The 114,514-nt window shown below is 74.3% G+C and carries 96 protein-coding genes, 2 pseudogenes and 3 riboswitches (1 of these 101 cut by a window edge); of the genes and pseudogenes, 50 read left to right on the forward strand and 48 right to left on the reverse strand.

Annotated elements, in window-relative coordinates; all coding sequences use genetic code 11:
• Positions 1–493: 493 nt before the first annotated feature.
• From ACIRST_RS16800 to ACIRST_RS16815, 4 genes are all read left to right on the forward strand, one after another.
• Complete coding sequence (locus ACIRST_RS16800; protein ID WP_402802906.1) at positions 494–1,876, forward strand: hypothetical protein; 1,383 nt, start codon at positions 494–496, stop codon at positions 1,874–1,876.
• 69 nt (positions 1,877–1,945) lie between these two features.
• The gene (locus ACIRST_RS16805) at positions 1,946–3,241 is read left to right on the forward strand and encodes an AAA family ATPase (protein WP_402803015.1); all 1,296 of its coding nucleotides are present in this window, start codon (positions 1,946–1,948) and stop codon (positions 3,239–3,241) included.
• Positions 3,242–3,336: 95 nt separating this feature from the next.
• Positions 3,337–4,659 (forward strand): VWA-like domain-containing protein, encoded by a 1,323-nt coding sequence (locus ACIRST_RS16810; RefSeq protein WP_402803016.1) that lies wholly within the window; start codon positions 3,337–3,339, stop codon positions 4,657–4,659.
• A 26-nt stretch (positions 4,660–4,685) separates the two neighbouring features.
• Positions 4,686–5,162, forward strand: coding sequence for a hypothetical protein (locus ACIRST_RS16815; protein ID WP_402802907.1), 477 nt, complete (start codon positions 4,686–4,688; stop codon positions 5,160–5,162).
• Between the two features lie 124 nt (positions 5,163–5,286).
• Here the strand turns inward: ACIRST_RS16815 and ACIRST_RS16820 are convergent, their stop codons facing one another.
• The 8 genes from ACIRST_RS16820 to ACIRST_RS16855 form a co-directional block, all read right to left on the reverse strand.
• A complete protein-coding gene (locus ACIRST_RS16820) occupies positions 5,287–8,181 on the reverse strand; it encodes a condensation domain-containing protein (protein WP_402802908.1) in 2,895 nt (964 codons plus the stop codon).
• Complete coding sequence (locus ACIRST_RS16825) at positions 8,178–10,001, reverse strand: non-ribosomal peptide synthetase (RefSeq protein WP_402802909.1); 1,824 nt, start codon at positions 9,999–10,001, stop codon at positions 8,178–8,180. The genes ACIRST_RS16820 and ACIRST_RS16825 overlap by 4 nt, the downstream gene beginning before the upstream one ends.
• 77 nt (positions 10,002–10,078) lie before the next feature.
• Complete coding sequence (locus ACIRST_RS16830) at positions 10,079–11,875, reverse strand: amino acid adenylation domain-containing protein (protein ID WP_402802910.1); 1,797 nt, start codon at positions 11,873–11,875, stop codon at positions 10,079–10,081.
• A 27-nt stretch (positions 11,876–11,902) separates the two neighbouring features.
• The gene (locus tag ACIRST_RS16835) at positions 11,903–13,078 is read right to left on the reverse strand and encodes an acyl-CoA dehydrogenase family protein (RefSeq protein ID WP_396553695.1); all 1,176 of its coding nucleotides are present in this window, start codon (positions 13,076–13,078) and stop codon (positions 11,903–11,905) included.
• Positions 13,075–16,179: an amino acid adenylation domain-containing protein gene (locus ACIRST_RS16840; protein WP_402802911.1), complete on the reverse strand. Its 3,105-nt coding sequence runs from the start codon at positions 16,177–16,179 to the stop codon at positions 13,075–13,077. The genes ACIRST_RS16835 and ACIRST_RS16840 overlap by 4 nt, the downstream gene beginning before the upstream one ends.
• A 322-nt stretch (positions 16,180–16,501) precedes the next feature.
• Positions 16,502–17,806 (reverse strand): non-ribosomal peptide synthetase, encoded by a 1,305-nt coding sequence (locus ACIRST_RS16845; RefSeq protein WP_402802912.1) that lies wholly within the window; start codon positions 17,804–17,806, stop codon positions 16,502–16,504.
• 48 nt (positions 17,807–17,854) lie between these two features.
• Positions 17,855–19,288, reverse strand: coding sequence for an MFS transporter (locus ACIRST_RS16850; protein WP_402802913.1), 1,434 nt, complete (start codon positions 19,286–19,288; stop codon positions 17,855–17,857).
• Between the two features lie 376 nt (positions 19,289–19,664).
• On the reverse strand, positions 19,665–20,948 hold the full coding sequence (locus tag ACIRST_RS16855) for a PP2C family protein-serine/threonine phosphatase (protein WP_402802914.1): 1,284 nt from the start codon (positions 20,946–20,948) through the stop codon (positions 19,665–19,667).
• A gap of 141 nt (positions 20,949–21,089) precedes the next feature.
• Between ACIRST_RS16855 and ACIRST_RS16860 the strand changes: the two genes are divergently transcribed.
• Positions 21,090–21,515, forward strand: coding sequence for a hypothetical protein (locus ACIRST_RS16860; RefSeq protein ID WP_402802915.1), 426 nt, complete (start codon positions 21,090–21,092; stop codon positions 21,513–21,515).
• Positions 21,516–21,542: 27 nt separating this feature from the next.
• Here ACIRST_RS16860 and ACIRST_RS16865 read toward each other — a convergent pair whose 3' ends face one another.
• Complete coding sequence (locus ACIRST_RS16865; protein ID WP_350522622.1) at positions 21,543–22,295, reverse strand: maleylpyruvate isomerase family mycothiol-dependent enzyme; 753 nt, start codon at positions 22,293–22,295, stop codon at positions 21,543–21,545.
• Positions 22,296–22,366: 71 nt separating this feature from the next.
• Between ACIRST_RS16865 and ACIRST_RS16870 the strand changes: the two genes are divergently transcribed.
• Positions 22,367–23,455, forward strand: coding sequence for a LysR family transcriptional regulator (locus tag ACIRST_RS16870; RefSeq protein WP_402802916.1), 1,089 nt, complete (start codon positions 22,367–22,369; stop codon positions 23,453–23,455).
• Between the two features lie 2 nt (positions 23,456–23,457).
• Here the strand turns inward: ACIRST_RS16870 and ACIRST_RS16875 are convergent.
• Positions 23,458–24,744, reverse strand: a pseudogene (locus ACIRST_RS16875) (erythromycin esterase family protein); the annotation flags it as partial.
• Between ACIRST_RS16875 and ACIRST_RS16880 the strand changes: the two are divergent.
• Both ACIRST_RS16880 and ACIRST_RS16885 read left to right on the forward strand, forming a co-directional pair.
• Positions 24,710–25,456, forward strand: a complete 747-nt coding sequence (locus ACIRST_RS16880) for a TioE family transcriptional regulator (RefSeq protein WP_402802917.1) — start codon at positions 24,710–24,712, stop codon at positions 25,454–25,456. The pseudogene ACIRST_RS16875 and the gene ACIRST_RS16880 sit on opposite strands and share 35 nt — an antisense overlap.
• Positions 25,457–25,470: 14 nt before the next feature.
• Positions 25,471–25,902, forward strand: coding sequence for an SgcJ/EcaC family oxidoreductase (locus ACIRST_RS16885; RefSeq protein ID WP_402802918.1), 432 nt, complete (start codon positions 25,471–25,473; stop codon positions 25,900–25,902).
• Positions 25,903–25,987: 85 nt separating this feature from the next.
• Here the strand turns inward: ACIRST_RS16885 and ACIRST_RS16890 are convergent, their stop codons facing one another.
• Complete coding sequence (locus ACIRST_RS16890) at positions 25,988–26,842, reverse strand: AfsR/SARP family transcriptional regulator (RefSeq protein ID WP_350522738.1); 855 nt, start codon at positions 26,840–26,842, stop codon at positions 25,988–25,990.
• Positions 26,843–27,171: 329 nt separating this feature from the next.
• On the reverse strand, positions 27,172–27,897 hold the full coding sequence (locus ACIRST_RS16895; protein WP_350522626.1) for a ScbR family autoregulator-binding transcription factor: 726 nt from the start codon (positions 27,895–27,897) through the stop codon (positions 27,172–27,174).
• A 462-nt stretch (positions 27,898–28,359) separates the two neighbouring features.
• Between ACIRST_RS16895 and ACIRST_RS16900 the strand changes: the two genes are divergently transcribed.
• Together ACIRST_RS16900 and ACIRST_RS16905 are read left to right on the forward strand one after the other, a co-directional pair.
• On the forward strand, positions 28,360–29,358 hold the full coding sequence (locus tag ACIRST_RS16900; RefSeq protein WP_402802919.1) for a ScbA/BarX family gamma-butyrolactone biosynthesis protein: 999 nt from the start codon (positions 28,360–28,362) through the stop codon (positions 29,356–29,358).
• 385 nt (positions 29,359–29,743) lie between these two features.
• Complete coding sequence (locus tag ACIRST_RS16905) at positions 29,744–30,277, forward strand: DUF5959 family protein (RefSeq protein WP_402802920.1); 534 nt, start codon at positions 29,744–29,746, stop codon at positions 30,275–30,277.
• Between the two features lie 7 nt (positions 30,278–30,284).
• Here ACIRST_RS16905 and ACIRST_RS16910 read toward each other — a convergent pair whose 3' ends face one another.
• On the reverse strand, positions 30,285–31,706 hold the full coding sequence (locus tag ACIRST_RS16910) for an MFS transporter (RefSeq protein WP_402803017.1): 1,422 nt from the start codon (positions 31,704–31,706) through the stop codon (positions 30,285–30,287).
• Positions 31,707–31,879: 173 nt separating this feature from the next.
• Positions 31,880–32,419 carry a MarR family winged helix-turn-helix transcriptional regulator gene (locus tag ACIRST_RS16915; protein WP_402802921.1) on the reverse strand — a complete coding sequence of 180 codons (540 nt, stop codon included), beginning with the start codon at positions 32,417–32,419 and terminating at the stop codon, positions 31,880–31,882.
• A 107-nt stretch (positions 32,420–32,526) separates the two neighbouring features.
• Here ACIRST_RS16915 and ACIRST_RS16920 point away from each other — a divergent pair, with 107 nt between their 5' ends.
• On the forward strand, positions 32,527–33,195 hold the full coding sequence (locus tag ACIRST_RS16920; protein WP_350522631.1) for a response regulator transcription factor: 669 nt from the start codon (positions 32,527–32,529) through the stop codon (positions 33,193–33,195).
• A gap of 287 nt (positions 33,196–33,482) precedes the next feature.
• On the opposite strand, the gene ACIRST_RS16925 is transcribed toward ACIRST_RS16920, so the two are convergent.
• The 3 genes from ACIRST_RS16925 to ACIRST_RS16935 form a co-directional block, all read right to left on the reverse strand.
• On the reverse strand, positions 33,483–34,838 hold the full coding sequence (locus ACIRST_RS16925; protein ID WP_402802922.1) for a sensor histidine kinase: 1,356 nt from the start codon (positions 34,836–34,838) through the stop codon (positions 33,483–33,485).
• Between the two features lie 133 nt (positions 34,839–34,971).
• Complete coding sequence (locus tag ACIRST_RS16930; RefSeq protein ID WP_402802923.1) at positions 34,972–36,378, reverse strand: FtsX-like permease family protein; 1,407 nt, start codon at positions 36,376–36,378, stop codon at positions 34,972–34,974.
• Positions 36,379–36,401: 23 nt separating this feature from the next.
• The gene (locus tag ACIRST_RS16935; RefSeq protein WP_402803018.1) at positions 36,402–37,166 is read right to left on the reverse strand and encodes an ABC transporter ATP-binding protein; all 765 of its coding nucleotides are present in this window, start codon (positions 37,164–37,166) and stop codon (positions 36,402–36,404) included.
• A 296-nt stretch (positions 37,167–37,462) separates the two neighbouring features.
• Here ACIRST_RS16935 and ACIRST_RS16940 point away from each other — a divergent pair, with 296 nt between their 5' ends.
• The 6 genes from ACIRST_RS16940 (at position 37,463) to ACIRST_RS16965 (ending at position 41,895) form a co-directional block, all read left to right on the forward strand.
• On the forward strand, positions 37,463–38,029 hold the full coding sequence (locus tag ACIRST_RS16940) for a hypothetical protein (RefSeq protein ID WP_402802924.1): 567 nt from the start codon (positions 37,463–37,465) through the stop codon (positions 38,027–38,029).
• Positions 38,026–38,820, forward strand: coding sequence for a hypothetical protein (locus ACIRST_RS16945; RefSeq protein ID WP_402802925.1), 795 nt, complete (start codon positions 38,026–38,028; stop codon positions 38,818–38,820). Before ACIRST_RS16940 ends, ACIRST_RS16945 begins: the two co-directional genes overlap by 4 nt.
• A gap of 37 nt (positions 38,821–38,857) precedes the next feature.
• The gene (locus tag ACIRST_RS16950) at positions 38,858–39,826 is read left to right on the forward strand and encodes a ketopantoate reductase family protein (protein ID WP_402802926.1); all 969 of its coding nucleotides are present in this window, start codon (positions 38,858–38,860) and stop codon (positions 39,824–39,826) included.
• Between the two features lie 70 nt (positions 39,827–39,896).
• On the forward strand, positions 39,897–40,487 hold the full coding sequence (locus ACIRST_RS16955; RefSeq protein ID WP_402802927.1) for a DUF6817 domain-containing protein: 591 nt from the start codon (positions 39,897–39,899) through the stop codon (positions 40,485–40,487).
• A gap of 110 nt (positions 40,488–40,597) precedes the next feature.
• Complete coding sequence (locus ACIRST_RS16960) at positions 40,598–40,996, forward strand: hypothetical protein (protein WP_402802928.1); 399 nt, start codon at positions 40,598–40,600, stop codon at positions 40,994–40,996.
• Positions 40,997–41,235: 239 nt separating this feature from the next.
• On the forward strand, positions 41,236–41,895 hold the full coding sequence (locus ACIRST_RS16965; protein ID WP_402802929.1) for a transcriptional regulator: 660 nt from the start codon (positions 41,236–41,238) through the stop codon (positions 41,893–41,895).
• 127 nt (positions 41,896–42,022) lie between these two features.
• Here the strand turns inward: ACIRST_RS16965 and ACIRST_RS16970 are convergent, their stop codons facing one another.
• Together ACIRST_RS16970 and ACIRST_RS16975 are read right to left on the reverse strand one after the other, a co-directional pair.
• Entirely contained in the window at positions 42,023–42,544 is a 522-nt protein-coding gene (locus tag ACIRST_RS16970; RefSeq protein WP_402802930.1) for a hypothetical protein, read from the reverse strand.
• A 246-nt stretch (positions 42,545–42,790) separates the two neighbouring features.
• A complete protein-coding gene (locus ACIRST_RS16975) occupies positions 42,791–44,014 on the reverse strand; it encodes an ROK family protein (protein ID WP_402802931.1) in 1,224 nt (407 codons plus the stop codon).
• Positions 44,015–44,428: 414 nt separating this feature from the next.
• On the opposite strand from ACIRST_RS16975, the gene ACIRST_RS16980 reads away from it, so the two are divergent.
• Positions 44,429–46,174, forward strand: a complete 1,746-nt coding sequence (locus tag ACIRST_RS16980) for a SpoIIE family protein phosphatase (RefSeq protein ID WP_402802932.1) — start codon at positions 44,429–44,431, stop codon at positions 46,172–46,174.
• Between the two features lie 421 nt (positions 46,175–46,595).
• The gene (locus ACIRST_RS16985) at positions 46,596–47,516 is read left to right on the forward strand and encodes a hypothetical protein (RefSeq protein ID WP_402802933.1); all 921 of its coding nucleotides are present in this window, start codon (positions 46,596–46,598) and stop codon (positions 47,514–47,516) included.
• Between the two features lie 54 nt (positions 47,517–47,570).
• On the opposite strand, the gene ACIRST_RS16990 is transcribed toward ACIRST_RS16985, so the two are convergent.
• Together ACIRST_RS16990 and ACIRST_RS16995 are read right to left on the reverse strand one after the other, a co-directional pair.
• Complete coding sequence (locus tag ACIRST_RS16990) at positions 47,571–48,329, reverse strand: DUF1775 domain-containing protein (RefSeq protein ID WP_402802934.1); 759 nt, start codon at positions 48,327–48,329, stop codon at positions 47,571–47,573.
• 177 nt (positions 48,330–48,506) lie between these two features.
• Positions 48,507–48,893, reverse strand: coding sequence for a hypothetical protein (locus ACIRST_RS16995; protein ID WP_350522644.1), 387 nt, complete (start codon positions 48,891–48,893; stop codon positions 48,507–48,509).
• Positions 48,894–49,305: 412 nt separating this feature from the next.
• Here ACIRST_RS16995 and ACIRST_RS17000 point away from each other — a divergent pair, with 412 nt between their 5' ends.
• Entirely contained in the window at positions 49,306–50,784 is a 1,479-nt protein-coding gene (locus ACIRST_RS17000; RefSeq protein ID WP_402802935.1) for an LCP family protein, read from the forward strand.
• A gap of 151 nt (positions 50,785–50,935) precedes the next feature.
• On the opposite strand, the gene ACIRST_RS17005 is transcribed toward ACIRST_RS17000, so the two are convergent.
• The 6 genes from ACIRST_RS17005 to ACIRST_RS17030 all read right to left on the reverse strand — a co-directional run bounded on the left by ACIRST_RS17005 (position 50,936) and on the right by ACIRST_RS17030 (position 55,785).
• Entirely contained in the window at positions 50,936–51,595 is a 660-nt protein-coding gene (locus ACIRST_RS17005; RefSeq protein ID WP_350522645.1) for a double zinc ribbon domain-containing protein, read from the reverse strand.
• Positions 51,596–51,686: 91 nt separating this feature from the next.
• Positions 51,687–52,022, reverse strand: a complete 336-nt coding sequence (locus ACIRST_RS17010; RefSeq protein WP_402802936.1) for a hypothetical protein — start codon at positions 52,020–52,022, stop codon at positions 51,687–51,689.
• Between the two features lie 144 nt (positions 52,023–52,166).
• A complete protein-coding gene (lepB, locus tag ACIRST_RS17015) occupies positions 52,167–53,168 on the reverse strand; it encodes a signal peptidase I (protein WP_402803019.1) in 1,002 nt (333 codons plus the stop codon).
• A 69-nt stretch (positions 53,169–53,237) separates the two neighbouring features.
• Positions 53,238–53,834 (reverse strand): XRE family transcriptional regulator, encoded by a 597-nt coding sequence (locus ACIRST_RS17020; protein WP_350522648.1) that lies wholly within the window; start codon positions 53,832–53,834, stop codon positions 53,238–53,240.
• 105 nt (positions 53,835–53,939) lie between these two features.
• Positions 53,940–54,101 carry a hypothetical protein gene (locus tag ACIRST_RS17025; RefSeq protein WP_350522649.1) on the reverse strand — a complete coding sequence of 54 codons (162 nt, stop codon included), beginning with the start codon at positions 54,099–54,101 and terminating at the stop codon, positions 53,940–53,942.
• Between the two features lie 166 nt (positions 54,102–54,267).
• Positions 54,268–55,785 carry a hypothetical protein gene (locus ACIRST_RS17030; RefSeq protein ID WP_402802937.1) on the reverse strand — a complete coding sequence of 506 codons (1,518 nt, stop codon included), beginning with the start codon at positions 55,783–55,785 and terminating at the stop codon, positions 54,268–54,270.
• 410 nt (positions 55,786–56,195) lie between these two features.
• On the opposite strand from ACIRST_RS17030, the gene ACIRST_RS17035 reads away from it, so the two are divergent.
• Positions 56,196–57,530, forward strand: coding sequence for an NAD(P)/FAD-dependent oxidoreductase (locus ACIRST_RS17035; protein WP_402802938.1), 1,335 nt, complete (start codon positions 56,196–56,198; stop codon positions 57,528–57,530).
• 226 nt (positions 57,531–57,756) lie between these two features.
• Here ACIRST_RS17035 and ACIRST_RS17040 read toward each other — a convergent pair whose 3' ends face one another.
• Complete coding sequence (locus ACIRST_RS17040; RefSeq protein ID WP_350522652.1) at positions 57,757–59,301, reverse strand: FMN-binding glutamate synthase family protein; 1,545 nt, start codon at positions 59,299–59,301, stop codon at positions 57,757–57,759.
• Positions 59,302–59,704: 403 nt separating this feature from the next.
• Here ACIRST_RS17040 and ACIRST_RS17045 point away from each other — a divergent pair, with 403 nt between their 5' ends.
• Together ACIRST_RS17045 and ACIRST_RS17050 are read left to right on the forward strand one after the other, a co-directional pair.
• Positions 59,705–61,615 (forward strand): lamin tail domain-containing protein, encoded by a 1,911-nt coding sequence (locus ACIRST_RS17045; RefSeq protein ID WP_402802939.1) that lies wholly within the window; start codon positions 59,705–59,707, stop codon positions 61,613–61,615.
• Positions 61,616–61,765: 150 nt separating this feature from the next.
• The gene (locus ACIRST_RS17050; RefSeq protein WP_402802940.1) at positions 61,766–62,713 is read left to right on the forward strand and encodes an endonuclease/exonuclease/phosphatase family protein; all 948 of its coding nucleotides are present in this window, start codon (positions 61,766–61,768) and stop codon (positions 62,711–62,713) included.
• Between the two features lie 55 nt (positions 62,714–62,768).
• Here ACIRST_RS17050 and ACIRST_RS17055 read toward each other — a convergent pair whose 3' ends face one another.
• Positions 62,769–63,341 carry a histidine phosphatase family protein gene (locus ACIRST_RS17055; protein ID WP_402802941.1) on the reverse strand — a complete coding sequence of 191 codons (573 nt, stop codon included), beginning with the start codon at positions 63,339–63,341 and terminating at the stop codon, positions 62,769–62,771.
• Between the two features lie 162 nt (positions 63,342–63,503).
• A riboswitch (cobalamin riboswitch) is annotated at positions 63,504–63,583 on the forward strand.
• A 59-nt stretch (positions 63,584–63,642) separates the two neighbouring features.
• On the opposite strand from ACIRST_RS17055, the gene ACIRST_RS17060 reads away from it, so the two are divergent.
• Both ACIRST_RS17060 and ACIRST_RS17065 read left to right on the forward strand, forming a co-directional pair.
• Complete coding sequence (locus ACIRST_RS17060; RefSeq protein WP_402802942.1) at positions 63,643–63,858, forward strand: CbtB domain-containing protein; 216 nt, start codon at positions 63,643–63,645, stop codon at positions 63,856–63,858.
• Positions 63,859–63,883: 25 nt separating this feature from the next.
• Positions 63,884–64,675 (forward strand): CbtA family protein, encoded by a 792-nt coding sequence (locus ACIRST_RS17065; RefSeq protein WP_402802943.1) that lies wholly within the window; start codon positions 63,884–63,886, stop codon positions 64,673–64,675.
• A gap of 105 nt (positions 64,676–64,780) precedes the next feature.
• Here ACIRST_RS17065 and ACIRST_RS17070 read toward each other — a convergent pair whose 3' ends face one another.
• Positions 64,781–66,184 (reverse strand): short-chain fatty acyl-CoA regulator family protein, encoded by a 1,404-nt coding sequence (locus tag ACIRST_RS17070; protein WP_402802944.1) that lies wholly within the window; start codon positions 66,182–66,184, stop codon positions 64,781–64,783.
• 350 nt (positions 66,185–66,534) lie between these two features.
• Here ACIRST_RS17070 and aceA point away from each other — a divergent pair, with 350 nt between their 5' ends.
• The 3 genes from aceA to ACIRST_RS17085 all read left to right on the forward strand — a co-directional run bounded on the left by aceA (position 66,535) and on the right by ACIRST_RS17085 (position 70,513).
• The gene (gene aceA, locus ACIRST_RS17075) at positions 66,535–67,827 is read left to right on the forward strand and encodes an isocitrate lyase (RefSeq protein WP_402802945.1); all 1,293 of its coding nucleotides are present in this window, start codon (positions 66,535–66,537) and stop codon (positions 67,825–67,827) included.
• 167 nt (positions 67,828–67,994) lie between these two features.
• Entirely contained in the window at positions 67,995–69,608 is a 1,614-nt protein-coding gene (aceB, locus tag ACIRST_RS17080) for a malate synthase A (RefSeq protein ID WP_402802946.1), read from the forward strand.
• Between the two features lie 38 nt (positions 69,609–69,646).
• Positions 69,647–70,513 (forward strand): 3-hydroxybutyryl-CoA dehydrogenase, encoded by an 867-nt coding sequence (locus ACIRST_RS17085; protein WP_402802947.1) that lies wholly within the window; start codon positions 69,647–69,649, stop codon positions 70,511–70,513.
• 199 nt (positions 70,514–70,712) lie between these two features.
• On the opposite strand, the gene ACIRST_RS17090 is transcribed toward ACIRST_RS17085, so the two are convergent.
• Positions 70,713–71,504, reverse strand: coding sequence for an AraC family transcriptional regulator (locus ACIRST_RS17090; RefSeq protein WP_396546475.1), 792 nt, complete (start codon positions 71,502–71,504; stop codon positions 70,713–70,715).
• 55 nt (positions 71,505–71,559) lie between these two features.
• On the opposite strand from ACIRST_RS17090, the gene ACIRST_RS17095 reads away from it, so the two are divergent.
• Complete coding sequence (locus ACIRST_RS17095) at positions 71,560–72,159, forward strand: class I SAM-dependent methyltransferase (protein WP_350522663.1); 600 nt, start codon at positions 71,560–71,562, stop codon at positions 72,157–72,159.
• Between the two features lie 104 nt (positions 72,160–72,263).
• Here the strand turns inward: ACIRST_RS17095 and metE are convergent, their stop codons facing one another.
• Positions 72,264–74,579 carry a 5-methyltetrahydropteroyltriglutamate--homocysteine S-methyltransferase gene (gene metE, locus ACIRST_RS17100; protein ID WP_402802948.1) on the reverse strand — a complete coding sequence of 772 codons (2,316 nt, stop codon included), beginning with the start codon at positions 74,577–74,579 and terminating at the stop codon, positions 72,264–72,266.
• A gap of 175 nt (positions 74,580–74,754) precedes the next feature.
• A riboswitch (cobalamin riboswitch) is annotated at positions 74,755–74,958 on the reverse strand.
• Between the two features lie 133 nt (positions 74,959–75,091).
• Here metE and cobF point away from each other — a divergent pair.
• Entirely contained in the window at positions 75,092–75,850 is a 759-nt protein-coding gene (gene cobF, locus ACIRST_RS17105; protein ID WP_402802949.1) for a precorrin-6A synthase (deacetylating), read from the forward strand.
• A 98-nt stretch (positions 75,851–75,948) separates the two neighbouring features.
• Here cobF and ACIRST_RS17110 read toward each other — a convergent pair whose 3' ends face one another.
• The 5 genes from ACIRST_RS17110 to ACIRST_RS17130 are packed head-to-tail and all read right to left on the reverse strand — an operon-like array spanning position 75,949 to position 81,320.
• On the reverse strand, positions 75,949–76,722 hold the full coding sequence (locus ACIRST_RS17110) for an enoyl-CoA hydratase (RefSeq protein ID WP_402802950.1): 774 nt from the start codon (positions 76,720–76,722) through the stop codon (positions 75,949–75,951).
• Positions 76,719–77,603 carry a 3-hydroxyisobutyrate dehydrogenase gene (gene mmsB, locus ACIRST_RS17115; RefSeq protein ID WP_402802951.1) on the reverse strand — a complete coding sequence of 295 codons (885 nt, stop codon included), beginning with the start codon at positions 77,601–77,603 and terminating at the stop codon, positions 76,719–76,721. Before mmsB (ACIRST_RS17115) ends, ACIRST_RS17110 begins: the two co-directional genes overlap by 4 nt.
• A complete protein-coding gene (locus ACIRST_RS17120; RefSeq protein WP_402802952.1) occupies positions 77,600–78,676 on the reverse strand; it encodes an enoyl-CoA hydratase/isomerase family protein in 1,077 nt (358 codons plus the stop codon). The genes mmsB (ACIRST_RS17115) and ACIRST_RS17120 overlap by 4 nt, the downstream gene beginning before the upstream one ends.
• Positions 78,676–79,824 (reverse strand): acyl-CoA dehydrogenase family protein, encoded by a 1,149-nt coding sequence (locus ACIRST_RS17125; RefSeq protein WP_402802953.1) that lies wholly within the window; start codon positions 79,822–79,824, stop codon positions 78,676–78,678. Before ACIRST_RS17125 ends, ACIRST_RS17120 begins: the two co-directional genes overlap by 1 nt.
• Positions 79,821–81,320, reverse strand: coding sequence for a CoA-acylating methylmalonate-semialdehyde dehydrogenase (locus ACIRST_RS17130; protein ID WP_402802954.1), 1,500 nt, complete (start codon positions 81,318–81,320; stop codon positions 79,821–79,823). Before ACIRST_RS17130 ends, ACIRST_RS17125 begins: the two co-directional genes overlap by 4 nt.
• A 202-nt stretch (positions 81,321–81,522) precedes the next feature.
• Positions 81,523–81,714, reverse strand: a riboswitch (cobalamin riboswitch).
• Positions 81,715–81,931: 217 nt separating this feature from the next.
• Between ACIRST_RS17130 and ACIRST_RS17135 the strand changes: the two genes are divergently transcribed.
• From ACIRST_RS17135 to ACIRST_RS17185, 11 genes and pseudogenes are all read left to right on the forward strand, one after another.
• On the forward strand, positions 81,932–83,188 hold the full coding sequence (locus ACIRST_RS17135) for an SLC13 family permease (protein WP_402803020.1): 1,257 nt from the start codon (positions 81,932–81,934) through the stop codon (positions 83,186–83,188).
• Between the two features lie 4 nt (positions 83,189–83,192).
• Positions 83,193–83,681, forward strand: coding sequence for a universal stress protein (locus tag ACIRST_RS17140; protein WP_402802955.1), 489 nt, complete (start codon positions 83,193–83,195; stop codon positions 83,679–83,681).
• Between the two features lie 10 nt (positions 83,682–83,691).
• A pseudogene (locus tag ACIRST_RS17145) lies at positions 83,692–84,159 on the forward strand (fumarylacetoacetate hydrolase family protein); the annotation flags it as partial.
• 11 nt (positions 84,160–84,170) lie between these two features.
• Positions 84,171–85,283, forward strand: a complete 1,113-nt coding sequence (locus tag ACIRST_RS17150; RefSeq protein ID WP_402802956.1) for an enolase C-terminal domain-like protein — start codon at positions 84,171–84,173, stop codon at positions 85,281–85,283.
• Positions 85,280–86,044 carry an SDR family NAD(P)-dependent oxidoreductase gene (locus ACIRST_RS17155; RefSeq protein WP_402802957.1) on the forward strand — a complete coding sequence of 255 codons (765 nt, stop codon included), beginning with the start codon at positions 85,280–85,282 and terminating at the stop codon, positions 86,042–86,044. Before ACIRST_RS17150 ends, ACIRST_RS17155 begins: the two co-directional genes overlap by 4 nt.
• Positions 86,041–87,039: an aldo/keto reductase gene (locus tag ACIRST_RS17160; protein WP_402802958.1), complete on the forward strand. Its 999-nt coding sequence runs from the start codon at positions 86,041–86,043 to the stop codon at positions 87,037–87,039. The genes ACIRST_RS17155 and ACIRST_RS17160 overlap by 4 nt, the downstream gene beginning before the upstream one ends.
• Positions 87,039–87,779 (forward strand): (Fe-S)-binding protein, encoded by a 741-nt coding sequence (locus tag ACIRST_RS17165; protein ID WP_402802959.1) that lies wholly within the window; start codon positions 87,039–87,041, stop codon positions 87,777–87,779. The genes ACIRST_RS17160 and ACIRST_RS17165 overlap by 1 nt, the downstream gene beginning before the upstream one ends.
• Positions 87,776–89,260 (forward strand): LutB/LldF family L-lactate oxidation iron-sulfur protein, encoded by a 1,485-nt coding sequence (locus ACIRST_RS17170; RefSeq protein WP_402802960.1) that lies wholly within the window; start codon positions 87,776–87,778, stop codon positions 89,258–89,260. The genes ACIRST_RS17165 and ACIRST_RS17170 overlap by 4 nt, the downstream gene beginning before the upstream one ends.
• Positions 89,257–89,997: a lactate utilization protein C gene (locus tag ACIRST_RS17175; RefSeq protein WP_402802961.1), complete on the forward strand. Its 741-nt coding sequence runs from the start codon at positions 89,257–89,259 to the stop codon at positions 89,995–89,997. The genes ACIRST_RS17170 and ACIRST_RS17175 overlap by 4 nt, the downstream gene beginning before the upstream one ends.
• On the forward strand, positions 89,994–90,305 hold the full coding sequence (locus ACIRST_RS17180) for an L-rhamnose mutarotase (protein WP_402802962.1): 312 nt from the start codon (positions 89,994–89,996) through the stop codon (positions 90,303–90,305). Before ACIRST_RS17175 ends, ACIRST_RS17180 begins: the two co-directional genes overlap by 4 nt.
• Positions 90,306–90,405: 100 nt before the next feature.
• Positions 90,406–91,122: a FadR/GntR family transcriptional regulator gene (locus tag ACIRST_RS17185; protein ID WP_402802963.1), complete on the forward strand. Its 717-nt coding sequence runs from the start codon at positions 90,406–90,408 to the stop codon at positions 91,120–91,122.
• A gap of 61 nt (positions 91,123–91,183) precedes the next feature.
• Here the strand turns inward: ACIRST_RS17185 and ACIRST_RS17190 are convergent, their stop codons facing one another.
• The 6 genes from ACIRST_RS17190 to ACIRST_RS17215 form a co-directional block, all read right to left on the reverse strand.
• Positions 91,184–92,380 carry an ROK family protein gene (locus tag ACIRST_RS17190; RefSeq protein WP_402802964.1) on the reverse strand — a complete coding sequence of 399 codons (1,197 nt, stop codon included), beginning with the start codon at positions 92,378–92,380 and terminating at the stop codon, positions 91,184–91,186.
• Between the two features lie 229 nt (positions 92,381–92,609).
• Positions 92,610–93,698, reverse strand: a complete 1,089-nt coding sequence (locus ACIRST_RS17195; protein WP_402802965.1) for an aldose epimerase family protein — start codon at positions 93,696–93,698, stop codon at positions 92,610–92,612.
• A 120-nt stretch (positions 93,699–93,818) separates the two neighbouring features.
• Positions 93,819–95,327 (reverse strand): L-arabinose isomerase, encoded by a 1,509-nt coding sequence (gene araA / locus ACIRST_RS17200; RefSeq protein WP_402802966.1) that lies wholly within the window; start codon positions 95,325–95,327, stop codon positions 93,819–93,821.
• 11 nt (positions 95,328–95,338) lie between these two features.
• On the reverse strand, positions 95,339–96,007 hold the full coding sequence (locus tag ACIRST_RS17205) for an L-ribulose-5-phosphate 4-epimerase (RefSeq protein ID WP_402802967.1): 669 nt from the start codon (positions 96,005–96,007) through the stop codon (positions 95,339–95,341).
• A complete protein-coding gene (locus ACIRST_RS17210) occupies positions 96,004–97,701 on the reverse strand; it encodes a ribulokinase (protein WP_402802968.1) in 1,698 nt (565 codons plus the stop codon). The genes ACIRST_RS17205 and ACIRST_RS17210 overlap by 4 nt, the downstream gene beginning before the upstream one ends.
• 339 nt (positions 97,702–98,040) lie before the next feature.
• Positions 98,041–99,030: a LacI family DNA-binding transcriptional regulator gene (locus ACIRST_RS17215; protein WP_402803021.1), complete on the reverse strand. Its 990-nt coding sequence runs from the start codon at positions 99,028–99,030 to the stop codon at positions 98,041–98,043.
• 738 nt (positions 99,031–99,768) lie between these two features.
• Here ACIRST_RS17215 and chvE point away from each other — a divergent pair.
• The 3 genes from chvE (at position 99,769) to mmsB (ACIRST_RS17230) (ending at position 103,765) form a co-directional block, all read left to right on the forward strand.
• Entirely contained in the window at positions 99,769–100,863 is a 1,095-nt protein-coding gene (gene chvE / locus ACIRST_RS17220) for a multiple monosaccharide ABC transporter substrate-binding protein (protein ID WP_402802969.1), read from the forward strand.
• Positions 100,864–100,978: 115 nt separating this feature from the next.
• Positions 100,979–102,526, forward strand: a complete 1,548-nt coding sequence (gene mmsA, locus ACIRST_RS17225; protein WP_402802970.1) for a multiple monosaccharide ABC transporter ATP-binding protein — start codon at positions 100,979–100,981, stop codon at positions 102,524–102,526.
• A 3-nt stretch (positions 102,527–102,529) separates the two neighbouring features.
• On the forward strand, positions 102,530–103,765 hold the full coding sequence (gene mmsB, locus ACIRST_RS17230) for a multiple monosaccharide ABC transporter permease (protein WP_402802971.1): 1,236 nt from the start codon (positions 102,530–102,532) through the stop codon (positions 103,763–103,765).
• 251 nt (positions 103,766–104,016) lie between these two features.
• On the opposite strand, the gene ACIRST_RS17235 is transcribed toward mmsB (ACIRST_RS17230), so the two are convergent.
• Together ACIRST_RS17235 and ACIRST_RS17240 are read right to left on the reverse strand one after the other, a co-directional pair.
• Complete coding sequence (locus tag ACIRST_RS17235; protein ID WP_402802972.1) at positions 104,017–105,504, reverse strand: SulP family inorganic anion transporter; 1,488 nt, start codon at positions 105,502–105,504, stop codon at positions 104,017–104,019.
• 174 nt (positions 105,505–105,678) lie between these two features.
• Positions 105,679–106,281, reverse strand: coding sequence for a carbonic anhydrase (locus ACIRST_RS17240; RefSeq protein ID WP_402802973.1), 603 nt, complete (start codon positions 106,279–106,281; stop codon positions 105,679–105,681).
• Positions 106,282–106,739: 458 nt separating this feature from the next.
• On the opposite strand from ACIRST_RS17240, the gene ACIRST_RS17245 reads away from it, so the two are divergent.
• The 4 genes from ACIRST_RS17245 to ACIRST_RS17260 all read left to right on the forward strand — a co-directional run bounded on the left by ACIRST_RS17245 (position 106,740) and on the right by ACIRST_RS17260 (position 110,537).
• Positions 106,740–107,768 carry an expansin EXLX1 family cellulose-binding protein gene (locus tag ACIRST_RS17245; protein ID WP_402802974.1) on the forward strand — a complete coding sequence of 343 codons (1,029 nt, stop codon included), beginning with the start codon at positions 106,740–106,742 and terminating at the stop codon, positions 107,766–107,768.
• A gap of 131 nt (positions 107,769–107,899) precedes the next feature.
• Positions 107,900–108,430, forward strand: a complete 531-nt coding sequence (locus ACIRST_RS17250; protein ID WP_396546435.1) for a SigE family RNA polymerase sigma factor — start codon at positions 107,900–107,902, stop codon at positions 108,428–108,430.
• Entirely contained in the window at positions 108,427–109,227 is an 801-nt protein-coding gene (locus ACIRST_RS17255; RefSeq protein WP_402802975.1) for a hypothetical protein, read from the forward strand. Before ACIRST_RS17250 ends, ACIRST_RS17255 begins: the two co-directional genes overlap by 4 nt.
• 434 nt (positions 109,228–109,661) lie before the next feature.
• Positions 109,662–110,537: a PP2C family protein-serine/threonine phosphatase gene (locus tag ACIRST_RS17260; protein WP_402802976.1), complete on the forward strand. Its 876-nt coding sequence runs from the start codon at positions 109,662–109,664 to the stop codon at positions 110,535–110,537.
• A gap of 158 nt (positions 110,538–110,695) precedes the next feature.
• Here the strand turns inward: ACIRST_RS17260 and ACIRST_RS17265 are convergent, their stop codons facing one another.
• On the reverse strand, positions 110,696–111,424 hold the full coding sequence (locus ACIRST_RS17265) for a YcnI family protein (protein WP_350522688.1): 729 nt from the start codon (positions 111,422–111,424) through the stop codon (positions 110,696–110,698).
• Between the two features lie 153 nt (positions 111,425–111,577).
• Positions 111,578–112,285: a hypothetical protein gene (locus ACIRST_RS17270; RefSeq protein WP_402802977.1), complete on the reverse strand. Its 708-nt coding sequence runs from the start codon at positions 112,283–112,285 to the stop codon at positions 111,578–111,580.
• A gap of 292 nt (positions 112,286–112,577) precedes the next feature.
• On the opposite strand from ACIRST_RS17270, the gene ACIRST_RS17275 reads away from it, so the two are divergent.
• Entirely contained in the window at positions 112,578–112,802 is a 225-nt protein-coding gene (locus ACIRST_RS17275; protein WP_402802978.1) for a hypothetical protein, read from the forward strand.
• A gap of 236 nt (positions 112,803–113,038) precedes the next feature.
• Entirely contained in the window at positions 113,039–114,103 is a 1,065-nt protein-coding gene (gene tsaD / locus ACIRST_RS17280) for a tRNA (adenosine(37)-N6)-threonylcarbamoyltransferase complex transferase subunit TsaD (protein ID WP_402803022.1), read from the forward strand.
• A gap of 82 nt (positions 114,104–114,185) precedes the next feature.
• On the opposite strand, the gene ACIRST_RS17285 is transcribed toward tsaD, so the two are convergent.
• On the reverse strand, positions 114,186–114,514 hold the 3' portion of the coding sequence (locus tag ACIRST_RS17285; RefSeq protein ID WP_402802979.1) for a response regulator. 358 nt of this gene lie beyond the right edge of the window; 329 of the gene's 687 nt are visible here — the last part of the coding sequence; its start codon lies beyond the right edge, outside the window; its stop codon occupies positions 114,186–114,188.

The raw sequence follows: 114,514 nt of genomic DNA on the forward strand, positions 1-114,514 counted from the left end.
CCACCCGCCGACCCGTCTTCCCGGTACCACCGACCACCAGCACGACACCGGCATCCGTCGAAAGATCCACCACACCAGCCATCACGATCACCCTCGCTCGGAGTAGAAACCAGTCGGATCGGTCGGACGGGCCCCGGATCCCGCGGCCCTTCGCGTCCGTCCTTGTGTCCACCAGTCAATGCCACTCCGGGCCGGCGAACCATAGCCTCCGCACTCAGCTCCATGCGCGAGCGTCTACGCGCCCGACACGCCCTCGCGCTGCCCCGCCCGGCCCCGTCCGTCCGGGGCCGCGCCTTCTCCGTCCACCACCAGAACACACCCAAGCCGTCACGAACCACCCGTCTCGACCGGCCTTCCACCGGCCCTTGAGCCGTCCGGCGGCGGCACGTCGAAATGCTGTGGCGGGCGGGCCGCCGGGGGCGCTATGCTCCCCGGCGATGACCACTCACGCTGATCACAGAATGGGGGTCCCGTCCGCGAAGAGTGAGTGCTGATGCTCACTTCCACCGCGAACGGGAACGACTCCCGCATCTCCTTCTGGCGGCGCGTACGCGAGTACGCCGTGCCGCCCTCCATGATCGAAACCGCCACCGCCCGCCGCCTGGCCGGCGACTGGGCCGGGGCGTGCGCAGCCGCCAACGTCGAGGTCGACTTCCGCCTCGGGGACGTCGCGCGTCTCCACGGCCGGGAGCTCGCCGACCGGGTGCGCGCCGATCTCCGCTGCCTCGCACCGGACTTGCTGCGCTGGCACCTGCCGCGATCCGCGCCCGACGGGCTGCTGCGGCCCGGGCTCACCATGGCCCTGGCCCGCTACCCGGGCGAGCGGCCGGTGCACCTGGTGGTCCGGACGCCGCCCGCCTGGGCGGAGTACGGCCAGCGGATCGCCCTCGCCCTCTGGGACGGGTCCGGCGGCGACGGCCTCCCGCTCCACCCGCACCCGCGCCCGAGCCGCCGCTTCCGCTACGACCTGCACCGGCACCTCTGGGACGCCGGGCGCAGCGGGGAGCTGGCCGAACGGGCCGGGGCGGGTACGCCGACCGGCCTTCCTGACACGGGCGTCGGCGATCCCGGGGAGCGGCACGCCGTCGACCGGTGGGCCGCCGAGGCCGCCCTGCTGCGTCGGGCCGACGGACGGCCCGACGGCCCCGTGGTCGTACGGCTCGGGCGGCGGCGGTTGCTCCTCGGGCCGGACGGGTCCACCACCGGCGCCACCGGGGGCACCTCGGGGCTGCCGCTGCTGCCCGACGCCGCGACCTGGGTGCCGCCCGACCTCGATCTGCTCCGCCGGGGCGCGATCGAGCCGGACCGCCTGCATCCGCTGGTGGCGGCCGCGTTGGTACCCGGGCACCCGCCCCGGAGGCCGCCCCGGACGGGCCCGTCGGCAGGGCCCGCGCCCGAGCGGCTGGTGGACTGCCGCGGGGAGTGGCACCGGATCGGCCTGGTCGACGGGGCACTCGCCCCGCTCGACCACGATCCGGCCCAACTGCGCCGCGAGGAGCTGCTGGCCGCCCTGTCCGGCAGCCCGCTGCCCTGCCTGGCCGCCGTCGACCTGGCGCACCGCCGTCCGCACGAACTGGCCGGTGTCCGCGAACGGTTGGACCACGGCGACACCGCCGGGGCACTGGCCGTCGTCGAGCACCTGCTCGGCCCGGAGGCGGTGCTGCGCGACGGCCCGCTGCGGGACGAGCTGGCGGCCGCCGCCCTCCGCCGAATCGCGTACGGCCTCTACCGGACGGGCCTGGTCCGCTCCGGCCTGACCTACCCGCTCGACCACCGCTCTCCGACGTACCGCACGCCCGCGCGCGACGGCGCCTACCGGCCGCGGCCGCGCCACTTCGCCTTGCGCGCCCACCCGCGCCTCGCCACCCTCCGCTGACTCCCGGACCGGCACCGGCGCCCGCCGGGACCGTTCCGCCCGTGACCCCTCAGGTGATCACCCATGACCATGACCATGACCGTGCCCGCACCCACCCCCGAGGCCTCGCAGCGCGAAGCCGACCGCCCCGAGGCCGACCGCCCCGAGGCCGCGCAGCGCGAGCCCTCGCGGCTCGACGTCGCCCGCCGGCTGCTCGACCTGCTCGACGACACCGCCACCGAACCGCGCGCCGACACCCAACTGGAAGCCCTCACCCTGGCCGTGGCCGCCGACCTGCCCGTGCTGCTCTGGGGCGAGCCCGGCATCGGCAAGACCGCCGCGATCAACCAGCTCGCCGAGGCGCTGGAACTGCCGCTGACCACGGTGATCGCCAGCGTCCACGAGCCCTCCGACTTCTCCGGGCTGCCCGTCGTCGGCGACGACCCGGCGCACCAGGGCGTGCCGATGGCCCCGCCGGACTGGGCGGTGCGGCTGGTGCGCGCCGGGCGCGGGCTGCTGTTCCTGGACGAGCTGTCCACCGCGCCGCCCGCCGTCCAGGCCGCGCTGCTCCGGGTGGTCCTGGAGCGCCGCATCGGCACGCTCCGGCTCCCGCCGGGCGTCCGGATCGTGGCCGCCGCCAACCCGCGCGCCTCGGCGGCCGACGGCTGGGAGCTGAGCCCGCCGCTGGCCAACCGCTTCGTCCACCTGCAGTGGGTGCACGACCACGAGGTGGTGGTGCGCGGCCTCGGCGGGGTCTGGCCGGTGGCCACCCTGCCCCGGCTCGACCCGCAGGCGCTGCCGGCGGCCGTCGCACACGCGCGGCGCGCAGTGTGCGGGCTGCTGACCACCCGCCCGGAGCTGGTGCACCGGCTGCCCACCACCGAGACCCGGCGCGGCGGCGCCTGGCCGTCCCCGCGCAGCTGGGACATGGCGCTGCGGCTGATCGCCTTCGCGACCGCGGCCGGGTCCGAGCGCGAGGTGCTGTCGCTGCTGGTCCGCGGCACCGTCGGCGACGGCCCGGGGCTGGAGCTGATGGCGAGCATGGACCGGATGGACCTGCCCGACCCGGAGGACCTGCTCGCCGACCCGGCGGGCGCGGAACTGCCCGAGCGCGGGGACCTCCGCCAGGCGGTGCTGGACGGGGTGGTCGCGGCGGTGCGCAACCGGCCGGACCGTCAGCGCTGGGACTCGGCCTGGGCGCTGCTGGCCCGGGCGCTGGAGACCGGCGCACCGGACCTGGTGGTCGTCCCGGCCACCACGCTCGCCTCGCTGCGGCGGGAGGACTGGGACGTGCCGGAGGCGATCGAGCGGCTGGCCCCGGCGCTGGCGCTCTCCCGCCGGGCCGACCGCGCCGCCGCCCGGGCGGCGGAGAAGGCGGGCCGATGAGTACGGCTGCCGTGCCGGACGCCGGGAAGCCGGGCGCCGGGAAGCCGGGCATGGGGCTGCCGGGCACCGGGAAGCCGGGCGCCGGGAAGCCGGGTATGGGGCTGCCGGGCACTGGTACGTCGGGCGCCGGGAAACCCCGTCCCGGACCTCCGCACCCCAGGAAGCCGGGCACCGCGAAGCCGTACGCCTCGAAGCCGTACGCCGCGAAGCTGGACGTCGAGAAGCTGTACGCCGCCCGGCTGCAGGCCGCCCGCGCCCGGCCGTACCTGTCGACGGCCCTGTTCGCGCTGCACCTGGTGGAGTCGCGGGAGGTGCCGACGATGGCCGTGGACAAGTACTGGCGCTGCTACGCCTCGCCGGTCTTCGTCAACCGCACGCCGGTGGAGGAACTGGCCGGCGTCTGGGTGCACGAGGTCTCCCACCTGCTGCGGGACCACCACGGGCGCAGCGACCGGATCGCCCGCGAGCTCGGCCTGGAGGGCCCGGCGGCGCAGCTGCGCACGAACATCGCCGCCGACTGCGAGATCAACGACGACGTGTACGGGGACGGTCTGGTCGAGCCGGCCGGGGCGCTGCGGCCGGAACGCCTGCTGCTGCCGGAGGGCCTCCTGATGGAGGAGTACCTGCGCGCCTACCGGTTCCACCCGCGCGACCTGGACGCGGCCTGGCTGGACTGCGGCAGCGGCGCCGACGGCACCGACCGCCCCTGGGAGTTGGGCCCCGACGGTGCCCACGGGTTGAGCGCGCAGGAGCGCGACGCCGTCCGCTTCCGGGTCGCCGAGGGGATCCGGGGCCGCCCCGGGCACGCCCCGGCGGGCTGGCGGCGCTGGGCCGAGGAGGCGTTCCACCCGCCGCAGCCGTGGCGGCAGTTGCTGGGGGCGGCGATGCGCTCGGCGGTCTCCGGTCCGGGCACCGGCGAGGACTACAGCTACGGCCGGCCGGCCCGTCGTTCGGCCGGGGTGCCGGGCGTGGTGCTGCCGAGCCTGCGGCGGCGGCCGCCCCGGGTCGCGGTGGTGATCGACACCTCCGGGTCGGTCTCGGACGACGAGCTGGGCAGCGCGCTGCTGGAGGTCGCGGCGATCGCGCGGGCGGTCGGCGGCCGCCGTGACCAGGTCACGGTGGTGCCGTGCGACGCGGCTCCCCAGGCCGTGCACTCGGTGTGCCGGTCGGCGGGCATCCCGCTGATCGGCGGCGGCGGCACGGACCTGCGCGCCGGCTTCGGTGCCGCCCTGGGCTCGACTCCCCGGCCGGACGTCGTGGTGGTGCTGACGGACGGCCAGACCCCGTGGCCGTCCGCCGCCCCGCCCTGCCGCACCGTCGTCGGCCTCTTCCCCCGCCCCGGCAGCTACAACGAGTCCGACCCGGACTACCGGCCGGAGGCGCCGCCGGAGTGGGCCAGGGTGGTGACCATCGGGTGAGCGGGCCGATCGGGCATGATGCGTCGGTGTTCTACGAAGATCTGACCGAATACACCTACAGTGCCGACGACGCCTTCACGGACCCGCAGTCCGGGTTCTACGCGCTCTGGTACCGGCCCGCGTACACCCGCTTGAACGTCGGCTGGCTGCAGCAGGGCGAGCCGTACCCGACCGGGGACGTGCCCGCCGGGTTCGTGGAGAAGCTGGCGGCCGTCCAGCGGGTGCAGTGGATGAACGTCTGCCTCGGGGTCCACGAGTGCGACCTCTGCCCGGACGAGGGGCCGGAGGGCAACGGCGAACTGCGGATCCCGGGTGCGCCGTCGATCGCCTACGCGGCGCCCTTCCTGATCACCCACTACGTCACCGCCCACGGCTACCGGCCGCCCGCGGAGTTCGTGGCCGCCGTCCTCGCGGTCGACCTCGACGCGTGGGCGGCGGCCCGGTGGCCCGAGGTGCCGTTCCCGTGGGTGCCGCAGGAGGGTGTCGAGTGGCTGCTGGAATAGCAGCGGCTTCGGCAACTTCGGCGACCTCGGCAGCTTGGGCGACTTCGGCGGCTTCGGCGGCTGCCGTGGCCGGGCGGAGGGGTCCGCTGCCCGGGGACCCCTCCGCCCGGAGCCTGCTCGGCCGTCAGCCGACCATGGCCGCCAGCACGCTGCGCCAGTCCTCGCCCGGCTCGGGCGTGAGCGCTCCGGCCAGGGTCCCGGCCCGGTAGCGCCAGGGGCGGCGCAGCTCCGCGTCGGCGTCGGGGCCGACGGTGAGCGGGCTGGCGGAGCCGAGCAGGCGCACCAGTTCGGCCGTGAAGTCCGGCCAGGAGACGTGCCCGCTCACCGCGTTGACGACCCGCCCGGCCGCCGGGTGCTCCGGGACGGCGCAGGCGGCGAGCGCGCGGGCCAGGGCCGCGGCGTGCACCCAGGAGGCGCCGTACCAGCCCTCGTCCTCCGGCAGGCGGATGGGCCGGCCGGCCAGGGCGGCCTGGTAGAGCTCGCCGGTGGAGCCCCAGCGGAGCTGGTCGCGCAGGCGGTGGTGCGGGCCCCAGACGATCGGGGCGCGCACGGCGGTGACCGGTCCGCGGCCGGTGGCGGCGGCGGCGTCGAACAGGACGCGCTCGCAGTCCAGCTTGGCCTGCCCGTACGGGGTGACCGCCGTACCGCTCGGAGCGCCCTCGGGGACCTCGGTGCCCTCGGGGCGGCCGTACGCGTCGATGCTGCTGACGAAGACGAACGGGCCGCCCCGCCAGCCGTCCACCAGGGCGCGCATCGCGGCGAGGTCGGTGGCGTGGTCGGTGAAGGTGCACGCGGAGTGGATCACGGCGTCCACGCCCTCGACGGCGTTCCGCAGGCTGTCCGCGTCGGCGAGGTCGCCCTCCGCCACCTCGGCGCCGTCCAGCGCGGGCAGGTGCGCGGACTCGGGCCGGACCAGGACGCGCACCGGCCTGCCCTGGGCGATCAGCTCCTGCAGGACGGCCGCACCGACCCCGCCGGTCGCGCCGGTGAGCAGGACGGTGCCGGTGCGGGGGCGGGTGCGCGGGCGGGTGCCGGTCCTGGCCTGGGCGGCGCGGCGCTCGTCCTCCCGGGCGGCCAGTACGGCGGCGAGGGCGCGCGGGGTGCGCTGCTCCAGGATGTCGAGGCCGGTGAGCGGCAGCCCGGTGCGGGTGCGCAGGCGTTCGGCGAGCTGGACGGCGACCAGGGAGTGGCCGCCGAGGGCGAAGAAGTCGCCGTCGGCGGGCGGGGTGGTGCCGAGCAGTTCGCCGAAGGCCGTACGGACGGTGTCGATCGGGCCGTCCGCGGCCGGGCTGCCCCCGGTCGCACCGTCCCCGGCCGCGCTGCCCCCGATCGGCCCCTCCCCCGTCCGGCGGTCCCCGGTCGCGCCGGGGAGCCGCCCGCGGTCGGGGGTGCCGTCGGGGTGCCGGGGGATCCGGTCCAGCAGCGTGACCGCGAGCGGGAGTTCGGCGGCCGGGAGGTGTCGGCGCAGGGCCGCCCGCAGCTGGGCGCCGTTCGGGGCGACCGGTCCGCGGACCACCGCGTAGGCGAGTGGCGGGCCGTCGGCGCTCTCGACCACGGCCGCCTCGACCACCCCGGGATCGGCCAGCAGGCCTGCCACCACCGGGTGTTCGGCGGCGACCAGCAGGCGGCCGGGCAGCTCGGACAGGGGCCGGTCCGCCTCCTGGGCCACGGCCGCGAGCAGCGCGGCGAAGGCGTCGAGCAGCCGTCCGGCGGTGGTCGCGTCCAGCGCGTCCCGGTCGTGCTGCACCAGGCAGCGCGGCGCCGGGCCGTCCTCCACGAGCAGCGCCAGGCCGAACTTGGCCAGCCCCAGGTCGAGTTCGACGCTCTCGGACTCCAGTCCCGGCAGTGTCAGCGGGGCGACGGGCTGGACGAGGTCGCAGCTCACCGACAGCAGCGGGGTGCCGTCCGCGCCCCGGGCGGCCGCGCCGAGCCGCTCGACCACGAGGTCGAAGGGCACGTCGTGCTGCCGCTGGGCGTCGAGCAGTTCGCCGCGCACCGTCGTCAGCAGCTCCGCGAACGTCGGGTCCGCGGACGACGGGCGCCCGGCCGGATCGACCCTTACGGCAAGGGTGTTGACCGCGAGTCCGACGGTGTGCCGCAGGTCGGGCCTGGCCCGGTGGCCGCTGGCGCACCCGAGGACGAGGTCGTTGCCCTGCCCGGTGGCGGCCCGCAGGGCGGCGAACGCGGCGGCCAGGACGACGGTGAACAGCGTGGCACCGTGCCGGGCGCCGAGGCTACGCAGGCCGTCCAGGACGGCGGGGTCCAGCGGGGCGGCGTGCAGCACGGCCCGGCGCTCGCGGGCCCCGGGCGGGACGGGGCGCAGCAGCGCCGGCGGACGGGCTCCGGCCAGCCGGGCGGCGAGGGCGTCGGCGGCGGCGGTGAGTTCGGCGTCCCGGGCGCGCTCCTGGCGTGCGTACTCGGCGTACGACGGTCCGGGGGGCGGCAGTTCGGGTGCCGCGCCGTCGCAGGCGGCGGCGTAGAGCGCGGCCAGGTCGGCGGCCAGCACGGGCAACGATCCGCCGTCGACGGCGATGTGATGGACCGTCAGTACCAGCGTGTGGTCCTCCGGCGCGTGCCGCAGCAGCAGGGCGCGCAGCACCGGGCCGGCCGCGAGGTCGAAGGGCCGGGCGGCCTCGGCGGCGAGCCGGTCCGAGGCGGCGGCGTCCGTCCCGGCGTCCACGACCGGCAGCGGCACCGGCGCCACCGGGTCGACCTGCTGGTAAGGCTGTTCGCCCCGGCGCGGGTAGCGGGTGCGCAGGACGGCGTGCCGCTCGGTCAGCCCGGTGATCGCGGCGGCGAGGGCGGCCCGGTCGAGCGGGCCGCGTAGCCGGGCGGCGATCGGGACGTTGTAGAGGGCGCCGCCCTGGCCGAGGTGGTCCATCAGCCACATGCGCTGCTGGGCGTGCGAGAGCGGGGCCGGCCCGTCGTCGGGCACGGCCGGGCCCTGCGGCGGGGCGGCGGCGCTGCTGCGCCGGCTGCGGGCGCGGCGCAGCAGGTCGGCCTGGTCCACGGCGCTCATCGGCCCGCTCCCGGGGTGTCGTCCGAGCCGGCCGGGCCCTCGGGGGGCGCCGGATCCCCGGCGCCGTCCGGCCCGTCGGCTTCGCGCAGCGCTCGTTCGAGCAGTTCCGCCTGTCCGGCGACGGTCGGGTGGCCGAGGAAGTCGGCGAGCGACAGCTCGACCCCGAGGTCCTCGCGCAGGTCGTCCACGACCCACATGGCGAGCAGCGAGTGGCCGCCCTCGGCGAGGAAGTCGGCGGCCGGGTCGGTGATCGGGCGTTCCAGGCCGCGGCTCCAGGCCTCGGCGACGACCTGCTGGATCGGGGTGAGCGCGCCGGCCCCGGAGGGGCGCTGCCCGGCCGGTTCGTCGGCGGCCAGCGCCCGCCGGTCCACCTTGCCGGTGCCGGTCAGCGGCAGGGCGTCGAGCACGGTCCACGCGGTGGGCACCAGGTGGGCGGGCAGCCGCTCGGCGAGCCGGGCGCGCAGCGTGTCGACGGCCTGGCCGGCGCCCTCGGTGAGGACGAGGCAGGCGGTGAGGGCGGCGTCGGTCTGTCCGGCCCGGCGGACGACGACCGCCGCCTCGGCGACCTCGGGGAGCTGCAGCAGTGCGTGTTCGACCTCGCCCGGTTCGATCCGGAAGCCGCGCAGCTTGACCTGCTCGTCCGTCCGGCCGTGGAACTCCAGGGTGCCGTCGGGGAGCCGGCGGGCGAGGTCGCCGCTCCGGTAGGCGCGTCCGACGCCGGGCAGCTCGCGGAAGCGCTCGGCGGTCAGCTCGGGGCGGTTCAGGTAGCCCTGGGCGAGGCGGGCACCGGCGATCCACAGTTCGCCGACGGTGCCCGGCGGCACCGGGGCGAGCTGCTCGTCCAGGACCAGGGCGCGGGCCCCGCCGAACGTCCGGCCGATCGGGATGGCGCCGGCGCAGTCGGCCCGGGTGACCCGGTGCAGGGTGGTGAAGGTGGTCGCCTCGGTGGGCCCGTAGACGTTGACCAGTTCGAGCCACGGGAAGGCGCGCAGCACGGCGCCCGCGTGCTCGGGCGACAGCACCTCGCCGCCGACCGCCACGGTGCGCAGCACGCCGAAGATCCGGGACTGCCGGGCGGCCAGGTGGTGGAAGAGCGCGCTGGTGAGCAGCAGGGTGGTGACGCCGAACCGCTCGACGTCGCGGCCGAGTTCCTCGGCGGTGGGCCGGTCGGCCGGGGAGACGGCGACGGCGGCGCCGCGGGCCAGCGGGGCCCACAGTTCGAAGGTGGAGGCGTCGAAGGTGACGGCGGAGTGGAAGAGCACCCGGTCGCGCGGGCCGAGGGCGATGGCGTCCGGGGCGGTGACCAGGTCGGCGACGGCGCCGTGCGGGACGAGCACGCCCTTGGCGCGGCCGGTGGAGCCGGAGGTGTAGAACACCAGGGCGGGCGCGGCCGGGTCGGCGGCGTCGGGCGTCACCGGCCCGGTGGCGTCGGTACCGTGGTCGGTCAGGACGAGGGTCTGCTCCTCGGTGAGCCCGGCTTCGGCGAGCAGGGCCTTGTCGCCGAGGACGAGCCGCACACCGGCGTCGGAGGTCATCTCGGCGATGCGCGGGCGCGGGTAGGCGGGGTCGAGCGGCAGGACGTGGGCGCCGGTGCGCCAGATCGCGAGCTGGGCTACGACCAGGCGGGTGGAGCGGGCGCAGAGCAGGCCGACGGCGCTGCCGGGGCCGATCCCCCGGGCGGTCAGCACGGCGGACAACTGCGCTGCGGCGTCGACGAGTTCGCGGTAGGTGAGGATGGTGGAGCCGTCGGTCACGGCGAGCGCGTCGGGCTGCCGTTCGGCCTGCCGGGCGATCAGCGCGGGCAGGGTCGCGGTGGTCATGGTGGTTCCCTTCCGGGCGCCCCGGCGGCAGGGCCGGGGCGCCCCAGTGAGGAGGTGCGGGCGGAGTCGGTCGGGGCTCAGGCGGTCGCGGCCGAGGCGGCGACCCGTTCCTCGACCAGTCGGGCGACGGCCCGCAGGTCCGGCTGGCGCAGCACGAGGGGCGCGCGCAGCCGGATCCCGTACTCGCTCTCCAGCGCCTCCAGCAGTCGGGCGGCCGCGAGCGAGTTGCCGCCCGAGGCCAGGAAGTTGTCGGCGGGCCCGAGGTCGGCGCGGCCGATCAGCTCGCGGCAGAGCTTGAGCACGGTGCGCTCGACGGGGGTGTCGCCCTCCTCGCCGACCGGCTCCGGCTGTTCGGCGGCCAGCAGCGCGTGGCGGTCGACCTTGCCGTTGGCGTCCAGCGGGTAGCGCTCCACCAGTCGGACGGCCGACGGGACGGCCTGCTCGGGCAGCCAGGGCCGGACGGCGTCGAGCAGCCGCTCGGGGTCGGCACCGCCGTCCGCGCCGGGCGCGCCGTCCTCGGGCTGGACGAAGGCGAGCAGCCGGACGCCGCCGGTGGGCGCCTGTTCGGCGGCGACCACCGCCCGGCGCACCCGCGGGTCGCGCTCGAACGCGGCCTCGACCTCGGCGGGTTCGATCCGCACGCCGCTGACCTTGACCTGGTCGTCCAGGCGGCCGTGGAACTCCAGCACCCCGTCGGGGCGCATGACGACCCGGTCGCCGGTGCGGTAGACCCGGTCGGTGCCGTCCACGCCCTCGGGCGCGCCGACGAAGCGGCGGGCGGTCAGCTCCGGGTCGAGGTACCCGGCGGCCAGGCCCCGGCCGCCGATCCGCAGCTCTCCGGCGACGCCGCGCGGCACCGGCCGGCCGTCCTCGTCGGTGACCAGCACGACCGCGCCCGCGATCGGCAGCCCGATCGGCGGGGCGCCCGCGCCGTGGTCGACGCCAGGGGCCATGGTGTGCACGGTGGTGGTGACGGTGGCCTCGGCGGGGCCGTAGGCGTTGTGCACGGCCGCGGTGACGTCCGGCCCGGGGGCGCGGCGCAGCCGGTCGCCGCCGACGGTGAGGTGGCGCAGCGCCGAACCGGCCGGCCAGGGCCGGCCCAGGACGGGTTCGGCCAGCGGGGTGGGCAGCACGGCCACGGTGATGCCGGCCTCGCACCACCAGTCGGTGAGCGCGCCGGAGTCCCAGCGGACGGCCTCGGGGGCGACGACCAGGGCGGCGCCGGAGGTGAGGCCGGCCCACAGCTCCATCACGTGCGGGTCGAAGGCGACGCCGATGAGCAGGCTGTGCCGCTCGCCGGGGCCGAGGCCGGTCAGTTCGCGGTACCAGTGCAGCAGGGCGCCGAGCGCGGGCTCGGTGACGGCGACGGCCTTCGGGGTGCCGGTGGAGCCGGAGGTGAGCACCGCGTAGTGGGTGCCGGCGGGGACGCGCACCTGCTCGCCGGGGGCCAGGGCGGCCACCACGCCGCCGGTGGGCAGGTCCAGCGGCAGCCGGTCGCCGCCGGGCGGCAGCAGGTCCGGCTCGCCGATCAGGCAGGCCGGGCGCAGCTGCTCGGCGACGGCCCGCAGCCGGTGCTCGCCGGGGCGCGGGCCGAGCGGCAGGTGGACGGCGCCGAGCTTGGCGGCGGCCAGGGTGACGGCCACCAGGTCCACCGAGTGGCCGAGGCAGACGCCGAGGAGGTCACCGGGGCCGACCCTGTCGCGCAGGGCCTCGGCGGTTCTGTCGGCGAGGTGGTCGAGTTCGGCGTAGCTGTAGGTCCGTTCGCCGTCGATCAGGGCGGGGGCGTCCGGGGTGCGGTGCGCCCAGGTGGTGAAAAGGTCGAGGACCGCGCCGTCCTGGTGCGGACGGCCGTATCCGATGCTCGGGGAATCCATCGTGGTCTCCAAAGTCGTGACGAGCCGTCAGTTCAGGCCCATGGAACGGGCGATGATCACCTTCTGCACCTCGGAGGTGCCCTCGATGATCGTGGTCATCCGCACGTAGCGGTACAGGAACTCCAGCGGGTGGCCGCGCACCCAGCCGGTGGCGCCGTGCACCTGGAGCGAGCGGTCCACCGCGCGCACGGCGGTCTCGGAGGCGGTGAGCTTGGCGAGCGCGGCGTTCTCGGGCGACTCGGTGCCCTCGTCGACCAGCCGGGCGCAGGCGAGGGTGAGCAGCTTGGAGGCCTCGACCTCGGCCCGGGTGGACACCAGGTGCTCCTGGACGTGCTGGTACTCGCCGATCACCCGGCCGAAGGCGCGCCGGTCCTTGGCGTACTCGACGCCGACGCGCAGCGCGTACTCGGCGATGCCGTTGCACATCGCGGCGACCACCAGGCGGCCGCGGGAGAGGCTGTCGATGGCGAGGGCGGTGGCCGCGCCGACGCCCTCCTCGCCGCCGATCACGGCCTCCGGGCCGACGGTGACCCGGTCGAGCAGCAGCTCGAACAGCGGCTCTCCGGACATGCCCTCGTAGCGCTGGCCGATGCGCAGGCCGGGCTGGTCCATCGGCAGCACGAAGGCGGTGGAGCCGCCGGTGGGGCCGGCGCCGTCGCCGAAGTCGGTGGCGGCGACGACCAGCGCGATCCCGGCGTGCTCGGCGTTGCTGACGAAGGTCTTGCGGCCGTTCAGCACCCACCGGTCGCCCTCGCGCACCGCGGTGGTGGTGAGCCGGAAGGCGTCGGAGCCGGCGTGCGGCTCGGTGAGGGCGAGGCAGCGGGTCTGCTCGCCGCGCACCAGCGGGATCAGGTGGCGCTCGACCTGCTCGGGGGTGCCGTTGCGCAGCAGCGGGCTGGGGCCGTCCGAGCCGGCCAGGGCGTACGGTGCGAGGACGCAGCCGCTGCGCCCGGCGGCGTGGTGCAGCAGGACGACGGCGGTGAAGGGCATGCCGGAGCCGCCGAGCTCCTCGGGGTAGTCGCCCGCGTAGAAGCCGAGCGCGGCGGAGCGCTTGCGGACGTAGGTGCGCAGGTCGCCGGGCACCTGGTCGGCGGTCTCCGGCAACTCGGCGGCCAGCGGGACGAGTTCGCGGCGCACGAAGCTCTCGAAGGCCTCGACGATTTCGCGGTGGCCGTCCTCCAGGACGGCGGAGGGGGCGGTCACTTCTCTCCTCCGGTGAGGACGCGGGCCTGGTCGGCCAGGACGGCGTGGCGGAACAGGGTGCGCAGCGGCGGGCGGCTGCCGAGGTGCGGTTCCAGCTGGGCGGCGAGCTCGGCGGCGAGCAGCGAGTGGCCGCCGACCTCGAAGAAGTGCGAGTCCGCGGTGAAGCGGTCGTGGCCGAGCACGGCGCGCCAGGCGGCGGCGATCAGCTCCTGGCCGGGGTCGGCGAAGGTGCTCGGCGCGGCGGGCGCCTCGGCGGCCTGGTCGGCGCTCTCGTCCGCGAGCCGGGCGAGGGCGGCGCGGTCGGGCTTGCCGCCGGGCAGGGTGGGCATCGCCGCGACGGCGGTCCAGGTCGCCGGGACGAGTCCGCCGGGCAGCCGGCGGGCGAGCGCGTCGTGCAGGGCGGCCTGGTCGGGGCGCTCGGCGCCCTCCAGGAAGCCGATCAGGCGGGGGCCGTTCTGCGGGTCGGTGTGCAGCACCACCGCGCAGGAGCGGCCGCCGAGTTCGGCGGAGGCGGCGGCCTCGATCTCCTCCAGCTCGATCCGGTGGCCGCGCAGCTTGACCTGGTTGTCGGCGCGGCCGAGGAAGCGGAGCCGGCCCTCCAGGTCGCGGTAGCCGCGGTCGCCGGTGCGGTAGACGCGGGCGCCGTCGAGCGCGGGGACGGTGACGAAGCGGGCGGCGGTCGGCTCCGGCAGGCCGGGGTAGCCGTCGGCCACCATCGCCCCGCCGACCACGAGTTCGCCGACGCAGCCGGCCGGGAGCGGGCGCAGCGTGTCGTCCAGGACGTGCATCCGTACGCCGTCCAGCTCGGTGCCGAGCGGGATCTCGCCGTCCGCGGCGACGTCGGCGGCGGTCACCTCGTGGACGGTGGAGGTGACGGTGGCCTCGGTGACGCCGTAGGCGTTCAGCACGGTGGTGGCCCCGGCGAGGTCGGTGAGCGCCCGTGCGGGCAGGCGCTCGCCGCCGAGGACGAGCAGCCGGGGCGTCCAGCGGCCGTCGCGCAGCGCCTCGCGCAGGTCCTCGCGGACGGCCAGCAGGTAGCTGGTCGGCAGGTTGGCGACGGTGACGCCGCGGGCGGCCAGGACGGCCACCAGCTCGGGCCCGGTGGGCACCTCGCGCTGCGGCACGACCAGGGCGGCGCCGACGGCGAGGGCGGGCAGCACCTCCTCCAGCGCCACGTCGAAGGACGGCCGGGCGAACAGCAGCACGCGGTCGGCGGGGGTGAGTTCGTAGCGGGCGGCGATCGCGGCGACGTACCCGGCGAGCGCCTCGCGGCCGACCTGCACGGGCTTGGGCACGCCGGTGGAGCCGGAGGTGTGGATCAGGTACGCGGCGCCGTCCAGGACGGCGGCGGGCTCGGCCTTCGGGAAGGCCGGGCCGTCCAGCAGTGCCGGGGTGACTCCCTCGGCGGGCAGCGCGAGAGCGCTCTGCCGGGTGGCCAGGACGAGCGCCGGGCTCAGCCGCTCCAGCAGCAGCCCGAGCCGGGCCGCCGGGTCCTCGGTGGACAGCGGCGCGTGGACGGCGCCGTGGCGCAGGCAGGCGAGCAGGGCGACCACGCTGTCGGTGCCGCGCGGCAGGACGGTGGCCACCGGCTGGCCGGGCGTGACCCCGGCGGCGCGCAGGCGCTCGACCAACTCGGTCACGCGGCGGTCGAGTTCGCCGTAGCTGATCCGTTCGGTGCCGGCCAGCAGGGCGAGTGCGGTCGGGTCGTGGGCGGCGGCCGGGTCGAGCAGGGCCGGTGCGGCGTCCGACCCGGCCTCGGACACGGACTCGGCCTCTGGCGCGGGGGCCAGCTCGGCGATCGGCGCCTGCGGACGGTCGAGGTAGCAGCGCAGCAGCTCCAGCAGCCGCTCGGAGAGCAGCACGGCCTCGGACTCGCGGAACAGGTCCGCGTCGTAGTCCCAGACCAGGGTCATCCCGGCGGCGCCGTGCTTCTCGCCGACCACCCGGCGGTCGTCCGGCAGCAGCACCAGGTCGAGGTCGAAGCGGGTGGTGCCGGTGTTGAAGCCCTCGTACAGCGAGACCTCCAGCCCGGGCGCCTGGACGTCCGGGAGCGCGGCGTCGTGCGCGCTGAACATCACGTTCCACAGCGGGTTGTCGGCGCCGCTGGTGTGCAGGCCAAGACGGCGGGTCAGCTCCTGCACCGGAAGGTCCTGGTAGGGCAGCGCGCGCATCAGGACGTCGGTCGCCTCGTCGACGGCGTCGGTGCCGGACGCGGCGGGGTCGAGCCGCAGGCGCAGCGGCACGGTGTTCACGAACATGCCGACGGTGCCCTCGAAGCCCTCCGGGCGGTTGCCGACGGCCGTGCCGATCACCATCTCGCGGTGGCCGCTGTGCCGGCGCAGCAGTTCGGCGAGCAGCGCGAGCAGGGTGCTGAACGGGGTGTGGCCGTCCGCCGTGCTGCGCTCGCGCAGCCGCTCGGCCAGGTCGGCGCCGATCGCCTGGCGCAGCTGGCCGCCGCGGTGGCGGCGCTCGACGCCCGGCCGGGCCAGGCCGGGCAGGGCGACCTCGCGCGGCGCGTCGGTCAGCTCGCGGGTCCAGAAGTCGAGGGCGCGCTCGCGGGAGACGTCGGCGGCGGTCCGCGCGTGGTCCTCGTACGAGGGCGCGGCGGGCAGCTCGTAGGGCTCGCCGAGGACGCGGGCGCGGTAGACGGTGAACAGGTCGCGCAGCAGGATCGCGAAGGAGTGGCCGTCGTGGACGAGGTGGTGCTCGACGTGGATCAGCCGGTGGTGGTCCTCGGCGAGCCGGACCAGGTGCCAGCGCAGCACCGGCGCCCGCTCGGTGTCGACCGGCTCCTCGGCCTCGGCGGCCAGCAGCCGGCGGAAGGCCGCCTCCGGGTCCTCCTCGGCGGTGAAGTCGCTGTGGCGCAGCTCCGGGCGGCACCCCTCGGCGACCCGCTGGCCGGGCAGCCCCTCCGGTGTGGGCACCAACTCCAGGCGCAGGCCGGGGTGGTGGTCCAGGACGGCGCCCAGACCGGCGTGCAGCGCGTCCCGGTCGAGGGTGCCCCACAGGTCGAGGACGGCGGTGAAGTTGTAGGCGCGGCTTCCCGGCAGCATCTGCTCGTGCAGCCAGACGATCTCCTGCGACGGAGAGAGTGCGAACATGAACGGTTCCCTTGAGTGGTGGGCTTTGTCGGCACTGCGGTGGCCGGGAGCGGGTGTGGGGTGGACCCGCTGCGGCCGGGTGGCCCGGGGCGCACCGGGGTGTCGGTGCGCCGCGGGGCGACCGGGCACCCGTGCCCGTCGGGGCACGCGCGTCCGGGCGCGGTGGATCCGGCGAGGCGGATCCGGTGTGGGAGTTCGGGCCCGCGGGGTGGGCGCGGGAGGTCGGGCGGGTGGGGGCCCTGGGTACGGGAGGCGCGAAGCCCTCTCGGGGCACGCGCGTTCGGGCGCGGGTGCTCGGGCGCGGGTGCTCGGGCGCGGCGGCTCAGGCGTGGGTGTGCAGGAGCGGCCGAGCCCGCAGGTGCTGCCGCAACACGGCGAGCAGGTCGTCGAAGGCGGCGTGGGCGTCGGCCTCGGGGAAGCGGTCGCTGTCCCAGGCGAGTCGGATCAGCAGGTCGTCGCCGTGCGACGCGGAGACGGCGAGCGGTGCGGCGAGCGGGCGTCCGGCCAAGTGGGTCTCCCGGCCGGGCGTGCCGCCGAGCACCAGCGGCGGGCGGCGGTGCAGGTCCTCCAGGGTGAGCATGGCGTCCAGGGCGCCCGACCACGACGCCCCGGCGGTACGGGCGGCGCGGACCACCTCGTCGAACGGGGTCCCGGCGTGGTCGAGGTCGTCCCACCAGGCGTCGGCGAGGGCGTCCGGGTCGCTCGTGGCGGTCGGACCGGCCGGGTGCACCAGGGTGTTGAGGAAGCAGCCGAGCGCGGCGGGCGCGCCGGCCGGCCGGCCGCCCCACGGGTAGCCGAGCGCGAGCGCCCCCTCCCCCGGGTAGGTCCGGTGCGCCCGGTGCAGCCGGTGCGCGGCGACGCCGACGGCGTCCAGCAGGGCCGGGAAGACGCCGCTGCGCGCGGCGCCCTCGGCGGCGGGCAGCCGCTCGGTGAGCATCCCGGTGGACGCGGCCGCGCCGCCGCCCGCCCCGGTCAGTCCGCCCAGCCGGCGGCCCCAGTGGGCCTGCGCGGCGGGCCCGCCGGCGGCGTCCTCGGTGGCCAGTTGGAGCTCCACGGCCTGGCGGTAGTCGGCCAGGGCCTGCGGATCGGGCCCGGCCGCCGCCGGTTCGTCCGTCTCGTACGCCTGGCTGAGTTCGGCGGTGAGCACCCCGAGGGACTGCTCGTCGCAGGCCGCGTGGTCCAGCGCGAGGGCCAGCAACTCCTCTTCGCCGTCCGGCTCGTGGGCGAACAGCAGGCGCAGCGCGGGCCCGTCGGCGGGCCAGTCCAGCAGGGCTTCGCGCAGCGCCTCGCGGGCCGTGCCGCCGGGGGCGACGGCGATCCGGGCGGCCTCGGCGGAGGGGCCGCCGACCCGCAGGACGGGTGTGCCGCGCACGGCCGCGAAGCCGCCGCACAGCGCGGGGTGGCGGGCTGCGACCGCGGTGGCGGCGCGGGCCAGGCGGTCCTGGTCGAGGGTGCCGCGCGGGTAGGCGAAGAACAGCGGGACGACGTCGGAGCGGCGGAGCGGCGCGAGTCGGCGGGTGATCAGGAACCGCCGCTGGGCTCCGGTCAGCGGGAGCAGCTCCACCGGGGATCGGGCGGCGGCGGAGCGGTACCGGTTGAGGTAGGCGGAGGTGATGCTGGCGTGCACGGGAACGGTCTCCGGTTTCCGGTCGCGGCTCGGCAGGTCAGGGGTGGGTCAGTGGGTGGTGGGGCTCGCGGCGATCTGCTCGACGGCGGGCCCGGCGGCAACGGTCGCCCCGGTGGCGTCGTTCACGGCGGCGTTCTCCCGGGCGGTGGCGGTTTCCCCGGGGGCCTCGTCCACGGCGACGGTCTCCCCGGTGGTGGCGGTCGCCTCGCCGGTCGCCTCCTCGGCACCCGGCGCGCCGGCGCCCGGCAGCTCGCGCATCCGCCGCAGCGGCGACAGCAGCAGCGGCACGGGCACCAGCAGGAACCCGACCGCGCAGAGCCAGAGTGCGGCACGCGGCCCGGCCGCGTCGGCGACGATCCCGCCGCCCAGCGCGCCGATCGGCAGCGTTCCCCAGACCAGGAAGCGCATGGTGGCGTTCATCCGGCCGAGCAGTTCCGGCGGGCAGACGCTCTGTCGGAAGCTGACCTGGGCGACGTTGTAGGCGACCGCGCCGAACAGCACCACCCCGGAGGCGAGGCCGAACAGCACCACGGCCGCGCCGCCGCCGGACAGCGGCCACAGCACCGCGAACGGCGCCGTCACCACCGTGGACAGCCAGATCAGCCGGGCCTGCCCGACCCATCGCGCCAGGTGGCCCGCGCACAGCGCGCCGGCCAGCCCGCCGACGGCGGAGGTCGACAGCAGCACGCCGATGGCTCCCGGCGACAGGTCGAGCACCCGTACCCAGAAGACCGTCTGCACGGCCATCAGGACGGCGGCGAATAGGTTGGACACGGCGGTGGCGGTCGCGATCGCCCGCAGCAGCGGGTGCCCGAGCACGAACCGGACACCCTCCCCCACCTCGGCGCGCAGCGAGCGCCCGGGTGCCGGCTCCGGCCGCGGCTCCTCGACCCTGATCCGGGCGAGCAGCAGCGCGGAGGCCAGGTAGCCGCAGGCGTCGGCCACGATGGCGAGCGGCGCGCCGAGCAGCTGGACCAGCCCGCCGCCGAGGCCGGGCCCGGCGATCTGCGCCGAGGAGCGGACCGTCTCCAGCGCCCCGTTGCCGCCGACCAGTTGCTCGCGCGGCAGGACGGCGGGCAGGAAGGACTGGTGGGCGACGTCGAAGAACACCGTCGCGACCCCGGTGACCAGCGCCACCAGGTACAGCTGCGGCATGGTCAGCACCCCGAGCGCCGCGGCGGGCGGGATCGACCCCACCGCCAGGCAGCGCACGACGTCCGCCCGGATCAGCACCGGCAGCTTGCGCATCCGGTCCAGCCAGGCGCCGGCCGGCAGGCCGACCAGCAGGAAGGCGGCGGTCTCGGCGGCGGTCAGCAGACCCACCTCGAACGGGGTGGCGTCCAGCACCACCACCGCCACCAAGGGCAACGCGACCAGGGTGACCTGACTGCCCGTCTGGGCGGCTGCGGCGCCGGTCAAGAGGAGCCGGAAGTCGCGGTGGCCGAGCAGACGGGCCTGGCGGGGGCTAGGCATCTCGTTCATCGATTCGACTCTCGGCCACCCGTTCGACACGGGGCAAGCACCAGGTCCGTTTCCGGACGAACCGCAGCTCGGCCGGTTCCCGCCACTCCCCCGACCGCCTCTTGCGCGTCTCCTACGCCCCCTTATGGACCGGTCGCGGCGGCGGCACCGCCGGTCGGCCAAGGCGGCACCGGCCGAGGGGCGTGCGGGCCACCGGCCGCGCCGACCGTCCATTCCATCGTCCGGTATTCGGACACGGCCATTCCGGCCACCGGACGGCACCGCTCAACTTGGCCGGATCCTGTGGAGTACCGCGCCGCCGTCACCTCATCGTGATATCCGCGTGACTGTGGGCAACCGTCGAACGGTGCACGACCGGTGTCACCGGGCCCGCTCCTCAGCCGTCCGCCCGGCGGGTGATCGCGAGGACGGCCATGTCGTCGTCGCGCGGCCCGCCGACCCACCGCTCGACGTCCGCCACCAGCGCGTCCAGCACCGCGCCCGGGCCGGCGAACGGGCCCAGCGGAGCCAGCCCGAGCACCGGGTCGTAGAACTCGCCCGCCCCGTCCCGGGCCTCGGTCACCCCGTCGGTCACCAGCAGCAGCGTGTACCCGGGCGGGAAGGGCCGGCTCTCCGGCGCGGGCCGGGCCACCCCCAGCACGCCCATCCCCAGGGGCAGCCCCGGGTCGGCCGCGTCCAGCCGCCGCACCGCCGGCTCGCCGCTCCGCGGGTACCGGCCCGCATCCCGCCGGTCCGGCGGGCCGGGCGGTGTGGGCGGTGTGGGCGGCGCAGGCGGTGTGGGCGGTATGGGTGGCGCGGGCCGGCCCGGCGGGTCGAGCGGGTCGGGATCAGCGGTCGACAGGTCCGGGACGACGGACCGCAGGGACGCGCCCCGACTCGGCACGGACGGGCCCGGACCCAGCAGGTACGGACCGGGGTGCCCGCAGTCGAGCGTGCGCACCACCCCCTCGCCCGGAGGGAACTCCACCAGCAGCGCCGTGATGAACCCCTCCAGGCGCAGCTCCTCGCTCAGCTGGTCGGCCTCCCGGAGCAGCGAGGCCTCCAGCGCGTCCGCGAGCGCCGCCAGGTCCGGCACCCGGTGCGAGTCCTCCCGGAAGGCCCCCAGCAGCACCGAGACCGCGCCCACCGCGTGCAGGCCCTTGCCCCGGACGTCCGCGATCAGCGCGCGCACGCCGTACGGGGTGGTCTGCAGGGCGTAGGCGTCCCCGCCGATCAGTGCCTCGTCGTAGGCGGCCTGGTAGCAGGCCGCGACGGACAGCTCGCCCACCCGTCCCGGCGGCTCCGGCAGCACCGCCCGCTGCGCCGCCTCCGCCACCGACCGCACCCGCTCCAGGCGCCGCCCCTGCCGGGCCACCACCCGGTTCACCCCGACCCCGAGCAGGGCCGCGAACGCCGTGTTCACCAGCTCCAGGTAGCCGTCGCCGGTCCCGATCGAGGCGTCCTGGGTGGACAGCACCAGGATCCCGGTCACATTGGCCACCCCGACCGCGATCGTGTCGCGCAGGGTCAGCAGCGCCCCGGACAGCACGGCCGCCGCCGCCAACAGCGGATCGCCCCAGTAGTCGGACGGATCCAGTGAGTTCCACACCAGCCCGCCGATGATCAACAACCACGGCGCGACCCGCACGTACGGCGGCCACTGCACGGACCTCGGGGGCATCGGCGACCTGGCTTCCGTCTCACCACCATCCGGAAGGGCTTCTTCCGATCGTAGTCACGGGCGCCCGGAACTCGCATGACGGCAGTGGGGAGCGCCCCTAGGCTCGGGGGACTCCCGTCGCCGCCCCCGGAGGAGAACCCGGTGTCCATCTTCGCCACCCGGCTGCTGTTCGCCGACGACGGCGGCCTCGAAACCGCGCCCGCGCCGCGGATCTACCGGGGCTCGCACGTCAACCCCGCCGCCGACGACCCGCGCGGGGGCTGGCTGGAGCTCGCCGAGATCCCCGACCACTGCCACCCCGACGTCCGGTTCCGCGACGATCCCAAGTCGGCGGGCGGCCGACCCGTCCCGGTGGAGTACCTCCGACTGGGCCTGGGGCGGCCCGCCGGGGGCGCCCCGGAGGACGACACCCCGCGCGACGGCCGTTCGGACGACGCCGGCTCGGACGACGCCGGCTCGGACCAGGGCGGCCCGGACGGCGCCGGTGCGCAGACGACGGTGATCCTGGACCGCACACAGGTCGAGCTGCTGCACGCCGCCCTCACCGAGTGGCTGGCCGCCCGGTGACCCGTGGCCGCGGCCGCCGCCTCCCGCTCATCCGCCCTGGGCGAACCGCCCGGCCCCCGACCCGGCGAGCAGCCCCTCCGGCACGCGGCGCCCGTACGTCACCAGCAGCAGGTGCTCGGCCCGCCCCTCGACGGTGACCGGGCCCTGCCCGTACGACCAGTCGGCGTCCGTCGCCACCAACCGGACTCCGTCGAGCCGCGCCCCGAAGAACCGGAGGCTACGGGGGGTGACGGCGTCCAGCAGCGCGGTGGTGCGCGCCATGGGCAGCCGGGCGGGCAGACCGAGCGCCACGGTGATGTCGAGCCCGTGGACGGCATCGTGCGCCAGGGCCGCGATCCGGCCGCCGACCGGCGGGCGCCAGGGGTGGTCGGCGTGCTCGGCCAGGGCGGAGGCGAGTTCGCGCACGGTCAGGGCGGCGGCATCGCGGCGGGCGATCCGGTCGGCCATGCGGTGGACGTTGCCACCGGAGCGCCCGAGTTCCAAAAGCGTGCGCGCCGTCGAGTGCCGGAAGCCGGTGCTCATGTGCGCAACGACCTCTCGCACTCGCCAACCCTCGCACAGCGAGGGCGCGTTCCACTGCTCCGGGGCGAAGGCGGCGAACACCTCGGCGAGTTCACGGCGCTCGGCCGCGATCTGTTCGCGGATCCAGTCGAGCCGCCCGGCGTCCGGGGCCGTCGGCTCACTGCGCCGCGGCAGGCCGTTCCCGGGCACGCCGTTCTCGGGCACCGCGTCATTCGGCACGGTGTTCTTCCGCACGCTGCTCTTCGGCACGCTCTCCATGCGTCCAGCCTGCGGCCGGATCCGCACGCCCGTCCAAGACCGGGATGTTCTGCCGCCTATGATCATGAGTTATGGAACTGCGGCAGCTCCAGTACTTCGTCACCGTCGCCCAGCACGGCAGCTTCACCCGGGCCGCGCAGCTGCTGCACCTGACCCAGCCCGGCGTCAGTTCCCAGATCCGGCAGCTGGAGCGCGAGTTGGGGCACCGGCTGCTCGACCGCTCGGGCCGCACCGTACGCCTCACCCCGGCCGGCGAGGCGGTGCTGCCGCACGCCCGGGCGGCGCTCGCCTCCGCCGCCGCGGCCCGGCGGACGGCGCGGGAGTTCGACGGGCTGCGGCGCGGGCACGTACGGCTGGGCATGGTCGCCGGGGCGGCGTTCACCCCGCCGCCCGAGCTGGGCACGTTCCCCGGCCTGGCCACCACGCTGGCCGCGTTCCGCCAGGAGCACCCCGGCATCGACTTCTCGCTGACCGAGGACACCACCGCGGGGATGCTCGCCGCCCTGCGCGACGGGCGGCTGGACCTCGCCGTGATCGGCCTGCCCACCGCCGCGAGTGGACGCGAGGGCGACGACGGCTGGACGACACTGGTCGGTCTCGGCCTGCACACCGTGCTGGAGGTGCCGCTGGTCGCGGCCTGCCCCACGCACCACCCGCTCTCGACCGCCCCGGGTGACGCCGTCCGGGACGATGCCCTCCCGGTCGCCGCGCTGGCCGGACACGCCCTGGTCAGCACCCCGCGCGGCACCGGCATGCGCACGGCGCTGGAGCACGCCCTGGCCGAGGCCAACGCGAGCCCGACCGTCGGCGTCGAGGCCGCCGCACCACCGCAGTTGGCGGATCTCGCCGCACACGGGCTGGGTGTGGCCGTCCTGCCGGACCCGGGCGCGGTCCCGGGGCTACGGGTCCGCCCGCTGGCCGATCCCGTTCCGCTGGTGCGGATCGCGCTGGCCTGGCCGGGCGAGCGGCCGGCCGAGCCGCCGGCCGCCGCCCTGCTCTCCCATCTGCGGGCCGCCTACCCGGGCCCGGCGGGCGCCCCTCAGCCCCCGGCAGCCTCCCACGCCGCCGCCTCGGCCGCGGCCGCCGCGACCTGCGCGCCGTCACCGATGTGCAGCAGCGCCGCCGCGCCGTCGAGAACTTCCCGGTCGAGCGGGAAGTAGCCCTGGGGCGGTGTGGTGTCGGTGCGGGTACGGCCGGTGGCGGGCAGTCGCGCCTCCGTCAACTCCCAGCCCGTACCGCCCCGTTGCAGGAACGCTTCGTAGGTGTCCGGTGCCGGTTCGCCCAGACCGATCGCCTCGCTGCGCCCCAGGCTCCCGGCGACGAAGGCGTACCGCTCGCCGAGCAGTGCGCCGACGATGCGGCCCGCACTGTTCCAGCCACAGTCCAGCTCCCCCAGCGCCCAGGCGCTCGGGTTCCGCTGCAGGTGCTGGTTGTGCGAGAACACCAGGGTCGGCCCACGCTGCGCCTCCAACTCGCGGATGTCGAGGAGGTTCTGCGCCATGAGCGCGTCCCGCACGCGGATCAGGCCGCTCAACCGGTCGCTCGGGGTGAGGCCCCGGACCGCCGACTGCGCGTGGTAGCGCAGGAGGCCGATGCCCGCGGTCAGCTGCATCCTGGCCCGGAACCACGCGGCCCGGGAGGTCGCCGCGATCAACTCGGGTGCCCGCGCGTGGAGTCGGAGGAGCAGGTCGTCGGCGAGGCAGCGCAGCCTCCCGGCCTCGGCGGTGGCGCCGGGCGACTGCGCCGGGTCGAGCACCGCCTCGGCCCGGCTCCAGCGCTCGTCCTCGCCGGCCGGTCCGGCGATGTCGAGGTCGTGGCCGCGGCCGGCGCCGTGGTCGTGGTCCAGGTCGCGGGCGTGGTCCAGATCGCGGGCGTGGTCCAGGTCGCGTCCGAGCAGGTAGTCGCGGGCGTGCTCAAGGTAGCTGCGCGGGCTGGGGGCGCTGTAGGTCTCGGTCGGGGCGTCGAAGCCGTGGAAGGCCAGCCGCTCCCCCTGCGGTCGGCTACGGTTGAACTCGTGCATCCAGGCGACGAGTTCGCGGTTGGCGCGGAGCTCGCCGAAGCCGTGCGAGAAGCCCTCGGCCATCGCCGTGTCCAGGGTGCCCGCACCCTCCCGGACGTAGTCGTCCACGGCGAGGGCAGCCACGCGGTCGGTTTCGAGGGCGATCGACCGGAAGCCCCGGTCGACCAGCCGGGCGAACAGTTCGTTGCGGACCCATCCGAAGGCCGGCTCCTGGTGCGTCGGCTCGCCGAGCCCCAGCAGCTCGCACGACGGGGTGACGAAGTCGTGAATGTCCTGACTCATGGACCTCAAGCGTATCCTTGAAAGATCGGTTGAGACTTTGCCCGAGCCAGCCCGCCGACTGCCACGAGATCTGCCGCAGGAAGTCTCAAACGGGCCCGAACGGAAGACGACCATGCGCCCCTCCGATCTCGCGCGCGAGCACGGCATCTCGACCCAGGCGGTCCGCAACTACGAGCGCGACGGCTGCCTCCCGCCCGCCGCCCGCACCCCCACCGGCTACCGGATCTACACCGAGCTGCACGCGGCCGCCCTGCGCGCGTTCCTCGCCCTCGTCGCCGCGTACGGGCACCCGCTCGCCGGCCCGGTCATGACCGCCGTGCACGCCGACCGCCTCGACGAGGCCCTGACCACCCTCGACCGCGGCCACGCCCGCATGCTGCGCGACCGGGAGACACTGGTCGCCGTCCGGGACGCCGTCGGCCACCTCACCTCCGCGGCTGCCGCACCCGCCGCACCCTCGACCGCCGCCGACCGTCCGGCCCCGCCCGGCCCGCTCACCATCGGCGACGTCGCACACCGGCTCGGCGTCACCCCCGCGACCCTGCGCACCTGGGAGGTCTCCGGGATCCTCACCCCGGCCCGCGACCGCGCCACCGGCCACCGTGTCTACGGCCCGGCCGACGTCCGCGACGCCCAACTCGCCCACCTGCTGCGGCGGGGCGGCTACCCGCTGGACCGCATCGCCGCCGTGGTCCGGCAGATCCGCTCGGCGGGCGGCACCGACGAACTGGCCGCCGCCCTCGACGGCTGGCAGAAACGCCTCACCGACCGAGGCCTCGCCATGCTCACCGCCGCCGCCCGCCTCGGCGACTACCTGAGCCTCCGCGCCGTGCCGGCAACCGGCTTGACCTCAAGCTGACTTGAGGTACGAGAATGATCCGCATGACCACCGAAGCCACCGGCACCCCGGTTACCGACACCCGCACCGCCGACGTCGACGCGATCGAGCGGATCGTCGCCACCGTCGAACGCACCCAGCGCGCCAAGGACCCCGAGGGCTTCCTCGCGCTGTTCCACCCCGACGCCCTCTGGACGACCGCCCACGGCAAGGTCCTCCTCGGCCTCGACGCGATCGCCGAGTTCACCCGTGCCGTCCTGCCCGCCGCGACCTGGGACGGCGAGGTCACCTACGAGGTGGCACACATCCGCTTCCTGCGCCCCGACGTGGCGGCCGTCAAGGTGCGCCAGGTCTACCACTCCGCGGCGGGCGACTCCGAAGGCACCCCGCTCTACGTCATGACCAGGCACGACGACGGACGATGGCTCCTGCACGCCGGCCAGAACACCGAGGTGAGGCCCGCCTGAGACGCGGCTCTCCGTCCGGGCCGTCCGGAGCAGCCCGGACGGATCGGCTCGGACGGATCGGCTCGGACGGATCCGTCCGGCCGGGTCAGCCGACGCGGCTGAGCCGGGCGGGGCGTGCGGCCACCCCGTCGGCGAGCACGGCCGGCTCGTCCTGGTCGGCCCGCTCGGGACCGGCGAGCAGGATGGAGCGCTGGAGGCGGCGCAGGGCGGCGGACGGTTCCATGCCCAACTCCCGTACCAGCGTGTTCCGCAGACGCTGGTAGGCCTCCAGGGCCTCGCCGCGCCGTCCGGAGCGGTGCAGGGCGATCATGTACTGGCCGTGCAGGCTCTCGTGGGTGCGGTAGCGGTCGACCAGGACGGTGAGTTCGGCGAGCAGCACGCGGTGCCGCCCGAGCCGCAGGTCCGCCTCGATCCGCTGGTCCAGCGCGCAGAGCCGGGTCTCCTCCAACCGCTTGGCCTCGACGGCGAGTTGGCCGCCGACCGGGATGTCCGCGAAGGCCGGTCCGCGCCACAGTGCGAGGGCCTCGCCCAACTGGCGGGCGGCGAGCGGGTAGTCGCCGGCGTCCATGGCGCGGTAGCCGTGCCCGGCGAGGCGGTCGAACTCCTGGAGGTCGACGAGCCCGCCGCCGCTGTTCAGCATGTAGCCGCCGACCGAGGTGACCAGGACGTCCTTCGCGCAGGAAGCTCCCGGGCCGCCGTCCCCCTGGGCGAGCGCCCGGTCGATGAGGTCACGCAGTTGGAGGACGTACGTCTGCACGGTGGTGCGCGCACTGCGCGGCGGGCGGCCGCACCACAGCTCCTCGGCGAGGACACCGGCGGGCACGACCTGGTCGGCCCGTAACGCCAGCAGGGCGAGCACCTGCCGCGGCTTCGGGGCGGTCGGCACCACCGACACCCCGGACAGTTGGACCCCCAAGGCCCCCAGCACCCGGATTTCCACGACGACCACCCCAAATCCAGACGGATCGGCGACCCCGACGGCCACCGGCCGGGCGGGTGCTCCGCTGCTCGATCACGGCCCCGCGATGCTGCGCGGAGGGATCGGTTGAGCACCCGACGCCTATCCAAAAACAGGACGGACGGTTTGTCAATACAAAACCGAACGCGCTGTTTGTTTTTGCGCGGAGGAGTCGCCCCTGGACCGGGCCGACGGGCCGGCGCGGGTAGACCGACAGACCGGCCGAGGCGCGATCGAGCCACGTAACCGGGGGATCGGAGCCGGCGGAACGGAACCGGCGGAACGGAACCGAGGAACGGAACCCGGGGCGGTCAGCGCGAGGCGACCCCGCCGACGCCCGCCCCGGCGGCCGCCCCCCGGCCGGCGTCACCCCCGCCGGGCTCCACCGGCTCCGCCGTCCGGGCCGCCTCCAGCTCGGCCACCACCCGGCCGCCCCGGTCCACGCCCAGGTCGAGGGTGGCGAGCACGCCGGGCACGGTGATGCTCGGCATCAGGTGCTGGTACAGCACCGCGACCCGGCGTTCCAGGTCGGCCCGGCCGGACATCTTCTGGGACTGGATCTGCACGCCCGTCCAGGCCCCGGTCACCAGCCACGCCGTCTCGGCCGGCACCACCTGCGGCAGCAGTTCGCCTCGCTCGCGGGCCGCCGTCAGCACGCTCTCGGCCCGCTCGATCCACCCGGGCGCGGCACCGCCGCTGAAGTCGCCGAACACGTCCTGGCCGAGGGAGAGCCGCGCGCCCGCGCTCAACAGCGGGTCACGCGGCATGAGATGGGCGACCACCATCCCGAGGTCCACGAACTCCTGCAGCTTGCAGTGCCGTTCGGGGATCTCGTCGCGGCCGAACTGCTCCTCCACGACCCCCTGCGCGAGCTCCCGCTTCGACGCGAAGTGGAAGTACACCGCACCGCGGGTCACGCCGGCCCGGGCGACGACCTCGCCGATCGTCGCCCCCTCGTACCCGTACTCGTCGAAGACCGACGCCGCCGCCTCCAGGATCAGCCGACGCGTCCGGACCGCCCGTTCCTGCCGCACCATCGCTACCACCCCACCCGAAACGCTCGGCAAACAAAACCAAACACCCCGTATCTTACCCGCCCGACCCCGAGGCGATCCCTGCGTGCCAGGTCACATAGGGCGGTCTTTGAGCGATGAAAAACCGCGTGGACGGTATGGGTCGGCCAGGTGGCCAGGACCCCCACTGAAGGGCTTCCAACCGGAACAGCAGCTCTTACTTGCAGCCGCCGTACCCACGGGGAGGCACCTCATGATAATGAACCCGTCAAGTCTGAGCCGCGAAATCACCGCAGGTCAACGGACATTCACCAACCCCACACAGCCCGCGGAACGGTTCAGACCTCTGCCGGGGGTATCCGAACGACCCCGCTCGGCCGCCGACGAACCTTTGTTCTGTTGCCTTGAAAAGCAAACCGGTAGGTACGTATCTTACGAGCCCTGAGCAGCCCACCCCGCCCGTTACGGCCCTTCGGAGCGCTCCCCATGACTCTGCTTGCCTTCCGCACGCCTGCCGCCGGCCTCACCTCGGCCGAGGCCCCCGGGGCCGTCCCCGGCCAGGACCTGGACGCCGGCCCGGCACCCCGTCTGACCAGCACCGTCGCCAAGGAGTACGTCCACCGGGCCTGCCATGCCGAGGTCTTCCTCACCGGCAGCGAGCAGCTGAACGAGACCACCTTCGCGGTCTCCGCGCAATGGCCCCGGGCGCACACGTTCTTCAGCACCCCCGACGGTACCCGGCACGACCCGATCCAGGCTGCTGAAACGATCCGCCAGGCCGGGCTCTACCTCGCCCACACCCGGTTCGGCGTTCCGCTCGACCACAAGTTCATGATGTGGAACCTCGACTACACCACCCGCCCGCGCCAGCTGCTGATCGGTGCGAAGCCCACCGACCTCACCATCGAGGCGAAGCTCGTCGCCGAACCGCGCCGCACCCGCAACACCGTCGACTTCACCTTCAGCGCGGTCGTCCGGCGCGGACCGCAGCTGGCCGCCACCGGCTACGCCCGCTTCACCACCGTCCCGGGCTCGACCTACGAGCGGCTCCGCCGGGGTCGCGTCGACGTCGACGCGCTGCCGGTACCCGGTACCACCGCCGAGCCGCTGCCGCCGGCCCGGGTCGGACGGCTCCGCCCCTGCGACGTCGTCCTCACCCCGGCCGGTGCGCCCGGTACCTGGCACCTCACCCCCGACTTCTGGCACCCGATCCTCTTCGACCACGCCAACGACCACATTCCCGGCATGGTCCTGCTGGAAGCGGCCCGCCAGGCGACCAACGCGCTGGCCAGCCCGGTCACCGTCACGCCGACCGCCGCGGCCACCACCTTCCACCGGTACGCCGAGCACGACGCGCCCACCCTCATCACCGCCCGGCACACCCCCGGCGAGGACCCGGACGCGCTCACCACGACCGTGACCGGCCACCAGCACGGCGAGCCGATCTTCACCACCGTCCTCACCGGACACCCGGACCACCGCTGAGTCGACGCCCACCGCCCACCGCCGCACCGAAGCGGGCAGCCGGTGCGGCGAGGGCAGCCGGTGCGGCCCCCACCGCCTGAACGCTCCCTCCCCGCGAACGTCCCGCACCGCCGCGACGGCCCGCCCGACCTCCCCGGTCCGGCGGGCCGACCCGCTCGGGGCAGCGCGCGTCGGCAGGGCCCGATCCCGGACGCGACGGAGGCTCGCGCGGACGGCCCCGGCCGGGCCGCAGGCCGACGGGGACGGGCCTCGGCGGGGACGGAGGCCGGCCGGCGAGCTGCGGCAGGGAACCCCGACCGGAACGCACCACCCCCGGGCTGGCACCGGAGCGAACACCTGCGCGAGGATGTCAGCCCTTGGATCCACTGCCACCGGGGAGCACGCAGTGAGTGAAGCCGCTTCGCACCAGCACGAGTTGATCAAACTGACGGACCGTCCGGACGACGCCGACGCCCGCGGCTGCGACGGGCGGACCGGCGGCCGCGACGTCCGGGTCCGGGTGCTCGGGCGGCACGCGCCGGGCTCCCTGCGCGGGCACGACTGGCTGGACTGCGAGATCACCGTCACGGCCGACACCGTGCGCGGACGCTTCACCACCGTGGTGACCGATCGCCACCTTCGGTGCTGGGAAACGGCGCTGGACCGGCTCCGCCAGGGGTTCGCGGTCCGCTGGCTGAACGAGGAGCACGGTCCGGAACTGCGGATCGAACCCGGGCGGCCGGGCGGGCTGTGGGTGACCGTCTCGGACACCGAGGACTCCGGCGTCACGCTCCGGGTCGCCCTCTCCCCCGCCCCCGGCTGGCTGGACGAGCAGCACGCCCTGCTCGAACTCGTCCGGAACGCCTATCCGACCGAGGTGATCGAGGCCGCTCCCGGCGTCCACGCGGAGTGGCGCGGGACGCCGGCCGTCGAGAGCTGAGTGGCCGTCAACCCGCGTTCCCGACGCTCTTCCCGGCTGTGGTCGCGGCGGGCTTGTCGGTTGTGGTCCCGGCGGGCTTGTCGGCGGGCTTCGCGAGGCGGCCGAGGGAGCGGTCGGGCAGGGTGAGGAGGAACAGCAGGGCCGCGGCACCGAGCATGAACAGCGCGAGGCCGTGCAGGCCTTCCGTGGTGGCACCGTGCGGGAAGACGGCGGCGTTCGCCGCGGAGGCGGCCATCGCACCGAGGTACATGAAGGTGCGCAGCAGCCCGGCCGCGGAGCCGATGGCGGCCGGGTCGGCCTGGTGGTACAGCGCGGTCTGGGTACCGAGCCCGATCAGCCCCTGCGGGATGCCCGCCAGCACGCCGATCGCGATCAGCAGCCCGGCCGGGCTGTCCGCGTGCACCGACGACAGGGCGGCACAGGCGGCGATCTGGCACGCCGCGCCGACCAGGAGCTTGCCACGGACAGCCGGGCTGCGGCCGGTGAGGCCGGACACGGCGAGGGCCGTGAGCGAGAGCGGCAGCAGGACCAGTCCGGTGCCGGTGGCGGACAGGCCGCGACCCTCCTCCAGCCACTGGGTGTATCCGTAGAGGAAGGCGTAGCCGGCGGTGTAGCCGAGGAGTTGGCGCAGATAGGTGGCGATCAGCGGCCGGTTGCCGACGAGCGCCCGCAGGTCGATGAAGGGGGTGCGGGCCCGCGTCTCGCGGACGGCGAAGCCGGCGCCGGCGAGGAGGGCCAGCACGGGCAGGTACCAGAGCGCCGGGCTCGGCCTCATCAGGAACAGCATCAACGAGACCAGCAGGACGGCGAACAGCGCGATCCCGCTACGGTCGAGGCGGTCAGGCTGACCGGTGCGGTCGGGCTGGTTCTGGGGGCCGCGGTGTGCGGCGGCTACGGGCAGCCGGGCCGCGCCGAGCACCAGACAGGCGAGCGAGAGCGGCACGTTGACGAGGAAGACCGTCCGCCAGCCTCCGACGCCGATCAGCAGGCCGCCGAGGGTCGGACCGATCACGGCGACGGTCTGGTTGGCGACGGCGAGCGCGGTCAGCACCCCGGTGGGGCCGGACCTCCCGGACCTCCCGGTCCGCTCGGCCTCGCTGCGGGTGAGGTGCATCGCGGCGGGGTAGGCCGCCGAGGTGCCCAGGCCGAGCAGTACCCGGGCGGCGATCAGCAGACCGAGGGACGGGGCGAGCGCGCCGAGCAGTCCGGCCGCGCCGACCAGCGCGGTCCCGGCGAGGTAGAGGCGGCGCGGGCCGTGGGTGTCCACCAGCCGCCCGATCACCGGCTGACCGACGGCCGTGGCGAGGTAGAGACCGGTGACCAGCCAGGCGGTCTCGGCGGGCGGGGCCCCGAAGGCTGCGCCGACCGGCACCAGCGCGACCGCGATCATCGAGGAGTTGATCGGGTTGAGCACCGAGCCGAGCACCATCGGCGCGATCAGCCGTCGGTCGAACGCGCCGTTCGGAGCGGGCGCCCGGCGACGGCCCACCCGAAGGCGGTCGGCCCGAAGGCGGTCGGACCGAAGACGGCCGGCCCAGCCGCCGGCCTCGCGACGGACCCCGCGACGAATCCCGGGGCGGGCCGCGCGGGTGGCCGGGCCGGTCATCGCCGGTTCAGCCGGTCGATCAGGGCCAGCGCGGCCAGGACGGTGGCGCGTTCGGCCTCGTCGTACTGCTCCTCCAGCGCCCGGGCCAGCCACTCCTCGCGCGCCTGTCGACTGTCCGCGATCCGGGCCAGACCGGCCTCGGTGAGGCTGACCAGCAGGCGCCGCCCGTCCTCGGGATCGGGCCGTCGCCCGATCAGGCCGTGCTGTTCGAGCACGGCGAGGCTTGCGGCCATGGACTGCGGCCGGACCCGCTCGGCGGCGGCCAGCGCACTGGCGGAGGCCGGGCCGTCGTTGATCAGCCGGCTCAGCACGGCGGTCTGGGAGGGGGTGAGGTCGCCGGTTCCGTCGGCCTCCCGGAGGGTGCGGCGCAGTCGGCTGAACACGGCGCGCAGCTCCCGGGCAGCCAGGGCCGCGGAGTCGCCGGGGACGGCGGAGTCTTCGGGGACGGCGGAGTCTTCGGGGTCGGCGGAGTCACCGGCGGCCACGGCGGCCACGGGGGCCGCGGGAACAGGGCGGGTCTCTCGCTTCTCGGTCATGCTTCAACGGTAATTTCATCAGTCTGGACTGTCCAGTCTGGACTGACGGTTTTCCTCTTGTCCGGCTACGGGGACGGCTCCGTCCGGCGGCCCGGAATAATGGCGGAATGACCGATGAACAGCTCCGCGTCGTCCTCGCCGAGGACTCGGTGATCCTCCGGGACGGGATGGTCGAACTGCTCACCGCGCGCGGCTGCGCGGTGGTCGCCACCGCCGGTACGGCGCCCGAGCTGGTCGCCGCCGTGACCGAGCACCGGCCCGACGTGGCCGTGGTGGACATCCGGATGCCGCCGACCCACACCGACGAAGGGATCCGGGCGGCCGTCGAGATCCGCGCCACCACGCCCGAGGTCGGGATCCTGGTCTTCAGCCAGCACGTCGAGACCGTCTGGGCGGCCCGGTTGCTGGCCGACGGCGCCGCCGGCATCGGCTACCTGCTCAAGGAACGGGTGGCCCGCACCTCCCAGTTCGTGGACGCGCTGCACCGGGTCGCCGCGGGCGGCACCGCGCTCGACCCGGAGATCGTCAACGGGCTGATCGGCGGCCGGCGGCGCAGCCCGGTGGACGCGCTCACCCCGCGCGAGCGGGAGGTACTGGAGCTGATGGCGCAGGGCCACTCCAACCGCTCGATCGCCGCGCAGCTCGTGGTGTCGGAGCGGGCGGTGGAGAAGCACGTGGCCGCCGTGTTCACCAAGTTCGACCTGCCGGCGACCGACACCGACAACCGACGGGTCAAGGCCGTACTCGCCTACCTCGCGGAGAGCGGCGCCTCGTGAAACCGGGCATGCGGGCTGCTCATGAGCTCGCCTCATGAGCCTGCCTCATGAGGCGCGCTCATGAGCCTGCCGCATGAGCCTGCCCCATGAGCAACACTCATGGGCGCTCATCATGAAGTCCTCTCATGTCGAGGGCCCATGAAGTCCTCTCATGGGAACGTCGGCCCATGTACGCAGCTCATGGCCGACCCCATGAGAGGAGCTCATGGCCGACCCCATGAGCTCCTCTCATGCCCCCGCTCCCACCCCCGATGGCTCCATCCGCTCCGACGGCCCATGAGAGTCCGTCACAGCCTGTCGGGCAACTCGGCGCTGACCACGGTCGGCCCGCCCGGTGGGCTGTCCACCCGCAGCACGCCGTCCACCGCGGCGAGCCGTTCGGCCAGGCCCGCGAGTCCGCTGCCCGTGCCGATCGCGGCGCCGCCGCGGCCGTCGTCGCGCACGGTCAGTCGGACCCTCCCGTCGGCGGCGCTCGCGGTCAGGTCCGCCGATCGCGCGCCACTGTGCTTGGCCACGTTGGTCAGCAGTTCGGCCGCGCAGAAGTAGACGGCCCGTTCGATCACCTCGACCGGCCGTTCCCGCAGGTCCAGCCGGACCGTGACGGGCACCGGCGAGGTCGCGGTGAGTCCGGGCAGTGCCTCGGCCAGCCCGCCGTCCAGTGCCACGGGGTGGATGCCCCGGGTCAGTCGGCGCAGGCCCGTGATGGTGTCGTCGGTCTGCCCGCGGGCCCGGTCGACCAGGGTGCGCAGCCGTCCGAGGTCGGGCTCGGCCGGGTCGGCGAGGGCGTCGTCGGCCAGCGAGAGGGTGATGGCGAGCGCGACCAACTGCGCCTGGGTGCCGTCGTGCAGGTCGCGTTCCAGGCGCCGCAGCCGGTCGCTGTTCTCGGTCAGCAGGGTGGCCCGCGCGCTCTCCAGTTCGCGTACCCGCTGCTGCGAGCGCACCGGGCCGAGCAGCGTCCGGGCGAGCGCCCGGTTGGCCCGGCTCAGGGCCCGCAGCACGGCGGGTACGGCGGCCAGCAGTGCGAGGCCGACCGGGATCGCCAGCACGTCCGACCAGCCGACCGGTCTCGGACCGGGCTCCGCCAGCCGTACCCAGAGGGGGAAGCCGACCAGCCAGACGCCGCCGAGCGGCAGCCCGACCGCGGCCAGGAAGCCGAGCACTCCCACCGGCAGCCGCAGGAAGAGGTAGAGCAGCACCCGCCAGGCCACCGGGTCGGTCAGCACGATCCGGCCGCGGGCGATCAGCCCGGACGGGCGCGGCAGCGGCGGCGGGCCGGGCACCGTCTCGTCGAGCAGCCACTCGACCAGCCACCGGTGCATCCGGCCGATCCGTCGGGCCCCGAGCAGCGCGGCCGCCAGGAACGGCAGGCCCAGCACGGTGAGCGAGAGCAGCACCCCCGCGTAGAGGACGGCGACCGCGTAGACGCCGCCGAGCACCCCGAGCGGCAGCCCGAGGACGGCGAAGGCCATCTCGTCACCGCGCACCGCCAGGAACCGCCGCCGCTCCGCCACCGTCCGCGTCACCGCCGCCCACCGGGCTGCCGCCCACCGCGCCACCGCACCGCCACCCACCGCACCGCCGTTCACCGCGCCACCGCCCACCTCACTGCCGTCCACCTCACTGCCGTCCGCCTCACCGCTCACCCGCCAACCGAGGCAAGCATCCACCAGGCCCCGCCGCCCCGCCGCAACTACCGCATCCAGCGGCCTGCACCGGTCTCCTCAGGCCCCGCCGCCCCGCCCGCGCGCCCCCGCCCGCGCCCCCGCGCCCGTCACCTCACCCCCGCTCCCCGCCCGCCGACTCCACCGCCGATCCGCCGCTCGCCCACAGCCCCGTCCCCACGATCCCCGGCACCGTCAGGACCGCCGCGCCCAGCACCACCCAGGCGCACCCCGCGCCCGGCACCACCGGCACCACCGTTCCCCGGACCGCCCGGCTGAACGCCCCGGTGGCCGCGGCGGCCACCGCCGCGCCCAGCAGCACACCGACCGCCGTGGTCAGCAGTGCCTCCGCCGTGAGCATCCGCAGCAGTTGCCGCCGCGTCGCGCCCACCAGGCGCAGCAGGGCGAACTCCCGGCGCCGGTCGGCGGTCAGCGCGACCAGGGTGTTGACCGTGGAGACCGCCGCGAAGCAGACCAGCAGGCCGAGTTCGGCCTGGCGCAGCCAGATGTCACTGGCCTTGGTGACGCTGGTCGCGGCGCCGGTCGCCCGGGCGACCCGCTCGGCGGTGCTGGTCATGATCAGCATCGTGCCGGAGAGCCCGACCAGCAGCGCGACCGGGACCACCGCCGTGGAGAGCCGGGCGGCGTAGCCGCGCAGGTTGGCGTCGGCGAGCCAGCCGGCCCGCGGGACGAGTGCCCGGACCGGGGCGCCGAGCACCGCGGCCGTCGCCCACGCCGCCGACGGACCCAGCAGGGCGACGGCGACCAGGAGCACCAGCGAACCGAGCAGCGAGGCCTGTCCCGCCTTGTCCAGCTCCCCGGCGGGCCTGGTCGCGGCCAGTCGCAGCAGCAGCACACCGCCCGCCAGCACGGCCGCCCCGGCGATCAGCCGCGGCACGCCGGTCCGCCGCGGCCCGCCCGTCTCCCCGGTCAGGGCGACGGCCGGTGCGGGCCGGGTGATCCGCCGGGCCGCGACGGCGGTGGCCGCCAGGCCGACCAGCAGCGCCACGACGAGCGCGACCAGCACGGGCACCGGCGACCCGGGTACGTGCAGACCGGGAGCGGCCATCCCGCGCCGCTGCAGGGCGGAGAGGAAGAACCGGGCGGCGAGGAGGCCCGCCGCGCAGCCGGGGGCGGCGGTCAGCAGGACGGTCGCCAGGACCTGGGCGCGGACCACCCGCCGCACCTGCCGGGGCGTCGCGGCGACGGTGCGCAGCAGGGCGAGGTCGCGGTGCTGCTGACGGACGGTGAAGCCCAGCGCGTTGACCACGACGAACAGCGCGACCAGGACGGCGATCTCACCGAAGGCCGCGGCGATCACCATCACGCCCGGCCCACTCACCGGTGTCCGAGCCACCGCCTCGGGAGCCGCCGCCTGCGCGGCGACCAGCGAGCCGAAGAGCGTCACCGTCGCCATCGCGAGGAACAGCGCCGCCCCCAGGCCGGCGAAGGCCGCGGGCCTCCGCCGGATCTGCCCGACGGACAGCGCCAACACGGGGCTGCTCGTCCATGCCGTGCTCATCGGGCCCATCGTGCTCATCGTGCTCACCCGCCCAACCGGCTGAGCCGCTCGCCGACCTGCGCGGCGGTCGGCCGGAGCAGCTCGTCCACCAACAGCCCGTCCGCGAGCAGCAGCACCCGGTCCGCGTAACCCGCGGCCACCGGGTCGTGGGTGACCATCACACAGGTCTGCCCGTCCACGTCGACGCCCGCGCGCAGCAGGTCGAGGATGTCGTGCCCGGTCGCCCGGTCGAGCGCGCCCGTCGGCTCGTCGGCGAAGAGCACCTGCGGCCGGGCGACCAGCGCCCGGGCGATCGCCACCCGCTGCTGCTGGCCACCCGACAGCTGTCCGGGCCGGTGCCGCTCGCGTCCGGCCAGTCCGACCCGGGCCAGTGCCTCCCGCACCCGGTCCCGCTCCGGCGGCCGACCGGCCAGCCGCCCGGGCAGTTCGACGTTCTGGGCGACGGTCATCGCGGGCATCAGGTTGAAGGCCTGGAAGACGAAGGCCATCCGGGTGCGGCGCAGTTCCGCCAGCCGTCGCTCGGGCAGCCCAGACACCTCGGTGTCGCCCCACCGGACGGTGCCCCGGGTCGGCCGGTCCATCCCGGCCAGGCAGTGCAGCAGGGTCGTCTTGCCCGAGCCCGAGGGCCCCATCACCGCGGTGAACGTCCCCGGCTCGAAGGCCACGGACACCCCGCCCAGTGCCCGTACCGCCGCCGTGCCGCGCCCGTACTCGCGGTACAGGCCGTCCCCGCTCAGTGCTGTGCCCGTCGTCCTGCCGTGCGCCGCCTGGGCGGCGGCTGTCGTCATCCCGTTCATGCCCTCCATCCTGGGCACCGGGGGCCGGGTGATCGATCGAGCTGGCCCCCGAATCCGGGGTTCGGATAACCGAACCCCGCAGGCAGGGGGTAGAGGACGGGCGCTACGTGCTGACGGGCCGGTTCCGGCACTGCCAGGCCCAGAGGGCGGCGGCCCGGTGGGCGGGCCGGTACACCGCCGGGGCACTGCCGCGCACCCGGCGCACCCTGACCCGGCCGGAGCGGAACGGACTCGCCGATTTCCGCCCCGCGCTCCCCGCCGCGCGCCCCACGAGGAATCATGAGCGGGTGACCATCGACCTGCTGCCCGGCCACGGCGTCCGATTGCCGGAGCCGCTGCCCGAGTTGCCCTTCGGCCTGACCGAGACGGCGGTGCGGGCGCTGCTGGCCCCGCACGACGGGCTGCTGCCCGACGGTGTGCGGAACACCTTCGTCTGCGGCACCCGTTGGGCGCTGGCCTTCCAACTGCCCGGGGTGAGCGTCACCCTCTGTTCGGACGACGACAACCGGCTCCGCAGTGTCACGCTCAACCGGAACCCGGGCGACGACCGGCCCGCCTGCCCGGTCGGCTACCTCGGGATCGACCTCCTCGGCTGGCCGGCGCACGAGCTGGTCGAGGCGCTGCGCGCCGAGGGCCTGCCGGTGCCCGATCCGACCCGCGGCACCCTCCGCCACGGGCCGCTCCACCTGTGCCGTCACCCCGCCCCGCGCCGGCCGTCCACCCCGGGCCGCAAGCCGCGCCACGAGGAGCCGTTCGCCTTCGACTGCGTCTCCTTCCACGTCGACACATGGACCACGCGAACCGAAGCCGCCGAGACCGCTGCACCCGCTGAACCCGCCGAGAACACCGGATGACGCCCCTGACGACCCCGCCCCCGACCCTGCCACAGCCGACCGGCACGGCCACCGGTCCGCACGACGCCGCCTTCCTCCCCCGTCTGCAGTTCGCCCTGCGGAGGTCCGAGCGGCCGATCACCGCTCCCGTCCCCAAGCTCGGCGGCGACCCCTGCTGGCCGGCCGAGCCCGCCTGGCCGCTCTCCCCCCGCACCGGTGAACCGCTGGTGTTCGTCGGCCAGTTCGCCGTCCCCGGCGAGGACCGCCGGCTCGCCCTCCTCTTCCTCGCGGCGGACGGTGGCCTGGACGGCCCCATGGGCGGGATCGACCCGGAGTCGGGCGACGCCGTGCTGCTCGTCCAGCCGGGCGGCCGGATCCCGCCCTTCGCCGTCATCGGCCCACCCGGCACCCGCGGCCGTACGCTGTGGCGCCTCGACCCCGACGGGGACGGGGGCGGAGACGGGGACGGGGACGGCAACAGGACCCCGGTCGAGTTCCACCTCGACCTGGTGCCGCTGCCGGGCGACCTCGACCGGTCGATGGACGAACGGGCTGCCTTCCAACGGCACTTGCGCGGCGAGGGCCCCGAGGTCCGCTTCCCGGACGGCGGCCACGTGCACGACCACGTCGGCGGCCTCCCGTCCTTCCCGAGCGGCCGGGCCGGGGTCCCCGCGCCGTGGCGGTACTTCTTCGCCCTCTCGGACGCCCCGTACCCGGACGATCCCTACTTCCTCGACTTCGGCCACGGCGACGGCTTCGGCTTCCTCAGTCCGGACGGCCTGGAGGGCCGCTTCCACTGGGACATCCCGTGACCGCCCCCCGACCCTCCTCTCAGCCCCGGGAGTCAGCATGACCACCACCCCCCTGACCGTCGCGGTCCTCGGACCGGGCGGCGTCGGCGGACTGATCGGCGGACTGCTCGCCCGCGACGGGCACCGCGTCGTCTGCCTGGCGGGCGAGCGGACCGCCGCCGTCCTCGCCCGGGACGGACTGCACGTCCGCAGCGGGCAGTTCGGCACGTTCACCGCCGAGGTGGAGGCCGTCACCGAGCTGTCCGAGCCGGTCGACGCCGTCCTCGTGACCGTCAAGGAGACGGCCCTGGCGGCTTCGCTCGACCGGCTGCCGGCGCACGTGCTCGGCGCCGCGCTCGTGGTGCCGCTGCTCAACGGCCTGGACCACATGGCGGTGCTGCGCGAACGTTACCCGGCCGCCCGGGTCGTGGCGGGCACGATCCGGGTCGAGACCACCCGCACCGCGCCCGGGCGGATCGAGCACACCAGCCCGTTCGCCGCGATCGAACTCGCCGCACCCTCCGGACCCACCGAACCCGCGACGTCCACCGCCCCCGCGACGTCCACCGCCCCCGCGACGTCCGACGAACTCCGCCGACCCGTCGAGGAGTTCGCCGGACAGCTCCGGCACTCCGGCCTGACCGTGACGCTGCGCGAGGACGAGACGGCGATGCTGTGGAGCAAACTCTCCTTCCTCGCCCCGCTGGCGCTGCTCACCACCCGCCACACGAGTGACGTCGGCACCGTGCGCACCAAGCACCGGCCCGAACTCCTCGCCGCGCTGGACGAGATCACCGCCGTCGCCCGGGCGGTCGGCGCCCCGGCCGACGCGCAGGCCCTGCTCGCGGTGATCGACCGCGCCCCCGGGGCGATGAGGTCCTCGATGCAGCGGGACGCGGAGGCCGGCCGCCCGACCGAGCTCGACGCGACCGGCGGCGCCGTCCTGCGGGCCGCCGCCGCCCACGGGATCGCCGTCCCGACGCTCGCCCGCCTGGTCGCCGAGCTGTCGGAGCCCGCCGAACGGTGACGGGCTCCGCGCCGGGCGTCTCCTGCGGCAGCAGCGGGCGCAACGGGCGGGAGCGGGTAGGAGTCGCGGCATGACTCCTTCCGAGCCCAGCAGCGCTCCCGCGTGGGACCGCATCGAAGCCTTCCTCCTCGCCCACGACGCCGACCGGATCCCCCACCCCGGCGGCACACTGCTGGCGCATCTCCACCGCGTGGCCGACCTGTTGGCGGACTGGGGCTGCGACCCGGCCGTCCGGGCCGCCGGCCTCTGCCACGCCGCGTACGGGACCGACGGGTTCGACCACGCCCTGCTGGGGCTCGACCGGCGCGGCGCCCTGGCCGACCTCGTCGGCCCCCGCGCCGAGGCGCTCGTCCACCTCTACGCGAGCTGCGACCGGGCGGTGGTCTACCCGCGGCTGGGCGTCGACGAACCGGTGGTGTTCCGCGACCGGTTCACCGGGGCCGACCACACGCCGCCGGAAGCGGACCTACGTGCCTTCCTCGCCCTCACCGTCGCCAATGAACTCGACGTCCTCGCGCACAACGCGGACCTGGCCGCCCGTTACGGACCGGGCCTGTACGAACTCTTTGCCCGCGCCCGCGCCCTGCTGCCGCCCGCCGCCCGGCGGGCCTGCGGCGATCTCCTCGGACGGCACACCACCGCTCCTGAGGACCGGAATTGACGCTTCGTCATGACAGGTTCTCAGGCCCGAGGTTTTGCCAACCGTTCATCCGTTCCGCCGGAACCACCGTACGGCACAACGGCGTTGTCCATGCCGGGAGGGATAGTGACATGACAAGGAAGCCGTACCGTCCGGCCGCCGCCGCTCTCGCGGTGCTCATCGCGGCCCCGTTGTTCACCGCGTGCAACAGCGCCGACCAGGCCATCGACTGCGGGAAGCGCGCGGTCAGCCTCGCCGGCGACGTCCAGGACTTCACGGACGCGGCGTCCAACGTCGGCCAGATCGCCGACGACGAGCGCCGCCGGCACACCGTCGACGCACTGAAGAAGATCGTCGACGATGCCAAGAAGATCCGCCACGACGGCGGGGACAAGCTCGATGCCGCCGCCGACAAGCTCTCCAAGGCCGTCTCCGATGCCATCGACAAGGTCAACGACAACAAGCAGCCCGACTTCGGCGCGATCACCAGCGCCGCCGCCGACGTGACCAAGGCCTGCGCCGGGGCCTGACCACCCCGACCGTCCTGACCGTCCTGACCGTCCGAGTGCACCGCGCGCCCCACCGGTACGATCCACCGCTCCCGGCCCGGCCCGCTCCGGGCCGGGAGCACCCGGCGCCCCCGCCCGCCCCGCGCGACCCCACCCGCCCCGCGCGACCCCGGTCCGGCCGCGCCCGGCCTGTCGCCGCCCTCCGGACACCGCCAGGCGGTAGGAATGGCACCGGACCGAACCGCACCCCGGAGGCACCGGTGAACCACCCGATCCTCGACCGGATCCAGGACCTGCGCGCCGAGTTGGCACCCGGCGACGCCGCCCCCGCGCTGGTCACGGCGCTGGCCGCCGGCACCGCCACCCGCTCGGCACTCGCCGAACTCGCCGCCCAGCAGCACCGGATCATCCGCTCCGACCGCCGCAGCCTGCTCATGCTCGCCACCCGCTGCGCGGACCGCCCGCTCGGCGCCTGGTTCGCCACCCTGGCCGAGGGCGAGAGCGCCGCCCTGCGCACGCTGCCCGCACTCGCCGCCGCCAGCGGCCTCGACCTCGCCGCACCGGAGGCCCGAGCACCGCTGCCCGGCTGCCAGGCCTACCCCGCCTACCTGGCCTGGCTCGCCCTGAACGGTCGGCCCGAGGCCGCGGCCGCCGCCCTGGTCGCCAACTTCGCGGCCTGGGCCGGCTACTGCGCCACCATCGGGAAGGCGCTGCGTAACCACTACGGCTTCGACGACGAGGCCTGCGCCTTCTTCGACTTCTTCGCGCGGCCCGCCACCGAACTGGAGCAGCAGGCCGCCGACGCGCTCGGCGCGAACGGGCTCGACGCACCGGCCCTGGCCGACGCGCGCGAGTACGGGCTGCTGCTCCAGTCCTACGAGCACCTGTTCTGGGACACCCTGGGCGTGCTCGACCTCTGACCGCCGGACGCCGGAACCCGCACGACCCGGACCGACGCACGACCCGGACCGGACGTACCACCAGGACCGGGTCGTACCACCCGGACCGGCCGCAGGGGGCCCGCACGCCTCGGGCGGCCCGTCCGCGTCAGGCCTGCCAGTGCGGCTTGCCGCTGACCATCCGGCAGTAGATCTCCCGGCCGCTCGCGTCGTGGGTGCTCTTCCCCAGGTCGGCGTTGCGGCAGAACTGCCCGGCCTCGTAGCAGTTGCCGGCGGCTGAGCGGATCTCGCACCCGCCGCCGGCGGCCGCCGCGGTGTGCTCCGGCTGCGGGTCGGCCGGCGGCTGAGCGGTGGTCACCTTCGGTTGCGGAGCCTTGGGCGCCGCGGGCTGCGAGGCGGCCACGGGCGGCGCCGGGGGCGTGGCGGCCGGCGCGGCGGGCTGCTCCGACGGCGTGGTGGCCGGGGCCGGGGCCGGCGCCGCGGGGGTCGTCGGCGGCGCGACCGGCGCGGGAGAGGTCGGGGCGGCGGCGACGCTCGGCGTGGCGGAGGCCGTCGACGTGGCGTCGGCCGCCGACGGGTCGCAACCGGTCAGCGCCAGGCCGACGGTGAGGACGAGTCCGGCGAATCCGGCCAGACCGGCCCGGCGGCGCCCGGGTATGCGTGAAGGCATGGGAGGAGAACGCTCCGTTCCGTTTGGATGAGTCGTGCGATTCAAGCAGGGCTCCCACACGCCCCGCGCACCGTTTCCCCACTCGTTTGCAGATCGAGATCTGGCGACCACCGAGCGTGTCCGCGCTCCCGGTCGCCGTCACGCTGCGCGTCCCGGCCCCCGCGCCCTCCGCGGCCACCCTGACCCCGCACCCTCCGCGGCCACCCCGACCCGCCCGACGGTCAGCGCAACCCCGCCGTCCGACGGTCAGCGCAGCCCCGCCGTCCGACGCTCGAACACCTCCGGGCGGGCGGACTCCAGCGCCGTGGAGACCGCACCGAGGAGCACCGCCTCCTCCCCCAACAGGCTCGGCGCGAGCGTCGGACGCATCGGCGCGAGCCGGTGCAGGGCCCGCTCCAGCGGCTCCAGCAGCAGGTCCGCGCTGCTGCCGATCCCGCCCCCGAGCACCACCAGGTCCGGATCCAGGACGGCCGACAGCACGGCCACCGCGTAGGCGAGTTGCTCCGCCTGCCGCTCCACCGCCCGCAGCGCCGGGGCCTCCCCGGCCCGGGCCCGCTCGAACACCTGCTTCGCCGTCAACTGCCCGGCGGCGCCCGCCCCGGACAGCCCGAACTCCCGGGCACTGCGCACCACCGCGTCCGCGGCGGCCTCCTCCTCGATGGTCCCGGTCGGCTCGCCGCCACGGGCGGGCAGCGGCACCAGGCCGATCTCGCCCAGCCCGCCGTGCGCGCCGACCAGCAGCTCGCCGTCCTTCACCACGCCCAGGCCGAGCCCGGTGCCGACCAGCAGGTAGGCGAACATCCGGCTGCCCCGGCCGGCCCCCAGCGTGTACTCGCCGAGCGCGGCCAGGTTGGCGTCGTTGGCCACCGAGACGGCCGTGCCCAGCCCCTCCGCGATCCGGTCGAACAACCCCGGTCGGCCCCAGCCGGGCAGGTGGGAGGCGTAACGCACCCCGCGCCGCCCCTCGTCCCAGACGCCCGGGGTACCGATCACCGCGTGCACGATGTCGTCGGTCGCCAGGCCCGCGTCGGTGATCGCCCCGTGCGCGGCGGCCACCACGGCGTCCGCGACGGCGTCCGCCGAGCTGCCCTCGTTGGCCACGTCCCGGCGGGCGACGACCGACCCGGCGAGGTCGGCGACCGCCACCCGCAGCCGGGCCCGGCCGATGTCCACGCCGAGCACGTGCCCGGCCGTCGGGTCGACCTCGTACAGCACGGCGGTGCGGCCCCGCTCGGGGGCCAGCCGACCGGCCTCGCGGACCAGCCCGGCCTGTTCGAGGGCGGCCAGTGCGGCGGAGACGGTCGGCTTGGACAGGCCGGTGTCCCGGGCCAGCTGGGCGCGCGAGGAGCCGCCGCCGGTGCGCAGCAGCTCCAGCAGCAGCCACTCGTTGTTGCTGCGCAGCCGCTGCCGGTTCCAGGGCACCGCGGGAGCCCCTGCCGCCGGGCGACTGGTCGGCTGGTGGGGGCTCATCGTTCTTCCTCCGGTCTGGTGCTCACGGACGTCTCCGCACGGGTCTCGCGCGGGGTCCGGCGCTGGTCTGCGGGTGTCCGGCCGGGCCTGCGGGGGTCCGGCCCGCCCGCGGACGCACAGCCGGCCCGAGGGTGTTCCGGCCCCGCCCGTCGGTGTTCCGGCCCGGCCCGCGGCGCCCGGGTCGGGCCCCGCCGCCCAAGTATGACCGGTGATCATCCGGCGTTCGCCCGCCCGACCCTGGCCGGTCCGCGGCAGGTCCCGCGCGCGGCCGCCCACCGCCTCCCGGGGCCCGCTCCGCACGCACGGCACCGCTCCGCACCGCGCTGCACCGGGCCCGGTACAACAGCGTCTCCGCCCGGTCAAGGTTTCCTCCAGTTGTGGGCGTGCCGCGCCCCGGCGCGTGATCATGGGCGTATGCACTTCCGGCACGGAAACCGAGCAGAGGGTTCCCCGTCCGCGACACCGGGGCCCCGGTCCCTGGCGGCGACGGCGGCGGCCCTCGCGGCGAGGCTCGGCGCGATCACCGGCAGTGACCACGGAGGTGACGACCCCGACCTGCTCCGGGCGGTCCTCGGCGCCGCCCCGGTCGGCGTCGCCGTGCTCGACGAGCGGTTGCGCTGGGTGTACCTCAACCCCGCCTTCACCACCGCCACCGGCCTGCGCCGCGCCGATCTGCTCGGCCGCACCGCCGAGGCCACCGCCTTCGCCCCGGCCACCACCACCCTGCGCCGCGTCCTCGACGACGGGCTCGACCGCGAACACGGCACCGGCGGCCCGGACGGCGTGGGCCACCCCGTCCCGCCCGGCCTCCGGGTGCGCTACCGGCCGCTGCGCCACGCCGGACGGACCACCGGTGTGATCGTCGTCGTCCTGGACGACCCCGACCCGGCCCGCGAACGGCTCCGCGAGCTCGAACAGGCCCGCGCCCGCCTCGCGCTCCTCGACGACGCCGCCGAGCGGATCGGCACCACCCTCGACGTCGGGACGACCTGCGCCGAACTCGCCGCCTTCGCCGTGCCCGGCCTCGCCGACCTCGCCGTCGTCGACGTCCTGCCGCCCGAGGCCGAGCCCTTCCGGGCCGGCCACGGCACGCCCCAGCGGCTGCACCGCGCCGCCGTACGGTCCGTACCGGCCCTCACCGACGCGCTCGCCGACCTGGCCCGTCCCGGCGAATCGATCCGCCACCGGGAGGGCTCGGCCGCCGCCCGCAGCCTCGGCGGCGGCATCGCCGTACTCACCGAGCCCGGCCCCGAGGACGCCTGCCCCGCCGGGACGGCCTCGCTGCTGGTCCTGCCGCTGGCCGCCCGTGGCGGCCAGGTCGGGCTGCTCACCCTCGGGCGCACCGCCGCCACGCCGCCCTTCACCTCCGACGAGGCCGCGCTGCTCGGCGACCTCGCCGCGCGGGCCGCCACCGGCATCGACAACGCCCGCCGCTACACCCGTTCCCAGGGCATCGCCCTCGAACTGCAGCGGGCCCTGCTCAGCGAACCCGGCAACCCGCACCAGAACCTCGCCCTCGCCTCCCGCTACCTGCCCTCCGGCACCACCTCGGTGGTCGGCGGCGACTGGTACGAGACGGTCCGGCTGCCGTTCGGCCGCACCCTGCTCGCGATGGGCGACGTCATGGGGCACGGCGTCGAGGCCGCCGTCGACATGAGCCACTACCGCTCCGCCCTGCGGGACATCGCCGGGATGGACCTCCCCCCGCACCGGATCCTGCGCCAGCTCGACACCGTCATCTCCGCCGACGGCTCCGCCCGCCCCGCGACCTGCCTGCTCGCCCTCGCCGACCCGGGCCGCGGCCGCTGGACCCTCTCCAGCGCGGGCCACCTGCCGCCCGCCCTGATCTCCCCGGGCCAGCCCACCGAACTGCTGCACCTGCCCAGCGGCCCGCCGCTGGGCACCGGCCTCGGCGGCTACGAGCAGACCACCCACCCGCTCACCCCGGGCGAGACGCTGCTGCTCTACACCGACGGCCTGGTCGAACGGCGCGGCGAGGACATCGACGTCTCACTGGACCGCCTCGCCGCCCTGCGCCTGCCCGCCACCGGCGACCTCGACGACCTCCTCGACGCCGTCCTGCACGCCCTCGTCCCGCCGCCGACCCCCGCCGCCGAGGACGACATCGCCATCCTGGCCGCCCGGGCCAAGCCGCGCTGACCGGGCCGCACCGGCGCCCCCGCCGCCCCAGGCCCGGACCACGGTCCCGGTGACTCCGTCGGGCGGGGTGAAGGAGTACGTGCCGGGCACGTCGGCACCGGCGCGAGGCAGCTCCGGCGCGAACCGGCGACCCGGGAACACTGCGTTCGGAGAGTGGCCATGGCGCGACGTTCCAATGCGGTGCGCACACGTGCAATCCGGGGCTCTCCGCCCGAACCGGCGCTGGTGCCGGGCCCGTCACCACCGCCCGCCGGCCGCCGGGCGCCTCCCGGACCCGGCGGCGACCGATGCCGCCGGTCCCGTGCACCGCGACTTTCGGTTATCAGGCCGTACGCCGGCGGTCTCCAGTAACAGCGGAGCCGAACGCCGTCGGCCCGCACGGCGTCGCCCCCGGCGCGCCCGCAACGGGAAAGACCTGCCGATGACCGCTTCTCCCACTCGCCGTCCGTTCCAGCGGCGCTGGCTGCTCGCCTCCTGCGTGCCGGTGCTGCTCGTGCTCGGGATGGCCGCGTCCGTTCCGGCCGCCCCGCCCGCTCCCGCGCCGCACGCCGGCATGCCGGGCATGTCGGACGGCATGCCCGGGATGCCCGGCATGGCCGGCGCGCCGGGAACGGCGGACGCGTCCGGGAGCACCGGGCGCGGCCTCGCCGCCGAGCAGGGCGGCTACCGGCTGGACACCGCGGCCACCGAGCTGCCCGCCGGGCGTCCGACGCCCTTCCGGTTCACCGTCACCGGCCCGGGCGGCTCACCCGTCACCGACTTCGCGGTCCACCAGACCAAGAAGCTGCACTTCTACGCGATCCGCGCCGACCTCACCGGCTTCCAGCACCTGCACCCGGACATGGCCGCCGACGGCACCTGGACCGCCGACCTCTCCGCCCTCGCGCCCGGCACCTGGCGGCTGTACGCCGACTTCGTGCCGGACACCGGCCCCCACGCCCCCGAACTCGTCCTCAGCCGCACCGTGACGGTGCGCGGCGAGTACGCCCCGGTGCCCCTGCCGGCCCCGACCGGCACGGTCGAGGTGGACGGCTACACCGTCACTCTCCGCGCCCAGGCGGCGGCCGGCGCACACACGTTGGTCGCGAGCATCGGCCAGGACGGCCGGCCGGTCACCGACCTCCAGCCCTACCTGGACAGCTACGCCCACCTCAGCGCCTTCCACGAGGGGGACCAGGCACTGGCCCACCTCCATCCGGCGGACGCCGTGGCCGGCGACCACGGGGGCCCGACCCTGACCTTCCAGGCCCTCCTCGCGGAACCCGGCGACTGGCGGGTCTTCCTGCAGTTCCAGACCGCCGGGCGACTCCACACCGCCGAACTCACCCTGCACGTCGACTGACGCCGCGGGCCCGGCCCCGCCCCTCAGGCCGGACGCCCCGGTGGTGACGGACCGTCAGCCGCCGGCGGCGGCCCGCCTGCGGCGCCACAGCCACGCACCGCCCGCGGCGAGCGCGACGACCACGGCGGCACCGACGGCGAGGCCGGCCGAGGAGGAACCGCCGCCGCCCGACGCGGTCGAGGCCGTTCCGGGCGAGGCCGTCACGCCCGGGGCACCGGACGGAGCGGGCGCGGCGGCGGCCGAGGTGGCAGCAGCCGAGGTGGCGGAGGTGGCGGAGGCGCCGGCCGAGGAGGGCACCGCGGACGGCGTGCCGATCGGGGTCGCTCCGGGCGCGGCGGCGGCGAGCTTGAGGGTCGGCGCGGGGTGCTGGGGCTCGGCGCCGCCCTCGGGCAGCTCGATCCAGCGGTCGATGTGGCCGTCGCCGTACGTCTCCAGGGTCTTGAAGACCAGCTGCCGGGCGTCGGGCAGCTGCTTGACGGTGATCCGGTAGACGGCGTCCTTGCCCTGCGGGAGCGCGGGGCCGCCGACCGTGTAGCCGTCGGCGGTGGCGGCGAGCGTCCAGCCCTGGGGGGCGTCGGCGAGCGTGACGTCGGCGGGGGCGATGCCCTCGGGCAGGACGACCCGGAACTCGGCGAGGCCGGCGGTGCTCGACTCGGCCTCGGCGGTGAAGGTGACGGTGGCGTTGACGGCCAGCGCCCGGGCGGTCTCGGAGGCGACCTCCACGTGTGCGAAGGCCGGCGCCGCGAGGGCGAGGGAGCCGGCTACGACGGCCGTGACGGTGGCGGCACGGCCGGGCAGGCGGGAGTCGTTCACGGGTCTTCGCTCCGGGGGGAGCCGGCGTCGGGCCGGGGCCGGCCCGGCCGATCGGGCCCGGCGGCGTCCATCATGCACGACGGATCCGCGATCCCGGCCGACCCCGGAGGGCCCCGGCGGGGCCGGAGCCGGCGCCCGGCCCACCGCGACGACCGCTCACCCGCCCGGCCCGTTCCCTTACTTGCGGCGGCCGAAGATCCGCTTCGCGGCGTAGATGATCCCGACGATCAGCAGGACGAAGAGGAGGATGATCAGGATGATCACGACCAGCAGGAACTTGCCCAGCTTGGCGAAGAACCCCTTCTTCTTCTTGGTGTCCTTGGCCGCGACGTGCACGGCATCGGCGTTCGACGGGGCGACGGACGAGGCGACGGAGGCGGCGATCGGCCGGGCGCCCGCCTCGGCGGCCGCCCCCGCGGCCGGTGCTCCGCGGTCGGACACCGCGACGGCGGCGGTTCGGGGTGCGGCCACCGCCGTCGCGCTCGACGCGACGGCGGTGAGGCCGACGGCGGCCGCCAGTGCCACCAGGGCCCCGGCTATCGAACGTGCGATCCGGTGAGTCATCGTGCTCCTCGTACGGGTTCAGGGCTGCTCGGATAAGTCCGACCAAAGCAATTTCTCATGCTCTGACCAGCTGGTTTTCTCATCCGCGCCTAGTATGCTCCACTGAAGTTCTACAGCGGTGTAAAAGTTTAGCGACGGGCCTCGCCCGGATCGGCTCCGGCCCCGGGCCGCGCAAGCCCACCGCTCCGACGGGGGCTCCGTGGCAACTGTGGAGGATGACGACGTGTCTGGCCGCAAGGGTTCCCCCGACGCCGGAAATTCGCCGCACCGGGCGGGCGGACGCCGGGCAGCGGGCCGAACGAACGCCCCGGAAACGGGCGAAAAGGACACCGAGGGCATAGCCGAGGGCATAGCCGAAGGCCGTTCGGCGAGCCGCGCCAAGAAAAAGCCGAAGCGCAGCACCAAGCAGAAGGTGCTCTGGGCGACCGCCGGAGGCACCGCGCTCCTGGTGCTCGCTGGCGGCGGCCTCTACTACCGCCTGAACAGCAACATCTCCACCTTCGACGGCGACGCCGTCAGCAAGGACCGCCCGGACGCCGCTGCGCCGGACGCCCAGGGCCGCACCCCGGTGAACGTCCTGCTGATCGGTTCGGACAGCCGCGGCAACGGCAACAGCGACCTCGGCGGCGGCGGGGACGGCGGCGCCCGCTCGGACACCGCGATCCTGCTGCACGTCTACGCCGACCACAAGCACGCCGTCGGCATCTCCATCCCCCGCGACTCCCTGGTCACCATCCCGCCCTGCAAGCTGCCCGGCGGCAAGTGGACCAAGGAGCAGACCAACGTCATGTTCAACAGCGCCTTCTCGGTGGGCGACACCGACCAGGGCAACCCCGCCTGCACCCAGAACGCGGTCGAGAAACTGACCAACCTGCGCGTCGACCACACCATCGTGGTGGACTTCAACGGCTTCGCCTCGATGACCAAGGCGGTCGGCGGGGTCGAGGTCTGCCTGCCGAACGACGTCCACGAGGGGGACCTCAACCCCAACCTGGGACACAAGGGCAAACTGGTCTTCGCCAAGGGCAAGCAGAAGGTCGAGGGGCAGTCCGCGCTCGACTACGTCCGGGTCCGGCACGGCATCGGCGACGGCTCCGACATCGGCCGCACCAAGCGCCAGCAGGCCTTCCTCTCCTCCCTCATCAAGCAGGTCAAGTCCCGCGGGATGGACCCGACCACCCTGCTGCCGCTCGCCGACGCGGCCACCAAGTCGCTGACCGTCGACCCCGGCCTCGGCTCGGCCGCCAAACTGCTCGACTTCGCCACCTCCCTCAAGGACATCGACCTGCACGACGTCAAGTTCCTGACCACGCCGTGGCGCTACGAGGGCCCGCGGGTCGCCCTGGTCCACCCCGACGTGGACCAGCTCTGGGCGGCGCTCAAGGCCGACCGCACCATCGACGGCCAGGACGCCAGCGTCCCGGGCGGCCCCGGCTCCGCAGCCCCCACCACCCCCGCCACCGAGGCCGCCCCCACGCCGACCACCGCCCCGGACCCGAAGGCCGCCGGGGTCAAGGTCTCCGTGCTCAACGGCACCGGCGAGACCGGCCTCGGCGGCAAGGCCGCGGAGGCGGTGAAGGGCGCCGGCTACACCGTCACCACCGTCGGCAACGCCGCCGGGAAGCCCCGCGGCACCACGGTCGTCGAGTACGGCGCGGGCGAGCGCGGCTCCGCCGAGGCGGTCGCCAAGCTGTTCCCGGGCGCGACCGTCCAGCCCGGCGGCCGGGGCCTCAGCGTCGTCCTCGGCCACGACTTTGCCTCCGCCGACCCGGCGACCGCCGCCAACCCGGCCCCCGGCGCGGGCGCCTCTCCGGCACCGCTGCCCACCAGTGTCAGCGGCACCGCCCGCTCGGCGGACGACGACCCCTGCGCCAACGTCTCGTACGGCTGAGCGGCGCGCCGCCGACGGGTGCGCTCCCGGGGCGCGCGGACGGTGCCAGGGCGCCCGGGCGCGCACACGGCGGAAGGGCGCGCGGACGGCGACGGGGCGCCCTCGGACCGCCGTCCCGAGGGCGCCCCGTCGGCCGCGCCAGGAGTCGCGTCTAGCGTCTCGTCCCGCAGGACGGGCAGAACGCGGCGCCGTCCGGCACGTCCTGGTGGCAGCTCGTGCACTGGACGGCCTGCGCCAACCGGAAGCCGCAGCCCGGACAGAACGGTGTGCCGTGCGTCTCGGCGTGGCACTGCGGACAGACCAGCTGGCGCGGCGCGTTGACGTCGTACCCGGTACCCGTCTGCTGTCCGACCTGGTAGGCGCGCTCGGAGACCATGTCGTTGAGACCGCGGTGCTGCGCCGCCATCGCCTCGGCCGCGGTGTCCGGGGCGCAGCTGAAGCACAGGCCCTGCGCCGGGTTGAAGCAGCGGCCGCAGACGTAGTGGGTGCAGCGGGCGCAACGGTTGAAGTGCGTCTGGGCGTTGGCGATCGCGCGCTGGAAGGCGGCGTCCCGGGTGGTGCCCCAGGTCTGGCCGGCCAGACCGTCGGCGGCGTTGCTGATGGTGTTGGCGTTGCCGCCGATGAGGTTCCAGGCCGCGCTGACGCCCTTGCCTATCCAGCCGGCCATCTGGCCGGTCCGGAACGCCTCGAACGGTGAGCGCCAGGTGTCCGAGCAGCGGTAGCAGTAGAACTCGAACTGGAAGCCCGCACCGGTGCCGTGCTGCTCGCACAGGTCGCGGTAGTTGCTGCTGAAGTAGATCTCCGAAGTCACGTCGTCCCCGGTCGCTGAAAGTGGGATGTCGGCGGTCGCTCCCAGGGACGATAGGGCTCAATGAACGGTTCCGCCAAGGCGTCTGCGCTGATCAGAGCCCCGATACCGGCAGCAGCACCACTCGTGCCGGGTCGAACCGCTCCCAGTACGCGGGCTGTCCGCTGCGGCCGACCCGCAGCCGGCACCAGCGCCGGCCGGTCGCGTCCTGCCACCAGCCGCTGATCCGGCCGAGCGCCCAGGCGCCCTCGCCGAGGTCCACCTCGACCGGTTGGTAGACCCACTGCACGGTGTGCTCGGCCGGGTCCACCGGGTCCGCCCCGTCGGCCCCGACCCCGACCCCGCGCTCGTCACGCTCGTCGCGGTCGTCCCCGTTCGCGGGGTCCGCCGGGTCCCCGGTCTCCCGGTGACCGCACTGACTCTCCATCACGGCTCCGCCTCCCGACCCGGCCTCGGCCGCGGAGGCCACCCGGTGCGGGGCGGCCGCCGCGGCCGGGGGTGCAGTACACCTCCTGAACTCTACAGGCGTGTAGAGAACGACGGGAGGGATTCCCCGAAGCCGAGCAGGACCGGCTCAGCGGTCCTTCCGCACCGACCTCCGACGACGGACTCCCCACAGCGCCACCGGAACGACCCCGGCCAGCGCGAGCGCCTCCGAGGCCGGCGGCGCCTCGAACGGGGCGCCGGCCGCCCCCGCCGGGACCTTGTCGAAGGTGTCCGGCACGGGCAGGGTGGACCAGTCCGACAGCGGCCACGCCACCACGAACGCCCGGCCCACCACGTTGTCCACCGGCACGAAGCCGTCACCGGTCACGTTGTGGTGCCAGCGGGAGTCCCGCGAGTTGTTGCGGTGATCGCCCATGACCCAGAGCTTGCCCTTGGGCACGGTGATGGTGCCCACCGGGTCGTTGTCGCAGGGCGTCGAGCCGGGGAACAGGTACGGCTCGTCCAGCGCGACGCCGTTCACCTTCAGCGGGGCGCCCGCGTCGCACTGGACGGTGTCCCCGCCGACCGCGATCACCCGCTTGATCAGGTCCTTCTCGTCCGCCGAGGGCATCAGGCCGACGGTGCTCAGCGCCTTCCGGACGGAGCCCATCACGGAGTCGTCGGTGGTCGTCGTGCCCTCCAGCCAACCGCCCGGGTCACGGAAGACCACCACCTCCCCGCGCTCGGGCTCCGCGCCGAACCACGGGGTCAGCTTGTCCACCAGCACCCGGTCACCGATCGCCAGGGTCTGCTCCATCGACCCGGAGGGGATCGAGAAGGCCTGCACGAAGAAGGTCTTGATGCCGAGCGAGAGCAGCAGGGCGATCACCAGCAGGATCGGCAGCTCCTGCCAGAACGGGCGCTTCTTCCGCGGGCGCTTCGCACCCTCGTCCGGGTCCTCCCCCGCGCCTCCGCCCGAGTCCCCGCCCGCCCCCGCGGCTGCAGCCGCGGCCGTACCCACGCCTGTGCCCGTGCCCGAGGACGTGCCCACGGACGTGCCCGCGGACGTGCCCACGCCCGCCCGGCCGTCCCCGGCCCCGCCGCGTTCCCCGGCTCCACCGCTCTCGCCGGACTCCGCGCTCTGCTGCACACTCATTTCCTCGGCCCCTCCCGACGGCCCGACGGGAGTCGCAACGAAGACCCCCTGTCAGGAACGAACCTACCGAACAGAGGTTCCCGGGCGCGCCCTGACGTGCATGCGCTCACCCTGCGGGCCGAACAGGCTCAGGAACTCCACCGGCTGCGGGCCCGCGTTGCCGAAGGCGTGCGGGGTGCGGGTGTCGAACTCCGCGGCCTCACCGGCCGTCAGCACCAGGTCGCGCGACCCGAGCACCAGCCGCAGCCGGCCGGACAGCACGTACAGCCACTCGTAGCCCTCGTGCACCTTCAGCTCCGGCTCCGGCTCGGTGTTGCGGCCCGGCGGCACGATGTGCTTGAACGCGTGCATCCCGCCCAGGTGGCGGGTGAGCGGGATGATCGTCTGGCCGTTCCTGGTCACCGGGCGCGGGTGGATCCGCGGGTCACCGGTGGCCGGGGCACCGACCAGCTCGTCCAGCGGCACCCGGTACTCCCGGGCCAGCGGCAGCAGCAGCTCCAGCGTCGGCTTGCGCTGCCCGGACTCCAGCCGGGACAGCGTGCTGAGCGAGATGCCGGTCGCGGCGGCCAGTTTGGCGAGCGTGGTGCCGCGCTCCCGCCGCAGGGCCCGCAACCGGGGACCCACCGTGGTGAGGACGTTCTCGAACTCTTCGTCGGCCATGCCTGCCATGTGCCGCTATGGCAAGGGCGTTTGTCAATCCGGCACCCGGGTGAGCGCCCCGGATACCGGGTGAGGCCCCCGGGACACCGCGTACGAGCGCCTCGGCTAGGGACGCTCCCGCCGCCAGACCAGGAACCAGTGCTCGTGCACCGACCGCACGAACGGGTCGAGCCAGTCGCTGAACGCGAACAGCACCACACCGACGCCTCCGCCCAGCAGCAGACCGATCGCCACGGCCGCCACCACGATCCGCACGATCGCCCGCACCCGGCCCTCCTCCCGTTTCCCGGCAGGGTTCCCCGGTGCGGCCGTCGTTGCACCCAACGCCCTTGCACCGAAACCGAGTTGTCATCGACCGGTGAGGACCGGGAGCCCGCCGGCCCGCCGACGGTGACCGGCCGTCGGCCGGCCGGCGGCGCCTCGGAGCGCCCGGCTACCGGTACTCGCGCAGCCGGGGCCGCACCCCGACCGCGGCGAGGCCCAGCGCCACCGCCAGCACACCGGCTGCCAGGGCCGCCGTGGTGCCGTCCAGGTCCCCGTCGGTCTCGGCGACCGCCCGGTCCATCGCGGTGGCGTTGATCGCGATGGTGTCCCCGATCGCGGCGCCCAACTGCTCGAAGTCGTAGTTGGACTGCCCCTTCGAGAGCCCGGTGTTGAGCGTGACCGCCTCCTTGAGCCTCCCGGCGGTGCTCAGCTCGCGGATCCTGCGGTCGGTCAGCTGGTACTGCTGGAAGGTGTCCAGCACGCGCTCGGCGGCGTCCTGCTCGCCCGGGAAGGTGACGTTGTGCAGCTCGCTGCCGAGGTACCCGCCGAAGGGGACCGCCGTACGGTCGGCGCGGTGGCGGCCGGCCGCGTCGGCCAGCCGCGCGTTGTAGTCCGCGAGGGTGGCCCCGTCGATCCGGGCGATCGCCTGGGTCTGCTCCAGGAAGGCCTGCTCGTACGCGACGGCGCGGGTCGGGTCGATCAGGTAGCGGCTCTCGTCGGCGTTCATGTCGAACGCGACGGCGCGGGCCCGGCTGAGGGCGATCACCGAGTCGTAGGCGTTGCTCTTGGCGGTCACCAGGTGGTCCTCGGCGCGGCCCACCAGGTTCAGCCCGGTCACCAGCACCACGCCGGTCAGCAGGGTCACCGCGGCCAGCGCCGGGTTGACCACCCGGCGGTAGCGCACGGCGAGGGCGCGCTGGAGGCCGAGCAGCGCCGCGAGGGCGAGCAGGCCGACGGCGAGCAGCCACCACCGGCCGCTGCCCAGGGCGTCGCGCTGCTGAAGGTAGACGCGCTCGACGGAGGCGTCGCTGGTGACGGTGACCTGGTCGGCGGCGGGCAGGAGTCGGCCGCGCAGCAGGTCGGTGGCCTGCCGGTAGGTCTCCAGCGCGGCCTGCGACGGCTGCCCGGCGGGCGAGTTCGCCTGCTCCTCCAGCAGCTGCGCCCGGGCGACCAGCGCCTCGTAGCTGCCGAGCCGGTCCAGGACGAGCCGGACGGCGCGCTGCCCGGCCGGGTCGTCGGCCGCGGCCCGGGCGGCCTGCTGCAGGTCGTCGTCGGCCTGGGCGCGGCGCTGCTCGTAGGTGTCCAGGGTCTGCTTGCGCAGGGTCGTGTACTCGGGGTCGGCGCCGACCAGCAGTAGGTTGGCGGCCTGGGCGTCCATGTCGCTGAGCGCGAAGTAGAGGTCGGCGGCGCGGGTGGCCTGCGGGGCGTCCCGGTGGCCGATGGTGTCGGTGCCGTCGCGGGCGCCGCCGAGTACGGCGGTGGCGGTGGCGCCGAGGCCGAGCAGGGCGGCGAGGCTCAGCGCGGTGAGGCCGCGCACCAGGCGCGGGGTGGTCCAGTGGTCCCGGCTGCCGATCGTCCGCGCACGGCGGCCGAGGCCGGCCAGGGTGCCCGGTGGGGCGGGTTCCGCCGTCTCCGGCGGAACCGCCTCGTTCGAGGTGGTCGCCCTGTGCTCCGTGGAGGTCGTCATGACCGCACGTCCCTTTCCCCCGTGGCACGGTCGGCCGGGGGTTCGGGCGCGCCGAAGACCCCGAGCGCAGAACCGTTTCTGCTTTTCGTTCGCTCTTCCGCCGCGCGACGCTAGTACCGCACCGACCGGTGCACGGGTGGTCCTGACGCCTCCTTGACACCGCCGGGCACCGATCTTGACGCTTCCTTAGCGCCCGCCTGCGCCCGCCTGCTCCCGCCTGCTCCCGGCACCCGGCACCCGGCACCCGGCGCCCCCTGCCGCCGGCACCCTCCCGACCGCTTGGCGGCCCGCCCCGGGGAGCCGGCGTGCCGGTCGATCCGAGCCGACGTCAACAGCGGCCGGGAGCACCGGCGTTCCTCCTCCGACCGAAACGATCACGGAGCCCCCGGCGCGCCACTACGCTACGTGTCATGACTTCTTCGGATAAGACCCCCGGGCTGGGCACTGCGGTGGTGATCGGCGGCGGACTGGCCGGATTGGGGGCGGCCTGGGCGCTGCGCGGCCACGCGGAGCGGATCGTCGTCGTGGAGCGGGACCACTACCCGGCGGAACCGGCGTTCCGGGCCGGGGTGCCGCAGGGACGGCACGCCCACCTGGTGCTGGAGGCCGGGCACCGGGTCCTGGAGGAGATGTTTCCCGGCATCAAGCAGGAGCTGATGGACGCGGGTGCGCTGCGGGTGACCACCTCGGAGGTGAGGTGGCTCTGCTCCGCGGGGTGGATGGCCGAGTACCCGGCGCAGATGGCCTTCCTCTCCTGCACCCGGCCGGTGCTGGACCAGCTCGTCCTGGAGCGGGTCCGCGCCGACTCCTCGATCGAGTTCCTGGAGGGCACCGACGTGGTCGGCCTGCTCGGGTCGGCCGGGGCGGTGACCGGGGTGAAGGTCCGCGAGCGGGGCCCGGAGCGCGGCGAAGTCCGTGACCTCCCCGCCGAGTTGGTGGTGGACGCGGCCGGCCGCTCGACCTCGGTGCCGAAGTGGCTGACGGAGCTGGGCTGCCGCCCGGTGCCCGAGCAGCGGGTGGACGCGGGTGTGGCGTACACCTCCCGGCTGTTCCACCGCCCGGCCGGGGTCGACCTCGGCGGCCAGGCGATCTACCTGCAGACCAAGGCACCGGAAGCACCGCGGATGGGCGTCCTGCTGCCGGTCGAGGGCGACCGCTGGATCGTCAGCCTCGCCGGGATGCGCGGCGCCGAACCCCGGCCCGGCGAGGAGGGGTTCACCGAGCACCTCGCCGGACTGCGCGACCCGCTGCTCCGCGAAGTGCTGCGGGACGCCGAACCCGCGGGCGAGGTGCGCGGCTTCCTCCCCGGCCCCGGCGTGCGGCGGCACTACGAACGCAGCAGTCCGGAGGGCCTGGTGGCGGTCGGCGACGCCGCGAGCACCTTCAACCCGGTGTACGGCCAGGGGGTCACCGTCGCCCTGTTCTGCGCCCGGGAGCTGCGCCGCACCGTGCGGCGGCACGGCGGCATCGGCCACGCCGCGGCCCGGGACGCGCGGCGCGCCGTCGCGGCGGCGTCCAAGAACCCGTGGGTGATGTCCTGCGCCGAGGACGCCCGTTTCGACACCACCACCGGCGCGCCCACCGGCGCCCTGCTCAAGCTCCAGCACCGCTTCCTGGACAAGGTGCTGGCCGGCGCCACCCGCGACCCCCTGGTCACCGCGGCGTTCCACGAGGTGATGTCGCTGGTGGAGCCGCCGTCGCTGCTGTTCCGCCCGTCGGTGCTCAGCGCCGTCCTGCGCGGCTGAGCACCGACGGGTCGGGGGGGGGGGGGGGGGGGGGGGGGGGGGGGGGCGGCCGCCGCGGCGGGCGGGGGGGCGGCCCCGCGGGGGGGCGGCGGGGTGGGGGCCGCCGCGGGGGGGGCGGCCCCCCCGGGGGGGCCCCCCCGCCGGCGGCGGGGGCCCCCCCCCCCCGGGTCGGGCCGGCCGGGGCCGCTTGATCGGCCCGGCCGGCCCGATCGGCGCCGTCGGCGCGTCAGACGGTCGGCTTCCCGTGGGAGGCCGGCCCGCCCGTGACGAGGGCCGTGATCTCGGCGGCGAGCTGTGGGCCGAGCTCGCCCCACCCCTCCTTGTAGCCGTAGACGCCGGCCAGGGAGCGGGCGTCGTAGTCGCCGTTCATGATCTCGATGTCGTTCGCCGTGATCAGTGCCGGGTGGGCCACGCCGACGGCCGCCGAGACCTTCATCAGCTCCTTGCGCAGGGTGCGCAGGTAGACGGCGGCCCGGGTGGCCTTCGAGGCCGGGTCGAGGCCGCGGGCCAGCCACGGGTTCTGGGTCGCGATGCCGGTGGGGCACTTGTCGGTGTGGCACTTCTGCGCCTGGATGCAGCCGATCGACAGCATCGCCTCACGGGCGACGTTGATCATGTCGACCCCGAGGGCGAAGGCGACCGCGGCGTTCTCGGGCAGACCGAGCTTGCCGGAGCCGATGAAGGTCAGCTCGTCGGTCAGCCCCAGCTCGGCGAAGGTGCCGTAGACCCGGGAGAAGCCCATCCGGAACGGCAGCGACACCGAGTCGGCGAACATCCGCGGGGCCGCGCCGGTGCCGCCCTCGCCGCCGTCGATCGTCACGAAGTCGACCCCGCGGTCGCCGCGCGCCATCAGGGTGGCCAGCTCCTGCCAGAAGCCCATCTCGCCCACCGCGCTCTTCACCCCGACCGGCAGGCCGGTCTCGGTGGCGAGCAGCTCGACGAAGTCGAGCATCGAGTCGACGTCGCCGAACGCGCTGTGCCGCGACGGGGAGGCGCAGTCCTCGCCGACCGGGATGCCGCGGATCCCGGCGATCTCCGGGGTCACCTTCGCGCCCGGCAGCATCCCGCCCAGCCCGGGCTTGGCGCCCTGGGAGAGCTTGATCTCTATCGCCTTGACCGGGGCTCCGGCGACGACGTCCTTGAGCTTGTCGAGGTTGAAGCTGCCGTCCTCGTTGCGGCAGCCGAAGTACGACGTCCCGAGCTGGAGGACGAGGTCACCGCCGTTGCGGTGGTACGGCGAGAGGCCGCCCTCGCCCGTGTTGTGCATCGTGCCCGCCAGCGCCGCACCCTTGTTGAGCGCCGTGACGGCCGCGCCCGAGAGGGATCCGAAGCTCATCGCCGAGATGTTCACCACGCTGGCCGGCCGGAACGCCTTGGCGCGCCCGCGCGGCCCGCCGAGCACCTTGGCCGAGGGCAGCGGGGCCTGCGGGTCGTGCGCGTCGGGCAGGGCGCCGGCGAACGTGCGCTGCTTGACGTAGGCGTGGCCCTGGACGTGCTCGACGTCGACCTCGGTGCCGAACCCGAAGTAGTTGTTCTCCTCCTTCGCCGACGCGTAGATCCACGTGCGCTGGTCACGGCTGAACGGGCGCTCCTCCTCGTTGGAGGTCACGATGTACTGCCGCAGCTCCGGCCCGATCCGCTCCAGCAGGTACCGGGCGTGCCCGACCACCGGGAAGTTCCGGAGCAGCGCGTGCCGCTTCTGCATGAGGTCGCGGGCAGCCAGGAGCGCCACCGCTGTCGCGGCGGCCGCGCCGATCTTCCGGGCTTGCATGAACGTTCCTCCAAGGTGCACGACACCATCGCCGGGCGGTGGGGTCGTCGTGTCGTGTGGGGTGCCGGACGGCGGGCACGCGGCCGAGCAGGCAGCAGCGTCCGTCGAGGGATGCCAGACGATGGTAGGAGGCCCCCCGGACCGGCCCGCGGCCAGGGGCGGTCGGAGCGCGCGGCCGCCGGCCCGCGCCCGGCGTTCCGGGGTGTTCGGGGTGTTCCTTGTGTTCCGGGGTGTTCCCGAACCTTCCGGGACGTTCCCAAGCGTTCCGGAGCGTTCCGGAGGTCAGCAGGCGGCATTCAGCCCCCGTACACGCTGTTTCAACGTTGCGTCACCAGAGTTCGGCCTCGTGCCTACCTCACACTCACGCGCCGGTGTCGCCTCCCTGTGCGCCGCGGCTTTGACGTTGTCAGGAATCGTCGTCACCGGGATCGTCGCCGCACAGCCCGCGGCGGCCGCGGACCCGGCCGGCTACCAGAACGTTCGGATCAACGAGGTCACCTCGTCCAACAGCGACACCGTGGAGCTGTTCAACAGCGGCTCGACCGCGGTGAGCATCAGCGGCTGGAAGATGTCCGACGACGGCTTCACGCCGCAGACGTTCAGCCCGTCCTCCACCACCATCCCGGCCGGCGGCTTCGTCACCTTCAACTCGCCCAAGGGGCTGGGTGACTCGGACAAGGTGGTGATCTACACCGCCGACGGCACCGTGGTCGACCGCGTCGACTGGGCGACCGACAACGCCAAGCCGGCGATCGCCCGCTGCGGCGGCGACGGCACCGGGACGTGGGTGACCGCGACCGCGGCGACCACCTTCGGCTCCGCCAACGCCGGCGGCTGCCCGGCGTCGATCCCGGCCGCGAGCAAGGTGCGGATCAACGAGGTCACCGCGGACGGCGCGGACACCGTCGAGCTGTACAACAGCGGCACGAGTGCGGTCGGCATCGGGTCGTGGAAGTACGTCGACAACGACACCACGCACTCCCCGGTCTCCGTCTCGTCCTCCTCGCCGAGCGCGACCACCATCCCCGCGGGCGGTTACGTCACGTTCAACTCCAGCATCGGCCTGGGCGGCAACGACTCGCTGTTCCTGATCGACGGCAGCGGCAACACCGTCGACTCGGTGACCTGGGCGGCCGGTGGCGCCTCGCCGTCCGACGAGCGGTGCACCGGCGGCTTCCGGACCTCCGTGACCGCGACGTTCGGCAGCGCGAACTCCTGCACGGGCGCCGGCGGCGGGGGCGGTGGCGGTCAGACCGGCCACCTGCTGGGCGGCGGCGGCGCGCTCACCAGCGGCTGCACCCCCGAGGCGCCCTCCGGTACGGGCTCCACCCCGGCGGGCACCCTGGCGTGGCCGGGCGGGCTGGACGTCACGATCGCCGACAACGTCTGCGCGTTCACCACGTCCACCGGCCCCGAGGGCCGTGACGTCAGCGGCCTGGCCTTCGACCCGGCCAACCCGTCCGTGCTGTGGGCGGCCAAGAACAAGAACTGGCTGTTCAAGCTGGTCAAGAGCAACGGCAAGTGGATCCCGGACGCCTCCTGGAGCGTGACCGGCAAGCAGATCCGCTTCGCGGGCGGCTCCGGCCAGCCGGACTCCGAGGGCCTGACGGTCGGCCCCAACGGCCACCTCTACGTGACCTCCGAGCGCGACAACAGCAACAACACCGTCCCCAAGGACACGATCATGGAGTTCGACCCGGCCGCGACCGGCTCGACCCTCACCCCGGTCCACCAGTGGGACATGACCTCGCAGTTCCCGCAGCTGAACACCGGCAGCAAGGACGACGCCAACCTGGGCTTCGAGGGCGTCGGCTACGTGCCGGACAGCTGGCTGACCGCGAACGGCTGGGTCGACCCGCTCACCGGCTCCGCCTACAACCCGGCGAACTACCCGCTGCACGGGGCGGGCCTGTACTTCGCCGGTCTGGAGTGGGACGGCAGCCTGCACGTGTACGGCCTGAACTCCGACGGCACGTTCACCACCTTCGGCACGATCGCCACCGGCAAGGTCTCCGTCATGGACGTGACCTTCGACGCCGGCACCCAGCGCCTCGTCGCGACCTGCGACAACACCTGCGGCGAGACGCACACCTTCATGAAGGTCGACGCCGCCGGCGCGATCGTCCCGGACGTGACCTACACGAACCCGGCCGTCATGCCGGTCGACAACCTGGAGGGCTTCGCGATCGCGCCGACGTCCACCTGCGTCAACGGCTTCCGCGAGGCCGTCTGGAGCGACGACGGCATCTACGGCTTCGGCTCCGGGACCTCCTCCTCCGGACACGCCCTCTACAGCGGCACCTTCCCCTGCTGACCGCGTGCTGAAAGCTCCCGGCCGTCGGCGGGTCACGACCGTGACCACCGCCGACGGCCGGGAGCTTCGTCGTACGGTCCGTCCCCGCCGGGCGGGCCGCCGGGACCCTCCAACGCTCCGGCCCCGGGGCGCTGTTGGTAGCGTCCCTCCATGATCGGCTCCGCGCTGGTGCGCCTCGCGACCTTCAACGTCCTGCACGGGCAGCAACTCCCGGACGACGGCCGCCCGCCTGGGCCGGCCTCCGACACCGCCGGCGTACACCCGCTTGTCGACGCCGTCGTCTCCCTGGACGCCGACGTGCTGGCGCTGCAGGAACTCGACCGCTTCCAGGAGCGGTCGGGCCGGGTGGACCAGGCGCGCGCGATCGCCGAGGCGACCGGCGCCGCGGACTGGCGCTACGCCTCGGCGTTCCACGCCCGGTCCGGGCCGGGGCGGACCTGGGCCCCCGACCGGTCCGAACCGGGGCTGCGGGTGTACGGGCCGAAGGACGCCGGGCAGGACGGCGAAGTCCCCTCGCACGGCATCGCGCTGCTGTCCCGGCTGCCCGTCCTGGACTGGCGGGCCCGGCGGTTCGGCGCACCGCCCGTCGCCGTGCCCCTGCCGGTGTCCGGACGCGCGGGCCTCACGGTGATCCGCGACCATCCGCGCGTGGCACTGGCCGCCGTCCTGCAGGGCCGGCGCGGCCCGTTCACCGCGGTGGCGCTGCACCTGTCGTTCGTCCCGGGGTGGAACCTCCGCCAACTCCTCGCCGTACACCGCTGGATCGCCGGCCTGCCCCGGCCGCACGTGCTGCTGGGCGACTTCAACATCCCCGGCGCGATCCCCGCGGCCACCCTCGGCGCGGCCGAGTTCCTCGCTCCGTCGAAGCCCGCGACTCCCCCGCCGCGCGCGACTCCACCGCCGCAGACCGCCGGCCTGCCGGCCCGGCCGGGCTGGCGCCGCCTTGCCCGCGTCCGCACCTTCCCGTCGCACCGCCCCCTGGTGCAGCTCGACCACGTGCTCGCCACCGGGCTCGGGCCGCACCGGTCACAGCCGGCGCGGGCTCCGAGGACGCCGGTCTCGGACCACCGGCCCGTGGTGGTCGAGCTGCCGCTGTAGCCCACAGCCGATCGACTGGTTCCCGCTCACCGACGGCACCCTCACGACGGCACCCTCACACCGGCATCAGAGCCGTCCCGCAGAGCAGGTTCCAGCGGCCTGCGCGGCCGGACAGCTCGGTGGCCGACAGCGGTCGGACGTCGAGGCGCCAGAACGCCGTCGGTGGCAGGTAGAGCGCCCGTACCACCGCGGCCCGGACGACCGCGGGTTCGGCCACCGCCAGGACGCGCCCGCCGTCCCCGGCCAGCCCGTCCAGCCAGCCGCCCACCCGTGCGCACAGCGCCGTGACCGACTCCCCGCCGTGCGGGGCCGCCTCCGGGTCGGTCAGCCAGCGCGACACCGCCTGCGGGTCCCGGGCCGCGACGTCCTCCAGCCGGTGCCCGCGCCAGTCGGCCACGTCCAGGTCCGCCAGCGACGCGGCCGGCACGGCGGCGAGGCCGAGGGCCTCCGCGGTCAGCCGGCAGCGCGCCGAGGGCGAGGTGAAGGAACGGGCCGCCGGGGGCAGCGCAGCGGCTGCCGCGCGGGCGGCGGCCAAGCCGGCCTCCTCCGGCGGGGCCTCGTTGCCGAATCTCGCCTCCCGCAGTTCGGCTCCGATCGACGGTGCGATGAAGATCACGCGGACGGTCACCCGTCCCCCTCCCTGCCCCGAACTGGGCCTTCGCGCGTGTGCGTACCGGTGCTCCCGCCGTCCGACGCGCCGGGTGCGCGCCCGTGAGCCCCCTGTCAAGCCCCTTGGCCGGACGTTCGCGACACGGTACCGTCCCTGCGACAACTGAAGACGACGGTGCGCGGAAGCCGGTGAGAACCCGGCACGGTCGCGCCACTGTGAAGCCGTAGCCCTGGCCCCCGCCTCGGCCCGGCGAGTCAGACCCGCCTCCGTCGTCCGTGCTCCACCGAACGGGACGCGTGTTCCCAGAAGGAGGTCGGCCATGGCTCACCCCATCGCCCCCGCCGCCACCGCTCCGGCGGTCACCCCCATCTCCGTCAAGGCCATCCTGCCCTGGGCCGTGTTCTTCGGCATCCTGCTGATGACCCTGATCTACTTCGTCGGCGCCGAGCAGGGCGCCACCTCCCTCATCTCCGGCGAAGACGTCCACGAGTGGGTCCACGACGGCCGCCACCTGCTCGGCTTCCCCTGCCACTGACCAGGAAAACAGGGGAAACAGACCAGTGAACTCCGTGAACGTCAGATCCCTGCTCGTCCGCGGCATGCTCGCCGGCCTCGCCGCCGGCGTGCTCGCCCTCATCGTCGCCTACCTGCTCGGCGAACCCCGTGTGGACGCAGCCATCGCCTACGAGGACGCCCACGCCGCCCCCGGCGCACCCGAGATGGAGATCGTCAGCCGCTCCCTGCAGTCCACCGCAGGCCTGGCCACCGGCGTCCTCCTCTACGGCGTCGCCCTCGGCGGCATCGCCGCCCTCGCCTACTGCTTCGCCCTCGGCCGCATCGGCCGCTTCTCCCCGCGCGCCACGGCGGCCCTGCTGTCCGGCGTCGCACTGGTCGCGGTCTACGTCGTGCCGTTCCTCAAGTACCCGGCCAACCCGCCGTCGGTGGGCGACCCGGAGACCATCGGCAAGCGCACCACGCTGTACTTCCTGATGATGGCGCTCAGCGTGCTGCTGGCGGTCGCCGCGGTGATCGTCGGCAAGCGCCTCGCGCCGCGCCTGGGCACGTGGTACGCCACCGTCGTCGCCGTCCTCGGCTTCGCCGTGGCCGTCGGCCTCGCCTACGCCTTCCTGCCCGCCATCAACGAGGTCCCCGAGGACTTCTCGGCCACCCTCCTCTGGCAGTTCCGCCTCGCCGCACTCGCCATCCAGCTCACCCTCTGGACCTCCTTCGGACTGCTCTTCGGCCACCTCGCCGAACGACTCCTCAACCCGAAGCCCGCCACCGCGACCGCGGCCACCACCGCCGTCGCAACGCCGGGGAGCGCCCCGGAGACCGCCGCCTCCGCACACTGAGGCACGCACCCGTCACCACACCGGAGGCCGGTCGAGACGACACCACGTCGCCCCGACCGGCCTCCGGCGTTCCCGGGACGAGGACGGAGCCGCCGTTTCCGGCCGTCAGCTCCGGGGGTCGGGTACCGCGGCGTAGGGGACGAAGGTGCTGGTGCGCTCGTCGACGGCCAGCGGGCGGCCGATGGCCGGGGCGGAGCGCTGCGGGCAGGCGGGACGTTCGCAGACCTTGCAGCCGAGGCCGATCGGGGTGGCCGCGCTCTCGTCGCCGAGGTCGAGGCCGGCCGAGTACACCAGCCGTCCGGCGTGGCGGATCTCGCAGCCGAGGCCGATGGCGAAGGTCTTGCCGGGGCGGCCCCAGCCGCCGGGTGAGCGGGTGACGGCGCGGGCGGTCCAGAGGTAGCGGCGGCCGTCAGGCATGGCGGCGACCTGGACGTGGACCCGGCCCGGCGAGGCGAAGGCGTCGTAGACGTTCCACAGCGGGCAGGTGCCGCCGGTGCGGGAGAAGTGGAAGGGCGTGGCGGACTGCCGCTTGGAGACGTTGCCGGCCCGGTCGACGCGGACGAAGGAGAACGGCACGCCGCGCAGGCCTGAGCGCTGGAGGGTGCTGAGGCGGTGGCATACGGTCTCGTAGCCGACGCCGAAGTGGTCGGCGAGGTGCTCGATGTCGTAACGCGCCGCCTCCGCCTGGGCGTGGAAGGCGGTGTACGGCAGGACGAGGGCGGCGGCGAAGTAGTTGGCCAGCCCGATCCGGGTGAGGGAGAACGCGGTGGAGCCCTCCGGGCTGTCCTGGACGGCGAGTTCGGACAGCAGGGAGTCGTGTTCCAGGTAGCCGAGCTGGGTCGCCATCCGGAAGGCCCGCTGGCCGGGGCGCAGCCGGTCCGACAGGTGCAGGGTCCGGGTCCGCTCGTCGTACCGGTGCAGTTGTCCGCCCCCGGTGGCGATCCGGACCCGGTGCGTGGTGGCGAGCCGTTCGGTCAGCGCCTCCCTGACCCCGCCGCGCCTCAGCTCGATGGAGTTCGCCAACTCCTCGGCGGCGGTGTCGAGTTCGTGGACGTAGTTGCGGCGGCTGTAGAAGAACTCCCGGACCTGTTCGTGCGGGGTGCGGGCGTCGGCCTCGGCGCCGCGGTCCCCGGCGAGGACGGCGAGCTGTTCGGCCGTGTCCCGGCGGCCGCGGGCGAGATCCGTCAACAGCCGTGCCACGGCGGGCAGTCGGCCGGCCAGCTCGTCGAGGTCGCCGGCGGTGACGCGTCCGGCGGTGATCTCCTCGCCGAGCGTGTCCCGCAGTTCGGCGGTGAGCCGGGCGCTGTCCGGCGGGGCGAAGTAGCCGGCCTCGATTCCGAAGGCCTCGGTGAGGCGCAGCAGGACGGGGACGGTGAGCGGGCGGGCGTCGTGCTCCAGCTGGTTGAGGTAGCTGGGCGAGAGGTCGATCAGCCGGGCGAGGGCGGCCTGACTGAGGCCGCGTTCCTCGCGCAGGCGGCGCAGCCTGGCGCCGGCGAAGGCCTTCCCCATGTGGCTCCCTCCACGGTGCGCGCCCCGGGCGGATGCGGTGGGGGCAGCCTAGCCGCCGGGGCGGGGGCCGGATCGTCGCAACCTTCGCAGATTCGCTGATGATCGTTCGCAGAAGTTGGCACCGGTCCACCGGTGACGGCGGGCCCGACAGGCTGCCAGAGTCGGTGGTGCGGCCGGGAGGTGCGCAGGACAGCAGTGAAACACCAGGTCGGTCGCGGTCCGGTGGGCTGTCCGGGCATCCACGTCCCGCGGTGCACCCACCGCAGCCCGGCACCGTCCGGCCGCCCACTCGCCCTTGCGGTGAGGTGCGTCACACCCTTCGCAAACCAGCACCCTCGGGGAGCAGACCCATGACTCAGTCGGTTCGGCAGCAGCAGGAGCAGCAGGCGGCGGAGCTCGCCGCGCGGTGGGCCTCCGACCCGCGGTGGGCGGGCGTCGAGCGCACGTACACGGCGGCCGACGTGGTGCGGCTGTCCGGCACGGTGCGCGAGGAGCACACCCTGGCCCGGCGCGGCGCCGAGCGCCTGTGGACCCAACTGCACGAGCAGGACTACATCCACGCCCTCGGTGCGCTCACCGGCGGGCAGGCCGTGCAGATGGTGAAGGCCGGACTGCAGGCGATCTACCTGTCCGGCTGGCAGGTCGCGGCCGACGCCAACCAGGCCGGTCAGACCTACCCCGACCAGAGCCTCTACCCCGCCAACTCGGTGCCGCAGGTGGTGCGCAGGATCAACAACGCGCTGCTGCGGGCGGACGGGATCGATGCGGCGGAGGGCAACGACGGCCCGGACTGGCTGGTGCCGATCGTCGCCGACGCCGAGGCCGGCTTCGGCGGCCCGCTGAACGCCTTCGAGCTCACCAAGGGCATGATCGCGGCCGGCGCGGCGGGCATCCACTACGAGGACCAGCTCGCCTCCGAGAAGAAGTGCGGCCACCTCGGCGGCAAGGTGCTCGTCCCCACCGCCCAGCACATCCGCACCCTCAACTCGGCGCGCCTGGCAGCCGACATCGCCGACGTGCCGACCCTGATCGTGGCCCGCACCGACGCGCTCGCCGCCAACCTGCTGACCACCGACGTCGACGAGCGCGACGCCCGCTTCTGCACCGGTGAGCGCACCGCCGAGGGCTTCTACCGGGTCGAGCCCGGCATGGCGCCGGTGATCTCCCGCGGCCTGGCCTTCGCCCCGTACGCGGACCTGATCTGGGTGGAGACCGGCACCCCGGACCTCGCGCAGGCCCGCGAGTTCGCCGAGGCGCTCAAGGCTGAGTACCCGGACAAGATGCTGGCCTACAACTGCTCGCCGTCCTTCAACTGGAAGGCCGCGCTGGACGACGACCAGATCGCCAAGTTCCAGCGGGAGCTGGGCGCCATGGGCTACCGCTTCCAGTTCATCACGCTGGCCGGCTTCCACGCGCTCAACCACTCGATGTTCCAGCTCGCCCACGGCTACGCCGAGCACGGCATGACCGCCTACGTCGACCTGCAGGAGGCCGAGTTCGCGGCCGTGCCGGACGGCTACACCGCGGTGAAGCACCAGCGCGAGGTCGGCACCGGGTACTTCGACCTGGTCTCCACCGCCGTCAACCCGAACGCCGAGACCCTGGCGCTCACCGGCTCCACCGAGGCCGAGCAGTTCCACTGAGCCACCCCGGGCGGCCCGGAGCGTCACTGAGCCACCCCGGACGCCCGAACGGTCACTGAGCCACCCCGGCGGCCTCGTTGGGGACGAGCCGCCGTCCACCCCGCCGCCCTGGGCCTCGTTGAGGGACGAGGCCCAGGGCGCCTTCCGCCCGCCCCCTGGAGAGCCGGATGAGCCAGCCCAGCCGCATCGAGGTCCTCGGAGCGCACGAGGACCGATTCGACGAGATCCTCACCCCCGAGGCGCTCGCCTTCCTCGCCCGCCTGCACGACCGGTTCGCGGACCGCCGCGCCGAGCTGCTCGCCGAACGCGGCCGCCGTGCCGCCGCGTTGGCCGCCGGCGCCACCCTGGACTTCCTCCCGGAGACCCGCGCCGTCCGGGAGGACCGCACCTGGCGGGTGGCCGGCGCCGGTCCCGGCCTGCACGACCGCCGGGTGGAGATCACCGGGCCGCCCGAGCGCCGGATGACCGTCAACGCCCTCAACTCCGGTGCGAAGGTGTGGCTCGCGGACTTCGAGGACGCCACCTCCCCCACCTGGCACAACCTGGTCTCCGGCCAGCTCAACCTGCTGGACGCGATCGACCGCCGGATCGACGACACCACCCCGGACGGCAGGCGCTACTACGTCGGGGACGACCCGGCCACCATCGTGGTCCGCCCCCGCGGCTGGCACCTGGACGAGCAGCACCTGCTGATCGACGGCCGCCCGGCCGTCGGCGCCCTGGTCGACTTCGGCCTCTACCTCTTCCACTGCGGCCGGCCCCAGATCGCGGCCGGTTCCGGCGCCTACTTCTACCTGCCCAAGCTGGAGAGCCACCACGAGGCGCGGCTCTGGAACGAGGTCTTCACCTTCGCCCAGGCCGAGTTGGGCATCCCGCACGGCACGATCCGCGCCACCGTCCTCATCGAGACCATCACCGCCGCCTTCGAGATGGACGAGATCCTCTACGAGCTGCGCGAGCACGCGGCGGGCCTCAACGCGGGCCGCTGGGACTACCTGTTCAGCCTGATCAAGAACTTCGCCCAGCACGGCCCGCGCTTCGTCCTGCCCGACCGCGCCACCCTCACCATGACGCAGCCGTTCATGCGCGCCTACACCGACCTGCTGGTGCGCACCTGCCACCGCCGGGGCGCCCACGCCATCGGCGGCATGGCCGCCGCGATCCCGCAGCGCGACCCGGAGGCCAACGCCGTCGCGCTGACGAAGGTCCGCGCCGACAAGGAACGCGAGGCCGGCGACGGCTTCGACGGTTCCTGGGTCGCCCACCCCGGCCTGGTGGCCACCTGCCGCACCGCCTTCGACGCCGTCCTCGGGGACCACCCGAACCAGCTCGACCGTACCCGCGAAGACGTCGAGGTCACCGCCGCCGACCTGCTCGGCGTCCACCGTCTGACCGCCGGCCTGCCGACCGAGCAGGGCCTGCGCGCCAACGTCGCCGTCGCCCTGCGCTACCTGGTCGCCTGGCTGGACGGCTCCGGCGCCGTCGCCGTCTTCGGGCTGATGGAGGACGTCGCCACCGCCGAGATCTCCCGCTGTCAGATCTGGCAGTGGCAGCACCACTGCACCCGGCTCACCGGCGGCTCGCTCGTCACTCCGGACACGGTGCGGCGCCTGATCGACCGCGAGCGGGCAGCCCTGCTCGCGGACGGCGTCGATCCGGTGCTGGTGGACGACGCGGTGCGGATCCTGGAGGAGACCGCGCTCGGCGCGGACCTGCCCGCCTTCCTGACCACCGAGGCCTACGCCCGCCACCTCGTGCACACGACCGTCCCGGTGGCCTGACCCGTGGCGACCCGCATCCGCTCTGAAGGGGCACGCTCATGAACGACATCCGCCGTGTGGCCGTCGTCGGGGCCGGGCAGATGGGCTCCGGCATCGCCGAGGTCTTCGCCCGCGCCGGGCTCGACACCGTCGTCTGCGAGAGCGGCCGGGCCGCCCTGCGCGCCGCCCGCAGCCGGATCGACCGCTCCCTGCACCGCGCCGTGGACCGCGGCCGGATCGGCGAGCAGCAGCGCACCGACGCCTGGGCGCACCTGCTGTTCGCCGACGACCTGGAGGCGCTGGCCGACCGTCAGCTCGTCGTCGAGGCCGTGGTCGAGGACGAACGGGTCAAGACCGAGGTGCTCACCACGCTGGACAAGGTGCTCGTCGCCGAGGACGCCGTCCTGGCCACCAACACCTCGGCGATCCCGGTCACCCGCCTCGGCATCGCCACCGGGCGTGCCTCGCACGTCCTCGGCCTGCACTTCTTCAACCCCGCACCGGTGATGCCGCTGGTCGAACTGGTCGCCTCGCTGCACACCGACCCCGCCGTCGTCGGCCGGGTGGAGGCCTTCGCGACGAACGTCCTCGGCAAGCGCGTCGTCCGTTCCCGGGACCGGGCCGGCTTCGTCGTCAACGCCCTGCTGGTGCCCTACCTGCTGTCCGCGATCCGGATGGCCGAGGCCGGCCACGCCGACCCCGAGGACATCGACGCCGGCATGGTCCACGGCTGCGCCCACCCCATGGGCCCGCTTCGACTCGCCGACCTGATCGGCCTGGACACCGTCGAGGCGATCGCCCGGTCGATGTACGAGGAGTACAAGGAGCCGCTGTACGCGCCGCCGCCGCTGCTCTCCCGGATGGTCGAGGCCGGCCTGCTCGGCCGCAAGAGCGGGCGGGGGTTCCACGTCCACCGGCCGGCCTGACCCGGGCACGGCCGCCCGTTCGCGGCCACCCGTTCGCGGCCGCCCGTTCGCGGTCAGCCGTTCGCGGTCAGCCGTTCGCGGTCAGCCGTTCACAGCCACCCGTTCGCGGCCCGGGGGAACGCACCACCCGCCCGCAGCCCCGGAGTTCGCGCCGACCGCGCACTGCTCCGGGGCTCCGTACCGTCCCGGCCCGGGTCCCTCAGTCCGCCGCCGGGCCGCCGCGGAAGTAGCTGCCGGGGGTGAGGCCGGTCTCCCGGACGAAGGCGGCCACGAAGGCGCTGGGCGTCGCGTAGCCCACCCGGCCGGCGACCCTGCTGACGGGCTCCCCGTGGGCGAGGTGGCCGAGGGCCGCGCGCAGCCGGACGGCGGTGCGCCAGCGGGCGAAGGTGATGCCGGTGTCGGCGGCGAAGGCTCGGGCCAGGGTCCGTGCGCCGGCGCCGACGTGGTGCCCCCACTGGGCGAGGGTCCGTGGGTCCGCCGGGTCGGCGACCAGGGCGCGGGCGACGTCGAGGGCCCTGGGATCGACGGGCATCAGCACCTCGATCGAACGGGCGGGGACCGGGGCCAGGTTGTCGATCAGGACGGCCTGGGCCCGGAGCCGGCGCGGCGGGTCGAGAGCGGGCCGGGCCAGGTGGTCGATCAGGCCGGCGACCAGCTGGTCCACCGCCACCGGCTGCGGCACCGACCAGCCGGGCAGCCCGGGGCCCCGGGTGATGTTCAGGCTGCGCATGGCGGTGCCGGCCAGCGCGGCGGTCTGGTGCGCGGTGCCGGCCGGGATCCACAGCGCCCGGGTCGGCGGCAGGATCCACTCACCGTCCTCGGTCGACACGGTCAGCACGCCGTTGCGGGCCCAGACGACCTGGTGGGTGTCGTGCCAGTGGGTGCCGAACCGACTGCCCGGCGCGAGGTCGTAGGAGCGCACCACGATCGCGCCGGCCGCCTCGGCCACGGTGCCCGGCGGACCGGGACGGGGTTGTCCGTTTGACGACATGATCTGGAAGCGTACGCGCTGGTGGCCCACCCGCGCCCTTCCTAGCCTCTTGGACATGAACCTCAACCACGCACGAGTGTGCACCAGCCCCGAATGGGCCCGGACGTTGCAGACCACGGTGTTGCCCACGGTGACGGCCGGAGCCGAGTTGGGCACGGTGATGCTGGAGATCGGCCCCGGTCCGGGCGCCGCCACCGACTGGCTGCGGCACCGCGTCGAGCGGCTCGTCGCCGTCGAGTACGAACAGCCCGCCGCCGAGGCGCTGGCGGCCCGCTTCGCCGGCACCAACGTCGAGGTCCGGCACGGCGACGCCACCGCGTTGCCCTTCGCCGACGCGGCCTTCGACTCGGTGGCCTGCTTCACGATGCTGCACCACGTCCCCACCCGGGCCCTGCAGGACAGGCTGCTCGCCGAGGTCCTGCGCGTGCTGCGCCCGGGCGGGGTGCTGGTGGGCTCGGACAGCCTGGCCGGCGACGGGCTGCACCACTTCCACGAGGGCGACACGTACAACCCGGTGGAGCCGTCGTCCTTCCTGACGCGATTGCAGACGCTGGGCTTCGAGAACCTGACCATCGGGGTGGGGGGACGGTTGACCTTCGTCGCCCACAGGCCGCGAGCCGCAGCCGAGGACGGCAGCGTCACCGGCGCCCGCTGACCGGCCCCGGGCCCACGGGAGTGCGCGCCGGGCGGCCCCGACGGAAGGTCCGCCGGGGCCGCGAACCACCGGCCGCTCAGCCGACGACTCCCTTCGGGGGACGGTCAGTCGGCGAGTTCCTCGCGCAGGCGGCGGGCGGCGGCGACCAGGCTGTCCAGGGAGGCGCGGGTCTCCGGCCAGCCGCGGGTCTTCAGGCCGCAGTCGGGGTTGACCCAGAGGCGCTCGGCCGGGATCGCGGCGAGGCCGGCCCGGAGCAGCGAGACCGCTTCCTCGGTGCTCGGGACGCGCGGGGAGTGGATGTCCCAGACGCCGGGGCCGACCTCGCGCGGGTAGCCGGCCTCGGCCAGCTCCCCGGCGACCTCCATGTGCGAGCGGGTCGCCTCCAGGGAGATGACGTCCGCGTCGAGGTCGTCGATCGCCTTCATGATCGCGCCGAACTCGGCGTAGCACATGTGGGTGTGGACCTGGGTGTCCGCGCGGACGCCCGAGGTGGCCAGCCGGAAGGCCTCGGTGGCCCAGTCCAGGTAGGCCGGGCGGTCGGCGGCGCGCAGCGGCAGGGTCTCGCGCAGGGCCGGCTCGTCGACCTGGACGACGGCGGCGCCGGTGGCCTCCAGGTCGGTGACCTCGTCGCGCAGGGCGAGGGCGACCTGGCGGGCGGTGTCGGCGAGCGGCTGGTCGTCGCGGACGAAGGACCAGGCGAGCATGGTGACCGGGCCGGTGAGCATGCCCTTGACCGGGCGGTCGGTGAGGTCCTGCGCGTAGCCGAACCAGTCCACCGTCATCGGGTGCGGGCGGGAGATGTCCCCGGCGAGGACCGGCGGGCGGACGTAGCGGGTGCCGTAGGACTGGACCCAGCCGTGCCGGGTGGCCAGGTAGCCGGTGAGCTGTTCGGCGAAGTACTGGACCATGTCGTTGCGTTCGGGCTCGCCGTGCACCAGGACGTCGAGGCCGGCTTTCTCCTGGTAGGCGATGACGTCGCGGACCTCGGCCTCCATCCGTTCCCGGTAGGCGGCCGTGTCGATCCGGCCCGCCGTCAGGTCGGCGCGGGCGACGCGCAGTTCGGTGGTCTGCGGGAAGGAGCCGATGGTGGTGGTCGGCAGCAGCGGCAGCCTGAGCCGGGCGCGCTGGGCCTGGGCCCGTACGGGGTAGGGCTGGGCGCGGCGGGCGTCCGCCGCGGTGACGGCGGCGGCGCGGGCGCGGACGGCGGGGTCGCGGGTGATCGGTGAGGTGGCGCGGGAGGCCAGGTCGGCGCGGTTGGCGGCGAGTTCGGCGGTGATCGCGCCGGTGCCCTCGCGCAGGCCGCGGGCGAGCAGCGCGGCCTCGGCGGCCTTCTGCTTGGCGAACGCGAGCCAGCGGGCGATCTGCGGGTCGATGTCGCGTTCGAGCGTGGCGTCGATCGGCACGTGCAGCAGTGAGCAGGAGGGCGCGACGTCGACCCGGTCGGCGAGGCCGAACAGGGTCGCCAGGGTGGCGAGCGACTTCCCCAGGTCGTTGATCCAGATGTTGCGCCCGTCGATCACACCGGCGACCAGTCGCCTGCCGGGCAGCCCGCCGACGGCGGCGAGGTCGGCGAGGTTGGCCGCGGCCGGTCCGGTGAAGTCCAGCGCCAGGCCCTCGACCGGGGCCTTCGCCAGGACCGGCAGGGCGTCGCCGAGGCGGTCGAAGTAGCTTGCGACCAGCAGCTTGGGCCGGTCGGCGAGGGCGCCGAGGTCCCGGTAGGCGCGGGCGGCGGCGTTGAGCTCGGCCGGGGTGCGGTCCTGCACCAGGGCGGGCTCGTCCAGCTGGACCCACTCGGCGCCGGCCGCCTTCAGGGCCGCGAGCAGCTCGGCGTAGACCGGCAGCAGCCGGTCCAGCAGGGTCAGCGGCTGGAAGTCCTCGGCGACACCGGGCGCGGGCTTGGCGAGCAGCAGGTACGTGATCGGCCCGACCAGCACCGGCCGGGCGGTGTGACCGAGCGCGAGGGCCTCGCCGAGCTCGCCCACCGACTTGGCCGGGTTCGCCGCGAAGGCCGTGTCGGGGCCCAACTCCGGTACCAGGTAGTGGTAGTTGGTGTCGAACCACTTGGTCATCTCCAGTGGCGCGACGTCCTGCGTGCCGCGCGCCATGGCGAAGTAGCCGTCCAGCGGGTCGGCCTCGACCGCGGCCCGGTGGCGGGCGGGGATCGTGCCGACGGCGACGGTGGTGTCCAGCACGTGGTCGTAGAGCGAGAAGTCACCGGTCGGGACTTCCTCGATGCCGGAGTCGGCGAGCTGCTGCCAGTTCCCCCGGCGCAGGTCGGCGGCCGTCGCCAGCAGCGCCTCGGCGGTGACCGCGCCCTTCCAGTAGCCCTCGATCGCCTTCTTCAGCTCCCGGCCCCGGCCCTGGCGGGGGTAGCCGTACGCGGTGGCGAGGGTTGCCGCGGCTGCGGACTTCGTGGTCAAGGGACTCTCCTTCGCGAGTCTGTCTCCTCAGGGATCCGGAGACCGCAGGGGCGCGAAGGGATGACGGACCGGGCAGTGGCCGCACGGACGTACGGGCCTGATCTGCCTGGTATGGTCGCCGACCCGCCCACGAGGTCACCGGATGTCCGCGCGCGGATCCTCCGCGGGCGGGCAGTGGCAGGTCTTCGGACTCGCGGGCGCGCCCACCCTGTCGAGGGCGGACTCCTACTGGCCGTCGCTTCCCAGACCCGTCCCGGGCCCAGTGCGTATGACGGCGGTCGTTCCCACTCACCGCTGCGGGGCAGTCCCGGACTGGCCGATCAAACGGCGTCACCGGGTTCCCTCTTACGACGCCCCGCCTGGCGGACAGGGCGAACCAGCTGCCCGGCCAGCTTAGGGGCAAGGAACCCGAACCCACGCGGAATTCACGCAACGTGTCCGCATGGTGAGACCCGGCGCCGCCCCCGTCGGCCGGACGAGATCGAAGCGGTTCGGACGGCAGAATGCCTCCCATGCGGCACATCTTCGTCATCGGTATCGGCGCGGGCGACCCCGATCACCTCACCCTGCAGGCGGTCAAGGCACTCGCCCGCACGGACGTCTTCTTCATCCTCGACAAGAGCGAGGAACGGCAGGACCTGATCCGGCTGCGTCGCCGGATCCTCGCCGAGCACGGCCGGGCCGGGCACCGTGTGGCCGAGGCGCCGGACGCGGAACGGGACCGCGGCACCCCCGCGTACGCGGCCGCCGTCGACGACTGGCGCGTCCGCCGCGCCGACCTGGTCGAACGGCTCCTCGCCGAGCACCTCGGCGAGGACGAGACCGGCGCCTTCCTGGTCTGGGGCGACCCGAGCCTGTACGACAGCGTCATCGCCGTCGTGGACGACGTCCTGGCCCGCGGCACCGTCGGGTTCGACTTCGAGGTGGTCCCGGGCATCAGCAGCGTCTCGGCGCTCGCCGCCCGCCACCGCACCACACTGACCCGGGTCGGCCGCCCGGTGCAGATCACCACCGGCCGCCGTCTGGCCGAGGGTTTCCCCGAGGGCGTGGACGACGTGGTGGTGATGCTCGACGGCCGGGCCGCCTTCGCCGGGATCGACCCCGAGGGGTTGGAGATCCGGTACGGCGCCTACCTCGGCACCCCCGACGAGATCCTCGTCGCCGGCCCGCTCGCCGAGGCCGCCCCGAGGATCCGCGAGCTGCGCGAGCAGGCCCGCGAGCGCAAGGGCTGGATCATGGACACCTACCTGCTCCGGCGGGCCGGGAGCTGACCGGCGGTGCGCCGCCCCGTGGAGGGGGCGGCGCACCGGGCCGGCCCGTCAGCGGTTGCCGAACTCAGCGGTCGCCGAACGTCAGCGGTCGCCGAACGTCAGCGGTTGCCGAACATCGGCGGGCGCTTCTCGGCGAAGGCCGCCATGCCCTCCTTCTGGTCCGCCGTGGCGAAGGTGGCGTGGAAGAGCCGACGCTCGAAGCGGACGCCCTCGGCGAGGGTGGTCTCGTACGAGCGGTTGACGCTCTCCTTGAGCATGACCGCCGCCGGAGCGGACATCGCCGCGATGGTCTCGGCGGTGGCCAGGGCCTCCGTCTGCAGCTGGTCGGCGGGGACGATCCGGGAGACCAGGCCGGCCCGTTCGGCCTCCTCGGCGCCCATCATCCGGCCGGTCAGGCACAGCTCCATCGCCTTGGCCTTGCCGACGGCCCGGGTGAGCCGCTGCGAGCCGCCGATGCCGGGGATCACACCGAGCTTGATCTCCGGCTGCCCGAACTTGGCGGTGTCCGCGGCCAGCAGGACGTCGCACATCATCGCCAGCTCGCAGCCGCCGCCCAGCGCGTACCCGGCCACCGCCGCGACGACCGGCTTGCGCAGCGCGGCGAAGCGGTCCCAGGCGGCGAACCAGTCGCCGAGGTAGGCGTCGACGAACTCCAGGGACTGCATCTCCTTGATGTCTGCGCCGGCCGCGAAGGCCTTCTCCGAGCCGGTGACCACCAGACAGCCGATCTCCCTGTCCCGGTCGAACTCCGTGGCCGCGGCGACGACTTCGGCCATCAGCTGGGTGTTGAGCGCGTTGAGCGCCTTCGGGCGGTCGAGCGTGATCAGCCCCACCCGGCCCTTGCGCTCGACCAGGATCGTCTCGAACGTCATGCGGTGTCCTTCCGGAGGGTGGTGATGATGGCGGAGAAGTCCAGCCCGGCGCCCGCCCCTTCGGCGAACGCGGCGTACACCTCCGATGCCCTGCCGCCCAGTTCGGCCGGTACGTCGCAGGCGGCGGCCGCGGCGGCCGCGAGTCCGAGGTCCTTGGCCATCAGGGCGGCGGCGAATCCGCCGGCGTAGTCGCGGTTGGCGGGGCTGCCCGGCACCGGGCCGGGGACGGGACAGTTGGAGGTGAGCGCCCAGCACTGTCCGGAGGAGGTGGAGGCCACCTCGAACAGGGCCTGATGGCTGAGCCCGAGGCTCTCCCCGAGCACGAAGGCCTCGCTGACCGCGATCATCGAGACGCCGAGGATCATGTTGTTGCAGATCTTCGCGGCCTGCCCGGCACCGGAGGGGCCGCAGTGCACGACCCTGCGGCCCATCGCGGCCAGCAGCGGCTCCGCCTCGGCGAAGTCGACGTCCTCCGCGCCGACCATGAAGGTGAGGCTCGCGGCCTCGGCACCGGGCACACCGCCGGACACGGGCGCGTCGACGGCCCGGTGGCCGGCCGTGCGGGCCAGGTCGGCGGCGACCCGGGCGTCCCCGACGGCGATGGTGGAGCAGTCGATGAACAGCGCACCCGAGGCCGCCTCGGTCAACTCGCCGTAGGAGTCGAGGACATGGCGTCCGGTCGGCAGCATGGTCAGCACCACGTCGGCCTCGCCGACCGCCTCGGCGGCGGAGACCGCGATCATCACTCCCTGCGCCGCGGCCAGGTCCCGGGCCTCGGCCGAGAGGTCGTAACCGGCCACCCGGTGCCCGGCCTTGACGAGGTTGGCGGCCATCGGGCCGCCCATGTTGCCCAGTCCGATGAATCCGATGCTGTGGGTCACCAGCGCTCCAGGGATGTGGTGGTGGCGGCGAGGCCGAGTTCGCGTTCGCCGCGCGGGGCGAAGTAGCGGGCCACGGCCGCGGGTTCGACGGCGCCCAGGGTGGCCGGGCTCCACCGCGGCGAGCGGTCCTTGTCGATGACCTGCGCCCTGATGCCCTCGGCGAGGTCCGGCGTGGCGAGCGCCGCACACGAGGTGCGGTACTCCTGGTCGAGCACCGCCTCCAGCGGGCCGAGGGCCCGGGCCCGGCGCAGGGCCGCCAGCGTCGCCTTCACCGCGGTCGGGGAGTTGGCGGTGATCCGGTCGACGGCCTTCTTCGCCTCGGGTTCACCGCTGTCCCGCAGCCGGTCGAGGATCTCCTCGACGGTACCGGCCGCGTAGCAGGCGTCGATCCAGGCGCGCTGCCCCTCCAGCGCACCGGTCGGCGCGGGTTCGACGTGCCGCTCCAGGGCGTCGTGCACGGGCAGCCCGGCAAGGTCGTCGAGCAGCGCCGGCACCCGCTCGGAGGGCAGGAAGTGGTCGGCGAGCCCGCAGAGCAGCGCGTCCGCCGCTCCCACCGATCCGGCGGTGAGGGCGAGGTGGGTGCCCAGCTCGCCGGGCGCCAGGGCGAGCAGGTAGGTGCCGCCCACGTCAGGGACGAAGCCGATGCCGGCCTCGGGCATGGCGATGCGGGTGGTCTCCGTGACGATCCGCACGCTGCCGTGGGCGGAGACGCCGACGCCGCCACCCATGACGATGCCGTCCATCACGGCCACGTAGGGCTTGGAGTAGCGGGCGATCCGGGCGTTGAGGCGGTACTCGTCGCGCCAGAACTCCTCGACCGCGCCCGGGTCCCCGCCGGTGGCGGCCCGGTGGATGGCGACGATGTCGCCGCCGGCGCAGAACGCGCGGTCCCCGGCCCCCGTGATGACGACGGACTCGACCCGGTCGTCCTGCTCCCAGGTGTCCAGGGCCTCCGCGATGCGCAGCACCATGGTGTGGGTGAGGGCGTTCAGGGCCGCCGGCCGGTTGAGGACGATGAGTCCGGTCCGGCCCTCGCGCTGGAGGATGACCTCGTCGAGGTCGTGGCCGGCCATCACGCGGCTCCGGTCAGGCCGCGGGCGACGATGACGCGCATGATCTCGTTGGTTCCTTCCAGGATCTGGTGCACCCGCAGGTCGCGGACGATCTTCTCGATGCCGTACTCGGCCAGGTAGCCGTAGCCGCCGTGCAGCTGGAGGGCCTGGTTGGCGACGTCGAAGCCGGTGTCGGTGGCGTAGCGCTTGGCCATCGCGCACAGCTGCGGCGCCCGGGGATCGCCCCGGTCCAGCGCGCCGGCCGCCCGCCACACCAGTGCCCGGGCCGCCTCCAACTCCGTTGCCATGTCGGCCAGTCGGAACTGCAGGGCCTGGGCGTGCAGCAGCCGGGCGCCGAACGCCGCACGGTCCGCCAGGTAGCGGGTGGCGCGCTCCAGCGCCTCCTGCGCGCCGCCGAGCGAGCAGGCCGCGATGCCGAGCCGGCCGCCGTTCAGCCCGCTCATGGCGATCCGGAAGCCCTCGCCCTCGGCGCCGAGCAGACGGTCGGCGGGCAGCCGGACACCGTCCAGCACGACCTGCCGGGTGGGCTGGGCGTTCCAGCCCATCTTCCGCTCGTTCGGCCCGAACGAGACGCCGGGGTCGTCCCGCTCGACGACGAACGCGGAGACCCCGTCGGCCCCCGGTCCACCGGTGCGGGCCATCACCACGTAGATCCGGGAGTCGCCTGCCCCGGAGATGAACTGCTTGACGCCGTCCAGCACCCAGTGGTCGCCGTCCCGGACGGCCCGGGTAGCGATCGCCGCCGCGTCGGAGCCGGCGCCGGGCTCGGTCAGGCAGTAGCTGCCCAGGTGCTCGGCGGTGCAGAGGCCGGGCAGCCAGCGGGAGCGCTGCCCGGTGCTGCCGTAGCGGTCGATCATCCAGCCGACCATGTTGTGGATGGACAGGTAGGCGGCGATCGACGGGCAGCCGGTCGCCAGCGCCTCGAAGGCCACCGCCCCCTCCAGGCGGGAGAGTTCGGAACCGCCGGCGTCCTCGCGCACGTAGACGCCGGCCAGACCGACGTCCGCCGCCTTGCGCAGCACGTCCACGGGGAAGTGCTTGGCCTGGTCCCACTCGACGGCGTTCGGTGCCAGGTACTCGTCGGCGAAGGCCCGGGTCGTCTCCGCGATGGCGCGCTGGTCCTCAGTGAGATCGTGCACGGCGCTCATCCCATCGTCGGCATGGTGAAGCTCGCGCCCTCCTTGACCCCGGAGGGCCAGCGCGAGGTGACGGTGCGGGTGCGGGTGTAGAAGCGGATCGAGTCCGGGCCGTGCTGGTTGAGGTCGCCGAAGCCGGAGCGCTTCCAGCCGCCGAAGGTGTGGTAGGCGATCGGCACCGGGATGGGCACGTTGACGCCGACCATGCCGGTGTTCACCCGGCGGGCGAAGTCCCGCGCCGTGTCCCCGTCCCGGGTGTAGATGGCCACGCCGTTGCCGAACTCGTGCTCGCTGGGCAGGCGCAGCGCCTCCTCGTAGTCGGCGGCGCGCACGACGGTGAGGACCGGGCCAAAGATCTCCTCGCGGTGGATCCGCATCTCCGGGGTGACGCGGTCGAACAGCGAGGCGCCGAGGAAGTAGCCGTCCTCGTGCCCCTCCAGGCGGAAGTCCCGTCCGTCGACGACGAGTTCGGCGCCCTCCTCGACCCCGAGGTCCAGGTAGCCGCGGACCCGCTCCAGGGCGTCGCGGCCCACCAGCGGGCCGAAGTCCGCCGCCGGGTCGTCCGAGCGGCCGACCTTGAGCGCGGCGATCCGCTCGACCAGCTTCGCCACCAGGGCGTCCGCGGTCTCCTCGCCGACCGGGACGGCGACGGAGATGGCCATGCAGCGCTCGCCGGCCGAGCCGTAGCCGGCGCCGATCAGCGCGTCGGCGGCCTGGTCGAGGTCCGCGTCGGGCATCACGATCATGTGGTTCTTGGCGCCGCCGAAGCACTGCGCGCGCTTGCCGTGCGCAGCCGCGGTCGCGTAGACGTACTGGGCGATCGGGGTCGAGCCGACGAAGCCCAGTGCCTCGACCCGCGGGTCCTCCAGCAGGGTGTCCACGGCCTCCTTGCCGCCGTTGACCACGTTGAACACGCCCGGCGGCAGCCCGGCCTCCAGGAACAGCTCGGCCAGCCGCAGCGGCACCGACGGGTCACGCTCGGAGGGCTTGAGGACGAAGGAGTTGCCGCAGGCCAGCGCGGGCGCGGCCTTCCACAGCGGGATCATCGCGGGGAAGTTGAACGGCGTGATGCCCGCGACGACGCCGAGCGGCTGGCGCATCGAGTAGACGTCGATGCCGGTGCCGGCGTTGTCGCTGAACTCGCCCTTCAGCAGGTGCGGGATCCCGGCGGCGAACTCCACGACCTCCAGGCCGCGTTGGAGGTCGCCGTGGGCGTCGGCGACGGTCTTGCCGTGCTCGGCGGACAGCAGCCGGGCCAACTCCTCCTTCTCCTGCTCGACGAGCTGCAGGAAGCGCAGCAGGACGCGGGCCCGGCGCTGCGGGTTCCAGGCCGCCCACGCGGGCTGGGCCTGCGCAGCGTCGGCGATCACCGCCTCGACCTCGGCGCGGTCGGCGAGCGGCACCCGGGCCTGCACCCGGCCGGTGTTGGGGTCGTACACGTCGCCGAAGCGACCGGACGTCCCGGGTGTGCGCTTCCCGGCGACGAAGTGGGTCAGTTCACGGACCATCGGTTCCTTCTCTCAACAGGTCGGGAGAGGAGGAATGGAGGCCGCCGCCGGACGGCGGGGCGCACGGTCGTGCGCCGCCCCGGCGTGCGGTGGTTGACGGACCGTCAGGGCAGGTGAGCCCCGACGGCCATCGGCACGGGACCACCAGGAGCAGCGGAACGGGAGCAGCCCGGAGTCATGCGTGTCGTCTCCATCCTCGTGGAAAACACGGATCACCCGCGGCCGGTATCCTGACTCCCGGATCACCGCACGCCCTCAGGCCTTCCCGGCTGGCTGCCAGTGGCCGTCTCCTGCGAGGACGGACTCCCCGGTCACAGTGGCGGGACCGTGCCGGACTCACACCGGCTTCCCTGACACCGCGGACCTGCCGTCGACCATATAGTTGGACGTCCTAGTAAGTCCAGAGGTCCGGGTGCGCGCCGCGCCATCGGAATCCCACGCACCGGGCGCCGGGCCGATGGCGCGATCGGCCCGCCCGCCACCCGGCGAGGCGCGCACCGAGCCCCCGCGCCGACACCGGCGGTGCGGCGGCCAGCCGGTACATTCCTACCGGCTCACCTGCGTGTTTCCGGATCGGTGGGTGGTCACCGTCACCTGCGAGGAGCAAGACCCTGAGTACGTCATCCGCGGAAGCGCTGTCCGTCGGCCTGCTGGTGCTGGTACTCGTCTGCGCGGTGGTACGGCCGTGGGGCTGGCCGGAGGCGGTGGTCGCGGTCCCGGCGGCCGGGCTGGCGATCGCCACGGGCGCGATCTCCTGGGACCACGCGGTGGCCGAGGCGCAGCGGCTCGGGCCGGTGATCGGGTTCCTGGCAGCCGTGCTGGTGCTGGCTCAACTGTGCGACGACGAGGGCCTGTTCCGTGCCTGCGGGGCGTGGATGGCCCGGACGTCGGCCGGGAGTCCGCGGCGGCTGCTGGTGCAGGTGTTCGTGGTCGCCTCGGTGGTCACGGCGGTGCTCAGCCTGGACGCCACCGTGGTGCTGCTGACGCCGGTGGTGTTCGTCACCGCGGCCCGGCTCGGCGCGCGCCCCAAACCGCACCTGTACGCCTGCACCCACCTGTCGAACACCGCCTCGCTGCTGCTGCCGGTCTCCAACCTCACCAACCTGCTGGCCTTCGCCGCCAGCGGGCTGAGCTTCACCCGGTTCGCCGCGCTCATGGCGCTGCCGTGGCTGGCGGCCATCGCCGTCGAGTACGTGGTGCTGCGCCGGTTCTTCGCCGCCGATCTCGACGCGGGCGCCCCGGCCGCGGGCGAGGCGGAGGCGCCGGAGATGCCGCTGTTCGCGCTGGTCACCGTCGCCTGCACGCTCGCCGGATTCGTCCTGACCTCGATCGTCGGCGTCGATCCGGCCTGGGCGGCGCTGGCCGGCGCGCTGGTGCTCGCCGTCCGGGCCCTGGTCCGGCGGCGCTCCACCCCGGTGGCGATCGTGCGCTCGGCCGCCATACCGTTCCTGGCCTTCGTCCTGGCGCTCGGCATCGTGGTCCGGGCCGTGGTCGACAACGGGCTGGCCTCCGCGCTCGGGCACCTCGTGCCCCACGGCACCTCGCTGCCCGCGCTGCTGGGCACCGCGGCGCTGGCCGCGGTGCTCGCGAACGTCATCAACAACCTGCCCGCCACCCTCGTCCTGCTCCCGCTGGCCGTGCCGTCCGGCGCCGGGGCGGTGCTGGCGGTGCTGCTCGGGGTCAACATCGGCCCCAACCTCACCTACGCCGGCTCGCTGGCCACGCTGCTGTGGCGGCGCATCGTGCGCGAGCACGAAACCGAGGTCGGCCTGGGCGAGTTCACCCGGCTCGGACTGCTCGTCGTGCCCGCTGCCCTGGTGACGGCCGTGGTGGCACTGTGGGGGTCCCTGCACATCATCGGAGGCTGACCGCGTGACCGTCGTCGTCTGGATCACCGAAGGCACCTGGCCCGCCTGCGTGGACGCCGCCCGCGCCCACGCACCCCGGGAGGCGGAGATCGTCCTGCTCCACGTCAGCGGCCAGGAGGTCCCCGGCGTCGCGCACGGCGCGTTCGCCGGGCTGCTCGGTCGCGGCCACCGCGAGCGCGACCCCGGCACCCGGGTGGAGACCCTGGCGGCGGCCTCCGCCCGGGAACTCCTCGACGCCGCCGCCGAGCGGCTCGGACGGTCCTGCGCCCGGGTGGAGCGGACCGGACGGGTCGAGCGCGAGGTCGTCGCGGCCACCGAGGGCGCGGCGTTGCTCGTCCTCGCCCGCGACGGCGACCGCACCCGCCTCGGACCGCACAGCCTCGGCCCCGCGACCCGTTTCGTCGTCGACCACGCGCCCTGCCCGGTGCTGCTGGTCTGGCCGGAACCGGCGCCCGGCACCGCCACGATCCCTCCCCCGCCCGACGGACGGTAGCGGTCCGGGGCTCGCCGTCGTCATCGGCCGCGAGGCCCGCTACCTCGCCGGCCCGGACGCCGCGAAGGACTGCATCGCGGGCTACGCGATCAGCAACGACGTCTCCGAGCGGGAGTTCCAGCTGGAGTTCTCCGCCCAGTGGGACCTCGGCAAGTCCTGCGAGAGCTTCAACCCGCTCGGCCCCTGGCTGGTGACCCCGGACGAGGTGGGCGACCCGCAGGACCTGGGACTGCGCCTGGCCGTCAACGGCGAGACGCGCCAGGACGGCAGCACCCGGAACATGGTCTTCGACGTCGCGTACCTGGTCCGGTACCTGAGCCGGTACATGGTGCTGCGCCCCGGCGACGTCATCAACACCGGCACCCCGGCCGGCGTGGCCCTGGGCCTGCCCGGCACCCCCTACCTGCGCGAGGGCGACACCGTGGAACTGTCCATCGACGGCCTCGGCGCCCAGCGCCAGACCCTCCGCAACGCGTGAAAGGCAGCCCCGTGTCCGCAACCGCAGCACGGATCACCGCCGTCGACACCTTCGACATCCGCTTCCCCACCTCGCGGGAGCTGGACGGGTCCGACGCGATGAACCCCGGGTCCGACGCGATGAACCCCGACCCCGACTACTCCGCCGCCTACGTCGTCCTGCGGACCTCCCACGACGGCCCCGAGGGCCACGGCTTCACCTTCACCATCGGGCGCGGCAACGACGTCCAGGTGGCCGCCGTCGACGCGCTCCGCCCGCACGTCCTCGGACGCCCGGTCGCCGACCTGTGCGCCGACCCCGGCTCGCTCTACCACGACCTGATCGGCGACAGCCAACTACGCTGGCTGGGACCGGAGAAGGGCGTGATGCACATGGCCATCGGGGCCGTCGTCAACGCGGTCTGGGACCTCGCGGCCAAGCGGGAGGGCAAGCCGCTCTGGCAGCTTCTCGCCGACGCCGAGCCCGAGTGGCTCGTCTCCCAGATCGACTTCCGCTACATCGCCGACGCCCTCGACCCGGCGGAGGCGCTGGAGCTGCTGCGCCGCGGGAAGGCCGGCGCCGCCGAACGCACCGCCGAACTGCTCCGCCGGGGCTACCCCGCCTACACCACCTCCCCCGGCTGGCTGGGCTACGACGACGTGCTCGGGCACGCCACCATCCGGCGCGGGGTCAGCCCGGTGAAGGTCGCCACCGGCGAACACGCGCAGAACCGCGTCGTCTTCAAGCAGCTGCTCCAGGCCGGTGCCATCGACGTCCTCCAGCTGGACTCGGCCCGGGTCGGCGGCGTCAACGAGAACCTCGCGATCCTGCTGCTCGCCGCGAAGTTCGGCGTCCCGGTCTGCCCGCACGCCGGCGGCGTGGGCCTGTGCGAGCTCGTCCAGCACCTGTCCATGTTCGACTTCGTCGCCCTCACGGGCACCACCGAGGACCGCGTCATCGAGTTCGTCGACCACCTCCACGAGCACTTCCTCGACCCGGTGGTGATCGCCGACGGCCACTACCGCGCGCCCACCCTCCCCGGTTTCTCGGCCGCCATGCACCAGGATTCACTGGACACCTACCACTACCCGCACGGCTCCTTCTGGGCCGCGGAACCGACGCCGAACCAGGAGGCGGGCGCATGACGACCGCGGAACTCGACGGACTGACGGCACTCGTCACCGGTGGCGCCTCCGGCATCGGCCTCGCCACCGCGTCCCTGCTCGCCGAACGCGGCGCGCGGGTCGCCGTCCTCGACCTGCACCCCGGAACGGTGCCGGAGCCGCTGCTGGGCTTCGCCGTCGACGTCACCGACGACACCTCCGTACGGACCACCGTCGCGGCGACGGCCCGCACCCTCGGCGGAATCGACATCCTGGTCAACAACGCGGGCATCGGCGCGGTCGGCACCGTCGCGGACAACTCCGACGAGCAGTGGCACCGCGTCCTCGACGTCAACCTGCTCGGCGTCGTCCGCACCACCCGCGCCGCCCTGCCGCACCTGCGCCGCTCCCGGCGCGCCTCGGTGGTCAACACCTGCTCCATCGCCGCCACCGCAGGCCTCCCCCAGCGCGCGCTCTACTCGGCGACCAAGGGCGCCGTCCTGGCACTCACCCGGGCGATGGCCGCCGACCACGTCCGCGAGGGCATCCGGGTCAACTGCGTCAACCCCGGCACCGTGGACACCCCCTGGGTGGGACGGCTGCTGGACGCCACCGACGACCCGGCCGCCGAACGTGCGGCGCTGAGCGGCCGCCAGCCGCACGGACGCCTCGTCACCGCCCAGGAGGTCGCCGCCGCCATCGCCTACCTGGCCTCCCCCTCGGCCGGCAGCACCACCGGCACCGCGCTGCAGGTCGACGGCGGGATGGCGGGGCTGCGGCTGCGTCCGGAGCCCCGGCCGTGACCGCGCCCCTCCGGACCCTCGGGCGCAGCGGGGTCGCGGTCGGCGAGCTCGCCTTCGGCGCGGCGGGCATCGGGAACCTCTTCACCCCGGTGACCGACGCCGACGCCGAGCAGGCCGTCGCCGCCGCCTGGGAGTGCGGCGTACGGTACTTCGACACCGCCCCGCACTACGGCCTGGGCCTGTCCGAGCGGCGGCTCGGCCGCGCCCTGCGCGGCCGGCCCAGGGACCAGTACGTCCTGTCCACCAAGGTCGGCCGGCTGCTGCGCCCGGCACCGGAGCCGGCGGGCGACGACCTCGCCCACGGGTTCGCCGTCCCCGCCACCCGGCACCAGGTCTGGGACTTCAGCGCCGTGGGCATCCGCCGCTCGATCGAGGACAGCCTGGAGCGCCTCGGCCTGGACCGGATCGACGTCGTCTACCTGCACGACCCGGACGACCACGCGGAACAGGCACTCGCCGAGGCGTACCCGGAACTGGCCCGGCTGCGCGCCGAGGGCATGGTGGGCGCGATCGGCGTCGGGATGAACCAGGCCGAGCTCCTCACCCGCTTCGTCCGCGAGACCGACCTCGACGCCGTCCTGCTCGCGGGCCGCTACAGCCTGCTCGACCAGCGAGGGCTCACCGAGCTGCTGCCGCTGGCCGCCGAACGCGGCGTCGGCGTCGTCATCGGCGGCGTCTTCAACTCCGGCCTGCTCGCCGACCCGCGCCCCGGGGCCACCTTCGACTACGCCGCCGCACCCGCGGAGCTGATCGCCCGCGCGCTGGACCTCAAGGCCGTCTGCGAGAAGCACGGGGTGCCGCTGCGCGCCGCGGCGCTGCGCTTCCCGTTCGGGCACCCCGCCGTGGTGAGCGTGCTGGTCGGCACCCGCAACGCCGGCGAGGCCCGGGACGCCGCCGCCATGCTCCGGCACCCGGTCCCCGACGAGCTGTGGGCGGAACTGAAGGACCGCGATCTGCTCCCACCGGACGTCCCGACCCCGCAGGAGGCACCCTGATGCGCGTCGCGCTGTTCATCACCTGCTTCAACGACACCCTGTTCCCCGGCACCGGCCGGGCCGTGGTGAGCGTCCTCGAACGGCTCGGCCACACCGTGGAGTTCCCGCAGGACCAGACCTGCTGCGGGCAGATGCACGTCAACACCGGCTACCGCGCGGACGCCGTCCCGCTGATCGCCCGGTTCGCGCGCGCCTTCGGCGAGTACGACGCGGTCGTCACGCCGTCCGCGTCCTGTGCCGGGCTGGTCCGGGAGCACCACCCCGCCCTCGCCGAGCAGTACAGCCCCCCGGAGCTGCGTCGACAGGTCGCCGAACTGGCGCCCCGGGTCCACGAGTTCACCGAGTTCCTGACCGACGTCCTCGGCGTCACGGACGTCGGTGCGCGCTTCCCGCACCGGGTCACCTACCATCCGACCTGCCACTCGCTGCGCGGGCTGCGCCTCGGCGACCGGCCGCAGCGGCTGCTGCGCGCGGTCGAGGGCCTCGACCTGGTCGAACTCCCGGCCGCCGACTCGTGCTGCGGATTCGGCGGCACCTTCGCCGTCAAGAACGCCGCGACCTCGGGCGCGATGCTCCTCGACAAGGTCGACGCCGTCCTGGAGACCGGGGCCGACGTCCTGTGCACGGTCGACAACTCCTGCCTGATGCACATCGGTGGCGGCCTGTCCCGGCAGGCCGCCCCGGTGCGGACCATGCACCTGGCCGAGATCCTGGCCACGACCGAAGGGGGACGCCCATGACCGGAAAGGTGCCCGCGACCACCCCGGGTGACCGCGGCGTGGTGTGGCTGGGCTCGCCGTCCTTCCCGGACGCCGCCCGGGAAGCCCTCGGGGACACCCGGTTGCGGGCCAACCTGAAGCGGGCGACGACCGTCATCCGCGACAAGCGCCTCGCCGCGGCCTCCGAGCTGGACGACTGGGAGGAGCTGCGCGCCGCCGCCGACGCCGTCAAGACCCGGACCCTGCGCCACCTCGACCACCATCTGCTGCGACTGGAGGAGACGGTCACCGCCGCCGGCGGAACCGTGCACTGGGCGGCGGACGCGGCGGAGGCCAACCGGATCGTCACCGAGCTGGTCCGAGCCACCGGCGAGCGTGAGGTGGTCAAGGTCAAGTCGATGGCCACCCAGGAGATCGGCCTCAACGAGCACCTGGCCGAAGCCGGCATCACCGCGTACGAGACCGACCTCGCCGAGCTGATCGTGCAGCTCGGCGACGACCGGCCCTCGCACATCCTCGTGCCCGCGATCCACCGCAACCGCGGCGAGATCCGCGACCTGTTCGCCGCCGAGATGGGCACCTGGGGCCGCCCCGCACCCGACGGCCTCAGCGACGACCCCAAGGCACTGGCCGAGGCGGCCCGGCTGCACCTGCGGGAGAAGTTCCTCACCGCCAAGGTGGCCGTGTCCGGTGCCAACTTCGCCGTCGCCGACACCGGCACGGTCATGGTCGTCGAGTCCGAAGGCAACGGAAGGATGTGCCTCACCCTCCCGCAGACCCTGATCACCGTCATGGGCATCGAGAAGGTCCTCCCCACCTGGGCCGACCTGGAGGTGTTCCTCCAACTGCTCCCCCGCTCCTCCACCGGCGAACGGATGAACCCCTACACCTCCGCCTGGACCGGGGTGACCGACGGCGACGGACCGCAGGACTTCCACCTCGTCCTGCTCGACAACGGCCGCACCGACACCCTCGCCGACACCGTCGGCCGCCAGGCCCTCGCCTGCATCCGCTGCTCCGCCTGCCTCAACGTCTGCCCGGTGTACGAGCGCACCGGCGGGCACGCCTACGGCTCGGTCTACCCCGGGCCGATCGGCGCCGTCCTCACCCCGCAGCTCGTCGGCGTCGGCAGTGACACGAGGAGCAGCGCCGCCACGCTTCCGTTCGCCTCCACGCTCTGCGGGGCCTGCTACGACGCCTGTCCCGTGAAGATCGACATCCCGAAGCTGCTGGTCCACCTGCGGGCCGAAGTGGTCGAGGCCGGGGGACGATCGGCGGAGTCCCTGGCGATGAAGGCCGCCGCCACCGTCCTCGACTCCCCCGCGCTGTTCACCGCCGCCCAGAAGGCGGCCTCGCTCGGCGGCCGGGCCCTCGCCCGGGGCGGGCGGATCGGCCGGCTGCCCGGACCGCTGCGCGGCTGGTCCGACAGCCGCGACACCCCCGCACCGCCCGCCGAGTCCTTCCGCACCTGGTGGCGCAAGAACAGGGAGAGCGATCGATGAGCAGCCGTGAGACCGTCCTCGCCCGCATCCGGGCCGCCCTCGCCGACGTCCCCGCCGACGAGGGCCCGGACGACCTGCCCGTACCCCGCTCCTACCGGCGCGGCCACACCGCCCCCGGGCAGGACCTGGTGGCCCTGTTCGCCGAACGGGTCGCCGACTACCGCGCCACGGTCACCCGGACCGGACCGTCCGGACTGCCCGGGGCGATCGCCGCCGCCCTCGCCGCGCGCGGTGCCGGGCGGCTGGCGGTGCCCGCCGGCTTCCCGGACGACGCCCTGCCGTCCGGGGCCTGGGAGTGGCACCGGGAGCCCCTGGACGTCTCCGCCCTGGACGCCCTCGACGGCGCCGTCACGCTCGCGGCCGTCGGCATCGCCGTCACCGGCACCGTCGCCCTGGACACCGGGCCGGGCCAGGGCAGGCGCGCGCTCACCCTCGTCCCGGACTACCACCTGTGCGTCGTCCGCGCAGAGCAGATCGTCGACGACGTCCCCGCGGCGCTCGCGCGCCTCGACCCGCGGCGGCCGCTGACCTTCGTCTCCGGCCCGTCGGCGACCAGCGACATCGAACTCGACCGGGTCGAGGGCGTCCACGGGCCCCGGACCCTGCACGTCATCGTCGTCGACACCACCGACACCCCCGACACCACCGACGGCACCCTCCACACGACCGTCGGCACCGTCGGCACCACCGGCGCCACCGTCGGCGCCACCGACCCCGAGCCTGTGGAGCAGCCATGAGGATCGCCCTGCACACCCGCGTCCGTGCGGACCGGATCGAGGAGTACGAGGCCGCGCACCGCGAGGTGCCCGCCGAACTCACCGACGCCGTCAGGGCGGCCGGCGTGAGCTCCTGGACCATCTGGCGCAGCGGATCCGAGCTGTTCCACCTGCTGGAGTGCGAGGACTACGGCCGGCTGCTCGCCGAGCTGGAGGACCTGCCGGTCAACATCGTCTGGCAGGCGCGGATGGCCGAACTCCTCGATGTCGTCCACGACTACTCGGCGGCCGGTGCCGCGGCCGGACTCCCCGTGGTGTGGGAGCTGTGACCTCCGCCCGGCCCGGCCTCGGCGGTTCCCGGATACGCCGAGGCCGGGCCGGGCGGAACCCTTATGCTGCGACGATCAGATGACCGGGAAAGGCGTAGCTGTGCCAGTCACCGACGAGGCGATCGAGAAGATCAAGGCCATGATCGTGAGCGGCGAGCTCCGCCCCGGGGCGAAGCTCCCGAAGGAGGCCGACCTCGCCGACCGGCTCGGCCTGTCCCGCAACTCCCTGCGGGAGGCGGTCAAGGCCCTCTCCCTGATCCGGGTCCTCGGCGTGCGCCAGGGCGACGGCACGTACGTGACCAGCCTGGAGCCCGAAGTCCTCCTGGACGCCCTGGGTTTCGTCGTCGACTTCCACCAGGACGACACGGTGCTGGAGTTCCTGGAGGTCCGCCGCATCCTGGAGCCCGCCGCCGCCGCGATGGCCGCCCGGGTCATATCCGAGGAGGACATCGCCGCGCTGGGTGACGTGCTGGAGAGCCTGGCCGAGGACGCGTCGCTGGAGGAACTCATCGCCAACGACCTGGAGTTCCACCGCAGGATCGCGGCCGGGTCCGCCAACACCGTGCTCTGCTCGCTGATCGACGGCCTCTCCGGGCCCACCATGCGCGCGCGGATCTGGCGCGGGTTGACCGAGGAGGGCGCGGTGGCCGGCACCCGCCTGCAGCACCGCGCGATCTTCGACGCCATCGCCGGCCGCCGCCCGGAACTCGCCCACGCCTGGGCGACCGTGCACGTCGCCGGGGTCGAGCAGTGGCTCCGCGACACCCTCGGCGAGGCCGGATCGTCCCTCGGCGAGGCGGCGCCGCCCCTCGGCTGACAGGGGGTGGACGTCCCCGGAAGCGGGCCCGGCACCCGGGACTCCGGGCTCCGTCCCCCGGTCAGCCCACCGGCAGCAGGGTCGGGTCCGCCATGATCCGGCGGACCGTGGTCAGCGCCGCACCCAGCAGCGGACCGCGCCGCCCCAGCGCGGACGGGCGCAGCGCCTCCGGGGCCCACGGCCGCACGGTGACCCGGGCGGCCAGCTCGGCGCGCACGGACGGGAGCAGCCAGTCGGCGAGTTCGGCGTAGGCGCCGCCGAGGACCAGTCCGTCCGGATCGATGAGCTCCACGGCCGAGGCGAGGGCGAGGCCCAGCGCCTGCCCGGCGCGGTCCAGCGCCGCCAGGGTGGGCGCGTGCCCGGCGGCCGCGCGCTCGGCCAGCAGGGCGATCGGGTCGCCCGCCGGGGCCGCTCCGGCCCCGGCGGCACCGCCGTACTGCGCGAGGCCGGCCTCGCGCAGTACGGCCGCCTCGCCCGCGTACTGCTCCAGGCAGCCGCGGGCACCGCAGGCGCACTCCACGCCGTCGGGCCGGATGGGGATGTGGCCGAGTTCGCCGGCGAAGCCGCGGGCGCCCCGGAACAGCCGCCCGTCGATGACCAGGGCGGCGCCGATCCCGGTCTCGGCGGAGACGTGGACGAAGGTGTCCACGGCCTGCTCGGCGGTCCAGTGTTCGGCCAGCGCCCCGAGGTTGGCCTCGTTCTCCGGTTCGGGCACGGTGTCCGGGTCGGGCCAGTGGTCGGCGAGCCGGACGCCGTGCCAGCCGAGGTTGGGCGCGCGCTCGACCAGTCCGCCGGGCCCGTTCGGCACCACCCCGGGCACGGCCAGGACGCGGCCCTCGACCCGCAGGCCGAGGCCGGCGGCCTCCGCCTGCGCCTCGGCTGCCAGCGCGGCGGCCTCCGCCAGGACCCGCCCGGCCGGCCGGCCCGCGTTGACCCCGTCCACCCGACGCCACACCCGGGGCTCGCCGCGCAGGTCCACCACGCACGCGCCGAGGTGGTTGACGCCGATCTCCAGGCCGAGGCCGGCGGGGCCCTCGTCGGTCACCGACAGCGCGCGTCCGGGGCGACCGACCCTCCCGTCGGGCGAGGTCTCCGCCTCGGTCAGCGCACCCCGCCCGATCAGCTCGTCGACCAGCGACGAGACGGCCGCCCGGGTCAGGCCGACGCGTCCGGCGACGTCCGCGCGGGACAGCGGGCGGGGCAGCGAGCCGTGTGCGGCGACCGCGCCGAGGACGACCGAGAGGTTCCGCCGTCGCATGTCCTGTTGCGACGCGGGCCCGCTCCCCGGAAGGCCCTTCGCCTTGCCGACCACGGTCACGCGCCGCCCCTCCTAGCGATCGTCGGCCGGAGCTCCCTGCAGGTCCCCGGCCCGACGCAGGGTATCGCTGATCCGTTCGAGTGCCTCGTCGTCCCGCTCCACCGGGTCCAGCACCGGGCCCCGCGCCGTCTCCCCCTCCGCTTCACTCCCGGCGGCCACTGCTCCGCCGCTATTCCGCCGAGAAGCGGTAGACCGTCCTCGACCGGTACTTCTCGCCCGGGCGGAGCAGGGTGGAGGGGTAGTCGGGCCGGTTGGACGAGTCCGGGAAGTGCTGGGTCTCCAGCGCGATGCCCGCGTACGCGGTGTACCGGCGGCCGGAGCGGCCGATCAGCGAGCCGTCGAAGTGGTTGCCGGTGTAGACCTGGAGGCCCGGCTCCGTGGTCAGGCACTCGATCTGCCGGCCGCTCGCCGGGTGGCTCAGCACGGCGGCCCGCCGGAACCCGCAGCCGTCGAGCACCCAGGTGTGGTCGAACCCGCCACCGGCCGCCCGGAGCTGGGGGTGCTCCGCGGTGACGCACCCGGCGATCCTGCGGGCGCGGCGGAGGTCGAACGGCGTGCCCGCGACCGGCTCGACCGGGCCGAGCGGGATCAGGTCCCCGTCCACCGGGAGGTACCCGGCGGCCTCGACGCGCAGCAGGTGGTCGAACACCGTCCCGCCGCCCTCGCCGGCCAGGTTGAAGTACGCGTGATTGGTGAGGTTGACGACCGTCGGGGCGTCCGTGGCGGCCTGGTAGGTGATCGAGAGCTCACCGTCGGAATCGAGCAGGTACGTCACCTCGGCGGTGACGGTTCCCGGGAACCCCTGGTCCCCGGCGGGGCTGCGCAGGCGGAAGCGGACGCCGACCTGCCGGTCCGCCCGGACCGGAACGCCGTCCCAGAGGCGGGTGGCGAAGCCGTCCGGGCCTCCGTGCAGGGTGTGTCCGGTGAGCTGGGTGTCCAGCCGGTACATCACGTCGCCGAGTCGCAGCACGCCGCGGGCGATCCGGTTGGCGTAGCGGCCGACGGTCGCGCCGAGGTACGACGCCTGGCCGAGCAGGTCCTGCACGCTGCCGCCGGCGAGGACCACGTTGGCCTTCCGCCCGGCCCGGTCCGGCGCGTTCAGGGCCTGGAGGCGGGCGCCCAGGCTGAGCACCTCGGCCGTCACCCCGGCCCGGGAGCCGAACGTCCAGCGGGTGATGCGCCGGCCGTCCGGCATGGCCGCGGCGACCTCCTGGGTCACCATCAGGTCACCGGGGGAGACGAGGACGTCTCTGGGCACGGGCTGCTCTCCGTTCGACGGGGTGCGGTAAGGGGCTGCACGGGACTGCGGAGCAGGGTTCGGGGAAAGGGGTGACGCCCGCCGGGTGGGCGGGCGTCGTCGCGCGGGGGACTGCGAGGGTCACAGCCCTTGGGCCAGCCGGTGGTAGGCCTGGTTCCAGCGCAGTTCCTTGGTGAAGCGGCGCATCGTGGTGTCGTCGTCGATCACCAGGAGTTCGACGCCGAGCATCTCGGCGAGGTCGTCGAGCTCCTCGGTGCCGAGCGCGCCGGAGAGCACGGTGTGGTGCGGGGCGCCGGCGGTCAGCCAGGCCTCGGCGGAGGTCTGCAGGTCCGGGCGCGGCCGCCAGACGGCACGGGCGACGGGCAGGTTGGGCAGCGGCTCCGGCGAGGGGACCACGTCGACCTCGTTGGCGACCAGCCGGAAGCGGTCGCCCAGGTCGGCGAGGCCGACCACCACGGCGGGGCCGGGCTCGGCGTCGAAGACCAGGCGGACCGGGTCCTCGCGCCCGCCGATGCCGAGCGGGTGGATCTCGCACGAGGGGGTGTCGGCGGCGATGCTCGGGCAGACCTCCAGCATGTGCGCGCCGAGGATCAGCTCGCTGCCGAACTCCAGGTGGTAGGTGTAGTCCTCCATGAAGGAGGTGCCTCCGGCCAGCCCGGTGGAAGCCACCTTGAGGGTGCGCAGCAGGGTGGCGGTCTTCCAGTCGCCCTCGCCGCCGAAGCCGTAGCCGTCGGCCATCAGCCGCTGCACCGCCAGGCCGGGCAGCTGGCGCAGCCCGCCGAGGTCCTCGAAGTTGGTGGTGAAGGCCTTGAAGCCGCCCTGCTTCAGGAAGCCGCGCAGGCCGAGCTCGATGCGCGCGGCGTAGCGCAGCGAATCGTGGCGCTCCCCGCCGGCCCGCAGTTCGGGCGCGAGGCGGTAGCTGTCCTCGTACTCCTTGGCCAGCGTGGTGACGTCGGCGTCGTCCGTCGCGTCCACCGCGGCGACCAGGTCGTTGACGCCGTAGGTGTTGACGGAGACGCCGAAGCGCAGCTGCGCCTCGACCTTGTCCCCCTCGGTGACGGCGACGTCGCGCATGTTGTCGCCGAAGCGGGCGAGCTTGAGGCCGCTCAGTTCGGCGCGGCCGGCCGCGGCACGGGACCAGGTGGCGATCCGGGCGGCCACGGTCGGGTCGCTGACGTGCCCGGCGACGGTCTTGCGGGCCACTCCGAGGCGGGACTGGATGAAGCCGAACTCGCGGTCGCCGTGGGCGGCCTGGTTCAGGTTCATGAAGTCCATGTCGATGGAGTCCCAGGGGAGTTCGACGTTGGCCTGGGTGTGGAGGTGCAGCAGCGGCTTGCGCAGGGCGTCGAGTCCCGCGATCCACATCTTGGCCGGGGAGAAGGTGTGCATCCAGGCGATCAGGCCGATGCAGTCGTCCGCGGAGTTGGCCTCCAGGCAGACCCGGCGGATGGCGCTCGCGTCGGTGAGAATGGGCTTCCAGACGATCTCGACCGGTACGGCGGCGTCCCGGTCGAGGGCTGCGGCGATCCGCTGGGACTGCTCGGCGACCTGCCGCAGCGTCTCCTCGCCGTACAGGCCCTGGCTGCCGGTCAGGAACCAGACCTCGCGGCCTTCGAGTGGCTTGGTCATGGGGTGGCTCCTCACCGGCCCTGGGGCTGGCCGTAGACGTTCTGGTAGCGGAAGTTGAGACTGTCGATGTCCGCCTGGGCGATCGGCAGCGGTTCGCCCAGCTGGCGGGAGAGGTGGACGGTGCGGGCCACGTCCTCGCACATCACGGCGGCCTTGACCGCCGCCTTGGCGTCCTTGCCGATGGTGAAGACACCGTGGTTCTGCATCAGGACGGCGGGCGAGCGGTGGCCCTTGAGGGTGTCCACGATGCCCCGGCCGATCGAGTCGTCGCCGATCAGGGCGAAGGGGCCCACCGGGATCTCGGCGCCGAACTCGTCGGCCATCGCGGTGAGGACGCAGGGCACGGCCTCGCCGCGCGCCGCCCAGGCGCTGGCGTAGGTGGAGTGGGTGTGCACCACGCCGCCGACCTCGGGCACGTGGCGGTAGACGTAGGCGTGCGCGGCGGTGTCGGAGGAGGGTGCGTGGTCACCCTCGACGACGTCGCCGTCCAGGTCGCAGACGATCATGTTCTGCGGCGTCAGCTCGTCGTAGGAGACCCCGCTCGGCTTGATGACGAGCAGGTCCTCACCCGGGACGCGGGCGGACACGTTGCCCGCCGTCCACACGACGAGGCCGTAGCGGACGAGTTCCCGGTGGAGGTCGCTGACCTCGCGGCGGACGGCGTCGACGGTCGCGTTCACAATGCCTCGCTCGGGGTGGTGAGGGCGGCGTTCCGGATGTCACGCAGGCGGTGCAGGAGCTTGTCGGTGCCCCGGCCGAAGTGGTCGTGCAGCGCGCGGTACTCGGCGAAGAGCCGGTCGTAGGTGTCGGCGGCGGCCTGCCGCGGCCGGTAGGCGTCCCGGTGCACCCGGCCCATGGCGGCGGCCGCGGTCCGTACGTCCGGGTACGCTCCGGCGGCGACGGCGGCATGGATGGCGGAGCCGAGGGCCGGGCCCTGCTCGGACTCCGCGACCGAGACCGGGCGGCGCAGCACGTCGGCGTGGATCTGCATCAGCAGGGCGTTCTTCTTGAGGCCGCCGGTGACGATGAACTCGGTGACGGGGACGCCGCCCCGTTCCAGGGCCTCGACGATGACGCGGGTGCCGAAGGCGGTGGCCTCCAGCAGGGCCCGGTAGATCTCCTCCGGACGGGTCGCCAGGGTGAGACCGACGATCACCCCGGACAGGTGGTGGTCGACAAGGGTGGAGCGGTTGCCGTTCATCCAGTCGAGCGCCACCAGTCCGTGCGCGCCGACGGGTTGGTCGGCGGCCTTGCGGGTGAGCAGCCGGTGCAGGTCCTCGCCGTTCGCCTCGGCCTCGGCCAGGTAGTCGGCGGGCACGCCCTGGCGCAGCCACCAGGCGAAGATGTCGCCGACGGCGCTCTGGCCGGCCTCGTAGCCGTAGGAGCCGGTGACGATGCCGTCCTGGACCACGCCGCAGATGCCGGGGACGTCGGCGAGCGTCGCGCCGTTGACGACGTGGCAGGTGGACGTGCCCATGATGGCGAGGAGTCGGCCGTCGTCGACGGCCCGGGCGGCCGGTGCGGCCACGTGCGCGTCGACGTTGCCGGCGGCGACCGCGGTGCCCTCGGGCAGGCCGGTCCACTCCGCGGCCTGCGCGGTGAGCCCGCCGACCCGGGAGCCGAGCGGGGAGAGCGGGTGATCCAGGCGGGTGCGGGCGAAGTCGGCGAAGTCCGGGTGGAGCGCCCCGAGGTACTCCTCGCTGGGGTAGCTCCCGTCCTGGTGGATGCCCTTGTAGCCGGCCGTGCAGGTGTTGCGGCTCTCGGCGCCGGTGAGCTGCCAGACGATCCAGTCGGCGGCCTCGATCCAGCGGGCGGTCGCGGCGTAGACGGCCCGGTCCTCCTCCAGCACCTGGAGGGCCTTGGCGTACTGCCACTCGGCGGAGATCCGGCCGCCGTAGCGGGAGATCCACTTCTCGGCGCGGGCGTGGGCCAGAGCGTTGATCCGGTCGGCCTGGGGCTGGGCGGCGTGGTGCTTCCAGAGCTTGGGCCAGGCGTGCGGGCGGGACGCCCAGGCGTCCGTCTCGGCCAGCGGGGTGCCGTCGGCGAGCACCGGCAGGACGGTGCAGGCGGTGAAGTCGGTGGCGATGCCGATCACGTGGGCGGGGTCGACACCGGCGGCGGCGAGCGCGGCGGGGACGGCGGTGCGCAGCACCTCACGCCAGTCCGCCGGGTGCTGGAGCGCCCAGTCGGGCGGCAACACCTCGGCGGTGCCGGGGAGTTCGCGTTCGATGACGGCGTGCGGGTAGTCGTGGACGGCGGTGCCCACTTCCTCGCCGTCCCGCACCCGGACGACCACGGCGCGGCCGGAGAGGGTGCCGAAGTCGACGCCGACGACGTACCGGTCCGGGTCGGGGGCGGCAGGGATCACGGTCACGTTCTCATCCTTCGTACGGGAGGCGTGCATTGGTGCCTGTCGCCGGTGCGTTCCTCAACCGGGGCAGGGCGGGTGCGCACCGGCGACAGGCTTCGTTCCGCTACCTCTCCCTCATCAAGGGCGGAACGGGTGACCGTCGGCCGGACGCACAGAAGCGGGATGGCGGCGACCCGGCCGACGGAGCGGGAAGGAGCGTCATTGTTAACGCTCACATGCAGTGTTAGCGCTAACAAACGTGCTGTCAAGGCAGGTTCACGGCAGGAACCCTGGAAAGCGGACGATCGAGGCGAAGACGCCGCGGATCGGTCACCGGTAGCGGTACCGGTGACCGTCACCGGTTCAGCGCCGCACGGCCGGGCCCGTGCTGCGCCGCAGCACCAGCTCCGGGGAGATCTGCAGATGGGGCGACGAAGGCGCGACACCCTCCAGTTCCCCGACGAGCAGCTCCAGGGCCCGCCGGCCGAGCTCGCCGAAGTCCTGCCGCACGGTGGTCAGCGGCGGGATGAAGTAGGCGGCCTCCGGGATGTCGTCGAAGCCGACCACGCTGATGTCGTTCGGGACCGACCGACCGGCCTCGTGCAGGGCCCGCAGCAGGCCGAGGGCCATGTGGTCGTTCGCACAGAACACGGCGGTGACGTCGCGCAGTTCGGCGATCCGCAGGCCCGCCTGGTAGCCCGAGCGGGCGCTCCAGTCGCCGCGCTCCACCTCGGGCACGGGGGCACCGGCCGCCTGCAGCGTCGACCGCCACCCCTCCTCCCGGTCCTGGCTCTCCAGCCAGTTGGCCGGCCCGGCGAGGTGGTGCACCGTGCGGTGGCCGAGGTCGAGCAGGTGCCTGGTGGCCTCCCCGGCGCCGTAACGGTTGCCCACCGACACCATGGGCAGCTGCGTCTGGTTGCCCGAACCGACCGCGACGAGCGGCACCGAGCTGGAGAGCCGGGCCACCGCGCTGACGGCGGAGGTCTGCGGCGCGATCACCACGACGCCCTCCACCCCCTGGTCGCGCAGCCGGTCGACGGCCTCCTGGACCGAACGGCCGTCAAGGGAGCGCAGACTGGTCACGCTGACGAAGTACCCGGCGCTGCGCGCGGCCCGCTCGATTCCGTCCAGCATCGACGCGGGGCCGTACAGGGTGGAGTCGAAGCTGACCACCCCGAGGGTCTGCGAGCGTCGGGTGACCAGTGCGCGGGCGGCGGAGTTGGGCCGGTAGTCCAGCTCCCGGATCGCCGCCAGCACCCGGTCCCGGGTGTCGGGCCGCACGTGCGGGGCGCCGTTGAGCACCCGGGACACCGTCTGGTGGGACACCCCCGCCAGTTTCGCCACGTCCGCCATCACGGGCAGGCGCGATTCCGCCCCGGCACTATCGGTTCCCACTCGCAGTTCCCTCCTCAGGCTGCGGACCAGCGTACGCGACCAGGTCCGGACCAATCCGTCACCCTCGGTTCAACCGGCGGCCCCCCTTCATACCAGCAACGCCGGCTGCTCACAGGTGCCGACATTGCCAAGTTAACGCTCACGAAGACTCCACGGGGAAGATTGCCGGGATCACCGGTCGGCCGGCCGCGCGACGGCAGCGAATGGTGAGCGGGTCGCCACTCGGCGCGTTCGGTTCGGGCTCGGGGTGGGGTCACAGCGGGACCGGGGTGCGCGGCTCGGAACCGGGGCGCTCGGCTCGGGACCGGGGCGCTCGGCTCGTGACCACGGCGCGACCGGTCGCGGAGCGCCCGCGCGTAGGCCCGCAGCCCCCCGGCGTCACGTGGTGCGCCACCGCGCGGGCCGATTCCCTCCGCTTCGGGCCTCCAGGACTTCGGGGAGCCCGACCAGGAGCTCGACCGCGCCGGAGAGCTGCGCCCACGCCGGCCGACGGGACACTGGAACCCAACGGTGATACCGCGCCCCTTGACGCCACTCTTGTGAGCGTTAACACTCATGTCACGCCAGGCCAGAGCTACCGCAGCCCGCCGTTCCACAGCACCGGGAACCGCTCCGGCCGGCCCCGCCCGACCGCTCCCGGTCGCCTGACCTGGGTCGCTCTGTGCCGGTCGCGGAACATCATCACTGGAGGAACTTGTGCGGAAGCTTTCAGCGGGCCTCGTCGCGGTGGGCCTGACGCTCTCGCTGGCGGCCTGCGGCCAGAGCGCCAACGGTGCCGGCGACGGTACGGCCAAGGGCGACACCAAGGGCGGGCTCGTGGGCATCGCGATGCCGACCAAGTCGTCGGAACGCTGGATCAACGACGGCACCAACATGGTCAAGGAGTTCCAGTCCAAGGGCTACAAGACCGACCTGCAGTACGGCGACAACGTGGTCGAGAACCAGGTCTCCCAGGTGGAGAACATGATCACCAAGGGCGCCAAGCTGCTGGTGATCGCCGCCATCGACGGTTCCTCCCTCACCAACGTGCTGCAGAAGGCCGCCGACGCGCACATCCCGGTCATCTCCTACGACCGGCTGATCCGGGGCACCCAGAACGTCGACTACTACGCGACCTTCGACAACTACAAGGTCGGCGTCCTCCAGGGCGGCTACATCGCCGACAAGCTCGGCCTCAAGGACGGCAAGGGCCCGTTCAACGTCGAGCTGTTCGCCGGCTCCCCGGACGACAACAACGCCACCTTCTTCTTCAACGGCGCGATGAGCGTCCTCAAGCCGTACATCGACCAGAAGAAGCTGGTCGTGCAGAGCGGCCAGACCGAGTTCAACCAGGTCGCCACGCTGCGCTGGGACGGCGCTCTCGCCCAGTCCCGGATGGACAACCTGCTGAGCAAGGCCTACACCGGCGCCCACGTCGACGCCGTGCTGTCGCCGTACGACGGCATCTCGATCGGCATCCTCTCCTCGCTGAAGGCCGTCGGCTACGGCACCGCCAAGTCCCTGCCCATCGTCACGGGCCAGGACGGCGAGCTGGCCTCGGTGAAGTCGATCATCGCGGGCGAGCAGACCCAGACCGTCTACAAGGACACCCGGCAGCTCGCCAAGGCCGCCGTCCAGATGGGCGACGCCCTGCTGACCGGTGGCAAGCCCGAGGTCAACGACACCACCCAGTACGACAACGGCGCGAAGACCGTTCCGGCCCAGCTGCTCCAGCCGGTCAGCGTCGACAAGGACAACTACCAGAAGGTCCTGGTCGACGGCGGTCAGTACACCGCGGACCAGCTCAAGTAGCCCGCGGGGCCCGGTCGACGGGCCCCGCGCCGACACCCGCGGTGCGGAACCCGGGCTCACCGAGCCCGGGGCCTCCTCCCCCACCGCACCACCCCGAACGATACGGAAGCACACCATGGCTGGACCGGTTCTCGAAATGCGGTCGATCAGCAAGTCGTTCCCCGGCGTCAAGGCGCTCTCCGAGGTCAACCTGAGCGTCGCCGCCGGTGAGGTGCACGCCATCTGCGGTGAGAACGGCGCCGGCAAGTCCACCCTGATGAAGGTGCTCAGCGGCGTCCACCCGCACGGCGGTTACGAGGGCGAGATCCTCTTCGAGGGCGAGCCCTGCCGGTTCAGGGACATCCGAGCCAGCGAGCAGCGCGGCATCGTCATCATCCACCAGGAACTGGCCCTGGTGCCGTACCTGTCCGTCGCCGAGAACGTCTTCCTGGGCAACGAGCACGCCACCCGGGGCATCATCAGCTGGCACCGCACGCTCACCCACGCCGCCGAACTGCTGCGCCAGGTCGGCCTGGACGAGAGCCCACACACCCGGGTCGCGGACCTCGGTGTGGGCAAGCAGCAGCTGGTCGAGATCGCCAAGGCGCTCGCCAAGAAGGTCAAGCTGCTCATCCTGGACGAGCCGACCGCCGCGCTGAACGACGAGGACAGCCGCAAGCTGCTCGACCTGATCCTCGAACTCAAGGCGCAGGGGATCTCCTGCATCATCATCTCGCACAAGCTGAACGAGATCGCCCGGGTCGCCGACTCCGTGACCATCCTGCGCGACGGACGGACCATCGAGACGATCGCGATCGGCCCGGAGGGCATCTCCGAGGACCGGATCATCCGCGGCATGGTCGGCCGGGACCTGGAACACCGCTATCCCGAGCGCACTCCCGAGATCGGTGAGGTCGCCTTCGAGGTCGAGGACTGGACCGTCCGGCACCCGATCGACCAGCAGCGCACCGTCGTGGACGGCGCCTCGCTGAACGTGCGGCGCGGCGAGATCGTCGGCATCGCCGGGCTGATGGGCGCCGGCCGCACGGAACTCGCGATGAGCGTCTTCGGCCGCTCGTACGGGCGGTGGAGCGGCGGGCGGGTGCGGCTGCACGGCCGGGAGATCCGCACCCGGACGGTGCCGGAGGCGGTCGGGCACGGCATCGCCTACGTCACCGAGGACCGCAAGCACTTCGGTCTGAACCTCATCGACGACATCAGCCGGAACATCTCGCTGAGCGCGCTCGGCAAGGTCGCCCGGTACGGCCGGGTCGACCGGCACGCGGAGAGCAGGGTCGCCGAATCGTTCCGGCGGACCATGAACATCAAGGCCCCGACGGTGTTCACCCGGACCGGCACGCTCAGCGGCGGCAACCAGCAGAAGGTCGTCCTCAGCAAGTGGATCTTCGCCGAACCGGAGGTGCTGATCCTCGACGAGCCCACCCGGGGCATCGACGTCGGCGCCAAGGCGGAGATCTACACCGTCATCGCCGAGCTGGCCGCCCAGGGCAAGGCCGTGCTCGTCATCTCGTCCGAACTCCCCGAACTCCTGGGCCTGTGCGACCGGATCTACACGATGGCCGAAGGCCGGATCACCGGCGAGGTCGCCCGTGCCGAGGCCACCCAGGAAAACCTCATGCGGCTCATGACCATGAGCACCGCATCCAGCAACGAGCAGGTGTGAGGCATGGCCCCGACCGAGATCATCCCGGATTCGTCCCCGAAGGCGCCGCAGGCCGCCCCGAGCTCCTCCATCGGCTCCGCCCTGGCCGGCGCGCTGCGCGGCAACGTGCGCCAGTACGGCATGCTGGTCGCGCTGGCCCTGATCGTGGTGCTGTTCCAGATCTGGACGGACGGCATCCTGCTCCAGCCGCTCAACATCACCAACCTGATCCAGCAGAACGGCTACATCCTCATCCTGGCGATCGGCATGATGATCGTCATCATCGCCGGGCACATCGACCTGTCGGTCGGATCGCTCGCGGCCTTCGTCGGCGCGGCCGCCGCCGTGATGACGGTCAAGCACCACCTGCCCTGGCCGGTGGCCCTGATCGTGGCACTGGTGATCGGGGCCCTCGCCGGCGCCTGGCAGGGCTTCTGGATCGCCTACCTCGGGATCCCGTCCTTCATCGTCACCCTGGCGGGCATGCTGCTCTTCCGCGGCGGCACCCAGATCCTCCTGCAGGGCCAGTCGGTCGCCCCGTTCCCCAAGGGCTTCCAGAGCATCAGCAGCGGCTTCCTCCCGGAGGTCGGCCCGCACACCGACTACCACAACCTCACCCTGCTGCTGGGCCTCGCGGTGCTGGCCGTCGCCGTCGTCCAGGAGCTGCGCGGGCGGCGCCGGACCGCCTCGTACGGGCTGGAGGTGCTCCCGCTCGGGCTGTTCCTGGCCAAGCTCGCCGTGATCACGGCCGCCGTGCTGGTGTTCACGCTGCTGCTGGCCAGCTACCACGGTGTGCCGATCGTCCTGCTGATCCTCGGCGCCCTGCTGGTCGGCTTCGGCTACCTGATGCGCAACTCGATCATCGGGCGGCACACCTACGCGATCGGCGGCAACGAGGCCGCGGCCAAGCTGTCCGGGGTGAAGAGCAAGCGCGTCGTCTTCCTCGCCTTCACCAACATGGGCGTCCTCGCGGCGCTCGCCGGACTGGTCTTCGCGGCACGGCTCAACGCCGGCACGCCGCAGGCCGGCATCAACTTCGAACTGGAGGCCATCGCCGCCGCCTTCATCGGCGGTGCCTCCGCCAGCGGCGGCGTGGGCACCGTCCTCGGAGCGATCATCGGCGGCCTGGTCCTGGGCGTGCTGAACAACGGCATGTCGCTCGTCGGCGTCGGCACCGACTACCAGCAGGTCATCAAGGGCCTGGTGCTCCTCGCGGCCGTCGGCTTCGACGTCTACAACAAGCGCAAGGCCGGTTCCTGACGCGGCCTGCCCCCGAACGCGGGCGGGGAACAGCACGGTGAGATGTGGGCACCGTGCCGTTCCCCGCCCGTTCGTCTCCCCTCCGCGGTCTCCAGCGTCCTGCGGGTCCCCGGCCCCGGGGCCCCGCCCGTCCTGGAGGTCACGATGTGAGCCCCCACCGGCAGGTAGGCCGGCATCCTCTGCAGCCCTTGCCGAATCGGCACGTCCGGACCGCCGGACGGCCCGCCCACCCGCCGGAGCCGCGCCCCCGCTCAGCCCACCGCGGCCGGGAGCCCGACCAACTCGGCACAGCCGCTGCGGTTGTGGCGCTCCTGCCACAGCTCCAGGGCGCTGCGGCACGCGTGGTCGAGGTGGCGCACGCCGGAGAGGTCGAGCCTGACCGGGCGGTCCGCGGGCAGTTCCTCCAGGGATTCCAGGGTCTCCAGCAGCCGGGGCAGCCGGAGGAAGGTGGCGTTCCCGTGCAGGGTCACCCGGACGGCACCGTCGGCCGGATCGGTGACCGCGATGTGCAGGTGAGAGGTGTCCCAGGCGCTCTTGAGCACCGCCAGGAGCAGGCCGAGCAGCACGCCTTCGAGCAGGTTGGTCACCACGACGGCCAGCGCGGTGACCGTCAGGATCGCCGCCTCGCCGCGATCGGCCCGCCAGAGCGGGCGCAGCGTGCGGACCGGGACCAACTTGGCGCCGGCGTGCACCAGCACGCCGGCCAGGGCCGCGAGCGGGATCGCGGAGAGCGCGGCGGGGAACAGTGCGGCGAAGAGCAGCAGCCACAGTCCGTGCAGCACCCGGGAGGCCTTGGTGCGGGCGCCGGCCTGCACATTGGCGGCGCTGCGCACGATCACGGCGGTCATCGGGAGCGCGCCGAGGAATCCGCAGACGGTGTTGCCGACGCCCTGGGCGAGCAGTTCGCGGTCGTAGTCCGTGCGCGGGCCGTCGTGCAGGCGGTCCACGGCCGCGGCGCTGAACAGGCTCTCGGCCGAGGCGATCAGCGCGAACGCGAGCGCCGTACCGAGGACACCGACGCTGCCGAGCGCCGCGAGGTCGGAGCCGCCGGGAAGGTGGACCACCCCGGCGAGGCCGGCCACCCGGACCCGGGCGACGGGCAGGTCGAACAGAGCGGTGGCGGCCGTCGCGGCGGCGACGGCGGCGAGCGGTGCGGGCACCACCCGGACGCGGGCGGGCAGGCGCGCCCAGAGCAGCAGGACCGCCACCGTACCGGCGCCGATCGCGACGGCGGCGAGGGCGTGCGGGCTCCCGGCGACCTCGGCGGCCAGGCCCGGGAGGCCGGCCAGTTTGGCGAGGCCGTCGCCCGGACCCTTGGCGTCGGCCAGGGCGTAGAGCTGACCGGCGATCAGGACGAGGCCGATTCCGGCGAGCATCCCCTGGACCACGGAGACGGATATCGCCCGGAAGAGTCGGCCGAGTCGGGCCGCGCCCATGGCGAGTTGGAGCAGGCCGGCCGTGGCGGTGATGACGCCGAGGGTGGCGAGACCGTGCTCCTGGACGGCGGCGAGGACGAGCACGGTCAGGCCGGCGGCGGGGCCGGACACCTGGAGGCTGCTGCCGGGCATCAGCCCGGTCAGCACGCCGCCCACGATGCCGGTGATCAGGCCGAGTTCGGCCGGCACGCCGGAGGCGACGGCGACGCCCACGCACAGTGGGAGCGCGACCAGGAAGACGACGGCGGAAGCGGGGAGGTCAGAGCGCAGAGTGCTCAGCCGAAGGGCGGGACGACGGGTCATCGGGTCCTCGGGAGAGTAGCGGTGCGGACGGTGTCGGTCCGGCGGGTGGTGGCGGCGCCCCCGGAGCGGGGGCGGGGGGAGCGTGAGCGTTTGTGAGCGTTCACCGGCGGGACTGCCAGGTTCACGGCGGCTTCACGGTGGCTTCACGGTGAATTCGCGAGGCTCCACGGGGCCTCACAGCGGAAGGAAGAGGCCCGCGTCGGGCCGGTGGGCGAGCACCAGCCCGGTGTGGATCTCGTAGAACCAACCGTGCAGCCGGATCCCGCCCTCCCGCAGCCGCCGGGCCACGGCCGGGTAGCCGCGCAGCCGGTCCAGCTGGGCGAGGACGTGGCGCTGCACCGGTCCGGCGACGGTGGGGTCGAACACGTCGGCCCCGTCCGCGCCGAGTTCGGCCGGGTCGGCCTGGCGCAACCAGGCCCGGACGGCGGGAACGACGCTGAGGTCCTCCCCGCGGACCACGGCTCCGACGGCGCCGCAGTGCGAGTGGCCGCAGACCACGATGTCGCGGACACCGAGCACCTCGACGGCGTACTCGATGGTGGCGGTCTCGCCCGAGGCGCGGTCGGCCCGGTAGGCGGGGACGATGTTGCCCGCGGTACGGAGTTCGAAGAGGTCGCCGGGGTCGGCGTTGGTGATCAGCGCGGGCACCACGCGGGAGTCCGAGCAGGTGATGAAGAGGGCCTGGGGTGCCTGGCCTGCGGCGAGGCCGGTGAGTTCCCGGCCGGTGTCGCCGGCGCGCTGCGGAAAGGCCCGGGCCCGGTCGATGAGCGGATCCATGGGGGTTGGTGCCTCCTTCGTGACCCCTGCGGCTTCGGCCGGAGGGGTGATGGACGGGGCGGTGCCTCGGAACGGTGTGCTCCGGGCGGAAGAGCGCGTCCGCGCCGGGTGCGACGGGTGCGGCACGCCGCTGGGCCGCGTCGTCGTCGGTGCCGGTCCGGCGACCTGATGACGCGTCAAGAGCGAGTAAAGCACGCCCATGGGAAGAGTAAAGACGCGTTCCGGGCGCAACGTGTGCCGATCTGGTTAACATCCTGTTGCCCTGAGCGGCATGGGGCCTTCCGCTCCGGAAAGCCGCCACCCGGACGCACGAGCCGTCCCGGTGGTCCGGCGGTCCGCCCGCCGCCTCCGACTCACGGTCCGGCCGGTCGAAGATCTCCCGATCGGGCGGCAACCTTTCCGTCTCCGGTGACCACTGGGTGGTGCAACGTCGACTCGATCTACCGAACTGGATGGGCATGAGGGCAACGAAGCACGCCGACCCGCGGGCACGGCGACGGCAAGGACTGGTCGTGGGGATTCCGCTGGCACTGGCGGCCGTCGGGGTGCTTCTGTGCCTGTCCCTCGCACTGCTCCCGGGGAACGGGGACGGCCCCGGCACCGAGGCCGCGCAACCGGCCGGCGCCTCCGTCGCGGCCACCGGGACGAGCGCTCCGCCCGGCACCGGTGTCCCGGCCGAGGCCACGCCCCCACCGTCGCCGTCGTCGGCGAGCAGCCCCTCACCCGCGGCCACCGCCACCCCGTCGCCGTCGGCCACACCGACGCCCACCCTCACGGCGCGGCCGTCGGCCTCCACCGCCACCCCGTCCGCCTCGGCCGCCGCCGGCGCCACCGGCGGCGCCGGCACGGTGACGTCCGCCGCGCCCCTGGCCGGTCGGATCAAGCCGGGGACGAGCCACCCGGGCGTCGCGACCTCCTACGACGCGGCCGATGGCAACGGCGCGTGCTCGTTCGGCCCGTCCGGCGACCTCATGGTCGCGGCGATGAACCACACCGACTACGAGGTGTCCCGCGCCTGCGGGGCGTACGTGCTCGTCCGCGCCGCCGGCGGGGCGAGCATCACGGTGCGGATCGTCAACGAGTGCCCGCTGCCCTGCGCACCCGGGCAGCTCGACCTGAGCCACGAGGCCTTCGCCAAGCTCGCCGAGCTCTCGGTGGGCCGGCTCCCGATCACCTGGACGCTGCTGAGCCCCGGCAGCGCTCCGGACACCGTGTCGGTCCGGTACAAGACCGGGTCCACCCAGTGGTGGTGCGGGATCCAGGTGATCGGGCACCGGAACCCGGTGGCCACGCTGGAGGTCCGGAGCGGCGGCGGTTGGCGACGGTTGTCGCGCACCGACTACAACTACTTCCTCTCCCCCGACGGCGGCGGGTGCGGTGGGGCGATCAGGGTCACCGACGTCTACGGGGAGCAGCTGACCGTCGACGGGATCGCGGTGAAGCCGGACGTCGTCCAGCCCACGCGTGTGCAGTTCGCCCGGCATTGACCGCGACACCCGTCCGTCGACGGCCGGTCGCACCCCTCCGGGGTGGGCACCGCGTCGCACCGGAAGCGGACACTGCTACGCTCACGCCGATTGTTAACGTTCACATTGCAGGGAGAGGGCGACCGGGGGAAATGCTCCTCGATGACACCTCCGCGGAATTCCACGACTTCTTCGACCGCCACTACGCCGAACTCGCCCGTCTCGCGTACCTCCTGACCGGCGAGGCGGACGCGGCCGACGACCTCGCCGCGGACGCCCTGCTCGCGCTGTGGCAACGCTGGGACCGGCTCCGCGCGGCCGACCACCCCCTCGCCTACGCCCGCGGGGTGGTCGCCAACATGGCCCGCGAGCGGATCCGCAGCGCGGTCCGCGAACGCCGCAGGGTCCTGCTGTTCTGGACCCGCAGCCCCGAGAGGACCGACGGACCGGACGTGGCGGCCGTGCTGGACGTCCGGGCGGCGCTCGCCCGGCTACCGTTCCGGAAGCGGGCGTGCGTGGTGCTGCGGCACGCCTTCGACCTCTCGGAGAAGGACACAGCCGCGGCGCTGGGCACGTCGGTCGGTACGGTGAAGAGCCAGACCTCGAAGGGGATGGCCGAGCTGGAGAGAGCACTCGGCGCACGAGCCGTCGGCGAACTGACCGCAGGAAGGAGGAACCGGTGAACGAGCACATCACCCGGCAGCTGCGCGAGGCCGCCGAGGCCCACCAGCCCGATCGCGCACGGATACTGGCCCGCGTGCAGCGCGGCGCGGCCGGTCCCGCCGTCCGTCACCGCGCACGGTCGGGCCTGCGGTCATGGCCCAAGGTCGCGCTCGCCTGCATCGCCGCCGCCGGCGCCCTGGCCACCGGCGGACTCGCCATGGCCGGCATCGGCTCCTGGACCCCGACGCCGTCGGACACCGTCACCACCGCACCGACCACCCCCTCGCCTACGGTCGAACCGACGCCGACGCCGACGCCGACGCGCTCCGCTCCCCCGCCCGCCGCCCCGGCACCGGCGACCACCGCGCCGCCCACCGGCACGCCGACCGGCCCGCGACCGACCCCGTCGGCGAGCAGCCGGACCCAGAACGGCCCGCTGTGGTCGGAGGCGTCGATCGACCCGCACAGCACCGTCTTCTGGGCCCAGAGCAACCTCACCCTCAGGACCACCCAGCCGCTCACCTCGCTCACCGTCGAACTGCGCGTCGCGCAGACCGGCGACGTGCGCGACACCGGCAACTGGCGGACGCTGCCCGTCGACGACTTCACCGTCACCGTCCAGGAGACCGGCGGCGCACTGGTCTACCGCTGGGTGCTCAAGCCGGGCCGTACCGTTCCGGCCGGGCAGCACGAGTTCGCCGGCCAGTACAACCACGCCACCGGCGTGCGCGGTTCCGCGAACGACGGCTACCGCGTCGACGCCCAGTCCGCGGGCGGCTCCGCGTCCGTCTGGGGAGGCTTCCCCCCGGGGCGCTGAGGGGTCGAGGGAGGGTTGATCCGGAGGCGGTCCGTGTGCACGCTCACACGGACCGGAACGAGCAGGGCGCCCACTCGACTGAGCGGACGCCCTGTGAGGTGCCCGGTGAGCCAGGGCGATCAGCAGGCCGCCAGCGGCGACGAACGGAATCATGTGGCTGACGAGCGGCCTCCCGTGGCTGTGTGACGGGTGGCCGCGGAGGTTCCACGACAGTGCTCGACCAGTGGGAGCGCTCCCACTGTGAGGGATCGCCGCGGACCGGTCAAGAGGCGTGACGAGCCGGACACCTCCGCCCACGAATCCCGGCAACTCCCCTTTTCCTTGGCGGCAGTTGGCGAGCAGAAGACCGTCCGGCGCTGGACTGCGCGGTCGAGGCCCTGCTGAAGACCGGCGAGCCGCTCGACCACACCTTCCGGATCAGCCTGCCCCGGAAGGTGACGCGGCACGTACGGATAGTCGCCGGGACCGAGAACGACGCACAGGGACATCCCGTCCGCGTCCACGGGTTCTTCCAGGACCTCACCGCCGCCAAGCGCGCCGAACAGCAGTTGCTGGAGCACCAGCAGACCGCCCTCGCCCAGCAGAGCCTGCTGGCCGCCGAACGCGACCTGGCCGCCCGTCTCCAGAACACCCTGCTGCCGGTGCCCCAGCAGGTTCTGCACCTGGCCGACCTCACCGTGGACATCGCCTACCAGCCCGTCCAGGAAGGCCTCAACCTCGGCGGCGACTGGTACAGCGCCATCGAACTGCCCGACGGCAGCTCCCTGTTCGTCGTCGGCGACGTCGCCGGCCACGGGCTGGACGCGGTGGCCGCCATGGCCCTGCTGCGCTTCACCGCCAAAGGCATGGCCATCACCGGCACGCCCCTGCCGACCGTCCTCGACGGCCTGAACACGCTGCTGCTGCACACCACCGAGCGGACCTGCGACACGGCCACCATGATCATGGCCGTGTACCAGCCCGCCACCTCCCGACTGACCTGGGTGCGGGCCGGCCACCCGCCACCCCTGCTGCTGCGCCAGGGCGAGGCGCGCTTCCTGCCGCCCCCCGCGGGCATCCTGCTCGGCGCGACCACCACGCCCCGCTACGCGGCGGCCACCCTTGACCTGCTCCCCGGCGACCACCTGCTCCTCTACACGGACGGCCTGGTCGAAAGGCCGAACGAGCCCATCGACGAGGGCCTGGCCCGCCTGGCCCGAACCGCCGCGGCCCACGCCGACACCCCGCGCTTCCTGGACGGACTCGTACGGGCACTCGTCGCCCCGGAGGCCCGCCGCGACGACATCTGCGCCCTGCACATCAGCCGCTGACCGCTCCGGACCACGGCGGGACCGGCCCGGGGTCGGGCCTTGCGCGGGTCGGGCCTTGCGCGGGTAGCCGCATGGTTCCGTCCGCGATCTGACGGCCCCTCCCGGAGCCTCGGCTCCTCCCGGGTGGGCGCCGGGTTCGGCGCCCACCCGGGGTGGTGTCAGGACTGCGGGGTGTTGCGGCGGCGCAGGCTCAGCACGCCGAAGGCGGTGCCGGCCACACCGACGACGATGCCCACGACGCCCAGCGTGCGGGCGGTGGTGTCGGACGAGGAGGAGCCGGCGGCGGCCGCGGGTGCCGCCGTCGGAGCGGCCGCCGGGTGGTCGCCGTCGCCGTCTGCGGTGGCCTTGGTGAGGGTCAGCGCCGGGGCCGGGTGCTGGGGCTCGGGCTGGCCGGCCACGGTCTCGTCGATCCAGCGCACCACGTTGCCGTCGTCGTAGGTCTGCAGGGCCTTGAAGACGATCTTGTCGGTGTCGGTGGGCAGCGGGCCGAGCGAGACCCGGAAGTCCTGGAACTGCCCGGGCGCGATCTTCGTCCCGGCGTCCGCGGTCCAGGTGACCTTGGAGACGGCTTCGGTGATCTCGTCCCCGTCGTCGGTCTTGATCGGGTTGGCCAGCTTGGTCTTCTCGGCCGTGGCGGTCCAGCCGGGGATCGGCTCGGTCGCCACCGATGCCACCGGATGGTCGGCGGGCAGGGTGACCTCCAGCTTGGTGGTGGAGGCGGTGTCGCTCTCGTCGGGCACCCGGAAGGCGACGGCGGTGTAGCCGCCCTTGGGGGCGGTGCCGGGCTGTACGGTCACGTGCGCGAACGCGGGGGCCGCGGTTGCCAGCACGGTCGCGGTGGCGAATGCAGCCGCGGCGACGGTGCGTCGGGTGGCGATGGAACGCATGGGTGGGTCTCTCCGTCCGGGAGATGGGCACGGCGTGGACCGGTGCGGCGGTATGCCGGCGGCCGGGAGCGTGCCGGGGGGGGTGGGATGGTGCTCGGTCGGCGCACGCCGGACCGGCGGCAGGGCCCGAGCGGCCCTCCGTCGATCGTTCGGCTACGCGCCCACCATCCGCGGAGGCCCCCGGAGGACGCGGCTGTACCGCAGGGCCACCGGAGCGGCCGGCACGTCGTCGGCGCACGGCACCGGGCCTGTCGGGACGACGGCCCGCAGCTGCACGGGCTCGACCCGCCCCGCCAGGCGGGCCAGCGTGTCGGAGCACCGCCGCCGCCAGTCGCGGGCCGACTCCGGCAGAGCCCTCGCCAGGTCCATCAGACGCCACAGCGTGACCTCGACGCGGTGCAGCAACCACCCCGTCGCGAGCGCGGCACACCCGTGCGCGGCGAGCATCGCGGGCGAGTGCCCCAGCATCGCCGTGTGCGCCGACGCGTGCATCGCGCCGCCGCCGGTCATCGTCGCCGGGTGGTGGAGGTGGACGTGCCCGCCCGAACCGGCGACCGGCTTCGACCGACCACGCAGACGCGCCCACGGGTCGGACCGGAACAGCAGGTGCAGGCCCAGCTGCCCCGTTGCGAACGCCCCCGTGATCGTGGGACACGACCGTTGCCGCCCGGCCCCGGCCGCACCGATCAGCGCCGTGAGTGCCCAGCCCAGAACCAGCGATCCCGTGCCCGGGCGGCCACCCGCCGCCGTGTGCGCCGCGGCAGCGAGCGCAACGCTCACCGTGGCCAGCACGACCGCCCGCACCAGCCGGACGTCGACGGCGGCGGCGCGGGAGCTCGGGGTGCGGGGCTGGGCGGTCATGGCCGGCCCATCATGACAGCCCCACGGCCGGGCCGGGCGCGGACCGTGGATCCGGCGCCTTCGGCCGCCCCCGCGCCGCAGTGCGGCCCGGCCCGGGAACAGGTCCGGTGGAGCACGGAGCCCGACACATGAGCCCGACACATCACCCACGTCATCCGTCTGCGCGGGAACTTCCGCCCCGTCGCATCCGACTACCGGTCCGACGCCTGCCCGCGAGCCGGTCACCGGCACTCGTCGACCGGCGGGCACGACAGGCCGGCTCACGGCCGGCCAGGAGAGGAGAGCAGCAACCATGCGAAACCCCGACCTCCCGATCGCCACGTTCTGCGGCAACTGCAACTGCGGCTGCCCGCAGCTGTTCCTCGACAGCGACGCCCCCGCGGACAAGCGGGTGCGCATCACCGACGACTTCGGCCAGCAGATCCAGATGAGCCGCGAACAGTTCGCCGACCTGCTCGCCCAGGCGAAGTCCGGGGCGCTCGACGACGCCACGGCGACGGCGACGGCGACGGCCTGACAGACCGCCGTCGGGGCCGCCCGGCACCGTGCTTCCGTGCTGCCGGGCGGCCCATGGCCCACCCATCCGCCGGGGCTGCCACTCCGGACGGCTGACGGGCGGGCCACCCCGACCCCCGACCCCGGCGTCCGCGACGGGACGCGACGGGACGGGACGGGACGCCGACGGCACCATCGAGCTTCTGTTGCGCATAGCATGTAGTTGCACATCTATCGCAACAAGGAGCTGCACACATGGTGGGATCGCCGGTGGTCCTGGGGATCGAGTCCTCCTGCGACGAGACCGGCGCGGGCCTGGTCCGTGACGGGGTGCTACTGGGCCACGCGGTGGCGTCGTCCATGGACGAGCACGCCCGCTACGGCGGAGTGGTGCCGGAGATCGCCGCCCGCGCGCACGTCCACGCCATGGCGCCCGTCGTCCAGGAGGCGCTGGACCACGCCGGGCTCACCCTGGCCGACGTCGGCGCCGTCGCCGTCACCGCCGGCCCGGGCCTGTCCGGAGCCCTGCAGGTCGGCGTGGCCGCCGCCAAGGGCTACGCCTTCACCCTCGGCGTCCCGCTCTACGGCGTCCACCACCTGGCCGGGCACGTCGCCGCCGCCACCCTGGACGGCGGGCCGCTGCCCGACCCCTGCATCGTCCTGATCGTCTCCGGCGGCCACACCTCGCTGCTGCTCGTGCGCGACCTCGCCCGCGACCCGATCGTCCACCTCGGCGACACCCTGGACGACGCCGCCGGCGAGTGCTTCGACAAGGTCGCCCGCATCCTCCACCTGCCCTACCCCGGCGGGCCCGCCATCGACCGCGCCGCCCGCGACGGCGACCCCCGCTCGGTACGCCTGCCGCGCCCGCTCAGCGGACCGAACGACCCCCCGTACGCCTTCTCCTTCTCCGGCCTCAAGACCGCCGCCGCCCGCTGGGTCGAGGCCCGACGCGCCGCCGGCACCGAACCCCACGTGCCCGACGCGGCCGCCGCCCTCCAGGAAGCGATCGCCGACACCCTCACTCGCAAGGCCGTCCGCGCCTGCACCGACCACGGCATCGACACCCTCGTCGTGGTCGGCGGCGTCGCGGCCAACTCCCGCATCCGCGCCCTCACCGAACAGCGCTGCGCGGCCGCCGGAATCACCCTGCGGGTGCCGGCGCTGCGCCTGTGCACCGACAACGGCGCGATGATCGCCGCCATCGGCGACCTGCTGGTGCGTGCCGGCGCCGAACCCGCCCCGATGAACCTGTCCGTCGATCCCTCCGCCCCGCTGGAGTACGCCTCCCTCACCCCACTCGCCGTCACCCGCGCCGCCTGACGCCCGCCGAGCTCCGCCGCGTCCTCGACCCCGGAAGCGGGCTGCCGAACTCGTGGTCGGCGATCGTTCGTCTCACCCTGCCCTACCGTCGACCCGGCGTGAGTCCGTTCTCGTAGGCGATGATCGCCAGGTGGACGCGGTCCCGGGCTTCGAGCTTGGCGAACAGCCGCGCGACATGGGTCTTCGCCGTCGCCGCGCTGATCACCAGCTTCTCGGCGATCTCGGTGTTCGACAGTCCCTGTCCGACCAGGGCCAGCACCTCGCGCTCCCGGTCGGTGATCCCCGCGATGAGACGTGCGTCCGCGGCGGGCTCGGGGGCCGGTGCGGGGGCCGCGGGGGTGGCGGAGGTTCCGGCGAAGTCGGCGATCAGCCGTCGGGTGACGCTCGGCGCGATCAACGCGTCGCCGGCCG

It is taken from the genome of Kitasatospora sp. NPDC101447 (assembly GCF_044767225.1).
Taxonomy (GTDB): Bacteria; Actinomycetota; Actinomycetes; order Streptomycetales; family Streptomycetaceae; genus Kitasatospora.

Bases quoted from the DNA above. Each gene is read 5' to 3' on its own strand.
- ACIRST_RS17275 (WP_402802978.1), top strand. From the start codon at position 112,578: ATGCGAAACCCCGACCTCCCGATCGCCACGTTCTGCGGCAACTGCAAC.
- ACIRST_RS16980 (WP_402802932.1), top strand. From the start codon at position 44,429: ATGCACTTCCGGCACGGAAACCGAGCAGAGGGTTCCCCGTCCGCGACA.
- ACIRST_RS17060 (WP_402802942.1), top strand. From the start codon at position 63,643: ATGGCTCACCCCATCGCCCCCGCCGCCACCGCTCCGGCGGTCACCCCC.
- ACIRST_RS17270 (WP_402802977.1), bottom strand. From the start codon at position 112,285: ATGACCGCCCAGCCCCGCACCCCGAGCTCCCGCGCCGCCGCCGTCGAC.
- ACIRST_RS16900 (WP_402802919.1), top strand. From the start codon at position 28,360: ATGACTCTGCTTGCCTTCCGCACGCCTGCCGCCGGCCTCACCTCGGCC.
- ACIRST_RS17155 (WP_402802957.1), top strand. From the start codon at position 85,280: ATGACGACCGCGGAACTCGACGGACTGACGGCACTCGTCACCGGTGGC.
- aceA (WP_402802945.1), top strand. From the start codon at position 66,535: ATGACTCAGTCGGTTCGGCAGCAGCAGGAGCAGCAGGCGGCGGAGCTC.
- ACIRST_RS17170 (WP_402802960.1), top strand. From the start codon at position 87,776: ATGACCGGAAAGGTGCCCGCGACCACCCCGGGTGACCGCGGCGTGGTG.
- ACIRST_RS16950 (WP_402802926.1), top strand. From the start codon at position 38,858: ATGACCACCACCCCCCTGACCGTCGCGGTCCTCGGACCGGGCGGCGTC.
- ACIRST_RS17190 (WP_402802964.1), bottom strand. From the start codon at position 92,380: ATGCGACGGCGGAACCTCTCGGTCGTCCTCGGCGCGGTCGCCGCACAC.
- ACIRST_RS16930 (WP_402802923.1), bottom strand. From the start codon at position 36,378: ATGAGCACGGCATGGACGAGCAGCCCCGTGTTGGCGCTGTCCGTCGGG.
- ACIRST_RS16830 (WP_402802910.1), bottom strand. From the start codon at position 11,875: ATGGATTCCCCGAGCATCGGATACGGCCGTCCGCACCAGGACGGCGCG.
- ACIRST_RS17180 (WP_402802962.1), top strand. From the start codon at position 89,994: ATGAGGATCGCCCTGCACACCCGCGTCCGTGCGGACCGGATCGAGGAG.
- ACIRST_RS17050 (WP_402802940.1), top strand. From the start codon at position 61,766: ATGATCGGCTCCGCGCTGGTGCGCCTCGCGACCTTCAACGTCCTGCAC.
- ACIRST_RS17215 (WP_402803021.1), bottom strand. From the start codon at position 99,030: ATGGCGGACGTGGCGAAACTGGCGGGGGTGTCCCACCAGACGGTGTCC.
- ACIRST_RS16820 (WP_402802908.1), bottom strand. From the start codon at position 8,181: ATGAGCGCCGTGGACCAGGCCGACCTGCTGCGCCGCGCCCGCAGCCGG.
- ACIRST_RS16805 (WP_402803015.1), top strand. From the start codon at position 1,946: ATGACCATGACCGTGCCCGCACCCACCCCCGAGGCCTCGCAGCGCGAA.
- ACIRST_RS16985 (WP_402802933.1), top strand. From the start codon at position 46,596: ATGACCGCTTCTCCCACTCGCCGTCCGTTCCAGCGGCGCTGGCTGCTC.
- ACIRST_RS16960 (WP_402802928.1), top strand. From the start codon at position 40,598: ATGACAAGGAAGCCGTACCGTCCGGCCGCCGCCGCTCTCGCGGTGCTC.
- ACIRST_RS16870 (WP_402802916.1), top strand. From the start codon at position 22,367: ATGGAACTGCGGCAGCTCCAGTACTTCGTCACCGTCGCCCAGCACGGC.
- ACIRST_RS16840 (WP_402802911.1), bottom strand. From the start codon at position 16,179: ATGTTCGCACTCTCTCCGTCGCAGGAGATCGTCTGGCTGCACGAGCAG.
- ACIRST_RS16910 (WP_402803017.1), bottom strand. From the start codon at position 31,706: ATGGTGCTCGGCTCGGTGCTCAACCCGATCAACTCCTCGATGATCGCG.
- araA (WP_402802966.1), bottom strand. From the start codon at position 95,327: ATGACCAAGCCACTCGAAGGCCGCGAGGTCTGGTTCCTGACCGGCAGC.
- ACIRST_RS17265 (WP_350522688.1), bottom strand. From the start codon at position 111,424: ATGCGTTCCATCGCCACCCGACGCACCGTCGCCGCGGCTGCATTCGCC.
- aceB (WP_402802946.1), top strand. From the start codon at position 67,995: ATGAGCCAGCCCAGCCGCATCGAGGTCCTCGGAGCGCACGAGGACCGA.
- ACIRST_RS17030 (WP_402802937.1), bottom strand. From the start codon at position 55,785: ATGACGACCTCCACGGAGCACAGGGCGACCACCTCGAACGAGGCGGTT.
- mmsA (WP_402802970.1), top strand. From the start codon at position 100,979: ATGGCTGGACCGGTTCTCGAAATGCGGTCGATCAGCAAGTCGTTCCCC.
- mmsB (WP_402802971.1), top strand. From the start codon at position 102,530: ATGGCCCCGACCGAGATCATCCCGGATTCGTCCCCGAAGGCGCCGCAG.
- ACIRST_RS16915 (WP_402802921.1), bottom strand. From the start codon at position 32,419: ATGACCGAGAAGCGAGAGACCCGCCCTGTTCCCGCGGCCCCCGTGGCC.
- ACIRST_RS17120 (WP_402802952.1), bottom strand. From the start codon at position 78,676: ATGGCCGGCCACGACCTCGACGAGGTCATCCTCCAGCGCGAGGGCCGG.
- ACIRST_RS17070 (WP_402802944.1), bottom strand. From the start codon at position 66,184: ATGGGGAAGGCCTTCGCCGGCGCCAGGCTGCGCCGCCTGCGCGAGGAA.
- ACIRST_RS17250 (WP_396546435.1), top strand. From the start codon at position 107,900: ATGCTCCTCGATGACACCTCCGCGGAATTCCACGACTTCTTCGACCGC.
- ACIRST_RS17240 (WP_402802973.1), bottom strand. From the start codon at position 106,281: ATGGATCCGCTCATCGACCGGGCCCGGGCCTTTCCGCAGCGCGCCGGC.
- ACIRST_RS17085 (WP_402802947.1), top strand. From the start codon at position 69,647: ATGAACGACATCCGCCGTGTGGCCGTCGTCGGGGCCGGGCAGATGGGC.
- ACIRST_RS16800 (WP_402802906.1), top strand. From the start codon at position 494: ATGCTCACTTCCACCGCGAACGGGAACGACTCCCGCATCTCCTTCTGG.
- ACIRST_RS16895 (WP_350522626.1), bottom strand. From the start codon at position 27,897: ATGGTGCGGCAGGAACGGGCGGTCCGGACGCGTCGGCTGATCCTGGAG.
- ACIRST_RS16855 (WP_402802914.1), bottom strand. From the start codon at position 20,948: ATGCCCCCGAGGTCCGTGCAGTGGCCGCCGTACGTGCGGGTCGCGCCG.
- ACIRST_RS17165 (WP_402802959.1), top strand. From the start codon at position 87,039: ATGCGCGTCGCGCTGTTCATCACCTGCTTCAACGACACCCTGTTCCCC.
- ACIRST_RS16920 (WP_350522631.1), top strand. From the start codon at position 32,527: ATGACCGATGAACAGCTCCGCGTCGTCCTCGCCGAGGACTCGGTGATC.
- ACIRST_RS17245 (WP_402802974.1), top strand. From the start codon at position 106,740: ATGAGGGCAACGAAGCACGCCGACCCGCGGGCACGGCGACGGCAAGGA.
- ACIRST_RS17020 (WP_350522648.1), bottom strand. From the start codon at position 53,834: ATGGCCGACGAAGAGTTCGAGAACGTCCTCACCACGGTGGGTCCCCGG.
- ACIRST_RS16850 (WP_402802913.1), bottom strand. From the start codon at position 19,288: ATGAACGAGATGCCTAGCCCCCGCCAGGCCCGTCTGCTCGGCCACCGC.
- ACIRST_RS16955 (WP_402802927.1), top strand. From the start codon at position 39,897: ATGACTCCTTCCGAGCCCAGCAGCGCTCCCGCGTGGGACCGCATCGAA.
- ACIRST_RS17235 (WP_402802972.1), bottom strand. From the start codon at position 105,504: ATGACCCGTCGTCCCGCCCTTCGGCTGAGCACTCTGCGCTCTGACCTC.
- ACIRST_RS17175 (WP_402802961.1), top strand. From the start codon at position 89,257: ATGAGCAGCCGTGAGACCGTCCTCGCCCGCATCCGGGCCGCCCTCGCC.
- ACIRST_RS16825 (WP_402802909.1), bottom strand. From the start codon at position 10,001: ATGACCACCGCGACCCTGCCCGCGCTGATCGCCCGGCAGGCCGAACGG.
- ACIRST_RS17040 (WP_350522652.1), bottom strand. From the start codon at position 59,301: ATGCAAGCCCGGAAGATCGGCGCGGCCGCCGCGACAGCGGTGGCGCTC.
- ACIRST_RS16880 (WP_402802917.1), top strand. From the start codon at position 24,710: ATGCGCCCCTCCGATCTCGCGCGCGAGCACGGCATCTCGACCCAGGCG.
- ACIRST_RS17095 (WP_350522663.1), top strand. From the start codon at position 71,560: ATGAACCTCAACCACGCACGAGTGTGCACCAGCCCCGAATGGGCCCGG.
- ACIRST_RS16945 (WP_402802925.1), top strand. From the start codon at position 38,026: ATGACGCCCCTGACGACCCCGCCCCCGACCCTGCCACAGCCGACCGGC.
- ACIRST_RS17130 (WP_402802954.1), bottom strand. From the start codon at position 81,320: ATGGTCCGTGAACTGACCCACTTCGTCGCCGGGAAGCGCACACCCGGG.
- ACIRST_RS17110 (WP_402802950.1), bottom strand. From the start codon at position 76,722: ATGACGTTCGAGACGATCCTGGTCGAGCGCAAGGGCCGGGTGGGGCTG.
- ACIRST_RS16865 (WP_350522622.1), bottom strand. From the start codon at position 22,295: ATGGAGAGCGTGCCGAAGAGCAGCGTGCGGAAGAACACCGTGCCGAAT.
- ACIRST_RS16975 (WP_402802931.1), bottom strand. From the start codon at position 44,014: ATGAGCCCCCACCAGCCGACCAGTCGCCCGGCGGCAGGGGCTCCCGCG.
- ACIRST_RS16970 (WP_402802930.1), bottom strand. From the start codon at position 42,544: ATGCCTTCACGCATACCCGGGCGCCGCCGGGCCGGTCTGGCCGGATTC.
- ACIRST_RS16995 (WP_350522644.1), bottom strand. From the start codon at position 48,893: ATGACTCACCGGATCGCACGTTCGATAGCCGGGGCCCTGGTGGCACTG.
- ACIRST_RS16885 (WP_402802918.1), top strand. From the start codon at position 25,471: ATGATCCGCATGACCACCGAAGCCACCGGCACCCCGGTTACCGACACC.
- ACIRST_RS17035 (WP_402802938.1), top strand. From the start codon at position 56,196: ATGACTTCTTCGGATAAGACCCCCGGGCTGGGCACTGCGGTGGTGATC.
- ACIRST_RS16810 (WP_402803016.1), top strand. From the start codon at position 3,337: ATGGGGCTGCCGGGCACTGGTACGTCGGGCGCCGGGAAACCCCGTCCC.
- cobF (WP_402802949.1), top strand. From the start codon at position 75,092: ATGCGGCACATCTTCGTCATCGGTATCGGCGCGGGCGACCCCGATCAC.
- ACIRST_RS16935 (WP_402803018.1), bottom strand. From the start codon at position 37,166: ATGACGACAGCCGCCGCCCAGGCGGCGCACGGCAGGACGACGGGCACA.
- ACIRST_RS17125 (WP_402802953.1), bottom strand. From the start codon at position 79,824: ATGAGCGCCGTGCACGATCTCACTGAGGACCAGCGCGCCATCGCGGAG.
- ACIRST_RS17090 (WP_396546475.1), bottom strand. From the start codon at position 71,504: ATGTCGTCAAACGGACAACCCCGTCCCGGTCCGCCGGGCACCGTGGCC.